Genomic DNA, 81590 nt, shown 5'->3' on the forward strand with positions numbered 1-81590 from the left:
CAGTCGCGAACGGAAGGTCGGCACGGTGAACCACATCGGGGACGCCGTGGTCTGGCTGAACGACCCGCTGAACTGGACGAACCCGGGCGGCATCCTGGACCGGCTCGGCGAGCACCTGACCATCTCCGCGCTGGCCGTGCTGCTCGGCTGCCTGGTGGCCTGGCCGATCGGGCTGTGGCTCGGGCACAGCGGTCGGGGCGGCGGTGCGGTGCTGCTGGTCTCCAACGTGACGCTGGCGGTCCCGACCCTGGCGCTGCTCACCATCCTGCCGCTGACTTTCCTCGGCTTCGGCCGGCCGGCGGTGGTGGTCGCGCTCGCGGTGTTCGCGGTTCCGCCGCTGCTGGCCAATGCGTACACCGGGGTGCGGCAGGCGGACGCGGAGGCGCGGGACGCGGCGCGCGGGATGGGGCTCTCCGGCGGGCAGCTGCTGCGCCGGGTGGAGCTGCCGCTCGCGGTGCCGTACCTGGCGGCCGGATTCCGGACCGCCGCGGTGCAGGTGGTCGCCACCGCGGCGCTCGCCTCGTTCGTCAACGGCGGCGGGCTCGGGCAGATCATCCGGGCCGGCTTCGGGCTGGACATCGCGGCCGGCGGCGGGCAGATCATCGCCGGCGGCGTGCTGGTGGCCGGGCTGGCGCTGCTGGTCGAGGGGGTGTTGGCGCTGGTGGAGCGGGTGATCACGCCGCGTCCGCTGCGCCGGGCACGGCGGCCGGCGAACCGGCGCGCGGCGGACGCCACGGCGGGCGGCTGACCCGTACGGCGGCACCGGGTGACGATCCGGTGACAAAGTCGCTCAGAGTTTGTCGGTCGGGCGTGGAGGATATTGGCTGGACTCGCGGGCGGCCGACCGGATCGCCCGTCGGACACGCGGCCGGCCCGACATGGGCCGCGCCGGGACACGGAAGGCGGGCAACTGATGCTTGCACGTTCACGGCTGGCCGTCGGCGCGCTCGGTGCCCTCGCCGCGGCGGGGCTCCTCACCGGTTGCGGCGACGCCGGCTCATCCGGCACCGACGCCCCGCAGCAGGGCGCCTCGGGTGCCGGCTGCGCCCCGGTCGCCGGCGACAAGCTGGTCGTGCTCACTGACGACAAGAAGCTCCAGAACACCGACAACGTCATCCCGGCGATCAACGCCAAGGCGGCCACGCCGCAGCTCGTAGCCGCGCTGGACAAGGTCTCCGCGAAGCTGGACACTCCCAAGCTGATCGAGCTGAACCGCTCGGTCGACATCGACCGCAAGACCCCGCAGGTCGCGGCGAAGGAGTTCGCCGACGCGAACGGTGTCACGGAGGGCGTCGAGAAGGGGCCGGGCGGCCAGATCACCGTCGGTGCCGGCAACTTCAGCGAGAGCCAGATCATCGCGGAGCTCTACAAGATCTCGCTCACCGCCGCCGGCTACCAGGTCAAGGTGCAGACCATCGGCAACCGCGAGCTCTACGAGCCGGCCCTGGAGAAGGGCGAGATCCAGGTCGTCCCGGAGTACGCGGCCACCATGGCCGAGTTCCTCAACACCAAGGCCAACGGCAAGGACGCCCAGCCGGTCTCCTCGCCGGACCTGGACAAGACCGTCGAGGCGTTGAAGGCCGAGGGGCAGAAGGCCGGCATCACCTTCGGCCAGCCCGCCGAGGCGCAGGACCAGAACGCCTTCGCGGTCACCAAGGCCTTCGCCGACAAGTACCAGGTGGCCACGCTCTCCGACCTGGCCAGCAAGTGCTCCGGCCAGGCCACCGTGCTGGCCGGTCCGCCGGAGTGCCCGCAGCGCCCCAAGTGCCAGGCGGGCCTCGTCCAGGTCTACGACTTCAAGGCCGGCTCGTTCAGCTCGCTGGACGCGGGCGGTCCGCAGACCAAGAACGCGTTGAAGACCGGTGCGGCCAGCGTCGGCCTGGTCTTCTCCTCCGACGCGGCGCTCGCCGGCAGCTGACCTGCTGAGACCGTTTCGGGTCGTGGCGCGTCGGACGCCGTGCCACGACCCGGAACGGTCGTCGGTCACCCGGCGGTCCGCAGCGGACCACCGGTGCCCGGCTCCCGCAGCGGTGACCGGAAACCCTGGTCACCGCTGTTTACATCGATGACCTCGACCCGTTCCCTCGCGGGGGATCTCTCGGTAGTCTGCCCGCCATGCCCGCCCCGGTCTCCCCCACCGAGAAGCGCGCCCCGCTGCTGACCGTCCTGTTCTGGATCGGTGTCGCGCTGGCACCGCTGGCTGCCCTGATCCTGCTCGTCGCCGACGGAAACGGTGCACTGCGCTTCGGCGCCGTGCTGGCGATCCTCGCCGTGGTGCTGATCGGCCTGAGCGTCGCGTTGCGCGCGGACAGCGGCGGGACGGCCGGCGTGGAACAGCTGCAGGACCAGATCGAGCAGCTCCGCCGGGAGCTGCGGAGCGAGATTGTGGCCGCCGCGCAACGCGGCAACCAGGCGCTCGACCAGGCCCAGCAGACCCGGGAGCAGGTCGGTGCGCTGCGCCGCCGCCTCGACGCGGCGGCCGCCGCCGCGGGTCTCAGTGGTGCGCCCGCCGAGGAGCCGTCCGCCGCCCGCGCCCGGGTGGCCGCCCCGGAGCCGCACGACGACCGCTACGACCGGTCCGACCAGGGCGGGTCGAGCTGGGGGCAGCCGGCCGGTGAGCGGCGCGGTGAGGAGAGGTCCGCCCGCCGCTCGCAGCCCGGCACCCGCTACGGCGCCGCGCGAGCGGGTGGCGCCGACCGGCCGCTGGCCGGCGTCTATGGCGCCCCACGCACGTCGGAGCCCGAGGCCCGACCGGAACCGGCCCCCCGTCAGGTCGGGGTGGTGCACCACACCGAGACCGTGCACGTCACCACCCGGCACACCATCATGGATGGCAGCGCCGACGCGGGGACGGGCAACCGATACGGCGGATACGCCGGCCGGCGGTCCCCGGACGAGCGCGGTCATGGCGGCGCTGAGCCGGAGGAGCGCTCCTGGTCCGGCTACCGGGGCGCCGACGACGACCGCGGCTGGTCGGGAGCGGACCGTTCCCGGGCCGGCCAGGGTGACGCCTGGGACGACCGTTCGTGGGCCGGCCAGGGCGACGACCGGCCCTGGGCCGGCCAGGGCGGGGCGCGTGAGGAGTGGGGCCGGACCGGTCAGGACGGGGACCGGTTCCGGCCGTCCGGCGCCGCGGCCCGCGACCACTCGTGGGCCGGCACCGGAGAGGTCGGCGCCTCGGGCGGCGACCGCGGCTGGTCGGCCGAGCCGGGTGAGCAGCAATCCTGGTCGTCGCCGGCCGGGCCGGCGGACGGTCGGCCCTGGGACGAACCAGGCGACGACCGCTCCCGGTCGGCGGAGCGGGACGAGCCCGGCCGGGCCGGGCAGGATGCGGGTGGCTGGGCGTCGGCGTACGCCCGGGCCTGGGCCCCGGCGGAGTCCTCCGGGTCGGCCGGTGACCCCGACGACGAGGACAGCGCCTACTGGTCCGAGCTGCGTTCCGGCAACCGGTGGGCCGCGTTGCGGGACGACGAGCACGGCCGGGAGATCCGGCTCGGGGAGCGGCGCTCGGCGGTGCACGCCGACGGCGGTGGCACCGAGTACCGGGTGGAGGACCGCTGGGCGTCGGTCCGTGCGCCGCGCGGCGAGCAGGGTGGCGTCCACGGTGCCGGTGGGCCCGGCGACTGGGCGGAGGAGGGCCGCCCCGCGCTGCCGGCCGGCGGGGTGCCCGTACCGGGCGAGTGGCGTCCCCCGACGCAGCGCAGCGGCCAGCCCGAGTGGCGTCAGGTCGATCCCGAGCCGGTCCGGTACGGCGACGAGCGGTACGGCTACCCGCCGCGCGACGACGTGCCGCGGGCCGGCGGCGCCGGCTCAGCCGACCGCTGGCGCTGACCCGGCTCGTCCGGGAGCGCCGGCGGACAGCTCACTTGTCGATGTCGCCGACCACGAAGAACATCGAGCCGAGGATGGCGATCAGGTCCGGCACCAGGCAGCCTGGCAGCAGCGTGGCCAGCGCCTGCACGTTCGCGTACGAGGCGGTGCGGAGCTTGAGTCGCCACGGGGTCTTCTCGCCCCGGGACACCAGGTAGTAGCCGTTGATCCCGAGCGGGTTCTCGGTCCACGCGTAGGTGTGCCCCTCGGGCGCCTTGACCACCTTGGGCAGCCGGGTGTTCACCGGCCCGGTGAGCCGGTCCACCCGGTCCAGGCACTGCTCGGCGAGGTCGAGCGAGGCGTACACCTGGTCGAGCAGCACCTCGAAGCGGGCGTGGCAGTCCCCGGCGGTCCGGGTCACCACCGGCACGTCGAGCTGGTCGTACGCCAGGTAGGGCTCGTCCCGGCGCAGGTCCAGGTCCAGCCCGGAGGCCCGGGCGACCGGCCCGGAGGCGCCGAACGCGGCGGCGTCCGCGGCCGACAGCACCCCGATCCCGACGGTACGGGCCAGGAAGATCTCGTTGCGGCGGATCAGGTTGTCCAGGTCGGGCATCCGCCGGCGTACCTCGCCGATGGCCGCCCGCGCCCGCCCGGTCCAGCCGGCCGGAACTTCCTCCTTCAACCCGCCGACCCGGTTGAACATGTAGTGGATCCGGCCGCCGGAGACCTCCTCCATCACCGCCTGGATGGTCTCCCGCTCCCGGAAGGCGTAGAAGACCGGGGTGATCGCGCCGATCTCCAGCGGGTACGAGCCGAGGAACATCAGATGGTTGAGCACCCGGTTCAGTTCGGCGAGCGCCATCCGCAGCCAGACCGCGCGCTCGGGCACCTCCATGCCCATCAGCCGTTCCACCGCGAGCACCACGCCCAACTCGTTGGAGAAGGCGGAGAGCCAGTCGTGCCGGTTGGCGAGCACGATGATCTGCCGGTAGTCGCGTACCTCGAAGAGCTTCTCCGCGCCCCGGTGCATGTAGCCGACGATCGGCTCGGCGGCGATCACCCGCTCGCCGTCGAGCACCAGCCGCAGCCGCAGCACGCCGTGCGTGGACGGGTGCTGCGGCCCGATGTTCAGCACCATGTCGGTGCCGAGCTGCTCGCCGCCGGCCCCGGTGCCGACGGTCAGTTCGCGGAGGTCGCCGGCGTCCGTGGTCATGTCCGTCATCGTGCCATGACGGTGGGCCGGGGCAGGTGCGGGAGCGACCGGGTTCGGCCGGTCGGCCGGTACTCGGCCGCTGTGCCGGCCCCTACCATCCTTGGACGTGGAACGTACGGAGATCGACGGGGTGCCCGTGCTGTGGGCCGCCGGGCCCGCGCCGCTGAGCGCCGCTCTCGTGTTCGGCTGCGGCGCCCGGGACGAGACGTTCCGCAGCATCGGCGTGACGCACCTGGTGGAGCACCTGGCGATGGGGACCCTGCCCCGGGTGCACCACGAGCGGAATGCGGCGGTCGATCTCGAACTCACCGCCTTCACCGCGACCGGTCGGCCGGAGCAGATCGTGGACTTCCTGGACGGCGTCTGCCGGGCGCTGGCCGCCCTGCCGCTCGACCGGATCGGCAAGGAGGCCGGGGTGCTCGCCGCGGAGGGTGGGCATTGCGCCCATCCCAGCGTGGAAGGGCTGCTGCACCAGCGCTTCGGTGCGCAGGGGCCAGGTCTGGCGCCGCTGGTCGGGCCGGGCTTCGACCGGATCGCGCCGGAGATGGTGTCCGGGCACGCGGCCCGCTTCTTCGTCGCCGGCAACGCCGTGCTGATCCTGACCGGTCCGCCCCCGCAGGGGCTGCGGCTGCCGCTGCCGCCGGGGCCGAGAGCGGCGCATCCGGTACCGGTGCCGCTGCCGACGTCCGGGCCGATCTGGTTCAACGGCGTCGTGCCGGAGGTGGGGCTGTCCCTGCTCGGCCGTCGGGACGCGGCCTGGCGACTGGGCATGGGAGTGCTGGCGGAGCGGATGGAACGGGTGGCCCGCCACCAGCACGGGCTCAGCTACGACGTGGGTGGCGACGTCACGCTGGTCGACGCCGACCGGCGGCTCTACTCGATCACGGTGGACGCCCGCGAGGGGCAGGAGGGCGCGGTCGCCCGGCTGCTCTGGGCGGAGCTGCGCCGGCTCGCCGACGAGGGGCCCACCGAGGCCGAGCTGGCCGAGGAGTGCGCGGCGGCCCGGGAACTCCACGACGATCCGCGGACGGTGGAGGCGGAACTCCTGGAGGCGGCCGCGGCCGAGCTGTTCGGCCTGCCGTACACCCCGAGCGCGGAGCGGCTGGCCGAGCGCGCGACGGTGACCCCGGAGGACGTCAGCCGCCGGCTCCGGGAGGCGCTGGACACCGTCCAGCTGGTGGTCCCGCCCGAGGTCCGGGTGGAGCTTTCCGGGCTGGCCGAGGGGGGTTGCCGGCGGTCCCGGGAGGAGCCGACCGGGCGGGTCTTCCGACCGCCGCTGCTGGCCAAGCTGATCACGCGGGACGCTCGTGGGCTGCGGCTGATCCTGACCGACGACGGGGTCGCCCTGCGTGATCCCGATGGGGACGTGCACCTGGTGCGGTTCTCGGAAGTGGTCGGTGTCGAGGAGGACGGCGCGGAGCGCACCGTCTTCGGCCGGCACGGCTGTCACGTACCGGTGGACCCGGTGCTGTTCCGGGGTGCGGAGGCCGTGGTGCGGGCGGTCGACGCAGCGGTGCCGGCCGAGCTCCGCTATCCGCGCTCGGCGCTCACTCCGGCGGACTGAGGGGCAGCGGCGGGAGGGCGACCGGTTGCCGCAGCCACCAGTGCCCGCCGAGGCCGGCCGGGTCGGTCAGTTCGGCCACCGTCGACGCGGTGGCCAGCGCGCGCAAGTAACCGGCCGGGTCGCGGGTGGCCAGGCTCAGCGGTGGCCGGCCGCCGTCGGCCCCGAGCGCCCGTAGCGCCTCCCGCTGCGAGACCAGGGCGTACGCGCACCGGGCGACCCGCTCGCCGGCGGCGGCGACCGAGTCCATGGCGACGTGCGCGGTGACATCGCACGACCCGTCGGGTACCGGTTCGAGCTGCCGCCCGCCCCGGTACCCGGTCAAGGTCCCGCCCATCGGCCGAACCTCCCGCAGATGCCCGTAGTCCACCGCCACCGCAAGTCCCCGCTCGATGTGCCGTACGGCACCGGCCCAGGCCTCGTCGCGGGTCCGGCCGATCTCGGCTCTCGCACCGGTGGGGGACCCCGCGGTGGCCGGCCCGGTCGCGTCGTCCACCGGAGCCGGCCACCAGCGGTCCAGCCAGTCGGCGTCCTCGGCGCCGACCGCGTCGCCCACCGACTCCTCGCCCGTCGTCGGGTCCACCAGCAGGTAGCGCCAGCCGTCGTCGGCCCACACCGCCAGGTCCAACGGGACGTTGTCCAGCCACTCGGTGGCCACCAGCAGACCGGTGATCCCCGCAGGGATCTCGTGGGTCCAGTGGATCTCGGGGGGCAGGTCGTCGGGGCGCGGCGCCTTCTCGACGGCGGTGAGGCGTATCCGGTCGGCGAGTGGGGGTGGGACGGGGGGCGCGGGCTCCCCGGCAACTCCGCCGTCGAGCGACAGGGACCGCAGGAGTTCCCCCCGGCCGGCACCCACGTCCACCACGTCGAGACGAGGCGGATGGTCGAGTGACCGGTCGATGGAGCCGATGAGACGCACGAGGCAACTGGAGAACACGGGGGAGGCGTGCACGCTGGTGCGGAAGTGGGCGGCCGGTCCCGCGCCCGAGACGAAGAAGCCGTCGGGCCCGTAGAGCGCCCGGTCCATCGCCACCCGCCAGGGCAGCCGCTCGATGCAGGTCACCCGCCGACGGTACGGGCCGCGGCGGCGATCCGGACCGACCCGGGGGTGACCGTGGAAACCCCGCTGCCGCGGCCGGTGAAGGTTTTCACACATCCTTGTCCCGGTTCCGTAACCCCGGCGCATACTTGCGATCGACCGGTACCCCCTCCGAGGACTGGATCGACTGCCATGAGCGCACCGCTGCGCCCGCGTCCGGCCGCCCCGCCCGGGCCTGCCGTGACGCCGGCTGACGCCCGGTCGGGCGCCCCGCTCGTCTTCCCCCGCACCCTCACCGTCGGCGTGATCGGCGCGGGCCGGGTCGGCGCCGTGCTCGGCGCGGCCCTCGCCACCGCCGGTCATCGGGTGGTCGCCGCCTCCGGCGCCTCCGGGACCGCGAAGGCGCGGCTGGCGCTGCTGCTGCCGCAGACCCCGAACCGTTCCGCGACCGCCGTCGCCCGTGCCGCCACCGACCTGCTGATCGTGGCGGTACCGGACGACGCCCTCGCCGGGGTGGTCGCCGGGCTCGCCGGGACCGGCGCGCTGCGCCCCGGCCAGGTCGTCGCGCACACCTCCGGCGCGCACGGGCTGGGCGTCCTCGCCCCGGCCGCCGCCGCCGGCGCCCGGCCGCTCGCGCTGCACCCGGCGATGACCTTCACCGGTACGCCGGACGACCTGACCCGCCTCCCCGGCATCTCGTACGGGGTGACCGCCCCGGCCGAGCTGCGCCCGTTCGCCGCCCGGCTGGTCGCCGACCTCGGTGGGGTGCCCGAGTGGGTGGCGGAGGGCGACCGGCCGCTCTACCATGCGGCCCTGGCGCACGGCGCGAACCACCTGGTGACCCTGGTCAACGAGGCGGCCGACCGGCTGCGCGACGCCGGGGTGGACCGGCCGGAGAAGGTGCTCGCCCCGCTGCTGCGGGCCGCTCTGGGGAACGCCCTGCGGCTCGGCGACGACGCGCTCACCGGCCCGGTTTCCCGGGGCGACGCGGGCACCGTACGCCGGCACCTGGAGCGGCTCGCGGCGACCGCCCCGGAATCCGTGCCCCCCTACCTGGCGTTGGCCAGACGGACCGCGGATCGGGCCATCGCGGCCGGCCGGCTGCGCCCGGCGGACGCGGAGTCGCTGCTGGACGTGCTGAGTGGGATCCATCGGGAGGTGGCTGCGTGACCGAGCTGGCGCACACGCGCAAGGAGCTGGCGGCGGCGCGGGACGGCCTGACCGGCCGCGTCGGCGTGGTGATGACCATGGGCGCGCTGCACGCCGGGCACGAGACGCTGCTGCGGGCCGCCCGGGAGCAGGCGGATCACGTGATCGTCACGATCTTCGTGAATCCGCTCCAGTTCGGCCCGAACGAGGACTTCGACCGGTATCCGCGCACCCTCGACGCCGATCTGGAGATCTGCCGGCGGGCCGGCGCGGACGTGGTCTTCGCCCCGGCGGTGGCCGACATGTACCCGGACGGCCAGCCGACGGTCCGGGTGAACCCGGGCCCGCTCGGCGAGGACCTGGAGGGGTTGAGCCGGCCCGGCTTCTTCCACGGGGTGCTCACCGTGGTCCTGAAGCTGCTCCAGCTCACCCGCCCCGACCTGGCCTTCTTCGGCGAGAAGGACTACCAGCAACTGGCCCTGGTGCGGCGGATGGCCCGCGACCTGGACGTGCCGGTGGAGGTCGTCGGCGTGCCGACCGTCCGCGAACCGGACGGCCTGGCCCTGTCGTCCCGCAACCGGTACCTGTCCGCCGAGGAGCGCCAGGCGGCGCTGAGCCTGTCCGCCGCGTTGCGGGCCGGGGCGGAGGCCGCCGGGCAGGGCGCGGACGCGGGCGCGGTGCTGGCCGCCGCCCACCGCGGCTTCGACGCCGGCACGCCCGGCGCCCGTCTCGACTACCTGGTGCTCACCGACGGCGACCTGGAGCCGGGGCCGGTCGCCGGCCCGGCCCGGCTGCTGATCGCGGCCTGGGTCGGCACCACCCGCCTGATCGACAACGCGGCGATCCAGCTCGCCCCGCGTTCCTGACCACCCACCACAACCCGCTGAGAGGGACCCCGATGCTCCGGACCATGCTCAAGTCGAAGATCCACCGGGCCACGGTGACCCAGGCCGACCTGCACTACGTCGGCTCGGTGACCGTGGACGAGGACCTGCTCGACGCGGCCGACCTGCTTCCCGGCGAGCAGGTGGCGATCGTGGACATCACCAACGGGGCGCGGCTGGAGACGTACGTGATCCCGGGGCGGCGGGGCAGCGGCGTGATCGGCATCAACGGCGCCGCCGCGCACCTGGTGCACCCGGGCGACCTGGTCATTCTCATCTCGTACGGGCAGATGGACGACGCCGAGGCGCGGACGTACCAGCCCCGGGTGGTGCACGTCGACGCCGACAACAAGGCCGTCGACCTCACCGCCGACCCGACCACGGCCGCCCCCGGCACCGCCGGCGACCCGGTCCCGAACCCCCTCGCCGCCGCCCTGAACTGATCCGGGCCGGCGAACGCGCTCTGTCACCGGAAGGTCATTTACGGCTACCCTGAGCGGACCGTCGGACTGACGGTCGTCGGCTGGGGAGGCCGCGATGCGCCGTGCGATGACGAGCCTGGTCACCGCGTTCGTCGCGGGGGCCGTGCTGACCGGCTGCGCCACGATGGACGGGCTGGACGGGGATCTCACCGACGACTGGCGGGCCCTGCCGGCCGCGGGCGCGTTCACCCCGGCGGCCGGGGTCTGCCAGATCGCCGACTTCACCCCCACGGTCAGCCCGGCCGGGTACGAGCTGGTGGGCTGCGACCTGCCGCACCGGGTGGAGACGGTGCACGTCGGTGCCTTCGCCGTCGACCGCGCCGCGCCGCCGGCTGTCGGCTCCGCCGAGCTGCGCACCGCGTTCGCCGACTGCGACACCCGCGCCACCGCTTTCGTGGGCGACGACTGGCGGGCCGGACGGCTCCGCCTGGCCGTGGCGCTGCCCACCGGGCCCGGCTGGGCGGCCGGCTCCCGCTGGTACCGGTGCGACCTGACCGAGTTGACCACGGTCGAGCCGGCGGCGCAGGCGGTGGCCCGGACGGGCAGCCTGCGGGACGCGCTCAAGGGGCCGTCCCCGCTGCGGCTGGGCTGCCAGCGCACCGGCGGGGACGCGCGGGCCCGGACCCTGGTCCCGGTGGACTGCCGCACCGGGCACGACGTCGAGTTCGTCGGGGTGTGGGCGGCGCCGGACCGGCCGTACCCGACGAAGGACGCCGAATGGGCCCCGCTCTACACCGGCTGCAACACCGTCCTGGCGAAGTACGTCGGCGTGCCGGACGACCCGATGCTGCGGTTCCGCAGCGGGGTGGTGGTTCGCCCGCCCGGTGCCGGCCGGTGGACCGCCGGCGACCGGGGCGTCCGCTGCTACCTCTGGCTGGCCGACCGTACGGTGACCGCTTCGCTCGAGGGTGCCGGCCCGGCCGGCCTGCCGGTCCGGACGAGGTAGTCCGCAAACGCCGCCGCGGCCAGCACCGCCGCCGCCGCCGCGGCCGGCCCGGCCCTGGGTGAGTCACTAGCACCCGACGGCAGCGGCCGCACCCACCGGACGGGACGAGGTAGCCCGAACCACTCGTCCCGCCCCCGCCGCCCGGGATGAGGAGCCTTCGGGTTGACTGTGCTCATGGACCTTCCGACCGTCGACCTGCCGGCCCTGCCCGGGCTGCTCGCCGCGCCCGCTCCCGGCTGGGTGGAGACCACCGACGTGATCGTCGTCGGCTCCGGGGTCGCCGGGCTCACCGCGGCACTGCACCTGCGCGAGGCGGGGCTGCACGTCACCGTGGTCACCAAGGTCGACATGGACGAGGGCTCCACCCGCTGGGCCCAGGGCGGGATCGCCGCGGTGCTCGACCCGTCCGACACGCCGGCCGCGCACGCGTACGACACCGAGGTGGCCGGGGTGGGCCTCTGCGACCCGGCGGCGGTCCGGGTGCTGGTGGAGGAGGGGCCGACCCGGCTGCGTGAGCTGATGCGGCTCGGCGCGGAGTTCGACCGCAACCCGGACGGCTCCCTGATGCTGACCCGGGAGGGCGGCCACCGGGCCGACCGGATCGTGCACGCCGGCGGCGACGCGACCGGTGCCGAGGTGCAGCGCGCGCTGCACGCGGCGGTCCACCGCGACCCGTGGATCCGGCTGGTCGAGCACGCGCTGGTGCTGGACCTGCTGCGCGCCCCCGGCGACGGCCCCGACGGGCTCGGCCCGGCCTGCGGTATCACCCTGCACGTGCTCGGCGAGGGCAGCGAGGACGGCGTCGGGGCGATCCTGGCCCGGGCGGTGGTGCTGGCCACCGGCGGCATGGGCCAGATCTTCGCGGCCACCACCAACCCGGCGGTCTCCACCGGCGACGGGGTTGCGCTGGCCATGCGGGCCGGCGCGGCGGTCACCGACGTGGAGTTCGTCCAGTTCCACCCGACGGCGCTGATCGTGCCGGAGGGGGGCAGCGGTGCCGGGCTGGCCCAGCAGCCGTTGGTCTCGGAGGCGCTGCGCGGTGAGGGCGCCCACCTGGTCGACGGCGACGGCAAGCGGTTCATGGTCGGCCAGCACGAGCTGGCTGAGCTGGCCCCCCGGGACGTGGTGGCCAAGGCCATCCACCGGGTGCTGCTCGCCACCGGTGCGGACCACGTCTGGTTGGACGCCCGGCACCTCGGCGGCGACTTCCTGGCCGCGCGGTTCCCGACCATCGTCGCCTCCTGTCTGGCCATCGGCGTGGATCCGGCCGCCGACCTGATCCCGGTCGCCCCGGCCGCCCACTACGCCTCCGGTGGCGTCCGTACCGACCTGCGCGGCCGCACCTCCATCCCCGGCCTGTACGCCTGCGGCGAGGTCGCCTGCACCGGCGTGCACGGCGCGAACCGGCTGGCCAGCAACTCGCTGCTGGAGGGGCTGGTCTTCTCCCGGCGGATCGCCGAGGACATCGCCGTCGGGCTGCCCGAGCAGGCCAGGCCGGCGGAGGCCGGCGCCTGGGTCGGCGGCCAGGGCTGGTTGGTGCCGGCCGGGGGCACCCCGACCCTGCAGCGGGCGATGACCCGGGGCGCGGGCGTGCTCCGCTCGGCGCCGACCCTGGCCGCCACCGCCGGCATGCTGACCGAGCTGGGGCAGGGCCGAGGCGTTCCGCGGACCGCCGACTGGGAGGCGACGAACCTGCTCACCGTGGCGTCGACGCTGGTCGCCGCCGCGTACGCCCGCCAGGAGACCCGGGGTTGCCACTGGCGGGAGGACTTCTCAGTCGCCGACGACCGGTGGCTGGGCCACCTCGTCGGCGCGATCGGGGCGGAGAATCGGTTGGCCGAGCGGTGGGAGGGTCAGCGGTGACCCGGTCCGGTGAGTTCCGCGGTTGCGAAAGAGGGAGGCCCTGGTGAGGGAGTCGACGGAGCGGGCGTTGCGGGACGGCGGCCTGGACCCGGAACAGGTGCGGCGGGTGATCGTCGACGCCCTCACCGAGGACCTGGGGCCCGACTTTCTCGACGTCACCAGCGTCGCCACCATCCCCGACGCGCAGAACGACACCGGTGACCTGGTCGCCCGGGCCGACGGCGTGGTGGCCGGGCTGCCCGTCGCCGCGGCTGTGTTCGAGCTGGTGGGCGAGGTGACCGGGGCGGACCGTACGGTCGAGGTGTCGCTGGTGGCCCACGACGGGCAGCGGGTGGCGCGCGGTGACGTGCTGGCGACGGTGACCGGCCCGACCCGGCTGCTGCTCACCGCCGAGCGCACCGCGCTGAACCTGCTCTGCCGGATGTCCGGGGTGGCCACCCACACCCGCGCCTGGGCCGATGCCCTGGCCGGTACGAAGGCGACCGTGCTCGACACCCGCAAGACGACGCCCGGCCTGCGCGTCTTGGAGAAGTACGCGGTCCGGGCCGGCGGCGGCACCAACAAGCGGATGGGCCTGCACGACGTCGCGATGATCAAGGACAACCACAAGGTCGCGGCGGGTGGCGTCGCGGCCGCCTACCGGCGGGTCCGGGAGGCGTTCCCGGACGTGCCGGTGCAGGTCGAGGTGGACACCCTGGCCGAGGCGGTGGAGGCGGTCGAGGCCGGGGCGGACTTCCTGCTGCTGGACAACATGACCCCGGCGCAGCTGCGCGAGGTGGTCGCCACGGTGGGCGACCGGGCCGAGCTGGAGGCGACCGGCGGACTGACCCTGCCGGTGGTGGCCGAGTACGGCGCGACCGGCGTCGACTTCCTCTCGGTGGGCGCGCTGACCCACTCCTCGCCGATCCTGGACATCGCGCTGGACCTGCGGGAGGAGTGACGGTCAGGCCCGCTGCCGGCTGAGCGTGGTGGTGGTGACCAGGTTGAAGATGACCTGGTTCTCGGTGTCCTCACCGGCGTCCAGTCCGTACTTGGCGCGGAAGAGTTGGAGCGCCCGGTGGTAGACCTCGGGCGGCTCCAGCTCGTCCGCCTCGCCGAGGGTGAACGCCTCGCCGGCCACCTCCGGTCGGTCCAGCACGACGCTCAGCCCGCTGAGGCCGTGCCGTGCCACGTTGCGGACCAGGTCGGCGCCGGAGATGAACCAGGTGCCGTCCACCCGTACGTAGCGGGCCTCGCAGGATTCCAGCTCCGTGCCGCTGTGCCAGAGGCAGACGCGCAGGGTGAGGCAGGCGTCGAGGTCGGGCAGCGGCGCGGTCTCCCAGAGCTCCGTGAACCGGTCCTCCACGAACTCGCCGAGCGGGGTGGAGACGAACGCCTCCAACTGCTGGGCGTCGAAGGTCTTGCCGGTGACCGGAAAGAACGAGATGAAGGCCTTGTGATCCCAGCGGTACATCTGGACCGAGGGGGCGGTGGCGTAGAGCCGGACCTGGAGCCGCGACCGGGCGGCCGGCGTGAGCTGCTGCTGGAGCTTGCCGAAGTGATAGAGGTTGTTGTTGATCGCGAGGGCGGTGTCGGCCCGGCGCAGCTCCTCGGCGCGCAGCCGTACGGCCGGTGAGTCCGGGTCGAGCAGCAGCACCTTGACCACCGCGCCGTTGGCCAGCGCGAAGCGCAGCGCGACGAGGAAGCGCGTCGTGTAGGGGCCCTCCAGCATGCTGGTGAAGGTCTCCAGGATGGCGACGATCTCCCGGGACTGCCCGACCCGCTGGATCAGCGCGTCCCGGTCAAGTCGCGGGTGCTCGATGATGGTCGCCGTCTGAAGTTCGCGGAAGAGCGGGTTGAGCACCAGGTAGGTCAGCAGCGTCATGATCAGCGCGGCGCCGATGTTGAGGTAGAGGTCGCCGAGGAAGGTCTGCCCGTCGCGCTGCTCGGACCGCCAGGCCTGTACGGTCATCCAGAGCGCGCCGCCGGCCAGTACCGCCAGCACCAGCACGTGCCGCCGGCGCCGGAGCAGGGCGTTGCGCCCCCGGACCCACCACATCCTCGACATGTCCGCTCCCCGTCCGGTCGTGCCGTGGATCGAAAAATTGTCATGCCGCGATGGGTTCAGGATACGTTCCCGGTACCGCTCCGCGTCCCTGTGGTCGCGGGTTGTCTAGGCTGCGGGCGTGCTGCTCTGCATCGACATCGGAAACACCAACACCGTGCTGGCGACCTTCGACGGCGACAAGCTGGTGCACTCCTGGCGGATCAAGACCGACGCCCGTTCCACCGCGGACGAGCTGGGTCTGATGTTCCGCGGGCTGCTGGCCGGTGACGCCGTGGAAATCACCGGGGTGGCCGCCTGCTCGACGGTGCCGGCCGCGCTGCGTTCGCTGCGCACCATGCTGGCCCGCTACTACGCGGACCTGCCCAGCGTGATCGTCGAGCCCGGAGTACGCACCGGGGTGCAGCTCGCCATCGACAACCCGAAGGAGGTGGGCGCGGACCGCGTGGTGAACACCCTGGCCGCGTACACCCTCTACGGCGGCCCGTCGATCGTGGTGGACTTCGGCACCACCACCAACTTCGACGTGATCAGCGGCCGGGGCGAGTTCCTCGGTGGCGCGTTCGCGCCGGGCATCGAGATCTCCTTCGACGCGCTCGCCGCTCGCGCCGCCCAGCTGCGCAAGGTGGAGGCGACGAAGCCGCGGTCGGTGATCGGCAAGAACACCGTGGAGTGCCTCCAGGCCGGCCTCTACTTCGGCTTCGCCGGCCAGGTGGACCGGATCGTCGAGCGGATGGCGGAGGAGCTGGGCGAGGTGAAGGCGGTGATCGCCACCGGCGGCCTGGCCTCGCTGGTGCTCAACGAGTGCCGCACCATCACCCACCACGAGCCGATGATCACGCTGATCGGCCTGCGCATGGTCTATGAGCGCAACACCTGATCTTCGTGGGGTGGTTCAGCGCCGTCGGGAGCGGAGGACCACGGTGCGGTAGGGCATCTCGATCGTTCCCCGCCCGGCCAGGTCCGGATGGGTGGCGAAGAGGTCAGCCAGCTCGCGGTCGATCTTTTCCTGCTCCTCGGGCGAGGCGGTGAGCCAGTAGGAGCGGGTGTGCAGCATGCCGACCACCTCGTCCGGGGTGAGCGTGGTGGTGTGCCGGAACTCGCCCGCCGCGACCGGCTCGAAGGCGGGTCCGAAGTCGGCGTACCTGTCGATCACGTTGCCGGCGTTGTCGCCGAGGTGGGCGACGCGGCTCAGCTCGGCGACCCAGGCCACCCGCTCGTCACGGGTGTTCCAGATCGGGGCGAACGTCCCACCCGGTCGCAGCACGCGGGCGATCTCGGCGTGCGCCCGCTCCCTGTCGAACCAGTGGTAGGCCTGGCCGACCAGCACCGCGTCCGCCGACCCGTCCGGCAGCGCCACCGACTCGGCGCTGCCGTCCAGCGCCGCCGTGCCCGGGGTGGCGACCGCCAGTTGCGCCCGCATCCCCGGATCCGGCTCCACCGGTACGACCTCGTAACCGAGCCCGAGCACGCCGCGGGTGAGGATGCCGGTGCCCGCGCCGAGGTCGACCACCCGGGCGGGAGCGGGCACCCCGTCCAGCGCCCAGCGCAGCGCCTCCTGCGGATAGCGGGGGCGGAACCGGTCGTACTCGGCGGCGGCCGCGCCGAAGGAGAGCGCGTGAGTGGGGTCCGTCATGGGCGGCAGGTTATCCCGTAACGGTCGGCAGGGGCCTTGAGTACGCTCATGGGCTGACCCGCCGATATTTCTCCAAGCCTGAGGAAGCTGCCGTGACCGAGCAGAACGCCCTGCCAGTGGACCCCGCCGACGACCTTCCCGAGCAGATGAAGGTCCGCCGGGAGAAGCGGGACCGGATGCTCGCCGAGGGTGTCGAGCCCTACCCGGTCGGCTTTCCCCGGACCAGCACCCTGGCGCGGATCCGGGAGCGCTATGCCGACCTGCCCACCGACACCGCCACCGGCGACCGCGTCTCGGTCACCGGCCGGGTGATCTTCGTACGCAACACCGGCAAGCTCTGCTTCGCCACCCTCCGCGACGGGGACGGCACCGAGCTGCAGGCGATGCTCTCGCTGGACCGGGTCGGCGCGGAGCGGCTCGACGACTGGAAGCGCCTGGTCGACCTCGGTGACCACGTCGGGGTCAGCGGCGAGGTGATCACCAGCCGGCGCGGCGAGCTGTCGGTGCTGGTCGAGGAGTGGGCGGTCACCGCCAAGGCGCTCCGCCCGCTGCCGGTGGCGCACAAGCCGCTGAGCGAGGAGGCCCGGGTCCGCCAGCGGTACGTGGACCTGGTGGTCCGCCCGCAGGCGCGGGAGATGGTGCGGACCCGGGCGACCGCGGTGCGCAGCCTGCGGGACACCCTGCACGCCCAGGACTTCATCGAGGTCGAAACCCCGATGCTGCAGTTGCTGCACGGCGGTGCCGCGGCCCGCCCATTCGTGACTCACAGCAATGCGCTCAACACCGATCTGTATCTGCGAATCGCGCCGGAACTGTTTCTCAAGCGGGCCGTGGTCGGTGGCGTGGACCGGGTCTTCGAGATCAACCGCAACTTCCGTAATGAGGGCATCGACTCTTCGCACTCGCCCGAGTTCGCGATGCTCGAGGTGTACCAGGCGTACGGCGACTACAACACCATGGCCGAGCTGACCCGAAATCTGGTCCAGCAGGCCGCGGTCGCGGTCGGCGGCTCGACGGTGGTCACCCACGCCGACGGCCGCGAGTTCGATCTGGGCGGCGAGTGGCGCTCGGTGACGCTCTTCGGCGTCCTTTCCGAGGCGCTCGGCGAGGAGGTCACGGTCCGCACCGAAAAGTCCCGCCTGGTCGAGTACGCGGACAAGGTCGGGCTCTCCGTCGACCCGAAGTGGGGCCCGGGCAAGCTGGCCGAGGAACTCTTCGAGGAACTGGTCGTCCCGTCGTTGCAGGCGCCCACCTTCGTCCGGGACTACCCGGAGGAGACCAGCCCGCTCACCCGGGCGCACCGCGGCGAGCCCGGTCTGGCCGAGAAGTGGGACCTCTACGTCCTCGGATTCGAGCTGGGCACCGCCTACAGCGAGCTGGTCGACCCGGTGGTGCAGCGGGAGCGGCTGGTGGCCCAGGCGCAGCTCGCCGCGCGCGGCGACGACGAGGCCATGCGACTGGACGAGGACTTTCTCCGGGCGATGGAGTACGGAATGCCGCCGGCCGGCGGTATGGGAATGGGAATCGATCGTCTTCTGATGGCGCTGACCGGCCTCGGAATTCGGGAAACGATCCTGTTCCCGTTGGTCCGGCCGGAGTAGCGCCACACCGTCTCCGGGTCGTTACCGCAACCTATTGACGTGGCGAGCATCGCGCGGGTTATTGTGCTCTTGTATTGCAGGAGCACAACCCTGCTCGAAAGGAATGTGGGACGTGGCCAAGCAGATCATTCACAAGCTGGTCGATGACCTGGACGGCGGGGACGCTGACGAGACCGTCAAGTTCGCGCTCGATGGTGTGCAGTACGAGATCGACCTCTCGGCCTCGAACGCCGAGAAATTGCGCGAAGTATTCAGCCAGTACATCGGGCACGGGACCAAGGTCGGTCGCGGCGGGGTGGTCGTGGGTGGCCGGGCTGCGCGGGGTCGGGGCGGCGCGACCGCCGACCGCGAGCAGAACAAGGCCATCCGGGCCTGGGCCAAGAAGGCCGGCAAGGACATCTCCGACCGGGGGCGCATCCCGCAGGAGATCGTCGACGAGTACCACTCGAAGGCTGGTCACTGAGCCGACCAGGCCACGGGCGACATCGACGCCGGACCGGAGCGCGACTCCGGGCCGGCGTCGCCGTTTACGCCCGGTTGCGCCGTCCGTCCGGTTCGGGTCCGGCTGGGTCCACCGCGCCGGACCAGGTCGCCCGGACGGCGCCTGCGGACGGGGAAGAAACCGGGGTCCGAGGGAGTTGTCCACAGGCGGTGGAAATTCCATCCACAGGCTGTGGATGGCCGACGGTCGGCGTCGAAGCCGACGCCCTCGGGTCCGGGAGTCGCCCGGGAGGCCGTTACCGGCCATTTCCACCGACGGTCGAATTTCGCTCTGCGCGTACAGGCAGGGGTACCGGAACACCTCCTGAGCGCGGACGGTTGTCAGAAACGACGCGGGAACGGCCATTCGCGGGGTCACACGACCTCAGCGGAGTCGGTCCGCGGCGATAGAGTAAGGAGGCACGGACGCCCGTCCCGGACGTCCGCGCACCGGCCCCGCCAAGATCTTGACCATCAAGGCGCACGGCACGTGAGGAGCACGAGGGCATGTTCGAGCGGTTCACCGACCGAGCGCGACGGGTTGTCGTCCTGGCCCAGGAAGAGGCCCGGATGCTCAACCACAACTACATCGGTACGGAGCACATCCTGCTGGGCCTGATCCACGAGGGTGAGGGCGTCGCGGCAAAGGCCCTGGAGAGCCTCGGCATCTCCCTCGAGGGCGTCCGTCAGCAGGTCGAGGAGATCATCGGCCAGGGCCAGCAGGCGCCGAGCGGGCACATCCCGTTCACGCCGCGGGCCAAGAAGGTGCTGGAGCTGTCGCTGCGCGAGGCGCTGCAGCTCGGCCACAACTACATCGGCACGGAGCACATCCTGCTCGGTCTGATCCGTGAGGGTGAGGGCGTCGCCGCCCAGGTGCTGGTGAAGCTCGGCGCCGACCTCAACCGGGTCCGCCAGCAGGTGATCCAGCTGCTCTCCGGCTACCAGGGCAAGGAGCCGGCCGCGGCGGGCGCCGCGCCGGGCGAGGCCGCGCCGTCGACCAGCCTCGTGCTGGACCAGTTCGGCCGCAACCTGACCCAGGCCGCCCGCGAGGGCAAGCTCGACCCGGTCATCGGGCGCGAGAAGGAAATCGAGCGGGTCATGCAGGTGCTCTCCCGCCGTACCAAGAACAACCCGGTCCTGATCGGTGAGCCCGGCGTCGGTAAGACCGCCGTGGTGGAGGGGCTGTCCCAGAAGATCATCAAGGGCGAGGTGCCCGAGACGCTGAAGGACAAGCAGCTCTACACGCTCGACCTCGGTGCCCTGGTCGCCGGTTCCCGCTACCGCGGCGACTTCGAGGAGCGCCTGAAGAAGGTGCTCAAGGAGATCCGCACCCGCGGCGACATCATCCTGTTCATCGACGAGATCCACACCCTGGTGGGTGCGGGTGCCGCCGAGGGCGCGATCGACGCCGCCAGCATCCTCAAGCCGATGCTGGCCCGTGGTGAGCTGCAGACCATCGGCGCCACCACCCTCGACGAGTACCGCAAGCACCTGGAGAAGGACGCCGCTCTCGAGCGCCGCTTCCAGCCGATCCAGGTGGGTGAGCCGTCGCTGGCCCACACCATCGAGATCCTCAAGGGCCTGCGGGACCGCTACGAGGCGCACCACCGGGTGAGCATCACCGACGCCGCCCTGGTGGCCGCCGCCACCCTAGCCGACCGGTACATCTCCGACCGTTTCCTGCCGGACAAGGCGATCGACCTGATCGACGAGGCCGGTGCCCGGATGCGGATCCGCCGGATGACCGCGCCGCCAGACCTGCGTGACTTCGACGAGCGCATCGCCCAGGTGCGCCGCGACAAGGAGTCCGCGATCGACGCGCAGGACTTCGAGCGGGCCGCCCAGCTCCGCGACAAGGAGAAGCAGCTGCTCGGCCAGAAGGCCCAGCGGGAGAAGGAGTGGAAGGCCGGTGACCTGGACGTTGTCAGCGAGGTCGACGACGAGCAGATCGCCGAGGTGCTCGGCAACTGGACCGGCATCCCGGTCTACAAGCTGACCGAGGAGGAGACCTCGCGCCTGCTGCGCATGGAGGACGAGCTGCACAAGCGCGTCATCGGCCAGGAGGACGCGGTCAAGGCGGTCTCGAAGGCGATCCGGCGTACCCGGGCCGGCCTGAAGGACCCGAAGCGCCCGTCCGGCTCGTTCATCTTCGCCGGCCCGTCCGGCGTCGGTAAGACCGAGCTGTCCAAGGCGCTCGCCGAGTTCCTCTTCGGCAGCGAGGACGCCCTCATCCAGCTGGACATGTCCGAGTTCCACGACCGGTACACGGTGTCCCGGCTGGTGGGTGCCCCTCCCGGCTACGTCGGCTACGACGAGGGCGGGCAGCTGACCGAGAAGGTGCGCCGTCGGCCGTTCTCGGTGGTCCTCTTCGACGAGATCGAGAAGGCCCACCCGGACGTGTTCAACACGCTCCTCCAGATCCTGGAGGACGGGCGGCTCACCGACGGCCAGGGTCGGATCGTGGACTTCAAGAACACGGTCATCATCCTGACCACCAACCTCGGTACCCGCGACGTTGCCAAGGCGGTCTCGCTGGGCTTCCAGGCCTCTGAGGATTCCGACTCCAACTACGAGCGGATGAAGCAGAAGGTCAACGACGAGCTCAAGCAGCACTTCCGGCCCGAGTTCCTGAACCGGATCGACGACACCATCGTCTTCCACCAGCTGCGTCAGCAGGAGATCCTGTCGATCGTCGACATCATGATCTCCCGCATCGAGACCCAGCTGCGGAACAAGGACATGGGCCTGGAGCTGACCGAGAACGCCAAGAAGTACCTGGCGACCAAGGGCTTCGACCCGGTGCTGGGCGCCCGGCCGCTGCGCCGGACGATCCAGCGCGACATCGAGGACAACCTCTCCGAGCGGATCCTCTTCAACGAGCTGACCCCGGGTCAGATCGTGGTGGTGGACTGCGAGGGCGACCCGACCAACATCGACAAGTCCAAGCTCGTCTTCCGGGGCGCGGACAAGCCGGTCGACGTGCCGGACGCCGTTCCGGCCGACCTCGGCGGCACCGCCGCCACGGGCGCGGACGACGCGGCGTAAGCGTCGGGTTGATCTGGCAGAGGGCGACGGCCCCGGCAGGCGAAAGCCGCCGGGGCCGTCGCCTTCCCCGTGTCCGGCGCCCGCCGGCCGGCCGCGCTTGACCGGCCCGGGCCGGCCGCGCTTGATCGACTCGGGCTGCGGCAACTCGCGCCTTCGTGAGCCTGGCGTACTCCGGGTTGCCGCAACCCGAGTGGATCACCCGGCTGTCTGGCCGTCCCCCGTCGGTCGACGTGGGTCAGGGGAGGGGGACCGGCGGGCCGTCACCGATCAGGCGGAAGGACTCCTCACCGACCGGCTCGACCAGGCCGTCGGTGACCAGCCCGGCGAGCGCCCGGGATCGCTGCACGTCGTCGTGCCACACCTGGTCCAGCCGCTGGTGCGGCACCGGGCCGATCGCTTCCCGGAGCACCGCGAGCAGCAGGCCGCGTACCTGACGGTCGGTGCCGGCGTACCGCTGGGGGCGGCGGGTCGGGCCGGCGGGCGCCTGCTGGCCGGAGGCCCGCCAGGCGCAGACCGGCTCGACCGGGCAGGCCGTGCAGCGCGGCGCGCGGGCGGTGCAGACGACCGCCCCGAGTTCCATGAACGCGGCGCTGGCCAGGGCCGCGGCGGCGGGCTCCGGAGGTAGCAGCTCCTCGGTGGCGACCAGGTCGGTGGGCCGGGTGGCCGGACCGGCGTCCGCTTCGCCGGCGATCGCCCGGCACACCACCCGGCGTACGTTCGTGTCGACCACCGGGTGCCGCTGCCCGTAAGCGAAGGCGGCCACCGCCCGGGCCGTGTACGTGCCGACGCCCGGCAGCGCCAGCAACTGGTCGAGCCGCCCCGGTACCTCGCCGCCGTGCCGTTCCACGATCGCCACCGCGCACTCGCGCAGCCGGACCGCCCGGCGGGGATAGCCGAGCCGGCCCCACATCCGGATCGCCTCGGCCGGGGTGTCCGCCGCCAGCGCGGCCGGATTGGGCCAGCGGGCCAGCCACGCCTCCCAGGCGGGCAGCACCCGGACCACCGGCGTCTGTTGGAGCATGACCTCGCTGACCAGGATCGCCCAGGCACCGACGCCCGGCTTGCGCCACGGCAGATCGCGGGCGTTCCGCTCGTACCAGCGGCTGACCAGGGTGGCGAACGTGGGCTCAGACATCGCGCCGCCGATGATGTCACGGGCACCTTTCCCGCAGGTTGGGCGGGCCCGGCGGGCCCACGCACCCGGCCCTGGGGCGAGGCGGCAGAATGTCCGGATGAACGAGCTCGCGATCACCGTCATCGGCCGGGACCGGCCAGGCATCGTGGCCGACGTCGCCGAGGCCCTCGCGCGGCTCGGCGCGAACCTCACCGACTCCACGATGACCCGGTTGCGGGGACACTTCGCGATGACCCTGATCTGCGTGGGCCCGGCCGCCGCGGACGTCGAGGCCGCGCTGGCCCCGCTCGCCGCCGAAGGTCAGCTGCTGGCCACCGTACGCGCGGTCACCCCGGACGGGCGGACCGAGCCGGCCGGCGAACCGTACGTGCTGGCGGTGCACGGCGCCGACCGGATGGGCATCGTGGCCGCGATGACCCGGGTACTGGCCGACGCGGGCGGCAACGTCACCGACCTGAGCACCCGGCTGACCGGCTCGCTCTACGTGGTGGTCGCCGAGGTGGAACTGCCGCCGGGCAGCTCCGACGAGGTGGCCGGCCGGCTCGCCCGTACCGCTGCCGAGCTGGGCGTGGGCGTCAGCCTCCGGCCGGCGGACACGGATCTGCTGTGACGGCGGACTACGCGGGCCTGGGCGGCTGGACCCCGGAGGCGCTCGGCCTGCCGGGCGAGGTGCGCCCGGTGGTGTCCGCCCCCGATCCGGTGCTCAGCCGGCCCGGGCCGGAGGTGGATCCGAAGTCCGACGAGGTGGTCCGCCTCGCGGCGGACCTGGTCGCCACCATGCGCGTCTCGCCGGGCTGCGTCGGCCTGGCGGCACCGCAGGTCGGGGTGAGCGCCCAGGTGTTCGCGGTGGACGTGACCGGCCATCCGAAGGCGGTGACCGTGCACGGCATTTTCGTGCTCTGCAACGCCAGGGTGGTGGAGGCGACCCGCTGGAAGGCCGGGCGGGAGGGCTGCATGTCGGTGCCCGACCTGACCGGTGACGTGAAGCGGGCCAGCCGCCTGGTGGTGGAGGGGATGCTCCCCGGCACCGGGGAGCCGGTCCGGCTGGTCACCGACGGCTTCGAGGCGCGGGCGCTCCAGCACGAGATCGACCACTGCGCCGGCCTGCTCTTCCTCGACCGGGTCGCCGGGGCGCACGCCGTCTACCAGCGCAAGGTCTACCTGTGACCGGGCGTGGTCTGCCGGCGCCGCCCGGTGACCATCGCCGTCCACAGTGGAGAATCAGGGCGGCGGCCGGGAGCATGCCGGCGCGTCGCGCTCACGGCGTGGGCGGTGCGCGGCTACGGTGAACGCATCATGCGACTGACGGTCGGCCCTCTGCCTCCCGCCGTGTACTGGCGGCGTCGCGCCGTCGTACTCGGAGCCGGGCTGCTATTTCTGATTGTCCTGCTCTACTCCTGCCACGGCCCGGACCGCAACGCCGGCGTGACCGGCGCCGGATCCACGCCGTCCGCCACGGCCCCCCAGCCGACCGGGTCGGTGCTGACCCCGCAGTCCGGCGCCCCGTCCGCGACGCCGGACGACTCCGGTGGAAACTCCGGAGGCTCGAACGGCGGCTCCGACGGCGGCCAGGGCGGTCCGGCGGGTGGCGGCACCGGATCGAACGACACCGGCGCCGATGCGCCGGCCGCGCCGGTGGCCGACGACGGGACATGCGCCGACTCGGAGATCAAGGTGACCGCGGTGGCGCGGCCGACCACCGCCCAGCGGGGCACGGTGGTCACCCTCCGCCTCAAGATCCAGAACATCTCGAACCGGACGTGCAGCCGGGACGTGGGTGCCGACCTGCAGGAGCTGTTCATCAAGTCCGGGGCGGAGAAGATCTGGTCCTCGGACACCTGCGGCACCGGCAAGGGCTCGGACGTGCAGTCGTTCACGCCGGACTTCGAGCGCTACTACGAGCTGGGCTGGAACGGCCGGGACGCCAGCCGATGCGCGAACGGCCTGGCCGCCGGACCGTACGCGCCGACCGGCACGTACCAGGTCTTCGCCCGGGTGGGCACCAAGCTCAGCGAGCCGGTGAAGCTGACCATCACCAACTGACCGCCGTCGGTCCCGGCCCGGGGATCAGACGTAGCGCTCCAGGATGGATGCCTCGGCGAGCCGGGACAGCCCCTCGCGGACCCCCCGGGCCCGAGCGTCCCCGACCCCCTCGACCGCCTGAAGGTCCTCCACGGTCGCGCCGAGCAGTCGCTGGAGGCTGCCGAAGTGCACCACCAGCCGGTCCACCACGGCCGTGGGAAGCCGGGGCACCTTGGCCAGCAGGCGGAAACCGCGCGGGCTGACCGCCGCGTCGAGGGCGTCGGAGGCGGACGGGTACCCGATCGCCTTGGCCACCGCGACCAGGTCGATCAGCTCGGTGGCGCTGAGCAGGTCCAGCTCGACCAGAGCCTCGTCGAGGGTGCGCGACTTCCGGCCGATCGGGAGGTAGTCCCGGATGACCAGGGTGCGATCGGCGTCCACACCGGCCATCAGCTCGTCGAGCTGGAGGGCGAGCAGGCGGCCGTCGGTGCCCAGCTCCACCACGTAACCGGCGATCTCGTCGGCGATCCGGCGGACCATCTCCAGCCGCTGCACCACCGAGACCGCGTCGCGAACGGTGACCAGATCCTCGATCTCAAGCGCGGAGAGCGTGCCGGAGACCTCGTCCAGCCGGAGCTTGTAGCGCTCCAGCGTGGCCAGGGCCTGGTTGGCGCGGGACAGGATCGCCGCCGAGTCGTCCAGCACGTGCCGCTGGCCGTTGACGTAGAGGCTGATGATCCGCATCGACTGGCTCACCGAGATGACCGGGTAGCCGGTCTGCCGGGCCACCCGCTCGGCGGTGCGATGCCGGGTGCCGGACTCCTCGGTGGGGATGGACGGGTCGGGCATCAGGTGCACGCCCGCCTGGACGATCCGGGTGCCGTCGCTGGAGAGCACCACGGCGCCGTCCATCTTGCACAGCTCGCGGACCCGGGTGGCGGAGAACTCGACGTCCATCGGGAAGCCGCCGGTGCAGATCGCGTCGACCACCTTGTCGTAGCCGAGGACGATCAGCGCACCGGTGCGGCCGCGCAGGATGCGTTCGAGACCGTCGCGCAGGGCGGTGCCCGGCGCCATCAGCGCGAGATTGGCCCGCAGCGGGTCGCCGCCGGCGCCGCTGACGCTTCCGGTGACGCTCACGCTGATCGGACGGGCGGGGGAGCCCACGGCGCCGGTGCGGGCGTGCGGCGTCGTCGCGGCGGGCTTGGTGGCATCGCGGTCGATCGGCACGGGCACAGTCTACGGACTGCCGTGCGGTGGGTGCTCTCGTGGTTACTGTGATGTGTCACGATCTCCGGCTCCGCCGGTCGTCGACCCGACGCGCCCGCTGTCCGAAACCGCCCAGCCGGTCCGCTGGTCGCTCACGGTGCAGCCGCTGTTTGCGGCTGCGGGGCTCGCAGGCCCGGCTCCCGTGCGCTCCGCCTCACCGGGCGGCCCCGGAACGCGCGTCCTCGCGTCAAGGGAGGTCACTCCGCGGACGCGCGGGCGGCGGCCTGGAGGGCCCCGCGCACGTCGGTGACCTCGATCACCCGCATGTTCTCCGGAGCCACTCCGCTGCTGCCCGGGCCGCAGCCCGGCGGCACCAGGGCCAGCCGGAAGCCGAGCCGGGCCGCCTCGGCCAGCCGCCGGGGGACCGCGCCGACCCGGCGCACCTCGCCGGTGAGGCCGACCTCGCCGATCGCCACCAGGTGCGGGTTGAGGGCCAGATTGAGCCCGCCCGAGGCGACCGCGAGCGCGACGGCCAGGTCAGCGGCCGGCTCCACCACCCGGATACCGCCCACGGTGGCGGCGAAGACTTCCCGGTCGTGCAGGGTCAGCCGCTCGGTGCGCCGCTGGAGCACCGCCAGCACCATGGCCAGCCGCGCCCCGTCCAGCCCGGAGACCGTACGCCGTGGCGAGCCGGCGACCGTGGCCCCGATCAGCGCCTGTACCTCCGTGACCAGGGCCCGCCGCCCCTCCATGGCCACCGTCACGCAGGTGCCCGGCACCGGCTCCGAGTAGCGGGTCAGGAACAGCCCGGACGGGTCGGCCAGGCTGCTGATGCCCCCCTCGTGCATCTCGAAGCAGCCGACCTCGTCGGCCGCGCCGAACCGGTTCTTCACGCCACGGACCATCCGCAGCGAGGAGTGCTTGTCGCCCTCGAAGTGCAGCACCACGTCGACCAGGTGCTCCAGCACCCGGGGGCCGGCGACCTGGCCGTCCTTGGTCACGTGCCCGACGAGCACGGTGGCGATGCCGCGTTCCTTGGCGACCGTCACCAGGGCCGCGGTGACCGCCCGAACCTGGGTGACCCCGCCCGGCACGCCCTCGGTGCCGGTGGTGGAGATGGTCTGCACCGAGTCGAGCACCAGCAGCCCCGGCTTCACCGCGTCGAGGTGGCCGAGGACCGCCGACAGGTCGCTCTCGGCGGCGAGGTAGAGCTGGTCGTGCAGGGTGCCCATCCGCTCGGCGCGCAGCCGCACCTGGCTGACCGACTCCTCACCGCTGACCACCAGCGAGGGGCTGCCCGCGTTGGCCGCCCACTGCTGGGCCACGTCGAGCAGCAGCGTGGACTTGCCGACGCCCGGCTCGCCGGCGAGCAGCACCACCGCGCCGGGGACCAGGCCGCCGCCGAGCACCCGGTCGAGCTCGCTGACGCCGGTGGCCCGGGCCCGGGCCGGTGCGGCGCTGATGGTGGCGATCGGGCGGGCCGGCTCGGCGGGCATCCGCGAGCTGACCACTCGACCGGAGACCGTCGGGCCGGTCAGGGTGCACTCGACCACGGAGCCCCACTCGCCGCATTCCGGGCAACGCCCGACCCACTTGGGCGGCTGGTGGCCGCAGGCGTCGCACTCGTAGGCCGGGCGCGGCTCACGGGCGGCCCGGCTCCGGCCGGTGGCGGCGGAGGCGCGGGAGGAGGTCGATCGGGAGGTGCTCACCCCAGGACGCTAACCGGACGGTACGACGAAAGCCCACCCGGAAACGGCGACACCGCCGGCGTGGCGCTGGCCAGACCGGCGGTGTCGTCGAAGCGGGGTCGGCGGATCAGCCGTGGCTGCCACCCTCGGTACCGCCCTCGGCGCCCGCCTCCTCGCGGGGGTGGACGATCTGCGACGCGGCCGGGGCCGGGGTCAGCGGGACGCCGACCGGAGCGGACGCCTTGACGACCTTGCCGTTGCCGAAGTCGAAGGTCAGGTTGACCTGCTGGCCGGGGAGCAGCCTGTCGTTCAGGCCGATGAGCTGGAGGAACTGTCCGTTGTCGCTGTTCAGCTGGACGTAGCCGTTGGCCGGGATCTCGATCCGGGCCGGCTGGCCGGCCGGGGCCGACGCCGACTCGCTCGGCGAGGCCGACGGGCTGGCCGAGGGCGACTCGGAGGTGCCGAGGGACTGGCTCGGCGAGGCGCTCGGGTCGCTCGCGGTCGGCGACGCGGTGGCCGGCTCGGTGGGCGAGCCGGTCGGGGCGGCCGACGGTCCGCCGCTCCGGGCCGCGCCGGTGAGCAGGATCTCCCGCGCGCTGCCGGTGGTGACGGTCACCGTGACCGGCGACTCACTGTCGTTGTAGAGCACGACGTTGAGCGCGGCGTTGCCGCCGGCCTGGTAGCCCTCGCCGCCCGGGTACTGCACGTACAGGCCGCGTACCTTGAAGATGTTGTCGGGGGTCTGGACGTTGGCGCCCTGCACCGACGGGGCCTTGGCGGCGGTCTCGGCCACCTGGCCGGCGCCACACCCGGACAGCAGCAGGCTCGCCGCAGCCGCCGTACCGGCCAGCAGCAGGGCGGCCCCCCGCCGGGAACCCCTGATCGAGCGCGTCACGTCGGTCCTCCTCGTCACGATCCCCGCCGGCCGCACGCCGGTTGCAGGGTGGCCATACCCGCGCAGACCGCGCTCCAGGGTAGTTGGGGCTGATCGAGGCCCGCACGCCGACCCGGTAATGCCACCTTCCCGGTGACCCGTCACACGACTCGACCGTTCGCCACCAGCAGCGCCACATCGATCAGCGCCACCAGCATGACTGCCCGGAAGGCGGCGACCGGCCGGGCGCCGGCGCGGGTCGCGGCGCGGCCCGCGTACCAACCGGCGGCCGGCACCAGGACGGCGGCGGCGACCGCCGCCAGGCCCGCCCGGGACGGCGGCCCGGGCGGCCCGACGACCAGGGTGACGGTGGCCGTGAGCAGCAGCCCGGCGGCGGCCACCCGGCTGCCCGTCGGGCCGAGGCGGTGGGGCAGCCCGCGCACCCCGGTGCGGGCGTCGTCGGCCAGGTCGGGCAGGACGTTGGCGAAGTGCGCCCCGGCGCCGAGGCAGGCGGCGGCGATCACGAGCCAGGCCGGCGGGGCGGGTGCGCCGGGCAGGGCCAGCACGACGAAGGCCGGCAGCGTGCCGAAGGAGACCGCGTAGGGCAGTACCGAGACCGGCGTCGACTTCAGCGGCCAGTTGTAGAGCAGCGCCGAGAGCAGGCCGAGGAGGGCGCACCACGCTGCCGGACGCGTCGCGGTCAGCGCGATCAGGACGGTGGCCACCACCGCGATGCCGACCCCTGCGCCCAGGGTCCGCCGCCCGACCTGCCCGGTGGCCGCCGGCTTGTCGGTACGTCCCACGATGGCGTCCCGGTCGGCGTCGATCAGGTCGTTGCTCCAGCCGACCGCGAGCTGGCTGGCCAGCACGGTACCCACGACGGCGGCGACGCCGGCCGGGCGGTGCCCCACCCCGGCCGCCAGCAGCCCGGCCACCACGGTGACCGCGGCGGCTGGTTCCGGATGGCTCGCCTTGAGCAGCCCTAACATCGACGACGACATAAGAGAAGTCTGGTCGTTACCCGGGAGTCGTGCCACGCTCGGTGCATGCGCGATGCGGCCCTGGTGTCCACCCCGGCCCGGGTGCTGCCGCCCAACGATCCCCGGCAGTACGACGACCTGGTCGACGAGTGGTGGAAACCGGACGGCGTGTTCGCGATGCTGCACTGGCTGGCCCGGGCCCGAGCCGCACTGGTTCCCCCGGCGTCCAGAAGGGATGCGGTGCTGGTCGACCTGGGCTGCGGCGCCGGACTGCTCGCCCCGCACCTGGCCGACAAGGGCTACCGGCACGTCGGCGTCGACGTGACCCGGTCCGCCCTCGACCAGGCCGCCGGGCAGGGCGTGACCCCGCTCAACGCCGACGCCGTCGCGGTTCCGCTCGCGGACCGGTGCGCGGACGTGGTTTCCGCCGGTGAGCTGCTGGAGCACGTACCGGACTGGCGGCGGGCGATCGCCGAGGCGTGCCGGCTGCTGCGGCCCGGCGGCCTGCTGGTGCTGGACACGCTGAACGACACCCTGCTGGCCCGCCTGATCGCGGTGGAGATCGGCGAGCGGCTGCCCACCGTGCCCCGGGGCATCCACGATCCACGGTTGTTCGTGGACGCCCGCGCGCTGGTCGCCGAGTGCGCCCGGCACGGCGTGGAGCTGCGGCTGCGGGGGATCCGCCCGGCGTTCGGCGCGACGCTGGCCTGGCTGCTGCGCCGGCTGCGCGGGGGCGCAGTGCCGGCCTTCCCGGCGGCGGGCGCCGGCCGTCCGACCGGGACGGGCGGCGGAGAGCCGCGGATCGTGCCGACCTGGTCCACCGCCGTGCTCTACCAGGGGCACGGGGTCCGGAGCGGGTAGCCGGGAGCGCCCCGGGTAAGGGGTTGCCGAGAAGGGGGTTCGATGACTGTGCACGCGCTGGAGGCGGCCCGCCGGTTGGCGCCGCGACTGGCCGCCCGCGCGGCGGCCCACGACCGGGACGGCTCCTTCCCGGTCGACGACTTCGCCGACCTCCGGGACGCCGGGCTCTTCGGGCTGATGGTGCCCCGGGAGCTGGGCGGGGCGGGGGCCACCTTCGCCCAGTACGCCGCTGTCGCCGCCGAGCTGGCCCGAGGCAACGGTGCCACCGCTCTGGTCTTCAACATGCACGCCTCGGTCACCGGGGCGCTCGGCGCGGTCACCGAGGAGCTGGCTGAGGCCCTCGGCGTGCCGGATGAGGCGCTGGCCGCCCGGGACCGGCTGCTCCGCGCGGCGGCCGAGGGGGCCTGGTACGCGGTGGCGATGAGCGAACGCGGCGCCGGCGCCCGACTGTCCCGGCTCAACACGGTGTACGAGCCGATCGACGGCGGCTGGCACATCAAGGGTGCGAAGACCTTCTGCTCCGGAGCCGGGCACCCGGACGGCTATCTCGTGGCGGCCCGCAGCACCAGCGACCCGTCGTTGGTCTCGCAGTTCCTCGTCCCGGCCGGGGAGGGGATCACCGTGGAGCCCACCTGGGACTCGCTCGGCATGCGCGCCACCTCCTCGCACGACCTGCACCTGGATGTCACGGTGCCGGCCGACCGGCTGCTCGGCGGGGTGGAAGGGCTGGCCCTGGTGGTCGCCCAGCTCATGCCGCACTGGCTGGTGGCCAGTTACGCCGCCGTCTACGTCGGGGTGGCCCGGGCGGCCGTCGCCGCCGCCGCCGAGCACCTGAACGCCCGGGACCTCGGCGGGCTCCCGGCCGTGCGGGCCCGGCTGGGGCGGGCGGATGCGGCGGTCGCGGCGGCCGAGCTGGTGGTGGCCGAGGCGGCCCGCCGGGTCGACGAGGCCCCCGGCGACGCGGACACCAACCGCTGGGTGTGGCGGGCGAAGCTGCTCGCCGGCACCACGGCCGCCGAGGTGGCGGCCTCCATGCTGGAGGCGGCCGGCACCTCGGCCACCCGCCGGGGCCACCCGCTGGAACGGCTCTACCGGGACGCCCGGTGCGGTTCGCTCCACCCGGCCACGTCCGACGTCTGCGCCGACTGGCTGGGGGTCGCGGTGTTGGGCGGCGACCCGGACCGCGACACCGCAACCCCTCGTTGGTGAGCGCGAGGAGTGAGCCGGGGTTGCGAGCCCCGCAGTCGCGAACGGGGGGCGTGGTGAGCGCGAGGAGTGAGCCGGGGTTGCGAGCCCCGCAGTCACGAACGGGGGGCGTGGTGAGCGTGAGGAGTGAGTCGGGGTTGCGAGCCCCGCAGTCGCGACCGGAAGGCGATCGTTGGTGAAGCTGGGGAACGGGACCGGAGGAGTGGGGGACATGGGTGTGCCGGTGATCGCGGGCCTGGGTGCGGCGCTGCCGCCGGCCGCCGCGCAGGACGAACTCTGGACGGGCTTCTTCGCGAAGCACTTCTCCGGGACCACCCGGGCGCTGGCCGAGCGCATCTTCGCCAACTCCGGGGTCTCCCGGCGTCAGGCGGCGGTGAACCCGCTGCTGGAGGACGTCTCCGAGTGGCCGACGGAGCGCCGGATGCGGCGCTACCAGGTCGAGGCGTTGCCGCTCGGCAAGGAGGCGGTGGGCCGGGCGCTGACCGCCGCCGGCCTGGACGCGGGTGACATCGGCCTCTTCGTCGTCTGCTCCTGCACCGGGTACGCCACTCCGGGGTTGGACATCCTGCTCGCCCGGGACCTGGGCATGGCCGCGGACACCCAGCGCATGTTCGTTGGACACATGGGCTGTTACGCGGCGCTGCCCGGGTTGGGCGCGGCGAGTGACTTCGTCACCGCCCGGGGCCGCCCGGCGTTGCTGCTCTGCGCCGAGCTGACCAGCCTGCACATCCAGCCGGCCGGGGCCCGGGTGGACACCCAGCAGATCGTCTCGCACGCGCTCTTCTCGGACGCCGCGGTCGCCGCCGTGCTCGTCCCCGGCGGCCCGGGGTACGCGCTGCGGGAGGTCATCTCGGTCACCGACACCTCGACCGCCGACCACATGACCTGGGACGTCACCGACACCGGCTTCCGGATGGGGCTGTCGCCGAAGGTGCCGCAGGTGCTCTCGCGCCACGTCCGGGCGCTGGTCGACGATCTGCTGGCCCGCCACGGGTGGACGGTCGCCGAGGTGGACGGCTGGGCGGTGCACCCGGGTGGCCCGCGCATCCTCAACGTGGTGGAACGCGAGCTGGCCCTGCCGCCGGAGGCGCTCGCGGCCTCCCGGGCCACCCTGGACGAGCACGGCAACTGCTCGTCCCCGACGGTGCTGCTGGTCCTCGACCGGCTGCGCCGGGCCGAGCGTCCGCCGGAGCGGATCGTGATGCTGGCCTTCGGGCCGGGTCTCACCCTGTACGCGGCGCTGCTGGAGCACGCGGGCTGACGGGGCGGTGCCGGTCGCCCGGCGCGGCTACGCTCTCCACATGGGTCCGGACGACCGGGTACGTACCGCGCTGCTGGTCGGGGTGACCGTGGCGGCGTTGGCCGTCGGGGCGTGGTGGTGGCGGGACGCGGCGCCCGTGCTCGGCCCGACCGGCGGTCCCTCGCCTTCTCCGTCCGGGGCAGCGTTCCTGCAGCCCGGCGTGCGGCTCGTCGACCCGGTGACGGGCCAGCCACTCGTGGAGCCGGGTCAGCCGCTGGTCGTCCATCAGGAGCCGGGCGAGCCGCCGGTCATCCACCAGGAGCCGGGCGAGGCGCCGGTCCTGGGCGGCGTGGTGAGCGAGGAGTGGCACGAGCGGTCCCATCTGGTGCCCGGCGACCGGCCGCTGGCCCGGCTGAGCAGGTCGTCCGGTGCGACGCAGTACCTGCTGAGCATCCGGTGCACCGGCCCCGGCACGGTCGTCGTCGAGTTCTCCGGGGCGCGGTACGACCCGTCGCCGCACAACGTCCGGTGCGCGCAGAGTTCGGAGACGGTGGCGGTGGAGGCGTCGGGCCGCCCGCTGCTGGTGCGGTTCGCCGCGGTGGAGGGCGAGCTGGACCTGGACGCCCGGCTTTCCGCGCTGCCCTGACCGGAGGATCAGGCGGCCAGGTGAACCAGGTCGTCCCGGTACGCCTCGACCGGCCCCAGTTCGGGTACCACCCGGACCAGGACGCCCTCCCGGTCCACCAGTAGCGCGGTGGCGGTGCCGGGGTGCGGGGCGAGGTGCAGATAGGAGCGCAGGCCACCGGCCGGGTCGGCGAGGGCGCGTACCCCCGTGACGGTGGAGGGCTCGGCCGTCCGGCTCTCGGTGACTGTGACCACCGTGACGCCGGCCGGCGCGGCGGTGGCCGCCTCGGTGACCCGCTCCCGGCAGGCGCACGCGTCGACCAGGACGATCATCGCGGGCAGCAGGCTCCGCAGGGACACCGGGGTGTTGCCGGTGTCGACCAGGTCCAGCGCGGGCAGCGGCCCGATCACGGCGGGGGTGGCTGTCGGGTAGGGGACGACGGTGGTGCTGCCCCCGGTGCGCGTCGACCGGGGCCAGGTGACCGCGGCCAGCCCGGCCAGCGTGATCAGGACCGAGACCAGCAGGACCAGCACCGGCAGGCCGAGCGGGGGGCGCCCGTCCGGGCGGGGGGTGAGCCCGAGGCGGCGACGCCAGCCGGCACGCCGGTCGCGGCGGCGCAGCTCGCGGCGAACCTGGCGGGCCTCGTGGGCGAGTGCGGAGGCGTCGTCGGGAACGACCACCCGACCCCACTCCGGGGGCAGGCCGGGCAGCCCGTCCGGTGGCCCGTGGCCTTCAGCGTCAGCCATGCCCATCGGACCCCCAGGAACCGTCTCGGTGAGCGGACGTCACGTCCACCCCAAGCGTCCCGCACCGGTCCGCGTACCGCCACACCTGGGCGCACCTCGTGTTCCAGAGCTACCATGGAAGGAGCGCATCGCCCTAGATATCGACGCTCCTGCCGGTCGTGCCGGGTTGTCATCCGGTGGTCACGGAGCGTGCCGAAACCATCGGTTTGACCGCCTGTCAAGCTGAAGAAATACCTCTCACAGGGCCCCTGAGCTGCGCCAACGGTCAGGACAGCGGTGAGACATCGGTGCCTGAGCGTGTTACCCTAGACACAGCGAAAGGGGTTTCGAACCTATGGTTTTCAGTGTCGGCGAGACCGTTGTTTACCCCCACCACGGGGCCGCACTCATCGAGGCAATCGAGACTCGGGTCATCAAGGGTGAGGAAAAGCAGTACCTCGTCCTGAGGGTCGCGCAGGGTGACCTGACGGTCCGGGTGCCCGCTGAGAACGCCGAGATCGTGGGTGTGCGTGAGGTGGTCGGCGAAGAGGGCCTGGGCAAGGTCTTCGACGTGCTCCGTGCTCCGCACACCGAGGAGCCGACCAACTGGTCGCGGCGTTACAAGGCGAATCTGGAGAAGCTGGCCTCCGGTAACCCGCTGAAGGTTGCCGAGGTCGTCCGTGACCTGTGGCGGCGGGAGCGGGAGCGGGGTCTGTCCGCGGGCGAGAAGCGCATGCTCGCCAAGGCCCGCGACATTCTCGTCGGCGAGGTCGCGCTGGCCGAGAAGAGCACCAAGGACGAGGCGGAGACGCTGCTCGACAAGGTCCTGACCGAGGCCTGATTCCCACAGCATCGTCGTACCCACCCCGTAGCAAAGAAATCCGAGGACCGCGACGTGACCGCGCAGCTCAATCCGCGCGGTGACGTCGCGGTCCTTGTTCCTGCGGCCGGGGCCGGGGTACGCCTCGGTCCCGGCGCGCCGAAGGCGCTCCGACCGCTGGCCGGCGAGCCGCTGCTGGTGCACGCGGTACGCCGGATCGCGGCGGCGCCCTCGGTGCGCGTGATCGTGGTGGCCGCCCCGGCAGCCGATGCCGAGTCGGTCCGGGAACTGCTCGCCCCGGTGGCCCCGGTCACCGTGGTGCCCGGCGGCGCGGAGCGGCAGGCCTCGGTGGCCGCCGCGCTCGCCGCCGTCCCGCCCGGACCGGAGATCGTCCTGGTGCACGACGCCGCCCGCGCCCTCACCCCGCCCGAGTTGATCGAATCGGTTGCCGGGGCGGTCCGCTCCGGCCACGGCGCGGTGATCCCGGTCCTTCCGGTGGTCGACACCATCAAGGAGGTCGACACCGGCGAGCGGGTCCTCGGCACGGTGGATCGCGCCGCCCTCCGCGCGGTGCAGACCCCCCAGGGCTTCCGCCGGTCGGTGCTAGCCGCCGCGCACCACGCTGCCGGTGATCCGCTCACCGACGACGCCGGTCTGGTCGAGAAGCAGGGCGTGCCGGTGGTCTGCGTGCCCGGCTCGGAGCTCGCCCTGAAGATCACCCGACCGTTCGACCTGACCCTCGCCGAGCACCTGCTGGCGACCGGGGCCTGACGCGTACCCTCGGCTCATGATCGTTCCTCGGGTGGCCATCGGCACGGACGTGCACGCCTTCGAGGCCGGGCGGCCCTGCTGGGTGGCCGGCCTGCACTGGCCGGATCAGGACGGCCTGGCCGGGCACTCGGACGCCGACGTGGCGGCGCACGCCGCCTGCAACGCCCTGCTTTCCGCGGCCGGCCTGGGTGACCTGGGCGCGAACTTCGGCGTGGACCAGCCGGAGTGGGCCGGCGCCTCCGGGGTCGCGCTGCTCACCGAGAGCGCCCGGCGGGTCCGGGCGGCCGGCTTCCGGATCGGCAACGTGTCGGTCCAGGTGATCGGCAACCGGCCCAAGATCGGTCCGCGCCGGGAGGAGGCGCAGCGGGTGCTCTCCGCGGCGGTGGGCGCCCCGGTCACGGTCTCCGCCGCGACCACCGACGGCCTCGGCTTCACCGGGCGCGGGGAAGGGCTGACCGGCATCGCGGTGGCCCTGGTCTACGAGGCCCCGGCCGACTGACCTGCCTGCCGGGCCCCGGGGCTCCGCGAACGGGCGCCCCGGGGGCCCGGCGGGCCCCGTCGGTGGGCCGGGTCAGTCCACGTCGGTGCAGACGTTGTGCGTGGTGCCGTGCAGCATGGTCAGGGTCCTCTGCCCGGTCGCGCTGAACTGCAGGACGAACTGCCCGTCGATGATCCACAGCCCCTTCGGCAGGTTGCCGCCGTTCTCCCGGAAGCCGATCAGGACCGGTCCGGTCACGTACCAGGTCATCGAGCCGTCGGTGCCGTAGTCGATCATCGCGGTGCCACTCGCGTCGGCGGTCGAGGTGGCCCCGGTCTCCAGGTTGGTCACCCGGTCGATCAGATCGCCCGCATAGATCTCCCGGCGCGGCGAGCCGTCCGGGTACGTGGACAGCGTCAGCTTCCGCACCTCGTCCACGGTCGGCTCCACCTGCACGGCGAAGTCGCAGCGGGCGCCGGCGGGCAGCTCGAACCCGCCCTGCGGGGCGGGTTCCCAGGCGCCCGGGGCGATGTCGTCGCTCGCGGCGGACGCCGGGGCCGGCACTGCCGCGACGAGGGCGGCCGCCGCCAGCGCCACGCCCAGCTTCCTCATCAATCGCATGATCACTCCATCTCTGCTCGCGTCGTCGGGCGGCACCAGCGTCACCGGCCCCGCTCACCGTCCGCTCACCGCGCGGCCCGGTCCGATCCACCCGGACCGCGCCGTGCGGCCCCGCCGATCGGTCCCGCCCGCACCATCGGCTCACCGGGCGGGACAACCTGCATCGAGGTCCAGACGGTCCTGGTTGGTATGGACTTCCATCTGCTCGGACCGTTCGAGGCCCGGCACGACGGTCGGCCTGTCGAGGTCGGCAGCCGGCGTCAGGAGCGCTGCCTCCTGGGCGTGCTGCTGCTCGACCCCGGCCGGCTGGTCAGCACCGACCGTCTGATCGACCTGCTGTGGCACGATGCGCCACCCGTCTCGGCGCGGGGCGCGGTGCACACGTACGTCGGTCGGCTCCGGTCCTCGCTGAAGCCGTACGGGGTGCGGATCAGCACCCGCGGTGACGGCTACCTGGTCGAGGCGGACGGGCACCGGGTCGACGTGGCGGAGTTCGCGGGGCTCGTCCGGCGGGCCGGCGACGTCGCCGATCCGGCCGCGCGGGTCCGGTTGCTCGACCGCGGGCTGGCCCTCTGGCGGGGGCCGCTGCTCGCCGACACCGCCTCCGACGAGCTGCGGGAACGGTTGCAGGCGCCGATCGAGGAGCTGCGGCTGGTCGGGGTGGAGTTGCGCGCGGGGGCCCATCTCGCGCTGGGCCGGCCCGACCGGGCGATCGGCGAACTGACCCCGCTGGTGGCCCGACACCCGACCCGGGAGCAGCTCGTCGCCACCCTGATGACCGCGCTGTACCAGGGCTCCCGACGGGCCGACGCCCTGCGGCTGTACCGCACCACCCGCGAGCGCCTCGTCGCGGATCTCGGTGTCGAGCCGGGTTCGCGGCTCCACGAGGTGCACCGCCGGGTCCTCGACGGTGACGACCGGCTCGAGCGGGTCGGCCGGCCGATGTACGAGGTGCGCGTCCGGGACGAGAGTCTGCCGTGGAGCGTGGGCGGCCATCCGGCCCTCGACTTCTGCAACACGTTCGCCGGCTGGGGGCACGAGCCCACGCTGCCCGGCAGCGAGTGGCTGCGCGGCTACCGGACCCTGGCCGTGTGGAGCGGCCACGTCGGACTGACCGACGAGGTCTCGATCAGCCGCCTGCTCCACCTCGCCCGGCACGATCCCGCCGGGGCCGAGGCCGTGCTCGCCGAGACCCGTGCCCTCCGCGCCGCGTTGTACGCCTGCCTGGTCGACCCGGAGAACCGGCCGGCGTTCGACACGGTCGCCCGGTACGCGGAGGCCGCCGCGCGGACGCTGGTGTTCCGCCGGGAGGTCGACGGCCGGGGCCGCTGGTGGCCGGACCTCAGCGCCGGGCTCAGGCTGCCCCTGCACGCCGCCGCGTGGAGCGCCGCGCAACTGCTCGCCGACCCGCGCCGGCTCACCGTCCGGACCTGCCCCGGCGAGCGGTGCGGCTGGCTCTTTCTCGACGAGACCGGCCTGCGCCGCTGGTGCAGCCTCGGCACCTGCGGCAGCCGGGAGGCCGGCGTCCCCTGCCGCAGCGCCTGACCGCGCGCCGGCGGGCCGACCGGGTCGGTGCTGGTCGGCGGGGCGGGGCACGGGCGGTTACGCTCGCCGGGATGCCGAGTGACGCCGCCTCCGACCAGTCCGCCGCCGACGGCTACCTCCAGCGCGCCCAACTCCTCGCCGAGCTGGGCCGGTACGACGAGGCCGTCGGGGAACTCACCGCGCTGATCGCCACCGACCCGAACAATCCCGAGGCGTTGACCATGCTGGCCAGGATGCACCTCGCCGCGGACCGGTCCGTCGAAGCGCTCGCCGCCGCGGAGGCGGCCGTGGCGGCCGCGCCGACCGCCGTGGCGCCGCTGGTGGCGCGCGGGTTCGCCCTGTCGGACCTGCAGCGGTGGAAGGCCGCCGCGAGCACCGCGGACGAGATCCTGGCGCTCGGGCCGACCGACGCGTACGCCCAGCGCAGCGCCGCCGCGATCCTGTCCGGCTCGCGCAACGGGCAGCAGGCGCTCAACGCGGCCTGGCGGGGTGTCGAGCTGGCGCCGGAGGACCCGCAGGCGCACCTGGTGCTCGGCCTGGTCTCCGCCCGGCTGGAGCTGTACGACCTGGCCGAGCGGGCCTACCGGGAGGCGCTGCGGCTGAACCCGCAGCTGGCCGAGGCGCGGCACGACATGGGCGTGATCCGGCTGGAGCAGCGGCGCTACTCGGAGGCCCTGGACCACCTGACCGAGGCGGCGGCGATGGATCCGGCGCGCAGCGACGCGGGCCGGACCATCTCCGACGGGATCCGGCGGCTGGTCATCTACGGTGCCGGCTGGTCGCTGGTCGCCGCGGTGCTGGTCGCCTTCCTGGCGCCGGCCGCGCCGGCCCTGTCCCGGGCCGTCGCGGTGGTGGCGGCGCTCGGCGGGTCACTGCTGGTCTGGCGGTACGCGGCCCGGATGCCGGGGCTGCTCGGCACGATTCTGCCCGGGCTGCTCCGCGCCGATCGCGGCCTGGCCCTGGCGGTGTACGCGGTGGCCGCCGCCCCGGTGCTGCTGGTCCTCTACGCGCTGGTCGGCGGGCCGTGGCCGCTGGTGGCTTCGATCACGGTGGCGATGCTCGCCGAGTTCGCGGTGCTCGCCCGCCGCTGAGGTTATTCCCGCTCGGCGGGGTGACCCTGGCTACGTGTTGGTGGGGCCGGCTGTGGGGTAGCAGTGGTGGGAGCGAAGGCTTTCCCCGGCCGGTGCGGCCGCCCGTCGGCGGCGGCTGGCGAACCGGCCCCATCGACGTCTGCAGGAAGCGGAGAATCGTGCTCACCGTCAACGCCTACGCGGCGACGTCCGCGACCGAACCACTCGCCCCGACGACCATCGAGCGACGTGACCTCGATCCGCACGACGTGCTCATCGACATCAAGTTCTCGGGCATCTGCCACTCCGACATCCACACCGCGCGCAGCGAGTGGGGTCCCACCACCTACCCGATCGTGGTCGGTCACGAGATCGCCGGCGTGGTGCGGGAGGTCGGGTCGGCGGTGACGAAGTTCGCCGTCGGCGACCGGGTCGGGGTCGGCTGCATGGTCGACTCCTGCCGGGAGTGCGACAACTGCCGCAAGGGTCTGGAGCAGTACTGCCGTAACGGCAACGTCCAGACCTACGGCGGGGTCGGCCGGGACGGCAAGCCCACCCAGGGCGGCTACGCGCAGGCCATCGTGGTGACCGAGGACTTCGTGCTGCGCATTCCGGACGGCATCGAGCTGGACGCCGCCACGCCGCTGCTCTGCGCGGGCATCACCACCTACTCGCCGCTGCGGCACTGGAAGGCGGGCCCGGGCACCAGGGTGGCCGTCGTCGGCATGGGCGGTCTCGGCCACATGGCGGTCAAGCTGGCCCATGCGATGGGGGCCGAGGTGACCGTCCTGTCGCAGTCGCTGAAGAAGCAGGAGGACGGGCTGCGGCTCGGCGCGGACCAATACCACGCCACCTCCGACGCGGAGACCTTCACCAAGCTGGCCGGCTCGTTCGACCTGATCATCAACACGGTCAGCGCGAAGATCGACCTCGACGCGTACCTGCGGCTGCTGGCCGTGGACGGCACGCTGGTCAACGTGGGCGCGCCGGAGGACCCGCTGTCCGTGCACGCCTTCTCGCTGATCCCGGCCCGGCGGTCGTTCGCCGGCTCGATGATCGGTGGCATCGCCGAGACGCAGGAGATGCTCGACTTCTGCGCCGAGCACGGGCTGGGCGCCGAGATCGAGGTCATCCCCGCCGAGAAGATCAACGAGGCGTACGAGCGGGTGCTCGCCTCGGACGTGCGCTACCGCTTCGTCATCGACGCCTCGACGTTCTGAGCCGACGGGAAGGGGCCGCGTCCGATCGGGCGCGGCCCCTTCGCGTACGTCAGGCGCGGCGCGCCCAGGTCCAGGCGTACCCGTCGTCCTCGCAGGCGTTCCCGGCGTCGCACAGGTCCAGCGGGCGGAAGGTGTCCACCATGACCGCCAGCTCGTCGAAGAAGTCCACCCCGATCGAGCGCTCGGCCGCCCCGGGCTGGGGGCCGTGGGTGAAGCCGGACGGGTGCAGCGAGATCGAGCCCTGCTCGATGCCGGAGCCGCGCCGGGCCTCGTAGTTGCCGCCGGTGTAGAAGAGCATCTCGTCGGAGTCGACGTTGTGGTGGTTGTACGGCACCGGAATGGCGTCCGGGTGGTAGTCCACCTTGCGCGGCACGAACGAGCAGATCACGAAGTTCGGCCCCTGGAAGGTCTGGTGCACCGGCGGCGGCTGGTGGATCCGCCCGGTGATCGGCTCGAAGTCGTGGATGGAGAAGGCCCACGGGTACATGTGCCCGTCCCAGCCGACCACGTCGAACGGGTGGTGGGCGTAGGTGTAGCGGGTCCAGCCGCGGCGGTGCCGGACCAGCACCTCGACGTCCTCGCCGTCGACCAGCAGCGGCGTGTCCGGTCCCCGGACGTCCCGCTCGCAGTACGGCGAGTGTTCCAGGAACTGCCCGCGTACCGAGAGGTAGCGCTTGGGCGGCCCGATGTGCCCGGCCGCCTCGACGGCGAGCAGCCGGGTCGGCTCGTCGCCGGTCGGGACCAGGCGGTGGATGGTCGAGGTGGGGATGACGACGTAGTCGCCGGCCACCGCGTCCAGCACGCCGAACGGTGACTCGACGCGCAGCGAGCCGGACTCCAGGTAGAGGCAGTGGTCCCCGGTGGCGTCCCGGAACAGCGGGGACGGCCGGTCGGCCAGCACGTACGCGATCCGGACGTCGTCGTTGGCGAGCAGGTACTGCCGGCCGAGCACCGGGTCCGCGCCGGTCCCGTCGAGCTTGTGGGTGCGCAGGTGGCGCGGCTTCAGCGGCAGGTTCGGCACGCGGGTGAACGCGGGTGGGGTGAACTCCTCAGCGGCCACGATCGCGGTCGGCGCGTGCCGGTGGTAGAGCAGGGACGAGTCGGAGGAGAAGCCCTCCTGACCGACCAGCTCCTCCGCGTAGAGGCTGCCGTCGGGTTGCCGGAACTGGGTGTGGCGCTTGCGGGGCACCTCGCCGACCCTGCGGTAGTACGGCATTTCGCCTCCCGATATGTCCCGTTCTCCGGCCGATGACGTCCGGTAATCGGACGCTGTTGTCCGTTCCTCGTAGCGTCCCGTAGATTCTTGTCTCGTGTCAACGCAGGTGACCCGTCTCTTCGCCGGCCTGGTCGACGATGCGGCGGTCTTCCCGCCCGGCAGCGCGTCGCTGCCGGACGCGGTGGCCGCCCACCGTCGGCACCGTGCCGCCTGGTACGCCGACCTGGTCGGCCCGCTGCTGCTGCCCGCCTCCGCGATCGCGGCCGGCGAGCTGAGCGGCCTGGTCGATCCGGCCGAGGGCTTCGTCATCGGGCTGATCGGCGACACCGGCATCGAACGGCTGCCCTTCGCCCTGTCGTTGCTGCCGCCCGACGGCGTGACCGCCCGGCAGGTCGAGGTGCCGGTTGCCAAGCGCGGCGAGGATCCGCAGGCCGGTCTGGCCGAGCTGGTCAAGCTCGCCGAGAGGTGGGCCGGCACCACGGTCTACGCGGAGATCCCGCTGACCTTCGGCCTGATGGGCGCGCTGGACGCCGTCGCCGCGGCGCGGGCCGGCGGCCTGCCGGTCGCCGCCAAGTTCCGCACCGGCGGGCTGGCCGCCGAACTCTTCCCGACCCCGATCGAGCTGGCCGCGGTGATCTGCGCCTGCCGGGACCGGGAGCTGCCGTTCAAGCTGACCGCCGGGCTGCACCACGCGATCCGGCACCGCGACCCGGAGACCGGCTTCACCCACCACGGGTACGTGAACGTGCTCGCCGCGACCCTCGCCGCCACCGAGGGTGCCGAGGTGGACGCCGTCTCCGAACTGCTCGCCGCGACCGACCCGGTGCGGGTGGTCGAGCAGGTACGGGCGCACCGGGACGACGAGCGCCCGCTCTGGGTGGGCTACGGCTCGTGCAGCATTGAGGAACCACTGACCGACCTGATCCGGCTGGGGCTGGTGAACGGGGGCTTCGAGGGAGTGAGCGAGTGAGCTGGGTGACGGGTGCCGACGGTTCCCCGTACGGGGTGACCAACCTGCCGTACGGGGTGTTCCGGCCGGGCGATCGCGAACCGCGGATCGGCGTACGCATCGGCGACTTCGTGCTGGACCTGGCCGGCGCGGAGGACGCCGGCCTGGTGCTGGCCGCCGGGGCGCTGGGCCGGCCCACCCTGAACGCCTTCATGGCGCTCGGCCGTCCGCAGTGGACCGCCGTCCGGCAGCGGATCGTCGAGCTGCTCACCGACGAGACGCACCGGCCTGCGGTGGAGCCGCTGCTGGTGCCGCTGCGCGAGGTGGAGCTGCTGCTGCCGTTCGAGGTGGCCGACTACGTGGACTTCTACTCGTCCGAGCACCACGCGGCCAACGTCGGGCAGATCTTCCGCCCCGGTCAGCCGCCGCTGCTGCCGAACTGGAAGCACGTGCCGATCGGCTATCACGGCCGGGCCGGCACGGTGGTGGTCTCCGGCACCCCGGTGGTCCGCCCCACCGGCCAGCGGGCCACCGCGCAGGGCCCCACCACCGGCGCGTCCGTACGGCTGGACATCGAGGCCGAGGTCGGCTTCGTGGTCGGCGTGCCGAGCCGGCTCGGCGACCGGGTCGCGGTCGAGGACTTCGCCGACCACGTGTTCGGCGTGGTGCTGGTCAACGACTGGTCCGCCCGGGACATCCAGGCCTGGGAGTACCAGCCCCTCGGCCCGTTCCTGGGCAAGTCCTTCGCCACCTCCGTCTCGGCCTGGATCACCCCGCTGGACGCGCTGGCCGACGCCTTCGTGCCGGCCCCGGACCAGGACCCGCCGGTGCAGGACTACCTGCGTGACACCCCGCGGCTGGGGCTGGACCTCGCCCTGTCGGTGGAGTGGAACGGCGAGCGGGTGGCCGAACCGCCCTTCGCCACCATGTACTGGACGCCGGCCCAGCAGCTCGCCCACCTCACGGTCAACGGGGCGTCGCTGCGTACCGGCGACCTCTACGCCTCCGGCACGGTCTCCGGTCCGGAGCGCGGTCAGGTGGGCTCGTTCCTGGAGCTGACCTGGGGCGGATCCGAAGCGGTGAAGTTCGCCGACGGGGGCACCCGGACCTTCCTGGAGGACGGCGACACGGTCACCGTCAGCGCCACCGCTCCCGGCCCGGACGGCACCACGATCGCCCTCGGCGAGGTCACCGGGACGATCCTCCCGGCTCGCTGACGCCGCCCTCCCGCCTTTCCGTGCCCGGTCGCACCCACTGTGCGACCGGGCACGTCGTCATCCCCGTTGATCGTCGCGGATTCCGCACGCCCGTCGGGCGTGCCCGAGCAGGAGGAGACGAGGATGACCGACCTGGCCGGTGCCGTCTGGCGCACCAGTAGCCGCTCCAACGATCAGGGCCTCTGCGTCGAGGTGGCGACGAATGTCGCCGCGCAGGGCGTGGTGGGGGTACGCGACTCGAAGGACCTGACCGGCCCGGCGCTCGCGGTCAGTCCACCGGGATGGACGGCGTTCGTCGCCGCGATCCGTGCCGGCGCCCTCCGGAGCTGACCCCGACGCCCCCTGACCCCGGTGCCCCGACGGGGGCACCGGCGGTGGAAATGTCACCGCAACCCTCCCCGTTTCCCGTTCACGCCCCGTACCGTGGACGACACGGGAGGTGCCATGTCGACGGTGACGGTTACTGCATTCATCGAAGCGCAGGACGTCGACGTGTGGCGGCTCCTCGCCGACCTTCCCGCGCGGGCCGCCTGGCTCTCCGCCGTCGGCGCGGTCGACGTGCTCACCCCCGGGCCCTTCGGCCCCGGCACCGCGTGGTGCGAGACCCGGGTCCGACCGGACGGCACCGCGGAGCCGGAGGAGTTCGTGGTGGTCGAGGCGGTCGCCCCGACCCGGCTCGTGCTCAGCTCGCGGGGCGCGGGAGCGGACTACCGGGTCACCTGGCGACTGCGTCCGGTCGAACGCCGCCGCCGCGGCTGCACCGAGGTCACCGTCGAGCAGCAGGCCGAGCCGACCGCCGTGTACGGCCGGATGCTGGCCCTGATCTTCGGCGGGCTGGCCGCTCGGGCGGTCGAGGGCGCCCTCCGGCGCGATCTCACCGACCTGGCCCGGGCGGTCGCGCCCACCCGCTCCGCCGAGGCGGCCTGAGCCGGCCCGTTTCCGCCGACCGGAGCACGCAGGGCGCTGCGCCGGCGCGTCTGGCGCCGCGCTGCGACCTTGGCTCGCCTCCGGCAACTCCAGCTCGGCGCGTCTGGCGCCGCGCTGCGAGCTGGAGTTGCCGGTCGGTAGGGTGCCGGGCGGAGGTGCGGCATGGGGAAGCCCTCGGGGCGGCGGCGGATCGTGGTGGCGCTCGCGGCGATGCTGGCCGTCGGGGCGGCGACCGCCGTGGTGTACCGGGTGCTCGCGCCGGCCGAGGTCAGCACGGTTGCCCGCGGCTCGTACCCGGCGGCGCCGAACCCGGGTCCCGGGGTGATCGGCCGGCTGCCGGTGGCCTCGCTGGTCGTCGACGGCCGGCTCCGTGTCTACGCCGGTGCCCGTCAGGTGTACGCCGACCAGCCGGTCGACCGGCGGTACCGGGTGACCCCGTACTGGGCGTACCGGCGTTGGCCGGCCCGGCTCGACGGCGTGCTCGCCGACGGCACCACCGTGGTCACCCGCTGGTCGGACGGGAAGCTGGTGGCGCTCGACGCGCGTACCGGCCGGGTGGCCTGGCGGACCGACGGGCCGGCGGCGGCGGAGCGGCCCGAGCCGCGCCGCACCTACGCCGCGACGGTCTGGGATCCGGCGGGCCTGTACGTCGCCCGCCCGGCCGCGGGCCGGGGCGTACTGGTCGCGGCCGGTGCCGGGCAGCTCGACGGGTACGACCTGACCGACGGCCGCCGGCTCTGGCGGGTCGACCAGGAGCGGGGCTGCGTCGGCGCGGCGGGCACCACCGCCACCGGTGAGGTGCTCGGGTTGGTCGCCTGCGCCGGGCCGGAGACGGTCGAGTTCCGGGACGCCGCGACCGGCGCGGTCCGCACCCGCTGGCGTCCCCCGAGCGCGCCGGACGAGCTGGTGGTGACCCCGGTCGGTTGCCGGGAGGGACGCTCCGGCTGCCGGGGGCTGCGCATCTCCGGCCGCGGCGACGGCAACGGCCGGGGCTGGCTGGTCGGCGCCGGTGCCCCGGTGGCCGCGCCCGCCCTCGACGGGACGGACACCGTACTCGACGGCGAGCGGGCCGTCGGTACCTCGGCGGGAGTGGTGACCGGCCGATCCGCCCGGGGCGGCGAGGAGCTGTGGCGGCGGGCCGACCTCGGGCCGGTCCGGATCATCGCGGCCGAGCCGGGCCGGGTGCACCTGCTGACCGAGCGGAACGACCTGGTCACTCTCGACCCGGCAACCGGCGCGGAGCGGTCTCGCTTCCCGCTGGAGATCGGCCAGGACGGGCTCGGCTGGCAGCCCGGCCGGGCGTACGCGACGGGCGGGTACCTGGCGGTGGAGCGGGCCCGCGAGCGGGCCACCGCGGACGACGACGACCAGGCGTACTTCCTGACCTCCGAGCCGGTGCTGCTCGCCGCCACCTAGGCCCGGGCGGCGGCGAGCAGCCGGAGCGGCTCAGACGAGCGCGGCCTCGGCGGCGGCCAGGAAGGCGTCGTTCTCGGCCGGGGTGCCGATGGTGACCCGCACCCCGTCGCCGGGGAACGGCCGGACGATGACGCCGCGCGCCTCGCACGCCTTGCCGAAGTCGACGGCCCGCTCGCCGAGCGGCAGCCAGACGAAGTTGGCCTGGCTGGACGGCACGTCCGGGATGAACTTGCGCAGCGCCTCGGTGACCCGCTCCCGCTCGGCGACGACCAGCGCGCACCGGCGCTCGACCTCGTCGGCCTGCGTCAACGCGGCGAGCGCGCCGGCCTGGGCGGCCATGCTGGTGGAGAAGGGGGTGACGACCTTGCGCACGGCGGCGGCCACGGTCGGCTCGGCGACCAGCCAGCCGATCCGCAGGCCGGCGAGCCCCCACGCCTTGCTCAGGGTGCGCAGCACCGCCACGTTCGGTCGGTCCAGGTAGCTGAGGCCGTCCGGCACCTCCGGGTCGGTGACGAACTCCCGGTACGCCTCGTCGATGACCACGAGCACGTCGTCCGGCACCGCGTCGAGGAAGCGGTCCAGCTCCGCCTTGCGGACGGCGGTACCGGTGGGGTTGTTCGGGTTGCAGACCAGGATCATCCGGGTCCGGTCGGTCACCGCCGCCGCCATCGAGGTCAGGTCGTGGCCGTGGCCGGCGTCGTTCGGCACCCGGACGCTGGTCGCACCGCTGGTCGCCGCGATGATCGGATACGCCTCGAACGACCGCCACGAGTAGAGCAGCTCGTCGCCGGGCAGGCAGGTGGCCCGCACGAGGTGCTCGGCCAGCGCGACCGAGCCGCAGCCGGTGGCGATCCGGTCGGCGTCCACGCCGTACCGCTCGGCGAGGGCCTGGCGCAGCGCCACCACACCCATGTCCGGGTAGCGGTGCGAGCCGGCGACCGCCTCGGTGACCGCCTCCACCACGCCGGGCAGCGGGCCGTAGGGCACCTCGTTGCTGGCCAGCTTGATCGCCTCGGGCAGGCCCAGCTCGCGGGCCAGGTCGGCGGGGCTGCGTCCCGGCACGTAGTTCGGCAGCGCGTCCAGGTCGGCGCGGGTCAGCCGCAGCGGAGGCTGGTGACGTCCGGTGTCGGTCATGGGGTGTCTCCCGGAGGGTTGGCGCGATCGCGCGGGGCGGTACGGGTGTCGGGCCTGGTACGGGGAAGCTGGACCACCACGGTCTGCGCGCGCTTGTCGTGCAGCGCCTGGCGCAGCGGCTGGTCGAAGAGCACCGAGACGGCGTCGACGAACTGGAGCAGCAGGCCGAAGCCGCAGCAGTACCAGAGCATGGTGGGCAGGCCGAGGGTGGTCCAGCGCCGGGTGGCCCGGCCGAAGCCGAGTGGTTGGTCGGCCTCGACCGGCAGCGCGCGGACGCCCACCACCCGCTTGCCGAAGGTCTGCCCGCGGGCCGCCATCGAGGGCACCTCGTAGGCGAACCAGAGCGCGGTGGCGATCAGCAGGATGACGATCTGGAGCAGGCCGGCCTGGTCGCCCGGCTGGGGCAGTCCCTCGGTGGAATTGTTTCCGGACAGCGCCCGGCGGAACGACTCCCGCAGGTACGGGGCGATCTCCTCGAAATACCGCCAGACGAACCAGCCGTTCACCGCGACGTTGAGCAGTAACACCATGCCGAAGTCGATCAGGCGGGCGACCAGCCGGGCGCCGTACGAGGCAAGCGGCAGCCCGTGCGGGTACGGCAGGGGAGGCCGGCCCGGCCAGGTCGGGTAGGGCGCGCCCGGTGGCGGCCCGGCCGGCTGACCCGGCCACTGTCCCGCTCCGCCCGGTAGCCCCGGATACGGCGCGGGACCCGGCTGGCCGGGGTGGACCCCGGTGTCCGGCCGACCCGGGTGTGCCCCGGGACCGACGGGCACCGGCTCGGCGGCGGGAGCCGGCTCGGGCGGCGGCGGGCCGTCGGGCGGGGTGGCGTCGACCGGGATCGGCGCGCCGATCCACCCCTCGCCGTCCCAGTACCGCCGGGTCTCGGGATCGGCGGGGTCGACGTACCAGCCGGGTTGCACGCTCACGGTTTCGTCCAGGTTCGCGGCTGCGGGGCTCGCAGGCCCGGCTCACTCCGCACGCTCACGGCGCCGTCCCAGTTTCGCGGCTGCGGGGCTCGCAGGTCCGGCTCACTCCTCACGCTCACGGTGCAACCTTAACGACCACAGTGCCGGCGAACTTGTCGTGCAGGCACTGCTGCCAGGGCTTGTCCCAGAGCTGCCAGAACCCGTCGGCGTAGCTGGCGAAGGGCACCAGCGTGCCGGCCACGAACTCCACCAGGTACCGCCTGCCGAGCACGCCCCGGGTCAGCGGCGCGGCCGGGTCGAGCGGCACGATGCGGAGCTTCATCGCCTTCTTGCCGAGCGTCTGCCCGGTCCGGCGGGCGTACTCGACGTGGTAGAGCCAGTAGAAGACGAGCATCACCAGCAGCAGCCCGGCCTCGGCGAGCAGCATCGGCAGGAAGAAGTCGCCCAACATGGTCGCCGGATCGGGCTGTGGCACGGTCCCGTCCGGGTTCACCGCCGTCATCTCGGTGAACATCCGGAGCCAGAGCCAGATGAAGACCGGGAAGAACAACACCATGGCCAGCACGGTCGCCACGGCGGTGTCGAGCAGCCAGGCCACCAGCCGGTCGCCGAAGCCGGCCAGGGGTTGCCCGTTCGGGGCCAGGGTGGGCGGCACGAACCCGGGGTGCGGGGCGTACCCAGGGGGCGGCGGCGGGTAGCTCGGCAGCCCGGCGTACGGCTCCGGGGTGCGCTGCGGGGGCGGCAGGTACGGCCCGGACGGGGGCGTGAAGCCGCCGCCCGCGGGCGAGGGCCCGGCGGGCGGCGGCGGAGTGTTCGGGGGAGGCTGGGTCACGCGGACAGTGTTACAGGTTGCCGCGCTTCTCCTGCTCCCGCTCGATCGCCTCGAACAGGGCCTTGAAGTTGCCCTTGCCGAAGCCGAGGGAGCCGTGCCGCTCGATCAGCTCGAAGAAGACGGTCGGGCGGTCCTGCACCGGCTTGGTGAAGATCTGCAGCAGGTAGCCGTCCTCGTCCCGGTCGACCAGGATCTTGCGGGCCTTCAGCTCCTCGATCGGCACCCGCACCTGGCCGATCCGGGCGCGCAGCTCCGGGTCGTCGTAGTAGGAGTCCGGGGTCTCGAGGAACTCGACGCCGGCCGCGCGCATGGCGTCGACGCTGGCCAGGATGTCGTTGGTGGCGACGGCGATGTGCTGCGCGCCGGGGCCCTGGTAGAACTCCAGGTACTCGTCGATCTGCGACTTCTTGCGGGCGACGGCTGGCTCGTTGAGCGGGAACTTCACCTTGCGGGTGCCGTTCGCGACCACCTTGCTCATCAGGGCGGAGTAGTCGGTGGCGATGTCGTCGCCGATGAACTCGGCCATGTTGCTGAAGCCCATGACCCGCTTGTAGAACTCGACCCATTCGTCCATCCGGCCCAGCTCCACGTTGCCGACCACGTGGTCGACGGCCTGGAAGAAGCGCTTCGGCTGGAGGCCGGCGTCGATCATCGGCTGCCGGTCCACGATCGGGCCGCGTGCCACGAAGCCGGGCAGGAACGGACCGGTGTAGCGGGACCGGTCGACCAGGGTGTGCCGGGTGTCGCCGTACGTGGCGATGGCGGCCAGCCGGACGGTGCCGTGCTCGTCGCTGACATCGTGCGGCTCGACCAGGCCGGTCGCGCCCTGCGCGGTGGCGTGCGCGTACGCGGCGTCCACGTCCGGCACCTCCAGCGCAATGTCCGAGACGCCGTCGCTGTGCTTCGCGACGTGCTCGGCGCCCTCGGCGTCCGGGCGGACCGCGCCGGTCAGCACGAACCGGGCCGAGCCGCTGGTCAGCACGTACTGGGCGTGGTCCCGGTAGCCCTGCTCCGGACCGCGGTACGCGACGCAGGTCATGCCGAACGCGGTGGAGTAGTAGTGGGCGGCCTGCTTGGCGTTGCCCACCAGGAAGTGCACGTGGTCGAGGCCCTTGACCGGGAACGGGTCCCGGGTGATGTCGTGGTCGACGGCGCCGACGAGGGCGTCGACGTCGACCTCCTCGGTCGACTCGGGTCGGTCGATCGCCTGGGTCATGGTGGCCTCCCTTGCGTACCGGCCGGCCTCGTGGGCCGCCGTTGGTTGCTTGTCTCGCGAGGATCGCTGCGTCGGTGGTGGTTGGGCAACCGTTCCCAATAATGCTGGTCAGGTTGTGCATTTGGTAAGGTGAGAACCCATGAGCGCTAGTCAGGATGTACAGCTCGACGAGCTGGATGCACGACTCCTCACGTTGCTCGCCGAGGAGCCGCGGATCGGGGTGCTGGAGTGCTCCCGCCGCCTCGGGGTGGCCCGGGGCACCGTCCAGGCCCGGCTCGACAAGCTGATCGAGCGGGGGGTGATCGGCGGCTTCGGCCCGGACATCTCGCCGGCCGCGATCGGCTTCGGGGTGACCAGCTTCGTGACCCTGGAGATCAGCCAGCGACACGGCCACGACCCGGTGACCGCCCACCTGGCGGCGATCCCGGAGGTGCTGGAGGCGCACACCATCACCGGCTCCAGCGACCTGCTCTGCCGCATCGTGGCCCGGTCGAACACCGACCTGCAGCGGGTGATCGACCAGATCGTGTCGTACGAAGGCATCCGCCGCGCCTCCACGATCATCGCGCTGGCCGAGCAGATCCCCTACCGCACCCTCCCGCTGGTCCGCTCGGCCGCCCGCGGCGGCGCATAACACGACCGCGGGCCGAGAAAGCGGCGCGACACGGCCGTCCGTGCGGTCGGCGCAGCGGTGATCGTCGCTACCGTGGGCGTTGTGAAGGGCCTTGGCGTACGTGGCTGGTTGCTGCTCGGGCTCATCACCGTGGTCATTCTCGCCGCGACCGGCGTGTGGAACCCCTTCCCGACGGTGTGGGACTGGGTCGACCGGAGCGAGCCGATCTCCCAGCCGGACGTGGTCTGGCAGCAGCGGGTCGGCGGCACGCCGAGGAGCGTCACCATCGCCGGCGACACCGTGATCGTCGAGCAGCGGACCCGGGTCGAGGCGCGCAGCCTGGCCACCGGCACCCAGCTCTGGGAGCGCAAGGCGGACTGGGCGGCGGTCGCGGGCGGCGACCGGAACCCGGTCGTCGCCGTGGGCAAGCTCCTGGTCAAGGGGTACGAGCTGCTCGACCCGGCCACCGGCGTGGTACGCCGCCGCGACGACCAGGCGGTCGCCGTCTGGACGTACCGGAACCTGCTCCTCGACGCCCACTGCACGGCGGCGACCGACTGCACGCTGAGCGCCTGGGAGCCGCGCGGGACCCGGCCGCTCTGGACCGCCTTCCTGCCCGGGGTGCACAGCGGGGTACTCGCCGACAACCCGGAGCTGCTCGGCAGCCGCCGGCTGGGCGCGCCGCGCATCGACGGCGGCGTCGCCGGGCCGGAGAGCGTCCCGCCGCTGCTCGGCTTCCCGGTGGACGGGCGGGTGCACGTGGTGGACACCGCGACCGGGCGGGTGCTGCAGAACGTCGAGCCCGGCCGGGAGGAGCGGCTCGCGGTGATCGGCGGCCGGCTGCTCCGGATCACCGCCAGCTCGCGCGACGGGACCTGCTACTTCACCATCTCCGCCGTCGACCCGGCCACCGGGCGGGAGGTGTGGCGGCGGCCCGGGCTCAACCTGCGCACCGCCGACTACGCCGGCTGCGTGCAGCGGGAGGACCCCCAGGGTGCCCGCAACGTGCTGATCGGGGTGGCCCCGGACGGCCGGGAGGCGGTGCTCGACGGGTACGACGGCCGGCTGCTCCAGGTCGGCGCGGACGGCGAGAAGCTGCTCGCCGTCGACGACCGGTACGCGCTGGTGCGCAGCGCCGACAAGCAGTCGATCCTCGGCCGGGAGCTCTCCGTCGACCGCACCCGCTGGACCCGGGCCGCCGGGGGGAAGAGCGGGGCCGCGCTCACCCCGTACGCGGCTTTGATCGCCGAGGACAAGCCGTCCCGGCTGATCGCGGTCGACCCCCGTACCGGTCGGGAGCTGGTGGTGCTGCGGACCTCGGCGAACGCGCTGGCGGTCGGCCCGCACGGCATGATCATCGGCGAGGGGCGGGAGATCGGGTACGTCCGCTGGGGCGCCGGCACCACCGTCGTGCCGCCGCCGGACGGCGGCGTCGCCCCCGGGCCGAACCCGGGCGGGACCTACGTGCCCCCCTCCGACCAGGGCAGTTGCGGGCCGAAGAACGAGCTCTGCTGACCGGCGCGGCGCGGCGGGTGAGAGCGGCGTCCCAGGAGGCACCCGGGGGTGCCACCGATCGACGCCTCTGCCCTAGGCTTTTCCGTCATGAGCAGTGCCGCCGCCTTCTCGTACGCCCCCTTGCTGCCGACCGCCCCCGACCAGACCGAGTACCGCCTGGTCACCGACGAGGGCGTCGACGTCGTCGACGGCCCGGGTGGCCGTCGGTTCCTCACCGTGGAGCCCTCCGCGCTGACCGCGCTGACCGCCGAGGCGATGCACGACATCGCCCACTTCCTGCGTCCGGCGCACCTGGCCCAGCTCCGGTCGATCATCGACGACCCGGCGGCGTCGCCGAACGACCGCTTCGTCGCGCTGGACCTGCTGCGCAACGCCAACATCGCCGCCGGCGGCGTGCTGCCGATGTGCCAGGACACCGGCACCGCGATCGTGATGGGCAAGCGCGGCCGGCACGTGCTCACCGACGGCAGCGACGCCGAGGCCATCTCGCGCGGCGTCTACCAGGCGTACACCCGGCTGAACCTGCGGTACTCGCAGCTCGCCCCGCTGACCATGTGGGAGGAGCGAAACACCGGCAGCAACCTCCCCGCCCAGGTGGAGCTCTACGCCGAGGACCCGGACGGGCACCCGGACGCGTACAAGTTCCTCTTCATGGCCAAGGGCGGTGGCTCGGCCAACAAGTCGTACCTCTACCAGGAGACCAAGGCGCTGCTGAACCCGACGCGGATGATGCAGTTCCTGGAGGAGAAGCTGCGCCTCATCGGCACCGCGGCCTGCCCGCCGTACCACCTGGCCATCGTCATCGGCGGCACCTCCGCCGAGTACGCGCTGAAGACCGCAAAGTACGCCTCCGCGAAGTACCTGGACACCCTGCCCACCTCCGGCTCGATGAGCGCCCACGGCTTCCGTGACCTGGAGCTGGAGGCCGAGGTGCTGGAGCTGACCCGCAACTTCGGCATCGGCGCGCAGTTCGGCGGGCGCTACTTCTGCCACGACGTGCGGGTGGTCCGGCTGCCGCGGCACGGCGCCTCCTGCCCGGTCGCCATCGCCGTCTCCTGCTCCGCGGACCGGCAGGCGGTCGCCAAGATCACCCCGTCGGGCGTCTGGCTGGAGCGCCTGGAGACCGACCCGGCGCGCTACCTGCCCGACGTCACCGACGCCCACCTGGACGCCTCCGAGGTGGTCCGGGTCGACCTCAACCGGCCGATGGACGAGATCCGCGCCGAGCTGTCGAAGTATCCGGTGAAGACCCGGCTCTCGCTGACCGGCCCCCTCGTGGTGGCCCGGGACATCGCGCACGCCAAGATCGCCGAGCGGCTGGACGCGGGTGAACCGATGCCGCAGTATCTCCGCGACCACGCCGTCTACTACGCCGGCCCGGCCAAGACCCCGGAGGGCTACGCGTCCGGCTCGTTCGGCCCGACCACCGCCGGCCGGATGGACGCGTACGTGGAGAAGTTCCAGGCGGCCGGCGGCTCGATGGTGATGCTGGCCAAGGGGAACCGTTCCGCCCAGGTCACCCGCTCCTGTCAGCAGCACGGCGGCTTCTACCTCGGCTCGATCGGCGGCCCGGCGGCCCGGCTCGCCCAGGACTGCATCAAGCACGTCGAGGTTCTCGAATACCCCGAGCTGGGCATGGAAGCGGTCTGGAAGATCGAGGTGGAGGACTTCCCCGCCTTCGTCGTCGTCGACGACAAGGGCAACGACTTCTTCGCCGAGGTCACCAAGCCGGTGCTCACCGTCGGCCGGCGCTGACGTCCGACGCACGCGGCAGGGGCGCCGGGGGGACCTGTCCCGGCGCCCCTTACTCGTAGCCGCCCGCTGGCCGTCGACATCGGTGCGCCCGCCCGGAGGCTCCCCGGCCGGGCGCACCGCCCCCGTCGGATGTCGTCACCGACAACCGGAACGAGTGTCGGGCCCATCGCTGTCGATCCGCTATCAGATTGCTATCGCCTGCGTGAGGCGATCCGTGACCTGGGGGCTACGCTCCTGGAAGTTGCGCAAAAGGCATGCGGGGGACAGATGCGGTTCGGGATCCTGGGGTCCCTTCGGGTCGGTGCGGGCGAGGCCACCGTCACCGCGGGGCGGGACCGGATCGTGCTCGCCATGCTGCTCCTGCGGGCCGGCCGCGTGGTCCCCGTCGAGGAACTGATCGACGCGGTCTGGGAGGAACGCCCCCCGGCAACCGCCCGGACCCAGCTCCAGATCTGCGTGTCGCGACTGCGGCGGCGGCTCGCCACGCTCGGGCTGTCCCCGGAGACCATCGTCCGGGACCCGGTCGGTTACGGCATCCGGATCGAGCCGAGCGACCTGGACGCCGAGGTCTTCGCCCGCGAGGTCGACGCCGGCCGGGCCGCGATCGCCGCCGGGCAGGCCACCGGGGCGCGTCGGCACTACCGCGCCGCCCTCGCGCTCTGGCGCGGGCCCGCGCTGAGTGGGATCGCCAGCCGGAGCGTCCGCCGCCGGGCGCAGGCACTCGACGAGCAGCGACTCGCCGTGCTGGAGGAGTGCGTCGACGTCGAGCTGCGGCTGGGGCAGGCGGCCGACCTGATCGAAGAGCTGGGCGAGGGCGTGGAACGCAACCCGTTGCGGGAGCGGCTGCGGGGTCAGCTCATGCTGGCCCTCTCCTCGGTCGGCCGGCAGGCCGACGCGCTCGCCGTCTACCGCGCGGGCCGCCGGATCTACGCCGAGGAGCTGGGCATCGAGCCCGGCGCGGCGTTGCAGGAGCTGCACCAGCGGGTGCTCGCCGGCGACGTGACGGCCACCGAGCCGGAGCGACCCCGGCTTGTCGTACCGGTCCGGTCGCTGCCGCGGGCGATCAGCGACTTCACCGGGCGGCAGCAGACGGTGGCGCGGCTGGTGAAGGAGATCGCCGAGGACCGGGCCCGGGTCCACCTCATCGACGGGATGGCGGGCAGCGGCAAGACCACCCTCGCCGTGCACGTGGCGACCGCCCTCGCCGACCGGTTCCCGGACGCTCAGCTCTTCATCGACCTGCACGGGCACAGCGAGCGGGAACCGCTGACCCCGGCAGCGGCGGTGGCCACGCTGCTCCGCCAGCTCGGCACGCCGGTGGAGCGGATCCCGCTCGACCTCGACGACCGACTGGCGGTGTGGCGTACCGAGCTGGCGAACCGGCGCGCCCTGGTGGTGCTCGACAACGCCGCCGGTACCGCGCAGGTGATGCCGCTGCTGCCCAACGGACCGGACAACCTCGTCCTGATCACCAGTCGTCGCCGCCTGGTCGGGCTCGACGACGGGCGGCCGTCCTCGCTGCCCGTGCTGGACCCGGACGAGGCCGTCGAGCTGCTCGCCCGGGTGGCCGGCCCGGACCGGGTGGCCGCGGAGCCGGAAGCCGCGGCGGAGGTGGTCCGCCGGTGCGGTCACCTGCCGCTGGCGATCCGGTTGGCCGGCGCCCGGCTGGCACACCGGCCGAGCTGGCGGATCGCCGGTCTGGCCGAGCGGCTGACCGCTCGGTCGGACGCGCTGGGCGAGCTCGCGGCCGGCGAGCGCTCAGTCGGTCAGGCCTTCGCACTGTCGTACGCCCAGGTGTCGCCCTCGGCGCAGCGGCTGTTCCGGCTGCTCGGGCTGCATCCCGGGGGCCGGTTCGACAACGCGGTGGCCGCCGCGCTGATCGAGCTGCCGCTGCGCGAGGCGCAGGATCTGCTCGACGAGTTGGTGGATGCGCACGTGGTCGAGGAGGTGGAACCGGGCCGGTACCGGCTGCACGACCTGCTGCACGAATACGCCCGCAGGCTGGTCGACGAGCCCGAACGATCCGCGGAACGGCACCGGGCCGTCGAGGGGCTGCTCGACCACTTTGTGCACGTGGCGACCTCGATCGCCCGGTCCGTCGAGCCGGACGCCAGCCGCCGCAGCCTGTTCCGCCCGACCGCGCCGACACGGCCCGACCTGTTACTGGCCAGCGCGAGTCAGGGGCGTACCTGGTTCGACGAGAACCGCGCCGCGCTCGTCGCGCTGGTCCGTCTTGCCGAGGCCGAAGGCTTTCCTCAACAGTGCTGGCAGCTGGCCCGGGCGACCTGGTGGCCGAACTTCGACGGCGGGCATCTCGACGAGCTGACCGAGACGCACACCATCGCCCTGCGCGCCGCCGAAAGCCGGGGCGACGACGTGGCTGCCGCCGTCACCATGAATTACCTCGCCTCGGCGCACTTCCGACTGGCGCGATTCGCCGAAGCGACCCGTCTCATGGAGGCCGTCGCCGATCGTCACCGCCGGCTCGGTCTCCGTCCCGCGCGGACACGGACCCTGTGCAACCTGGCCGTCGCCTATGCCGGCGCTGACGAGTACCGGCGCGCCGAGGAGTGTGTCAAGACCGCGATGCGGTTGGCCAGGCCCGTGGACGAGCCCGAGGTCGTCGCACCCGACCTGCTCAACAACCTCTCGATCGCCCTGCTCAGCCTGGGTCGATACGACGAGGCCCTGCGGGCCGCCCGGACCCATCTCCTGTCGGCGCGAGAGCATCGCAACCTGAGACACGTGACGAACGCCTTCGGTCACCTGGGAATGATCCGTCACCGGATGGGGGACCGCGGGCCGGCGCGTCGGCTGTTGCGGGCGGCGCTCCAGCAGAAGCGCACGTCCGGCAACCGGTTCGGTGAGGGCGAGGTGCTCAACGAGATCGGGATGATGGAGCGCGAGGACGGCCGTCCGGAGCACGCGGCGGCCCTGCACCGCGCCGCGCTCACCGCGATGACCGACGCCGGGGACCGCATCGGGCAGTGCGCCGCGCGGAACCTGCTGGCGCGTGCGCTCCTCGACCAGGGGGACCTGCCGAGCGCACTCGACCTGCACCGCCGGGTGCTCGAGGACGCCACCCGGCTCGGGCTGCGTTACGAGCAGGCGCGGGCGCTCGACGGGCTGGCGCGTTGCCTGCGCGGCACCGACCCGCGTCAGGCCCGCACGTACGCCAGCCGGGCGCTGACCCTGTTCCGCCAGATCGAGTCCCCGGACCAGCGGGCGACCGAGGAGCTGATCGCCGGACTGGGCTGACCGATCATCTGCGCGCCGACGGCGGGCGCGGCAGGATGGTACGCGTGACGACTCCAGAGGAGACCGGCTACCGGATCGAACGCGACTCGATGGGTGAGGTGGAGGTGCCCGCCGAGGCGCTGTGGCGGGCGCAGACCCAGCGCGCTGTGCAGAACTTCCCGATCTCCGGGCGGGGTATCGAACCGGCCCAGATCAAGGCCCTGGCGCAGATCAAGGGTGCGGCCGCGCAGGTCAACGGCGAGCTGGGGGTGATCGGGGCGGACGTCGCCGAGGCGATCGCCACCGCCGCCGCGCACGTCGCCGCCGGCGGGTACGACGACCAGTTCCCGGTGGACGTGTTCCAGACCGGCTCCGGCACCTCGTCCAACATGAACACCAACGAGGTGATCGCCACCCTGGCCGGCCGCGAGCTAAGCCGTAGCGTCCATCCGAACGACGACGTCAACGCCTCACAGTCCAGCAACGACGTCTTCCCGTCCTCGATCCACCTGGCCGCCACGCAGTTCGTGGTGGAGGACCTGATCCCCTCGCTGAAGCACCTGGCCGGGGCGCTGGAGGAGAAGGCGGCCGAGTTCGAGACCGTGGTCAAGGCCGGGCGTACCCACCTGATGGACGCCACCCCGGTCACCCTTGGGCAGGAGTTCGGCGGGTACGCCGCCCAGGTCCGCTACGGCGTCGAGCGGCTGGAGGCGGTGCTGCCCCGGCTGGCCGAGCTGCCCCTGGGCGGCACGGCGGTGGGCACCGGCATCAACACCCCGTTCGGCTTCGCCGGCAAGGTGATCGAGAAGCTGCGTGGCTCGACCGGCCTGCCGCTGACCGAGGCGCGCAACCACTTCGAGGCGCAGGGCGCCCGCGACGCGCTGGTGGAGACCTCCGGCCAGCTTCGCACCATCGCGGTCGGCCTCTACAAGATGGCCAACGACATCCGCTGGATGGGCTCCGGCCCGCGCGCCGGCCTGCGGGAGCTGCGCATCCCCGATCTCCAGCCGGGCTCGTCGATCATGCCAGGCAAGGTGAACCCGGTGGTCGCCGAGGCGATGCGGCAGGTCTGCGCCCAGGTGATCGGCAACGACGCCGCAGTGGCGTTCGCCGGCACGCAGGGCGACTTCGAGCTGAACGTGATGCTCCCGGTGATGGGTCGCAACCTGCTGGAGTCGATCAAGTTGCTGGCCGCGTCGAGCCGGCTCTTCGCGGACCGCCTGGTGGTCGGCCTGGTCGCGGACGCCGAGGTCTGCCTGGCGTACGCGGAAGGGTCGCCGTCGATCGTCACCCCGCTCAACCGCCACCTCGGCTACGACGAGGCCGCCTCGATCGCCAAGGAGGCGCTGGCCAAGCAGGTCTCCATCCGCGAGGTGGTGATCTCGCGGGGGCACGTGGACTCCGGCAGGCTCGGCGAGACCCAACTCGACGAGGCGCTCGACCTGCTCCGGATGACCCACCCCTGACGCCCTCACCCGCCCCCGGCGTCCTCACCCGCCCCAGGGCCGCCCTGGCCTGCCCAGGCGCCCTGGCCCGCCCGGCTGGCCCTGGTCCGCCCCCCTTCCCCGGGCCGTGATCCACTCCGTTTGCGGCAATCTGCGGCTTTGGGGCTTGTGATGGCGCGACCTGCCGCAAGCCGAGTGGATCACTGCTGGAACGGCTGTCGTCGGCGCGGCATCCAGGCGAGGAGGCGGGCGAAGAGTGCCGGCGGGTCCGGTCCGGCGTGCGGGTGCAGGCGGTGGAGGTCGGCTGTCGCCCCGTGCCGCACCGTGCAGAGGTGGACGCTGAGCGCGACCAGGTCGTGCGCGTACTCGCTGACCAGGCAGAGCCGCGCGGTGGCGCACGGCCAGGGCGCGGCGCGGGCCCGGCAGAGCCAGAGTGGGCGCAGCGGTAGGTGCGGCGGCCCTCGACCAGTACGCCTGGCGGGCCTTCCTGGCCGCGCCACCGCGCTGACCCGGCTCGGCCGACTCCGCGCCGCCGATCCGGCGGTGTCGCTGTGCTCGGGATGCCGCCCTGTCGCCGAGGTCGCGTCGGATTTTCCCCATCAGGACTGGGTCGCCGCCTTGCGGGCGCGGTAGGCGGTGACGGCGGCGCGGTTGCCGCAGCCGGCGTCGCAGAACCGGCGTGACCGGTTCTTGGAGAGGTCGACCAGGACGTTGTCGCAGTCCGGGTGATCGCAGGTCCGCAGCCGGCTCAACTCGTCCATCCGGACCAGATCGGCCATCGCCATGGCCGCCTCGACCGCCATCCGCGTCGCCAGGGGGGCGTCCCGGGGCACGGCGTGCAGGTGGTACGGCTCGTCGTCGTGCCGGATGAGTTGCGGCAGGGCGTGCGACTCGCGGAGCAGCCCGTTGACGATCGTCACCACCTCGTCGGGGTCGGCGTGCCAGAGCCTGCGCAGCCGGGGCCGCAGGGCGCGAACCTCACGCAGCTCCGCCCCGGTGTGTTCGTGCCGGCCGGTCCAGGCGTGCGCGGTGAAGAACTCGTCGAGGGCGGCCACGTCCGGCAGGCCCTCGCGGTCCGGTCCGGCGGTGTTGACCAGTGCTGCCGCGGCGGTCAGGCCGCACTCGGTGTCATGAGCGAAAAGCAACTTGACTCCTGTCAGGGTGCCGGCCTAGCGTCATCAGCATAACCTCGTTTGACTCATGACGGGTCGTCGGACCAAGGAGCTGTCGATGCGTGAACGGCCCGGCCTCGGCCTCGGTCTCGCCCTGCTCTCCGCGCTCACCTTCGCCACCTCGGGCACCTTCGCCCGGCCGCTGATCACCGGGGACTGGTCCGCCGAAGCGGTCGTGCTGGCCCGGGTCGGCATCGCCGCGCTGGTGCTGGCCGTACCGGCCGTGCTGGCGCTGCGCGGGCGATGGGCGGTGCTCCGCCGCAACGCTGGCACCATGGTGCTGTTCGGGCTGCTCGGGGTGGCCCTGGCCCAGGCGTGCTTCTTCAACGCGGTCCGCTACCTGCCGGTCGGCGTCGCGCTGCTGCTGGAGTATCTCGGCATCGTGCTGGTCGTCGGTTGGATGTGGCTGGTCCACGGGCAACGGCCCCGGGTGCTCACCGTGGTCGGATCGCTGACCGCGCTCGCCGGCCTGGTCCTCGTGCTGGACCTGGCCGGGGCCGGCCGGCTCGACCCGGTCGGGGTGCTGTGGGGGCTCGGCGCCGGAGTCGGGCTGGCCGGCTACTTCGTCATCGCCGGCCGGGTCGACGCCGCGCTGCCGTCCGTGGTGATGGCGAGCGGCGGCATGGCGGTCGGCGCGCTGGTGCTGCTCCTGCTCGGCGTCGTCGGGGCGCTCCCGCTGCGGGCCGGCACCACCGACGTCACCTTCACCGGGCATCGGATGAGCTGGCTGGTGCCGATCGTCGGGCTGTCGCTGATCGCCGCGGTGGTCGCGTACCTGACCGGGGTCGCCGGGGCCCGGATCCTCGGGGCGCGGCTGTCCTCCTTCGTCGGGCTGACCGAGGTGATGTTCGCGGTGCTGATCGCCTGGTTGGTGCTGGGGGAGCTGCCGACCGGTGTCCAGCTACTCGGCGGCGCGCTGATCGTGGCCGGGGTAGCCCTGGTCCGGCTGGACGAGTTGCGCGCGGCACCCGAGGCGGTCGGATCCGCCCCGACCGAGCCGGTCCTGGTGGCTGAGCGCTGAGCGCCACGGCGCCAAGGCACTCCACCACGACTGGAAGACTCAGCCGCATGCGGACCGCTGTCGTGTTCGACGCCGACGAGACCCTGGTCGACCTCCGCCCCGCGGTCACCGGTGCGCTGGCGTCCGTACTCGAGGAGATGCGACGGCGGACCCCGGCGGCGGCCACGGTGTCGCTCGCGGACCTTGAGGGCGACTGGGGCGCGGTGTTCGGGGCGCTGAGCGCCGCGCCGGTGCAGGAGATCCGGCGGGCCGCGCTGGCCCGGTCGCTGGCCCGGGCCGGGCTCGACGACCACCTGGACGAGCTGGCCGCGTTCTTCTTCGCCCGCCGGTTCGAGCTGACCAGGCCATTCCCGGACGCGGTGCCTGCGCTCGCCGCGCTGCGGCCGCGCCACCTGCTCGGCTTCGCCACCAACGGCAACAGCCGGGCGGAACGCTGCGGCCTCGCCGGGCAGTTCACCTTCGAGCTGTACGCGCACGAGAACGGCCTGCCGAAGAAGCCGGCCCCGGAGTTCTACGGTGCGGTGGTCGCGGCGGCCGGCCTGCCCGCCGAGCGGATCGTGTACGTGGGGGACTCCCCGGAGCACGACGTGACGGCGGCGCAGCGGGCCGGCCTGCGAGCGGTCTGGCTGAACCGGGGGCGGCTGCCCCGCCCGTCGGGCCTGATGCCCGACGCCGAGGTGTCCACCCTGGCCGCATTGCCCGATGCGCTGACTGCAATCACATCGACCAATGTCTGATAGTGGTCTATTCCGGACGGTCATCTGGCGAAACCCGCTTCCGTGATGTGGGATGACTGCCACGTCCCTCAACGAGAGGATCTGATGTGGTGAGCAAGCGCTTCACCGTCGGCGCGGTCGCGGCAGCGGCTTCGCTGGCTCTCACGGTGACCGGCCTGGGCGTCCCGGCGACCGCCGCGCCGACCAGCACCCGGACCTTCACCGTGCTCGCGGAGGACGGCGTCTCCACGGAGGCCGCGATCGCCGCGATCAGCGCGGCGGGCGGCAACGTCGTCTCCCGTACCGAGGCGGTGGGACTCTTCCAGGTGACCACCGATCGCGCGGACTTCGCCAGCCGGGCCACCGCCTCGGGCACCCTGGTCGGGGCCGCCGAGCAGAAGGCCATCGGCCGGCAGCCGAAGCTGGACCCGGTCGAGCAGGAGCACCTGACGGTGACCGCCCGGACCAAGGGTGTGGCCAACGGGCACGCCAAGAAGATGGACCCGCTGGACGACAAGCTCTGGGGTCTGGAGATGATCCACGCCGACCAGGCCCGCAAGATCGAGCCCGGCGACCGCCGGGTCACCGTCGGCATCCTGGACACCGGCGTCGACGCCAGCCAGCCGGATCTCGCGCCCAACTTCAACTGGGCGCTGTCCCGCAACTTCGCCCCGGACATCGAGGATGTCGACGGGCCGTGCGAGGTGGCCAGCTGCCTCGACCCGGTCGGCACCGACGACGGCGGTCACGGCACCCACGTGGCCGGCACCATCGGCGCCGCCGCCAACGGGTTCGGCCTCTCCGGCGTCGCCCCCAAGGTCTCCCTGGTCGAGCTGAAGGGTGGCCAGGACAGCGGCTACTTCTTCCTCGACCCGGTGGTCAACGCACTGGTCTACGCGGGTGACCACGGGCTGGACGTGGTGAACATGTCCTTCTACGTCGACCCGTGGCTCTACAACTGCACCGCCAACCCGGCCGACTCGCCGGAGGCGCAGGCCGAGCAGCGCACGATCATCGAGGGCATGAAGCGGGCGCTGAACTACGCGCACGACAAGGGCGTCACCCTGGTGGCCGCGCTCGGCAACAACCACGAGGACCTGGGCAAGCCGCGCACCGACACCTCCAGCCCGGACTATGGCGCTCCCGCCTACCCGCGGCCGATCGACAACAGCAGCTGCTGGGACCTGCCGACCGAGGGTCCGCACGTGATCGGCGTGTCGGCGCTCGGCCCGTCCGGCAAGAAGTCGGACTTCTCCAACTACGGCACCGAGCAGATCTCCGTCGCCGCGCCGGGCGGCTGGTACCGGGACGGCTACGGCACCGACTCGTACCGCACCGACGCCAACATGATCCTCTCGACCTACCCGGAGAAGGTGCTGCAGGAGGAGGGTGCGGTCGACGAGAACGGCGACATCGTCCCCGGCGCCGAGTCCTTCGTGTTCAAGCAGTGCACCGCTGACGGCCGGTGCGGGTACTACACCTACCTGCAGGGCACCTCGATGGCGTCCCCGCACGCCGCCGGGGTGGCGGCCCTGATCGTCAGCCGCTTCGGCAAGAAGCAGGGCCGCGACGGCTTCGGCATGTCGCCGGACCTGGTCGAGCAGCACCTGTACCGCACGGCGGAGGAGCATGCCTGCCCCGAGCCGCGGCTGCAGAGCTACACGACCGAGGGCCGCTCGACCGAGTTCGACGCGCTCTGCGAGGGTGGCCTCAACTTCAACGGCTTCTACGGGTACGGCATCGTCGACGCGTACGCCGCCGTGAAGTCCCCGCTCAAGCCGCACGTCCAGCCGTAACACCAACGCTCCGTTCAGGGCCCGGGCGGCGGCTGTCGCCCGGGTCCTTTCGCGTCTGGGGCGCGTCGGGGTGCTCCGGCCGGCTGACGGCGCGTGCTGCCGCAGGTCGAGAGGATCACCTCGGCCCGCCGGGAGGCCGGCGCCGCCAGCCGCGTGAGACCAGCGCGGCGCGGACCTCGCGGACCACTGCGGCGAGGTCCCGCTCCATTCGCCGGCTGGTCACGTGCAGCACCAGCCAGCCGGTACCGACCAGCAGGTTGAGCTGCTGCCGATCACGGTGCAGTTGATCCGCGTCGGCGTGCCACCGGCCGTCGTACTCCACGGCGACCCGGTAGTCCGGCCAGGCCAGGTCGGGATGCAGGACCAGGCCGGAGGACAGCCGGACCGGATACTGTGCGACCGGTCTGGGCAGGCCGGCCAGCACCAACCGGACCCGCAGGTGGGATTCCGGCGGGGACTGAGCCGCGGCATCGGCCAGGCCGAACACCCAGCCGGCGCGTTTCCCACCGGTCCGGCCGGCAGTCCGCACCGCGACCTCGGCGAGCGCCGCGCGGGTGGTGAGGCCCCGGGCCAGCAGGGTGTCGACGATGCCCACCGCCCGCACGGGCTCCAGCCAGACGGCGGTCTCCCAGGCCGCCGTCGCGGGATCCGACCGGACCAGGGTGCCGGCGGTAGGTATCGGCAGCGTGTTCTCCAACCGGATGCCGGGTGCCCGGGGCGCGGGATCGAGCGGTGGTCCGCCTGCGGCGGGCCGAGGCTGGACCGTGTGCACCCGTAGCCCCCGCTGGCTGCGGAGACCGGTGGCTGCCGGGGCGAGGACGTGCACGTCGTCCGTGAAGCTCGCGGCGTGTTCGACGCCGTGCAGGTACGCCGCGGAGGGGCCCGCGATCCGCGTTCCGGCCGGGGCCCGCAGCGTCACCGCCCGGCAGGCGAGGCCGTGATCGCGAGCGAGGCGGGCGTCGGCGTAGACGTCGTGGCGGAGACGGATCCACGTCGAGCTGCGTAGCTGATGCTCGGTGAGGAGACCCGCGCGGACCGCGCCGGATCCGCGGAAGACCTGCCAGGCGAGAGCATCGGGCCGGTGAGCGACTCTGGGCATGCCGAGAGCGTGCCGGCTCGGGACGTCCCCCCACGTCCCCTGTGGACAAGCTGAATCCCCTGTGGACAGCTCCCTGATCAATGTCTCAGTGTGCTAGCCGAGTCGATCAAGCCGGGGCCAGGTCAAGCCGGGGCCAGGTAAGGCCGGCGGGTCGGACCGCGGGGGCAGGACAGGGCGGAGGGGTCAGGACAGGGCGGTGGCGATGGCCTCGGCGGCGGTGGACACCTGGCGGCCGACCACGTCGACGTCGAGCGGGGTCAGCGACACCACGCCGACGCTCGCCTCCAGGCCCGGCACCCCCAGCACCGGCGCGGCCACCCCGTACGCCCCGGACTGCAACTCGCCGCTGGTGTTCACCGGCCCGGCGTCGCCCGCCCGGCCGGCGAGGATGGCCCGTCCCGCCGCGCCCCGCTCCAGCGGGTGCCGGGACCCGGTCCGGTACGCCACGTGGAACGAGGTCCAGCTCGGCTCGACGACCGCAAGGGCGACGCCCTCCCCGCCCTCGACCACGGTCAGGTGGGCCGTCGCGCCGGCCTGTTCCGCCAGCCGGCGCAGCGCGGGCAGCGCCCCCTCGGCGAGCAACGGCTGGGCCCGCCGGGCCAGGTGCAGGACCCCGGCACCGAGTCGCAGTCGGCCCGCATTGTCCCGGCGCAGCATGCCGTGCCCGGTCAGCGCGCCGACCAGTCGGTAGACGGCCGCCCGCCCGATGCCCAGCCGGTTCGCCGCCTCGGTGACGGTCAGCCCGCCGGGCGCGTCCGCGACCAGGTGCAGCAGGCGCAGGCCCCGGTCCAGGGTCTGGGCCGTCTCCGGTGCGCGCGCCTCGGTGTCCACAGCACGCAGCGTACGACCCGGCACCCGACAACCTGGAAATGCGCGGACGGCTACCCTTGTACGGTGACGCTACGCCTGTATGACACCGCCACCCGATCGGTGCGGGACTTCGTCCCGCGGGAAGCCGGCAAGGTGGGCGTCTACCTGTGTGGTCTCACCCTCCAGGCTCCGCCGCACATCGGCCACCTTCGCTCCGGCGTGAACTACGACGTGCTGCGCCGTTGGCTGACCGCGTCCGGCTTCGAGGTCACCTTCATCCGCAATCTGACCGACATCGACGACAAGATCCTGGTCAAGGCGATGGAGCAGGATCGACCGTTCTGGTCGATCGCGTACGCCAACGAGCAGATTCTGACCGCGTCGTACCGGGCGCTGAACGTGCTGCCGCCGACCTACGAACCGCGTGCCACCGGGCACATCCCGGAGATGCACCAGCTCATCGCGCGGCTGATCGAGACCGGGCACGCCTACCCGGCCACCGACGGGTCCGGCGACGTCTACTTCGACGTGGCCTCCTGGCCGGCGTACGGGTCGCTGTCCGGCCAGTCGCCGGAGGACATGCAGTCCGCCGGGGACGCCCCCGAGCGGGGCAAGCGCGACCCGCGCGACTTCGCGCTCTGGAAGGGTGCCAAGCCGGACGAGCCGGCGGACGCCTACTGGCCCTCGTCGTGGGGCCGGGGCCGGCCCGGCTGGCACATCGAGTGCTCCGCGATGTGCTGGCGCTACCTGGGCGCCGAGTTCGACATCCACGGCGGCGGGCTCGACCTGACCTTCCCGCACCACGAGAACGAGCTCGCCCAGTCCCAGGCCGCGGACCTGCCGTTCGCCCGCTACTGGGTGCACCACGGGCTGCTCGGCATCGGCGGCACCAAGATGGGCAAGTCGCTGGGCAACACCCTCGACCTCGACTACGTGGCCTCCCTCGGCGTGCGCCCGGTGGAGTTGCGCTACTACTACGCCGCCGCGCACTACCGGTCCCGCATCGACTACTCGGAGGACGCGCTGCGGGAGGCCGCCGTCGCGTACCGGCGGATCGAGGGCTTCGTCCAGCGGGCCACCGAGCGGGTCGGCGGCGGCCAGTTCGGCGAGCTGCCGGCCGGCTTCGTCGCGGCGATGGACGACGACCTCAACACCTCGGCCGCCCTGGCCGTGCTGCACGAGGTGGTCCGGGACGGCAACACCGCGCTGACCGCGGGCGACGATGTGACCGTCCGCACCACGCTGGCCGCTGCCCGGGCGATGCTGGATATCCTCGGCGTCGACCCCCTGGACCCGGCCTGGACCGGCGGCGGCCGCGCGGGCGACCTGCGCGGCGTGGTGGACTCCCTGATCGCGCTCGCCCTTGAGCAGCGTGCCCAGGCCCGCAGCCGCAAGGACTGGGCCGCCGCCGACGCCGTACGCGACCAGCTCAAGCAGGCCGGCGTGGTGGTCGAGGACACCCCCCAGGGCCCCCGTTGGACTATTGGAGAGCAGGACTAGATGGCCGGCAACTCGCAGCGCCGTGGCCGGCGACTGACGCCGAAGGCGGGCGCCCCGAAGGGCTCCGGCGGCAAGAACAAGGACTCGCTCGCCGGCCGGGGCCGCACCCTGCCCGCCGACGAGCGGCCCTGGCACAAGGCGTACTCGGGCACCGAGAAGCTGCCCCAGCGGACCGCCTGGAAGCAGGACAAGGAGCGCCGCGCGGCGGCCGAGGAGGGGCGCGCCCCCAAAATCGGCCAGCCGGGCACCAAGGACACCACCTGGGGCAAGGGCAGCCGGGCCGGCGTCCCGCTCAAGGGCGGCAAGGGCAAGGCCCCCGGCCGGGGCGGCCCCCGGGTCGCGCCGGGGCGCAAGTCCAACCCGGCCAAGGACAGCCCGGAGCTGCTGGTCGGCCGGAACCCGGTGCTGGAGTCGCTGCGCGCCCAGGTGCCGGCGACCGCCCTCTACACCGCCCAGGGCATCGACATCGACGACCGGGTCAACGAGATCGTCCGGACCGCCGCCGACCGGGGTATCGCGATCCTCGAGGTCAGCCGGGCCGAGCTGGACCGGATGACGGGCGGGGTGCTGCACCAGGGCGTCGGCCTCCAGGTGCCGCCGTTCGCGTACGAGCCGTTCGAGGACATGATGGCGGCCTCGCTGGAGCAGGCCGCCCCGCTGCTGGTCGCGCTGGACGGGGTCACCGACCCGCGCAACCTCGGCGCGGTGATCCGGTCCGCCGCCGCGTTCGGCGCGCAGGGTGTCTTCGTACCGGAGCGGCGGGCCGCCGGGATCACCGCGACCGCCTGGCGGACCAGCGCCGGCGCGGCCGCGCGGGTGCCGGTCGCCCAGGTCACCAACCTGACCCGGTCGCTGAAGGCGTGCAAGGACGCCGGCTTCGTCGTGGTCGGCCTGGACGCCGACGGCGAGACCGACCTGTACGACCTGGAGGCCGCGATCGGACCGCTGGTCGTGGTGGTCGGCTCGGAAGGGCGCGGGCTGTCCCGGCTGGTCGGGGAGACCTGTGACCTGACGGTGAGCATCCCGATGGTCTCCGACGTCGAGTCGCTCAACGCCAGCGTCGCCGCCGCGGTCACCCTCGCCGAGGTCGCCCGCCGCCGATCGGCCGAGGCGTAACCCCCGCAAACACGAAAAGGGGCGGTCCGCCGTGGCGGACCGCCCCTTTCTCCGTACGTCAGATCCGGTTGCCGGTGCCGGCGTGGAAGACGTGGCTCTGGCCGGCGCGCGGCTTGACGAACACGGTGTCACCCATGTTCGGCATGCGGCGCCGGTCGGTGCGGACGACGAAGCGCTCGTTGTGGCCTTCAAGCGCGGCGTGGCCGTAGACGTTGGCGTCGGAGCCCAGGTCCTCGACCAGCTCGACCACGACCGGCATGCCGCCCTCGTTCGGGCTGACCATGTCGCAGTCCTCCGGACGGAAGCCGACGGTCACCTTGCCGTCGCCGCCCTCGGCGCGGGCCGCGGCGACCTGCTCCCGGGTGAGCGGGATCTGCATCTCGGCGAAGGCGGCGCCCTGCTCGGTCAGCGGCACGGTCTTGATGTTCATGGCGGGGGAGCCGATGAAGCCGGCGACGAAGACGTTGGCCGGGGCGTCGTAGAGCGCCCGGGGCGTGTCCACCTGCTGAAGCACGCCGTCGAGCATGACCGCGACCCGGTGGCCCATGGTCATGGCCTCGACCTGGTCGTGGGTGACGTAGACCGTGGTGATGCCGAGATTGGCCTGGAGCGACGCGATCTGGGTACGGGTCTGCACGCGGAGCTTGGCGTCGAGGTTCGACAGCGGCTCGTCCATCAGGAAGACCTGCGGCTCACGGACGATCGCGCGGCCCATGGCGACCCGCTGGCGCTGACCGCCGGAGAGCGCCTTCGGCTTACGGTTGAGGAACTCCTCCAGCTGGAGCAGCCCGGCCGCCTCCTTGACCCGCCGGTCGATCTCCGACTTCGAGGTCTTGCGCAGCTTGAGGGCGAACGCCATGTTCTCGTACACCGTCATGTGCGGGTAGAGGGCGTAGTTCTGGAAGACCATCGCGATGTCGCGGGCCTTCGGCGGCAGGTGGGTGACGTCGCGGTCGTCGATGTAGATGGCGCCGTCGTCGACGTCCTCCAGGCCGGCGAGCATCCGGAGGCTGGTGGACTTGCCGCAGCCCGACGGGCCGACCAGGACGAGGAACTCGCCGTCGCCGATCTGGAGGTCGAGCTGGTTGACCGCGGGGCGTTCGGTGCCCGGGTAGATCCGGGACGCCTTCGCGTAGGTGACCGTAGCCATGGTGAAGCGCTTCCTTTCACCGGCAGGAACGTGCCGGACGATCCGAGTGAAGGAGCGACCGGCGCCTACGGTGCCGGCCAACGGGCCGCCACCCGGCCGGCTGAGGCCAACCGGAGTGTCGTCCGTGTCACTGCACGGTAAACGGCTTTTCCGACCCTGCCAAGGCGAGGCGCGTGGGGTGGGACGGACCGCATACCGCATTCCGGTCACACGGGCACGGCGAGGCATCAATCCGCACCACCTCCCGGGCGCTCCGGCATCGGACCGTCGGTAGCAGCGACGGGAAATTGACGTTTTCCGTGCTCGGGAGCCCTGCTGAGCGGGATTTCCGGGCGTCACTCGCTATGCTGACCACGACACCACGCGCCCCTGTAGCTCAGCTGGCCAGAGCACTCGCCTTGTAAGCGAGATGTCGCCGGTTCGATCCCGGCCGGGGGCTCCAATTCCATCAGGCGTTTCGCAGCGGCACCCGCCGCGAAGCCACCGGATGGCAGCAACGCGGCTCATGACACTCGCCCGTCGAGCTTGCCGAGCGCCTGACGCATCGCATCAAGGTTGGCGTGGGCGTAGACCTTCAACGTGACCTTGACGTCGGCATGCCGGGCAATGGCCTGGACGACGTGCGGCGGGACCCCCAGCTCCATCAGCAGCGATACGACCGTGTGCCGCAGCTCGTGCAGGCGGACACCGGGCAGGCCGGCGCCTCCCGCAGCCGGGCGAAGGACGGGCCCAGACGCATCATCCTGAGTCGGACAGCCGGCTGCCGGCGTGTGATCCGGCTGCCGGCGGCGATGCTCACCGGATACGCGCCGCCTTGTATTTCAGCGGGCTCGACTGGGGATGGATGGAGCTAATCCCTCGGAACTGCTGGAGGCATGGAGCCGCGACCCTGCGGCCGGGCACGGGCGGCAGAGACGGCAGCGGGGCAATGATGGCCGCACTGGCCACGAAGCTGAGCGCATCGCCGAGGACCAGGGCAAGGTACGCCGGCCGCGTGTCGTACTGCACTGCGAAGCCGGCCGTTGCGGGGGAGCAGCTGCGGTGAGCGTTCAGCCGGTTGCCGGCGAGGTCCGCACGACCTGGTACATCACGTGGTCCTGCCACCGGCCGGCGATGTTGAGGTACTCCGGCGCCATGCCGAACCGCACGAATCCGTTCCGTGCCAGCACCCGCTGCGACCTGACGTTGTGCAGCAGGGTCTCGGCCTGCACCCGGTGCAGCCCCAACTCCTCGAAGGCCACCCGTACGATCTCGCGCACCGCCCTGGTCGCGAAGCCTCGGCCGTTGCGGCCGGCACTTACCCAGTAGCCCAGGGAACAGGACTGGAACGGGCCGCGCACGATGCCGTTGAGCGTGATGCGGCCGATCACGCGGTCGGCGTCGTCGAGGATGACGGAGGGCAGCTTCGTTCCCTGCGCGTGTTGCCGCAGATCCTCCCGGAGGACGGCGTGCTGGCCGTCCGCCGTGAAGTAGTCCTCGCTCCGGATCGGCTCCCACGGCGCGAGGAATTCGCGGTTGTCCCGGAGCAGCTCGGCCAGGGCCGGCGCATCCGCGGTGGCGACGAGGCGGGTGACGGTCATGCGCCCATGGTCCCAGGCGGTCAGCGCCGACGGCCGGCCCGGGGCGCTGACGCCTCCCCGGACCGGCCGTCCTCGTTCCCTGGCCGCGTCAGCCCCAGTTCTGCGGGGCCGGCTGCCGGGTGGTCGCGTTGATCCGGTTGAAGAAGTTGGTGGTGGCGATCCAGAGCACCAGCGCGGCCAGCTCCTTCTCCCCGAAGTGCCGGGCCGCCTCGGCCCAGATGTCGTCCGGCACCGCGTCGCTCCGGTCGGCCAGCCGGGTGCCGGCCTCGGCCAGGGCGAGCGCGGCCCGCTCGGCCTCGGTGAAGTACGGCGTCTCCCGCCAGGCGGCCACCGCGAACAGCCGCTCCTCGGTCTCGCCGTTCTTCCGGGCGCTGCGCGCCCCGGAGTCGACGCAGGCGCTGCACCCGTTGATCTGGCTGGCCCGCAGGTGGACCAGTTCCAGCGTGCTGCCGGGGACACCGGCCGAGTGGGCCGCCTTGTAGAGCAGGTTGACCGCCTTCACCGCGTCGGGGAGCAGCGCGGCCGGGTTCTGGATACGGGCCTCGAGCGTCATTTTCATCTGTCCTGTCCTGTTAGGCTGGCCGGCGTTCGTCGCGCCGCCGCTGTTGTCGTCCGTCACCGGTATGTCGAGGTCCGGACGAGCGGCGTGACAGGTGTGGCGGCGATCACCAGAAGGTCGCGGGGGATGGCGGGATCGTGAGCGGCGCCGAGGTGTTGGCCCAGCGTTTCGAGGAGCAGCGGCCCCGGCTGCGTGCGGTCGCCCACCGGATGCTGGGTTCGGCGGCCGAGGCGGACGACGCCGTGCAGGACACCTGGATGCGGCTCATTCGCGCCGACATCGACGTCATCGACAACCTGCCGGGCTGGCTGACCACCACCGTCGGACGGGTGTGCCTGGACCGGCTGCGGTCCGGCGCCGCCCGGCACGAGGAGTTCACCGACCCGGCCGGGGAGGAGTCCGCCGCCGAGTCGGCCGGCGGACGCGATCCGGAGCAGGAGGCGCTGCTCGCCGAGTCGGTCGGTCAAGCCCTCGAGGTCGTGCTGACCACCCTCGGCCCCACCGAGCGCCTGGTCTTCGTGCTGCACGACATGTTCGCCGTCTCCTTCGACGAGATCGCGCCGGTGGTGGACCGCAGCGCCCCGGCCGTCCGGCAGATCGCCAGCCGGGCCCGGCGCCGCGTGCAGGACCGCTCGGCCGACCCGGTGACCGAGCCCACCCGGCGGCGCCGGGTCGTCGAGGCATTCCTCGCCGCCTCCCGGGAAGGTCGTTTCGAGGACCTGGTCAGCCTGCTCGACCCGTACGTGGTGCTGCGCGCCGACGACGCCGCCGTCCGGATGGGCGGCACCGGCGAGGTGCGCGGGTCGTCCGCCGTGGCCGACTTCTTCAACGGCCGCGCCCAGGGCGCGTTGCCGGCGTACGTCGACGGGGCAGCCGGGGCCGTGGTGGTGCTGGACGGGCGTGTCCGCCTCGCGCTCAGCTTCGTGGTCACCGACCGGATCATCGGCATCGAGGTGATCGCCGACCCCGCCCAGCTCGCGGGCCTCAACCTGGTCATGGACTGATTTCCGTCCCGGCGCGGGCACGACCGGCCGGGTCACGGTCGGCCTCCGGGCAGCCGTCGTGCCACCTGGACGTCGTCGGTTGTTCAGTTCGGGCGGTTACGCTTCGCCTCTCCCGCCGCCGTGCCGAGGGACGGAACAACGCCGCCGTGCACCACGCCAACCACTACTACGGGCACTCCCACGTCCTGGCCCGGTACTGCGGACTCGACGACCGCGACCCGCCCCGCATCGGCGGGCACCTCCAGCACGGCTGGAACATCGGCGACGGGATGGCCGGCGACCACGAGTTCGTGCCGGGTGTCCCGCTCTTCCTCTGGTCCGAGCGGACCCGCCGGCGGGCCTGGTCGCTGGGGCGCCGGCAGACGTACGTGGTCGGCGCACCGTGGGCGTACCTGGTGGCGGGCGAGCCGGACCCCGAGCCGGAGCGGCCGAGGGAGGGGACGATCTTCTACCCGTTCCACGGCTGGGAGGGCCAGCACGTGGTGGGCGACCACGACCGGCTGATCGCCGAGATCAGGGCCACCGAGCCCGGGCCGGTGACGATCTGCCTCTACTGGCAGGAGTACGGCGTGAAGCGGGTCCGGCAGCGCTACGAGCGGGCCGGGTTCCGGGTCGTCTGCCACGGCCACCGCGGTGGGCGGTGGGAGAAGCTCGACCCGGACTTCCTTCGCCGGCAGCTCGCCGAGCAGCGCCGCCACCGGCGGGTGGCCTCCAACCGGCTGTGCAGCGCCATCTTCTACGGCACCCTCGCCGGCTGCGAGCCGGCCGTCTACGGTGACCCGATGCAGCTCGACGGCGAGGTGCCGCTCTGGGGCGGGCAGCCGCGCATCCGCCGGCAGTGGGCGGAGCTGCACGGCCCGTACGTCGACCAAGCGGTGGCCCGCGCGGCGGCCGTCGCCGAGCTGGGCGCCGACCGGCTGCTCACGCCGGCCGAACTGCGTCGGCTGCTGCGCTGGCCCGAACCGTGCCGGCCGACGGCCGACGCGGCACCGCCCGCCGGCCACGCCCGGCCCGACCGTCACGCCGACCCCGCTGAGGAGAACCGGTGAACCTTCGACTGACCGGTGGGGCGATGCACGTCTGGTCGGACCTCGACGGCGGCCACGGTCCGGGCCCGGTACGCGGTGCCGTCCTCGCCCCGCTGCTGGCGACCGCCACCGGGCGCACCCTGGTCGCCGGGCCGCTCGACCCGGCGTTGCTCGAGGCGGTGCCCGCGGACGAGCTGACCGTGCTGGTGCGGGGGATGGCTGACGCGGAGGCGCTGGCCGCCCGCCATCCGAAGATGTCGCTGCTCTGCGGCGGCCCGGAGGAACTTGCCGGCGGGCCCCGGTACGACACGGTCGTCGCGCTGGACGGGCTGGGTCGGCTCTGCTCCGTGGAGGGCGCTGAACTGGGCTGGGCTGAGACGTTCGAGCTGCTGGCCTCGGCGGTCCGTCCCGGTGGCCGGCTGCTGCTGGCGGTGGAGAACTTCGTCGGCCTGCACCGGCTGCTCGCCCTGCCGCCCGAGCCGACCGACACCGACTGGTCGGCGGCCGGCGAGTACGACCCCACCCGCCCCGCCGGGTTGGCCCGGGTCCGGGCCCGGCTGGCCGCCGCCGGGCTCGCTCCGGCCCGTACCTGGGCGGCGTGGCCGTCACCGGTCGCGCCGACCGTGTTGCTCGGCCCCGAGCTGCTCGACGACGAGGCGGCGCTCGGCTTCCTCCAGGCCACCCTGGGCCGGGCCGGGGCCCGGCCGGGCGCGCTGCTCGCCGACCCGGGGCGGCTGGTGGCCGGCGCGCTGCGGCACGGCGTCGCGGCGGACCTCGCCCCGGCCTGGATCCTGCTCGCCGAGCGCCCGGCCGACCCCCCGGCCGGGCCGGACCGGTGCCTGCCCGCCCCGACTGCGGCCGGGCCCGAAACGCCGAGGTCCGGGGAGGAGCTGCCCGCGGCGCTGCTCGGCGTCGACGCCGACCTGGTCACCGTCACCGGCGACCCGGTCGGGGGCTGGACCCGGCACCGCGGCGGCGGCCGGGCGGTGCCGTCGGGCCGTACCCTCGAGGACCTGGTGCTGGCCGCAGCCCTGCGGCGGGACCTGCCGGCAATGCGCAAGCTGCTGCGCGACTGGCAGTCCGGAGTGGACGCCGGGGTCCCGGCCGACCAGGTGGTCGGGCCGCCCGGGGCCGGTGGGGCGTTGACGCCGCCGGGAGAGCCGATGGCGGCGCTGCGCCGGCTCGCCGCGCGGATGCTCGACGGCGGTCTCGCCCACCTGTGGCCGTCGCCGGCGGACCCCGCGGAGCTGGCGGTCACCCTGGCGGTGTTCGCCGGACGCGGAGCCGAACCGGTGCCGCCGCCCGAGGCGGTGCCGGACCGGCCGGACGCGCGGGCCCACCGCGAGCTGCTGATGGAGCGGGACCGGTTGGCCCGCGAGCTGGCCGAGGCCCGGGCGCAGCACGAGTGGTACCAGCGCACGCTCGCCGAGCGGGAGGCGGCGCTGAAGCGGGCCCGGCGGATCGTCGCGGTGCTCAGCGCCACGCCGACCGGCCGGGCCGGGAAGGCGCTGCTGGCCCGGGTGCGGACCGCCCGCCGGACCGCCCGGGCGGCGATGCGGCGCAGCCGCCCCGACTGACGCCCGCCCCGGCTCAGATCGGGGCCGCGGCCTCCGCCGTGAGGCCCTCGTACATCTCCTCCAGCAGGCGGGTCTGGGTACGCAGGTCGAAGTGGGCCTCCACGTGCCGGCGGGCCTGCCGGCCGAGCCGGTCCCGCAGCGTGTCGTCGGTCAGCAGCCGCCGCAGGTTGGCGGCGAGCGCCGCCGGGTCGCTCTCCGCGCTGAGCAGTCCGGTGACCTCGTGCGTGACCGCCTCGGGGATGCCGGTGTGCCGGGTGGCCACCACGGGGAGGCCGACGCTGGCGGCCTCCAGGACGGTGGTGGGCAACCCCTCGGTGTCGCCGTCGGGCGCGGTCTTCGAGGGGGCGGCCAGCAGCCGGGACGCGGCGAGGTGGCGCAGCACCGCCGGGGGTTCCTGCACGCCGAGGAAGGTGGCGTCCACGCCGAGCCGCGCGGCCCGTTCCCGCATCGCTGGTTCCAGCGGCCCGGTGCCGATCAGCAGGAGGCGGGGGCGCAGCTCGGCGAGCATGGCGGCCGCCTCGACGAGGTCGTCGATGCCCTTCTTCTCCACGAACCGGCCGACGAAGACGACGTCCCACTCCTTCGGCCCGGCCGGCGGCAGCGGCGGGATCGCTACCCCGGTGTGATGGACCCGTACCTTCGCCGGGTCGGCGCCGAGCGCGACGGCGCGGTCGCGGATGAAGCCGGAGACCGCGATGATCAGCGCGGCCCGGTCGAAGGCGGCCCGCAGGTGGCGGCGGTGCCGGACACCCCGCAGGCCGGGCGCGGCGGCCTGCCGGGTCACGTCCAGGCCGTGCAGGGTGATGACCAGTGGCACCCCGAGGCGCGCCGTGGTCCGGCTGATCAGCCAGCCGTCGCCGCCGAAGTGGGCGTGCACCACCGCGGGGCGGAGCCGGGCGAGCAGCCGACGCAGCCGTTTCGACTCTCCGGTGAGCCGCAGCAGCCGCCACTCCCGGCGACCCCGGGGCGTGTCCGGGCAGAGGATGACGTCCGTGTCGGCGGCGATCGGCGAGGTGACCTTTCGCGCGCCCAGGTAGGCCGCCCGCCAGGTGGGCAGCGCGTCGCCCTGGTTACGGATGAACGTCTCGGACGCGGGCAGCAGGGTGCTGCGCCAGATCACGGCGGCCCTAGTGGACATCGCTCACCGGTTTGGTGGTGGCCGGGTGCGGGCCGGCGGGAGCGGCGCCGGCCCGGACGGTGGCGGTCAGCGGCGGCGGGGCCGACGTGGCGGACTCCGCCGGGGTGGAGGCCCGATCGCGGTGGCGACGGCCGAGGAGCCGGTCGCGCAGGGTGTGCCGCAGTCCCGGCGGGACCAGCCAGATCTGGGCGAAGGCCAGGTAGTCGGTCAGGCCGGGACGGCCGTGCCGTCGGGCCTCGCCCAGCAGCAGCCGGCAGACCCGGTAGCTGCGGGTGGGTGCCGCCATCGAACTGATGATGCTCATGGTGATGGCCGCGTACGCGCGTGGGGTGAGCAGCGGCCGGGTGGCGCGCAGCCACTCCAGTTGTGCCTCCCACGGCGACTCCAGGCTGATCCGGGGCCGGTTCTCGTCCTGGTGCCAGAGCACCAGCGGCTCGTCGGCGTAGACCAGTTCGACGTCGTCGTGGTCGAGCGCCCGCAGGGTCCAGTCGAGCTCCTGCTGCCGGCGCAGCCCGACGGTGAACGGCACCCGGCGCAGCAGCGCGGTCGGCGCCATGATCGTGGAGGTCTGGATGAAGCCATCGCCGTGGAACAGGCCACGCCGGACGGTCAGGTACTCGCAGATCGCCTCGCCGGGCGCCGGCGGCCGACGCGGCATGACGAACTCGGCCCGCGGGGTCTTGTTGATCAGCCGGCTGGCGACGATCGGCGACCGTACGCCGGCGGCCCGGGCGACCTCCAACTGGACGGCGAGCTTCGTCGGCAGCCACTCGTCGTCGTCGTCGAGCAGGGCGGTCCACGGCGCCCGCGCCTCGCGTACCCCCGCGTTGCGGGCGTTGGGCGCGCCGCCGCGCTCGGGCAGCGGCACCACCCGCAGCCGCGGGTCGCCGATCGCCGTCAGGGCGTCCACCGTCTCGGCGTCCGGGCCGTCGACGACCACGACGACCTCGATGTCGGTGAGCGTCTGGGCGAGCGCGCTGCGGACGGCGCGGGTCACCAGGGGTGGCCTGGCGAAGGTCGGCACGACAACGCTGACGGCTGGTGTGGTGGACATTGTGACCTGCTCATCCGTGCGGAGGGCAACGTGGACGCAACGGCACGTTATGGGCCGCGGACGGCGGTCGGGTGAATGACAGGAGGCCGCTGAACGTACAGGGACCCTCGATGCGGCCGTGCGCCTAGGCTCGACGGGTACGGGGAGCGGGAGGGTGTGATGAGCCGGGCCGTCGAGGAGTCCAACCGGGCGATGTTGCGCGCCCGGGACGCCATGGACCGGGCGTACGCCGAGCCGTTGGACATTCCGGCGCTGGCCCGGATCGCGCACGTCTCCGAGGCGCACTTCATCCGGACCTTCCGGGCCACCTTCGGCGAGACCCCGCACCGCTACCTGCAACGGCGTCGCGTCGAGCGGGCCATGTCGATGCTCCTGGAGACCGGGAAGGACGTCACCGAGATCTGCTACGCGGTCGGCTTCGGCAGCCTCGGCACGTTCAGCCGGACCTTCCGACAGATCGTCGGCGAGTCGCCCAGCGACTTTCGCCGCCGCCGGGCGGCCGCCGCCGCGAACGTGCCGAGCTGCTTCGCGAAGGCTTGGACCAGACCCAGCAGTTTTGGATAAGCAGCAGGTCAGAGGCGACCCGTAGCGTCTTCGGCATGACGATGAACGCGATTTCCCACTCCCAGATCTATGTGCTCGACCAGGACGAGGCGCTCGACTTCTACGTCGGCAAGCTGGGCTTGGAGGTCAACACCGACCAGGACCTCGGCTTCATGCGCTGGCTCACCGTGCACGTCCCGGGCGACCCGGAGCACGAGATCCTGCTGGAGAAGCCCGGCCCGCCGGCCCTGGACCCGGCCACCGCCGAGCAGGTGCGGGAGCTGCTGACCAAGGGCGCGATGGGCGGGTGGCTCTGCCTCACCACGGACGACGCCCGCAAGACGTACGAGGAGCTGGTGGCCAAGGGCGTGGACGTCACCGACGAGCCGACCGAGCGGCCGTACGGGATCGACTTCGGGATCCGCGACCCGTTCGGCAACCGGATCCGCATCGGCCAGATGTTCCCGAGAGGCTGAGGACCGGCGGGAGGCGGTCGGCCGACGGGGCAGCCGAGAGCGGGAGGCGCGGGCTAGGCTCGCGTCTCCCGATCATGGTGAGGTGACGAGTGGCGAGCCGACTTCTCTTTCTGGTCCGGCACGGTGAGCAGGATCGGGCGGAGGAGGGCGGCGACACCGGCCTCTCGCCGCGGGGACGGCGGCAGGCGGAGCTGCTCGCGGCCCGGCTGCGGGGGACACCCTTCGCGGCCGTCCATCACGGGCCCGCGCGCCGGGCCGTGGAGACCGCCGAGGTGGTCGCCGCGGCCCTGCCCGGCGTGCCGGTGCACTGCTCGGAGAGCGTCGGCGACCACCTGCCGCACGACACCGACCCGGCCGGCCTGCCCGAACGGTACGCGGAGTTCCTCGCCGGCTTCCCCGAGCCGGAGCGGATCGAGGGGCCGCGCCGGACGGCGGAGGCGGTGGCCCGCTTCGCGACGGCACCGGCCGAGGGTGACGTCCGCGAGCTGGTGATCACCCACAACTTCCTGGTCGGCTGGCTGGTACGGCACGCGCTGGACGCCCCGGAGCGGCGCTGGCTGGGGCTCAACCACCACAACTGCGGGCTGACCGTCCTGCGCTACAGCTCCGGCGGCCCGCCGAATCTGATCGCCCACAACGATGTCGCCCACCTGCCACCGGAGCTCCGCGCCACCGGTCTCCCCCCGGACTACCGGTTCTAGCCCCCGAGGGTGTGGTCAGCCGTGGACCGGGCGGGCGTTGCCGGCGGGCCGCGGAGTCCGGAGGGCCCGGGCCTGGTTCAGCCGGTGGCGCGGTTGAGCAGTTCGACCACCGCGCCGGTGGCCGGCGGTGGGGTGGCCTGCGGCGGGCAGTCCTCGTAGCCGGTCGTGGTGTCGCCCACGGTGAGCCGGTAGGTGAAGGCGTCCGCGCACATCGGGGCCGGGGTGGTGGCGGTGGCCTCGGCCGGCAGCCGCGGGTCGGCGGCGAGCCGTCGCAGCCGGTCCAGGTCCGCGTCGCTGAGCTGACCGGTACGGGAGGCCCCGGACCGGTCGCCCCGGGTCCAGTGGCCGTCGGGCTGCACGGTCACGGTCTCCTCCACCCCGGCGATGCCGCCGGACTTGGTCAGCACCACCCGGACGGCGGGAGCGGCCGGAGCGGTCCGGCCGGTGTCGGGGGTGGCGCCGTCCTGGGCGCAGCCGGCGAGAGACGTGAGGAGTGCGGCGAGGGTGACCGCCGCGACGGAGGTTGCTCTCATGCTGATCGGACGCACGGCCGTGCCACTCGGTTCCGTGTCACCTGCACCGCATCCTCCGAACGGTCAATGTCTGGGGCAGGAAAGCGCTAGCCCTCTTCCAAGCTCTTCGATGTATCGCTATATCTACATCAGTGACTACCCCCGTCACAACTTTCCCTGTCAGGAGGGCACGTGAAGAAACCCCTCGCCGCCGTCAGCGCAGCGCTACTCACCAGTGGCGTGTTGACCTGCGTCACCACCACGGCGTACGCGGCAAACCCCAGCGCCCCCGTTCCGGAAACCGCCGCCGCAGCTCGGGCGGACAGCCTGCTCCGCGCCAACCCCGGTGCCGTCCAGGGCGCCAGCGGGGAGGCGTATCAGGCCGTCCGCACGAAGGTGGATGCCTCCGGGGCCGCCCACACCAAGTACACGCGGACCTACCACGGCCTGCGCGTATCCGGCGGTGACTTCGTCATCCACACCGCCCCGAACGGCACCATGACCGGCGCCTCCGTCGGACTGGCCGCCCCGCTCGTGCTCGGGACCACCGCCAAGGTCAGCTCGGGCGCCGCCAAGGCGAGCGCGCGGAAGACCTTCTCCGGCACGCTCACCTCGGTGGGCAGCCCGGAGCTCTTCGTCGACGCCACCTCCGGCACGGGCCGCCTGGCCTGGGAGACCGTCGCCTCCGGCTGGCTGGCGGACAAGCAGACCCCGTCGAAGCTGCACGTCATCACCGACGCGACCACCGGCAAGGTGATCGGCTCGTACGACGAGATCGAGACGGTCACCGGCACCGGCAACAGCATTTACTCCGGCACGGTCAGCATCGACACCACGCTCTCCGGCAGCACCTACTCGATGACCGACCCGTCGCACGGCAACGGCTACACCTGCGACATGAACAACGGCACGTCGAGCTGCACCACGTTCACCGACGCCGACAACACCTGGGGCAACGGCAGCACCTCGAACCGGCAGTCCGCCGGCGTCGACGCCCACTTCGGGGCGGCCAAGACGTTCGACTACTTCAAGAACGTGCACGGCCGCAACGGCATCTTCGGCAACGGCTCCGGCGTGCCGAGCCGGGTGCACTACGGGAACAACTACGTGAACGCCTTCTGGGACGGCTCCCGGATGACCTACGGCGACGGCTCCAGCAACTCCCGCCCGCTGGTCTCGCTGGACGTGGCCGGTCACGAGATGAGCCACGGCGTCACCGAGGCGCTCGCCGGCCTGAACTACTCCGGTGAGTCGGGCGGCCTCAACGAGGCCACCAGCGACATCTTCGGCAACATGGTGGAGTTCTACGCGAACGCGCCGGCCGACCCGGGCGACTACCAGGTCGGTGAGAAGATCAACATCAACGGCAACGGCACCCCGCTGCGGTACATGTACAACCCGTCGCTGGACGGCTCGTCCGACTCCTGCTGGTCGACCAGCACCAAGAACAAGGACGTGCACTACTCGTCCGGCGTGGGGAACCACTTCTACTTCGACCTGGCCGAGGGCACCGGCGCCACCTCGTACGGCACCTCGCCGGTCTGCGGCTCGGCTCCGGCCGTGACCGGCATCGGCCGGGCCAAGGCGGAGAAGATCTGGTACCGGGCGCTCGACGTGTACTTCACCTCGACCACCTCGTACGTCAACACCACCACGCCGTCGAACACCGCCCGGGCGTACACCCTGAAGGCGGCGACCGACCTGTACGGGACCTGCTCCACCGAGTACAAGACCGTCCAGGCGGCGTGGACCGCGGTGAACGTGGCCGGCAACGACGCGCCGTGCACGCCGACCGGT

76 protein-coding genes and 1 tRNA gene are annotated in these 81590 nt (G+C 73.2%); 50 read left to right on the plus strand and 27 right to left on the minus strand.

Annotated elements, in window-relative coordinates:
* Positions 1–25: 25 nt before the first annotated feature.
* From ACL02O_RS11270 to ACL02O_RS11280, 3 genes are all read left to right on the plus strand, one after another.
* A complete protein-coding gene (locus tag ACL02O_RS11270) occupies positions 26–748 on the plus strand; it encodes an ABC transporter permease (RefSeq protein WP_412818030.1) in 723 nt (240 codons plus the stop codon).
* 165 nt (positions 749–913) lie between these two features.
* Entirely contained in the window at positions 914–1918 is a 1005-nt protein-coding gene (locus tag ACL02O_RS11275; RefSeq protein ID WP_412817958.1) for a glycine betaine ABC transporter substrate-binding protein, read from the plus strand.
* 197 nt (positions 1919–2115) lie between these two features.
* Entirely contained in the window at positions 2116–3831 is a 1716-nt protein-coding gene (locus tag ACL02O_RS11280; RefSeq protein ID WP_412817959.1) for a hypothetical protein, read from the plus strand.
* Between the two features lie 31 nt (positions 3832–3862).
* Here ACL02O_RS11280 and ACL02O_RS11285 read toward each other — a convergent pair whose 3' ends face one another.
* Positions 3863–5032, minus strand: coding sequence for an NADH-quinone oxidoreductase subunit D (locus ACL02O_RS11285; RefSeq protein WP_412817960.1), 1170 nt, complete (start codon positions 5030–5032; stop codon positions 3863–3865).
* Between the two features lie 97 nt (positions 5033–5129).
* On the opposite strand from ACL02O_RS11285, the gene ACL02O_RS11290 reads away from it, so the two are divergent.
* Positions 5130–6587, plus strand: coding sequence for an insulinase family protein (locus tag ACL02O_RS11290; RefSeq protein WP_412817961.1), 1458 nt, complete (start codon positions 5130–5132; stop codon positions 6585–6587).
* Here the strand turns inward: ACL02O_RS11290 and ACL02O_RS11295 are convergent.
* Complete coding sequence (locus ACL02O_RS11295) at positions 6571–7611, minus strand: SAM-dependent methyltransferase (RefSeq protein ID WP_412818031.1); 1041 nt, start codon at positions 7609–7611, stop codon at positions 6571–6573. The genes ACL02O_RS11290 and ACL02O_RS11295 overlap by 17 nt on opposite strands.
* 204 nt (positions 7612–7815) lie before the next feature.
* On the opposite strand from ACL02O_RS11295, the gene ACL02O_RS11300 reads away from it, so the two are divergent.
* From ACL02O_RS11300 to nadC, 6 genes are all read left to right on the plus strand, one after another.
* Positions 7816–8793: a Rossmann-like and DUF2520 domain-containing protein gene (locus ACL02O_RS11300; protein WP_412817962.1), complete on the plus strand. Its 978-nt coding sequence runs from the start codon at positions 7816–7818 to the stop codon at positions 8791–8793.
* Complete coding sequence (gene panC, locus ACL02O_RS11305) at positions 8790–9638, plus strand: pantoate--beta-alanine ligase (protein ID WP_412817963.1); 849 nt, start codon at positions 8790–8792, stop codon at positions 9636–9638. The genes ACL02O_RS11300 and panC overlap by 4 nt, the downstream gene beginning before the upstream one ends.
* 32 nt (positions 9639–9670) lie before the next feature.
* The gene (panD, locus tag ACL02O_RS11310; RefSeq protein WP_412817964.1) at positions 9671–10099 is read left to right on the plus strand and encodes an aspartate 1-decarboxylase; all 429 of its coding nucleotides are present in this window, start codon (positions 9671–9673) and stop codon (positions 10097–10099) included.
* A 94-nt stretch (positions 10100–10193) separates the two neighbouring features.
* The gene (locus tag ACL02O_RS11315; protein WP_412817965.1) at positions 10194–11084 is read left to right on the plus strand and encodes a septum formation family protein; all 891 of its coding nucleotides are present in this window, start codon (positions 10194–10196) and stop codon (positions 11082–11084) included.
* A gap of 174 nt (positions 11085–11258) precedes the next feature.
* The gene (locus tag ACL02O_RS11320) at positions 11259–12947 is read left to right on the plus strand and encodes an L-aspartate oxidase (protein WP_412817966.1); all 1689 of its coding nucleotides are present in this window, start codon (positions 11259–11261) and stop codon (positions 12945–12947) included.
* A gap of 43 nt (positions 12948–12990) precedes the next feature.
* Positions 12991–13887, plus strand: coding sequence for a carboxylating nicotinate-nucleotide diphosphorylase (nadC, locus tag ACL02O_RS11325; protein WP_412817967.1), 897 nt, complete (start codon positions 12991–12993; stop codon positions 13885–13887).
* Between the two features lie 3 nt (positions 13888–13890).
* Here nadC and ACL02O_RS11330 read toward each other — a convergent pair whose 3' ends face one another.
* Positions 13891–14994, minus strand: coding sequence for a hypothetical protein (locus tag ACL02O_RS11330; RefSeq protein ID WP_412817968.1), 1104 nt, complete (start codon positions 14992–14994; stop codon positions 13891–13893).
* 118 nt (positions 14995–15112) lie between these two features.
* Between ACL02O_RS11330 and ACL02O_RS11335 the strand changes: the two genes are divergently transcribed.
* Positions 15113–15871, plus strand: coding sequence for a type III pantothenate kinase (locus ACL02O_RS11335; protein ID WP_412817969.1), 759 nt, complete (start codon positions 15113–15115; stop codon positions 15869–15871).
* A 15-nt stretch (positions 15872–15886) separates the two neighbouring features.
* Here ACL02O_RS11335 and ACL02O_RS11340 read toward each other — a convergent pair whose 3' ends face one another.
* Positions 15887–16627 carry a class I SAM-dependent methyltransferase gene (locus ACL02O_RS11340; protein ID WP_412817970.1) on the minus strand — a complete coding sequence of 247 codons (741 nt, stop codon included), beginning with the start codon at positions 16625–16627 and terminating at the stop codon, positions 15887–15889.
* 92 nt (positions 16628–16719) lie between these two features.
* On the opposite strand from ACL02O_RS11340, the gene lysS reads away from it, so the two are divergent.
* The 3 genes from lysS to ACL02O_RS11355 all read left to right on the plus strand — a co-directional run bounded on the left by lysS (position 16720) and on the right by ACL02O_RS11355 (position 21753).
* Complete coding sequence (gene lysS / locus ACL02O_RS11345) at positions 16720–18228, plus strand: lysine--tRNA ligase (RefSeq protein WP_412817971.1); 1509 nt, start codon at positions 16720–16722, stop codon at positions 18226–18228.
* A 112-nt stretch (positions 18229–18340) separates the two neighbouring features.
* The gene (locus tag ACL02O_RS11350; protein ID WP_412817972.1) at positions 18341–18691 is read left to right on the plus strand and encodes a histone-like nucleoid-structuring protein Lsr2; all 351 of its coding nucleotides are present in this window, start codon (positions 18341–18343) and stop codon (positions 18689–18691) included.
* Positions 18692–19215: 524 nt separating this feature from the next.
* On the plus strand, positions 19216–21753 hold the full coding sequence (locus tag ACL02O_RS11355; protein ID WP_412817973.1) for an ATP-dependent Clp protease ATP-binding subunit: 2538 nt from the start codon (positions 19216–19218) through the stop codon (positions 21751–21753).
* Between the two features lie 235 nt (positions 21754–21988).
* Here ACL02O_RS11355 and ACL02O_RS11360 read toward each other — a convergent pair whose 3' ends face one another.
* The gene (locus ACL02O_RS11360) at positions 21989–22888 is read right to left on the minus strand and encodes an HhH-GPD family protein (RefSeq protein WP_412817974.1); all 900 of its coding nucleotides are present in this window, start codon (positions 22886–22888) and stop codon (positions 21989–21991) included.
* 97 nt (positions 22889–22985) lie between these two features.
* On the opposite strand from ACL02O_RS11360, the gene ACL02O_RS11365 reads away from it, so the two are divergent.
* From ACL02O_RS11365 to ACL02O_RS11375, 3 genes are all read left to right on the plus strand, one after another.
* On the plus strand, positions 22986–23498 hold the full coding sequence (locus ACL02O_RS11365; protein WP_412817975.1) for a glycine cleavage system transcriptional repressor: 513 nt from the start codon (positions 22986–22988) through the stop codon (positions 23496–23498).
* Positions 23495–24055, plus strand: coding sequence for a peptide deformylase (locus ACL02O_RS11370; protein WP_412817976.1), 561 nt, complete (start codon positions 23495–23497; stop codon positions 24053–24055). Before ACL02O_RS11365 ends, ACL02O_RS11370 begins: the two co-directional genes overlap by 4 nt.
* Positions 24056–24184: 129 nt before the next feature.
* The gene (locus ACL02O_RS11375) at positions 24185–24931 is read left to right on the plus strand and encodes a hypothetical protein (RefSeq protein ID WP_412817977.1); all 747 of its coding nucleotides are present in this window, start codon (positions 24185–24187) and stop codon (positions 24929–24931) included.
* A 24-nt stretch (positions 24932–24955) separates the two neighbouring features.
* Here ACL02O_RS11375 and disA read toward each other — a convergent pair whose 3' ends face one another.
* The 4 genes from disA to ACL02O_RS11395 form a co-directional block, all read right to left on the minus strand.
* On the minus strand, positions 24956–26140 hold the full coding sequence (gene disA / locus ACL02O_RS11380; protein WP_412817978.1) for a DNA integrity scanning diadenylate cyclase DisA: 1185 nt from the start codon (positions 26138–26140) through the stop codon (positions 24956–24958).
* A 236-nt stretch (positions 26141–26376) separates the two neighbouring features.
* Positions 26377–27828, minus strand: a complete 1452-nt coding sequence (radA, locus tag ACL02O_RS11385; RefSeq protein WP_412817979.1) for a DNA repair protein RadA — start codon at positions 27826–27828, stop codon at positions 26377–26379.
* Positions 27829–27934: 106 nt separating this feature from the next.
* A complete protein-coding gene (locus tag ACL02O_RS11390; protein ID WP_412817980.1) occupies positions 27935–28702 on the minus strand; it encodes a copper chaperone PCu(A)C in 768 nt (255 codons plus the stop codon).
* 140 nt (positions 28703–28842) lie between these two features.
* Positions 28843–29682 carry a UbiA family prenyltransferase gene (locus tag ACL02O_RS11395; RefSeq protein WP_412817981.1) on the minus strand — a complete coding sequence of 280 codons (840 nt, stop codon included), beginning with the start codon at positions 29680–29682 and terminating at the stop codon, positions 28843–28845.
* Positions 29683–29727: 45 nt separating this feature from the next.
* On the opposite strand from ACL02O_RS11395, the gene ACL02O_RS11400 reads away from it, so the two are divergent.
* The 4 genes from ACL02O_RS11400 (at position 29728) to ACL02O_RS11415 (ending at position 33614) form a co-directional block, all read left to right on the plus strand.
* The gene (locus tag ACL02O_RS11400) at positions 29728–30522 is read left to right on the plus strand and encodes a methyltransferase domain-containing protein (protein ID WP_412817982.1); all 795 of its coding nucleotides are present in this window, start codon (positions 29728–29730) and stop codon (positions 30520–30522) included.
* A 42-nt stretch (positions 30523–30564) separates the two neighbouring features.
* Positions 30565–31731 carry an acyl-CoA dehydrogenase family protein gene (locus ACL02O_RS11405; protein WP_412817983.1) on the plus strand — a complete coding sequence of 389 codons (1167 nt, stop codon included), beginning with the start codon at positions 30565–30567 and terminating at the stop codon, positions 31729–31731.
* 208 nt (positions 31732–31939) lie between these two features.
* Positions 31940–32989, plus strand: coding sequence for a type III polyketide synthase (locus ACL02O_RS11410; protein WP_412817984.1), 1050 nt, complete (start codon positions 31940–31942; stop codon positions 32987–32989).
* Between the two features lie 40 nt (positions 32990–33029).
* The gene (locus ACL02O_RS11415) at positions 33030–33614 is read left to right on the plus strand and encodes a hypothetical protein (RefSeq protein WP_412817985.1); all 585 of its coding nucleotides are present in this window, start codon (positions 33030–33032) and stop codon (positions 33612–33614) included.
* An 8-nt stretch (positions 33615–33622) separates the two neighbouring features.
* Here the strand turns inward: ACL02O_RS11415 and ACL02O_RS11420 are convergent, their stop codons facing one another.
* The gene (locus ACL02O_RS11420; RefSeq protein WP_412817986.1) at positions 33623–34345 is read right to left on the minus strand and encodes a hypothetical protein; all 723 of its coding nucleotides are present in this window, start codon (positions 34343–34345) and stop codon (positions 33623–33625) included.
* 328 nt (positions 34346–34673) lie between these two features.
* On the opposite strand from ACL02O_RS11420, the gene ACL02O_RS11425 reads away from it, so the two are divergent.
* From ACL02O_RS11425 to ispF, 3 genes are read left to right on the plus strand one after another with little or no spacing between them, the layout of a single operon-like run.
* Complete coding sequence (locus ACL02O_RS11425) at positions 34674–35159, plus strand: CarD family transcriptional regulator (RefSeq protein ID WP_012015454.1); 486 nt, start codon at positions 34674–34676, stop codon at positions 35157–35159.
* A gap of 54 nt (positions 35160–35213) precedes the next feature.
* Entirely contained in the window at positions 35214–35909 is a 696-nt protein-coding gene (gene ispD, locus ACL02O_RS11430) for a 2-C-methyl-D-erythritol 4-phosphate cytidylyltransferase (protein WP_412817987.1), read from the plus strand.
* A 16-nt stretch (positions 35910–35925) separates the two neighbouring features.
* Positions 35926–36408, plus strand: coding sequence for a 2-C-methyl-D-erythritol 2,4-cyclodiphosphate synthase (gene ispF / locus ACL02O_RS11435; RefSeq protein ID WP_412817988.1), 483 nt, complete (start codon positions 35926–35928; stop codon positions 36406–36408).
* Between the two features lie 72 nt (positions 36409–36480).
* On the opposite strand, the gene ACL02O_RS11440 is transcribed toward ispF, so the two are convergent.
* Positions 36481–37008: a hypothetical protein gene (locus ACL02O_RS11440; RefSeq protein WP_412817989.1), complete on the minus strand. Its 528-nt coding sequence runs from the start codon at positions 37006–37008 to the stop codon at positions 36481–36483.
* 189 nt (positions 37009–37197) lie between these two features.
* Here ACL02O_RS11440 and ACL02O_RS11445 point away from each other — a divergent pair, with 189 nt between their 5' ends.
* From ACL02O_RS11445 to ACL02O_RS11455, 3 genes are all read left to right on the plus strand, one after another.
* Positions 37198–38553 carry a BTAD domain-containing putative transcriptional regulator gene (locus ACL02O_RS11445; protein WP_412817990.1) on the plus strand — a complete coding sequence of 452 codons (1356 nt, stop codon included), beginning with the start codon at positions 37198–37200 and terminating at the stop codon, positions 38551–38553.
* Positions 38554–38624: 71 nt separating this feature from the next.
* A complete protein-coding gene (locus ACL02O_RS11450; protein WP_412817991.1) occupies positions 38625–39644 on the plus strand; it encodes a tetratricopeptide repeat protein in 1020 nt (339 codons plus the stop codon).
* Positions 39645–39802: 158 nt separating this feature from the next.
* A complete protein-coding gene (locus ACL02O_RS11455) occupies positions 39803–40843 on the plus strand; it encodes an NAD(P)-dependent alcohol dehydrogenase (protein WP_412817992.1) in 1041 nt (346 codons plus the stop codon).
* 49 nt (positions 40844–40892) lie between these two features.
* Here the strand turns inward: ACL02O_RS11455 and ACL02O_RS11460 are convergent, their stop codons facing one another.
* Positions 40893–42059: a homogentisate 1,2-dioxygenase gene (locus ACL02O_RS11460; protein WP_412817993.1), complete on the minus strand. Its 1167-nt coding sequence runs from the start codon at positions 42057–42059 to the stop codon at positions 40893–40895.
* A gap of 94 nt (positions 42060–42153) precedes the next feature.
* Between ACL02O_RS11460 and ACL02O_RS11465 the strand changes: the two genes are divergently transcribed.
* From ACL02O_RS11465 to ACL02O_RS11485, 5 genes are all read left to right on the plus strand, one after another.
* Positions 42154–43029 (plus strand): hypothetical protein, encoded by an 876-nt coding sequence (locus tag ACL02O_RS11465; RefSeq protein WP_412817994.1) that lies wholly within the window; start codon positions 42154–42156, stop codon positions 43027–43029.
* Complete coding sequence (gene fahA / locus ACL02O_RS11470) at positions 43026–44225, plus strand: fumarylacetoacetase (protein ID WP_412817995.1); 1200 nt, start codon at positions 43026–43028, stop codon at positions 44223–44225. Before ACL02O_RS11465 ends, fahA begins: the two co-directional genes overlap by 4 nt.
* A 123-nt stretch (positions 44226–44348) precedes the next feature.
* On the plus strand, positions 44349–44555 hold the full coding sequence (locus ACL02O_RS11475) for a DUF397 domain-containing protein (protein ID WP_412817996.1): 207 nt from the start codon (positions 44349–44351) through the stop codon (positions 44553–44555).
* 114 nt (positions 44556–44669) lie between these two features.
* Positions 44670–45152, plus strand: coding sequence for an SRPBCC family protein (locus ACL02O_RS11480; protein ID WP_412817997.1), 483 nt, complete (start codon positions 44670–44672; stop codon positions 45150–45152).
* A 162-nt stretch (positions 45153–45314) separates the two neighbouring features.
* Positions 45315–46568 (plus strand): outer membrane protein assembly factor BamB family protein, encoded by a 1254-nt coding sequence (locus tag ACL02O_RS11485; protein ID WP_412817998.1) that lies wholly within the window; start codon positions 45315–45317, stop codon positions 46566–46568.
* Positions 46569–46598: 30 nt separating this feature from the next.
* Here ACL02O_RS11485 and hisC read toward each other — a convergent pair whose 3' ends face one another.
* From hisC to hppD, 4 genes are all read right to left on the minus strand, one after another.
* Complete coding sequence (hisC, locus tag ACL02O_RS11490) at positions 46599–47702, minus strand: histidinol-phosphate transaminase (protein WP_412817999.1); 1104 nt, start codon at positions 47700–47702, stop codon at positions 46599–46601.
* A complete protein-coding gene (locus ACL02O_RS11495) occupies positions 47699–48628 on the minus strand; it encodes an RDD family protein (RefSeq protein ID WP_412818000.1) in 930 nt (309 codons plus the stop codon). The genes hisC and ACL02O_RS11495 overlap by 4 nt, the downstream gene beginning before the upstream one ends.
* 115 nt (positions 48629–48743) lie before the next feature.
* Complete coding sequence (locus tag ACL02O_RS11500; protein ID WP_412818001.1) at positions 48744–49460, minus strand: RDD family protein; 717 nt, start codon at positions 49458–49460, stop codon at positions 48744–48746.
* 10 nt (positions 49461–49470) lie between these two features.
* Positions 49471–50676: a 4-hydroxyphenylpyruvate dioxygenase gene (hppD, locus tag ACL02O_RS11505; protein ID WP_412818002.1), complete on the minus strand. Its 1206-nt coding sequence runs from the start codon at positions 50674–50676 to the stop codon at positions 49471–49473.
* A 139-nt stretch (positions 50677–50815) separates the two neighbouring features.
* Between hppD and ACL02O_RS11510 the strand changes: the two genes are divergently transcribed.
* From ACL02O_RS11510 to ACL02O_RS11530, 5 genes are all read left to right on the plus strand, one after another.
* Positions 50816–51310, plus strand: a complete 495-nt coding sequence (locus ACL02O_RS11510) for an Lrp/AsnC family transcriptional regulator (protein WP_412818003.1) — start codon at positions 50816–50818, stop codon at positions 51308–51310.
* A 72-nt stretch (positions 51311–51382) separates the two neighbouring features.
* Complete coding sequence (locus ACL02O_RS11515; RefSeq protein WP_412818004.1) at positions 51383–52804, plus strand: outer membrane protein assembly factor BamB family protein; 1422 nt, start codon at positions 51383–51385, stop codon at positions 52802–52804.
* Positions 52805–52891: 87 nt separating this feature from the next.
* The gene (locus ACL02O_RS11520; RefSeq protein ID WP_412818005.1) at positions 52892–54559 is read left to right on the plus strand and encodes a fumarate hydratase; all 1668 of its coding nucleotides are present in this window, start codon (positions 52892–52894) and stop codon (positions 54557–54559) included.
* A gap of 267 nt (positions 54560–54826) precedes the next feature.
* Positions 54827–57817, plus strand: coding sequence for an AfsR/SARP family transcriptional regulator (locus tag ACL02O_RS11525; RefSeq protein ID WP_412818006.1), 2991 nt, complete (start codon positions 54827–54829; stop codon positions 57815–57817).
* A gap of 35 nt (positions 57818–57852) precedes the next feature.
* A complete protein-coding gene (locus ACL02O_RS11530) occupies positions 57853–59262 on the plus strand; it encodes a class II fumarate hydratase (RefSeq protein WP_412818007.1) in 1410 nt (469 codons plus the stop codon).
* A 179-nt stretch (positions 59263–59441) separates the two neighbouring features.
* On the opposite strand, the gene ACL02O_RS11535 is transcribed toward ACL02O_RS11530, so the two are convergent.
* The gene (locus ACL02O_RS11535) at positions 59442–59741 is read right to left on the minus strand and encodes a hypothetical protein (protein ID WP_412818008.1); all 300 of its coding nucleotides are present in this window, start codon (positions 59739–59741) and stop codon (positions 59442–59444) included.
* 99 nt (positions 59742–59840) lie between these two features.
* Positions 59841–60386 carry a CGNR zinc finger domain-containing protein gene (locus tag ACL02O_RS11540; protein WP_412818009.1) on the minus strand — a complete coding sequence of 182 codons (546 nt, stop codon included), beginning with the start codon at positions 60384–60386 and terminating at the stop codon, positions 59841–59843.
* Positions 60387–60471: 85 nt separating this feature from the next.
* On the opposite strand from ACL02O_RS11540, the gene ACL02O_RS11545 reads away from it, so the two are divergent.
* The 3 genes from ACL02O_RS11545 to ACL02O_RS11555 all read left to right on the plus strand — a co-directional run bounded on the left by ACL02O_RS11545 (position 60472) and on the right by ACL02O_RS11555 (position 63946).
* A complete protein-coding gene (locus tag ACL02O_RS11545; protein WP_412818010.1) occupies positions 60472–61434 on the plus strand; it encodes an EamA family transporter in 963 nt (320 codons plus the stop codon).
* A 47-nt stretch (positions 61435–61481) separates the two neighbouring features.
* Entirely contained in the window at positions 61482–62171 is a 690-nt protein-coding gene (locus ACL02O_RS11550) for an HAD family hydrolase (protein WP_412818011.1), read from the plus strand.
* 89 nt (positions 62172–62260) lie between these two features.
* Positions 62261–63946 carry a S8 family serine peptidase gene (locus tag ACL02O_RS11555; protein ID WP_412818012.1) on the plus strand — a complete coding sequence of 562 codons (1686 nt, stop codon included), beginning with the start codon at positions 62261–62263 and terminating at the stop codon, positions 63944–63946.
* A 115-nt stretch (positions 63947–64061) separates the two neighbouring features.
* Here the strand turns inward: ACL02O_RS11555 and ACL02O_RS11560 are convergent, their stop codons facing one another.
* Positions 64062–65045 (minus strand): endonuclease domain-containing protein, encoded by a 984-nt coding sequence (locus ACL02O_RS11560; protein ID WP_412818013.1) that lies wholly within the window; start codon positions 65043–65045, stop codon positions 64062–64064.
* 183 nt (positions 65046–65228) lie between these two features.
* Complete coding sequence (locus ACL02O_RS11565) at positions 65229–65876, minus strand: IclR family transcriptional regulator (RefSeq protein ID WP_412818014.1); 648 nt, start codon at positions 65874–65876, stop codon at positions 65229–65231.
* A 63-nt stretch (positions 65877–65939) separates the two neighbouring features.
* On the opposite strand from ACL02O_RS11565, the gene cysS reads away from it, so the two are divergent.
* Both cysS and rlmB read left to right on the plus strand, forming a co-directional pair.
* A complete protein-coding gene (cysS, locus tag ACL02O_RS11570; protein ID WP_412818015.1) occupies positions 65940–67355 on the plus strand; it encodes a cysteine--tRNA ligase in 1416 nt (471 codons plus the stop codon).
* Positions 67356–68471, plus strand: coding sequence for a 23S rRNA (guanosine(2251)-2'-O)-methyltransferase RlmB (gene rlmB / locus ACL02O_RS11575; RefSeq protein ID WP_412818016.1), 1116 nt, complete (start codon positions 67356–67358; stop codon positions 68469–68471).
* Between the two features lie 58 nt (positions 68472–68529).
* On the opposite strand, the gene ACL02O_RS11580 is transcribed toward rlmB, so the two are convergent.
* Complete coding sequence (locus ACL02O_RS11580) at positions 68530–69621, minus strand: ABC transporter ATP-binding protein (RefSeq protein WP_412818017.1); 1092 nt, start codon at positions 69619–69621, stop codon at positions 68530–68532.
* Positions 69622–69986: 365 nt separating this feature from the next.
* On the opposite strand from ACL02O_RS11580, the gene ACL02O_RS11585 reads away from it, so the two are divergent.
* Positions 69987–70063: transfer RNA gene (locus tag ACL02O_RS11585), tRNA-Thr, on the plus strand.
* A gap of 61 nt (positions 70064–70124) precedes the next feature.
* Here ACL02O_RS11585 and ACL02O_RS11590 read toward each other — a convergent pair.
* From ACL02O_RS11590 to ACL02O_RS11600, 3 genes are all read right to left on the minus strand, one after another.
* Positions 70125–70316: a tyrosine-type recombinase/integrase gene (locus tag ACL02O_RS11590; protein WP_412818032.1), complete on the minus strand. Its 192-nt coding sequence runs from the start codon at positions 70314–70316 to the stop codon at positions 70125–70127.
* Between the two features lie 354 nt (positions 70317–70670).
* Entirely contained in the window at positions 70671–71201 is a 531-nt protein-coding gene (locus ACL02O_RS11595; protein ID WP_412818018.1) for a GNAT family N-acetyltransferase, read from the minus strand.
* Between the two features lie 88 nt (positions 71202–71289).
* Positions 71290–71760 carry a carboxymuconolactone decarboxylase family protein gene (locus ACL02O_RS11600; RefSeq protein WP_412818019.1) on the minus strand — a complete coding sequence of 157 codons (471 nt, stop codon included), beginning with the start codon at positions 71758–71760 and terminating at the stop codon, positions 71290–71292.
* A 137-nt stretch (positions 71761–71897) separates the two neighbouring features.
* Between ACL02O_RS11600 and ACL02O_RS11605 the strand changes: the two genes are divergently transcribed.
* The 3 genes from ACL02O_RS11605 to ACL02O_RS11615 all read left to right on the plus strand — a co-directional run bounded on the left by ACL02O_RS11605 (position 71898) and on the right by ACL02O_RS11615 (position 75369).
* Complete coding sequence (locus ACL02O_RS11605; protein ID WP_412818020.1) at positions 71898–72764, plus strand: sigma-70 family RNA polymerase sigma factor; 867 nt, start codon at positions 71898–71900, stop codon at positions 72762–72764.
* A gap of 146 nt (positions 72765–72910) precedes the next feature.
* Positions 72911–73813, plus strand: coding sequence for a hypothetical protein (locus tag ACL02O_RS11610; RefSeq protein WP_412818021.1), 903 nt, complete (start codon positions 72911–72913; stop codon positions 73811–73813).
* Complete coding sequence (locus tag ACL02O_RS11615) at positions 73810–75369, plus strand: hypothetical protein (protein WP_412818022.1); 1560 nt, start codon at positions 73810–73812, stop codon at positions 75367–75369. Before ACL02O_RS11610 ends, ACL02O_RS11615 begins: the two co-directional genes overlap by 4 nt.
* Positions 75370–75382: 13 nt before the next feature.
* On the opposite strand, the gene ACL02O_RS11620 is transcribed toward ACL02O_RS11615, so the two are convergent.
* Positions 75383–76507: a glycosyltransferase gene (locus ACL02O_RS11620; RefSeq protein ID WP_412818023.1), complete on the minus strand. Its 1125-nt coding sequence runs from the start codon at positions 76505–76507 to the stop codon at positions 75383–75385.
* On the minus strand, positions 76497–77561 hold the full coding sequence (locus ACL02O_RS11625) for a glycosyltransferase family 2 protein (RefSeq protein WP_412818024.1): 1065 nt from the start codon (positions 77559–77561) through the stop codon (positions 76497–76499). Before ACL02O_RS11625 ends, ACL02O_RS11620 begins: the two co-directional genes overlap by 11 nt.
* Positions 77562–77720: 159 nt before the next feature.
* On the opposite strand from ACL02O_RS11625, the gene ACL02O_RS11630 reads away from it, so the two are divergent.
* From ACL02O_RS11630 to ACL02O_RS11640, 3 genes are all read left to right on the plus strand, one after another.
* Positions 77721–78125: a helix-turn-helix domain-containing protein gene (locus tag ACL02O_RS11630; protein ID WP_412818025.1), complete on the plus strand. Its 405-nt coding sequence runs from the start codon at positions 77721–77723 to the stop codon at positions 78123–78125.
* Positions 78126–78160: 35 nt separating this feature from the next.
* Positions 78161–78580: a VOC family protein gene (locus ACL02O_RS11635; protein WP_412818026.1), complete on the plus strand. Its 420-nt coding sequence runs from the start codon at positions 78161–78163 to the stop codon at positions 78578–78580.
* Positions 78581–78669: 89 nt separating this feature from the next.
* Positions 78670–79281 (plus strand): histidine phosphatase family protein, encoded by a 612-nt coding sequence (locus ACL02O_RS11640; RefSeq protein ID WP_412818027.1) that lies wholly within the window; start codon positions 78670–78672, stop codon positions 79279–79281.
* Positions 79282–79358: 77 nt separating this feature from the next.
* On the opposite strand, the gene ACL02O_RS11645 is transcribed toward ACL02O_RS11640, so the two are convergent.
* Positions 79359–79814: a protealysin inhibitor emfourin gene (locus ACL02O_RS11645; RefSeq protein WP_412818028.1), complete on the minus strand. Its 456-nt coding sequence runs from the start codon at positions 79812–79814 to the stop codon at positions 79359–79361.
* Between the two features lie 171 nt (positions 79815–79985).
* Between ACL02O_RS11645 and ACL02O_RS11650 the strand changes: the two genes are divergently transcribed.
* The coding region (locus ACL02O_RS11650; protein ID WP_412818029.1) for a M4 family metallopeptidase at positions 79986–81590 on the plus strand (1605 nt) is incomplete at its 3' end.

The organism is Micromonospora mangrovicola (genome assembly GCF_047200535.1).
Lineage (GTDB): Bacteria > Actinomycetota > Actinomycetes > Mycobacteriales > Micromonosporaceae > Micromonospora.

Excerpts from the sequence above, each read along its gene's own strand:
- ACL02O_RS11400 (WP_412817982.1), top strand. The coding sequence starts at position 29,728 with ATGCGCGATGCGGCCCTGGTGTCCACCCCGGCCCGGGTGCTGCCGCCC.
- ACL02O_RS11450 (WP_412817991.1), top strand. The coding sequence starts at position 38,625 with ATGCCGAGTGACGCCGCCTCCGACCAGTCCGCCGCCGACGGCTACCTC.
- ACL02O_RS11485 (WP_412817998.1), top strand. The coding sequence starts at position 45,315 with ATGGGGAAGCCCTCGGGGCGGCGGCGGATCGTGGTGGCGCTCGCGGCG.
- ACL02O_RS11365 (WP_412817975.1), top strand. The coding sequence starts at position 22,986 with ATGAACGAGCTCGCGATCACCGTCATCGGCCGGGACCGGCCAGGCATC.
- ACL02O_RS11525 (WP_412818006.1), top strand. The coding sequence starts at position 54,827 with ATGCGGTTCGGGATCCTGGGGTCCCTTCGGGTCGGTGCGGGCGAGGCC.
- ACL02O_RS11530 (WP_412818007.1), top strand. The coding sequence starts at position 57,853 with ATGGTACGCGTGACGACTCCAGAGGAGACCGGCTACCGGATCGAACGC.
- ACL02O_RS11315 (WP_412817965.1), top strand. The coding sequence starts at position 10,194 with ATGCGCCGTGCGATGACGAGCCTGGTCACCGCGTTCGTCGCGGGGGCC.
- ACL02O_RS11440 (WP_412817989.1), bottom strand. The coding sequence starts at position 37,008 with ATGCGATTGATGAGGAAGCTGGGCGTGGCGCTGGCGGCGGCCGCCCTC.
- ACL02O_RS11560 (WP_412818013.1), bottom strand. The coding sequence starts at position 65,045 with ATGCCCAGAGTCGCTCACCGGCCCGATGCTCTCGCCTGGCAGGTCTTC.
- ACL02O_RS11375 (WP_412817977.1), top strand. The coding sequence starts at position 24,185 with ATGCGACTGACGGTCGGCCCTCTGCCTCCCGCCGTGTACTGGCGGCGT.
- ACL02O_RS11295 (WP_412818031.1), bottom strand. The coding sequence starts at position 7,611 with ATGGACCGGGCGCTCTACGGGCCCGACGGCTTCTTCGTCTCGGGCGCG.
- ACL02O_RS11445 (WP_412817990.1), top strand. The coding sequence starts at position 37,198 with ATGGACTTCCATCTGCTCGGACCGTTCGAGGCCCGGCACGACGGTCGG.
- ACL02O_RS11280 (WP_412817959.1), top strand. The coding sequence starts at position 2,116 with ATGCCCGCCCCGGTCTCCCCCACCGAGAAGCGCGCCCCGCTGCTGACC.
- ispF (WP_412817988.1), top strand. The coding sequence starts at position 35,926 with ATGATCGTTCCTCGGGTGGCCATCGGCACGGACGTGCACGCCTTCGAG.
- ACL02O_RS11360 (WP_412817974.1), bottom strand. The coding sequence starts at position 22,888 with ATGTCTGAGCCCACGTTCGCCACCCTGGTCAGCCGCTGGTACGAGCGG.
- ACL02O_RS11275 (WP_412817958.1), top strand. The coding sequence starts at position 914 with ATGCTTGCACGTTCACGGCTGGCCGTCGGCGCGCTCGGTGCCCTCGCC.
- ACL02O_RS11460 (WP_412817993.1), bottom strand. The coding sequence starts at position 42,059 with ATGCCGTACTACCGCAGGGTCGGCGAGGTGCCCCGCAAGCGCCACACC.
- ACL02O_RS11355 (WP_412817973.1), top strand. The coding sequence starts at position 19,216 with ATGTTCGAGCGGTTCACCGACCGAGCGCGACGGGTTGTCGTCCTGGCC.
- ACL02O_RS11620 (WP_412818023.1), bottom strand. The coding sequence starts at position 76,507 with ATGTCCACTAGGGCCGCCGTGATCTGGCGCAGCACCCTGCTGCCCGCG.
- ACL02O_RS11545 (WP_412818010.1), top strand. The coding sequence starts at position 60,472 with ATGCGTGAACGGCCCGGCCTCGGCCTCGGTCTCGCCCTGCTCTCCGCG.
- ACL02O_RS11625 (WP_412818024.1), bottom strand. The coding sequence starts at position 77,561 with ATGTCCACCACACCAGCCGTCAGCGTTGTCGTGCCGACCTTCGCCAGG.
- ACL02O_RS11480 (WP_412817997.1), top strand. The coding sequence starts at position 44,670 with ATGTCGACGGTGACGGTTACTGCATTCATCGAAGCGCAGGACGTCGAC.
- ACL02O_RS11520 (WP_412818005.1), top strand. The coding sequence starts at position 52,892 with ATGAGCAGTGCCGCCGCCTTCTCGTACGCCCCCTTGCTGCCGACCGCC.
- rlmB (WP_412818016.1), top strand. The coding sequence starts at position 67,356 with ATGGCCGGCAACTCGCAGCGCCGTGGCCGGCGACTGACGCCGAAGGCG.
- ACL02O_RS11630 (WP_412818025.1), top strand. The coding sequence starts at position 77,721 with ATGAGCCGGGCCGTCGAGGAGTCCAACCGGGCGATGTTGCGCGCCCGG.
- ACL02O_RS11425 (WP_012015454.1), top strand. The coding sequence starts at position 34,674 with ATGGTTTTCAGTGTCGGCGAGACCGTTGTTTACCCCCACCACGGGGCC.
- ACL02O_RS11595 (WP_412818018.1), bottom strand. The coding sequence starts at position 71,201 with ATGACCGTCACCCGCCTCGTCGCCACCGCGGATGCGCCGGCCCTGGCC.
- hisC (WP_412817999.1), bottom strand. The coding sequence starts at position 47,702 with ATGACCGACACCGGACGTCACCAGCCTCCGCTGCGGCTGACCCGCGCC.
- ACL02O_RS11580 (WP_412818017.1), bottom strand. The coding sequence starts at position 69,621 with ATGGCTACGGTCACCTACGCGAAGGCGTCCCGGATCTACCCGGGCACC.
- ACL02O_RS11405 (WP_412817983.1), top strand. The coding sequence starts at position 30,565 with ATGACTGTGCACGCGCTGGAGGCGGCCCGCCGGTTGGCGCCGCGACTG.
- ACL02O_RS11635 (WP_412818026.1), top strand. The coding sequence starts at position 78,161 with ATGACGATGAACGCGATTTCCCACTCCCAGATCTATGTGCTCGACCAG.
- ACL02O_RS11415 (WP_412817985.1), top strand. The coding sequence starts at position 33,030 with ATGGGTCCGGACGACCGGGTACGTACCGCGCTGCTGGTCGGGGTGACC.
- hppD (WP_412818002.1), bottom strand. The coding sequence starts at position 50,676 with ATGACCCAGGCGATCGACCGACCCGAGTCGACCGAGGAGGTCGACGTC.
- panD (WP_412817964.1), top strand. The coding sequence starts at position 9,671 with ATGCTCCGGACCATGCTCAAGTCGAAGATCCACCGGGCCACGGTGACC.
- ACL02O_RS11410 (WP_412817984.1), top strand. The coding sequence starts at position 31,940 with ATGGGTGTGCCGGTGATCGCGGGCCTGGGTGCGGCGCTGCCGCCGGCC.
- ACL02O_RS11550 (WP_412818011.1), top strand. The coding sequence starts at position 61,482 with ATGCGGACCGCTGTCGTGTTCGACGCCGACGAGACCCTGGTCGACCTC.
- ACL02O_RS11420 (WP_412817986.1), bottom strand. The coding sequence starts at position 34,345 with ATGGGCATGGCTGACGCTGAAGGCCACGGGCCACCGGACGGGCTGCCC.
- ACL02O_RS11600 (WP_412818019.1), bottom strand. The coding sequence starts at position 71,760 with ATGAAAATGACGCTCGAGGCCCGTATCCAGAACCCGGCCGCGCTGCTC.
- ACL02O_RS11300 (WP_412817962.1), top strand. The coding sequence starts at position 7,816 with ATGAGCGCACCGCTGCGCCCGCGTCCGGCCGCCCCGCCCGGGCCTGCC.
- ACL02O_RS11645 (WP_412818028.1), bottom strand. The coding sequence starts at position 79,814 with ATGAGAGCAACCTCCGTCGCGGCGGTCACCCTCGCCGCACTCCTCACG.
- ACL02O_RS11475 (WP_412817996.1), top strand. The coding sequence starts at position 44,349 with ATGACCGACCTGGCCGGTGCCGTCTGGCGCACCAGTAGCCGCTCCAAC.
- ACL02O_RS11340 (WP_412817970.1), bottom strand. The coding sequence starts at position 16,627 with ATGACGGACCCCACTCACGCGCTCTCCTTCGGCGCGGCCGCCGCCGAG.
- ACL02O_RS11330 (WP_412817968.1), bottom strand. The coding sequence starts at position 14,994 with ATGTCGAGGATGTGGTGGGTCCGGGGGCGCAACGCCCTGCTCCGGCGC.
- ACL02O_RS11285 (WP_412817960.1), bottom strand. The coding sequence starts at position 5,032 with ATGACGGACATGACCACGGACGCCGGCGACCTCCGCGAACTGACCGTC.
- ACL02O_RS11510 (WP_412818003.1), top strand. The coding sequence starts at position 50,816 with ATGAGCGCTAGTCAGGATGTACAGCTCGACGAGCTGGATGCACGACTC.
- ACL02O_RS11320 (WP_412817966.1), top strand. The coding sequence starts at position 11,259 with ATGGACCTTCCGACCGTCGACCTGCCGGCCCTGCCCGGGCTGCTCGCC.
- ACL02O_RS11395 (WP_412817981.1), bottom strand. The coding sequence starts at position 29,682 with ATGTCGTCGTCGATGTTAGGGCTGCTCAAGGCGAGCCATCCGGAACCA.